At 52.9% G+C, this 115,343-nt stretch carries 98 protein-coding genes and 3 tRNA genes (2 of these 101 cut by a window edge); 72 read left to right on the forward strand and 29 right to left on the reverse strand.

The genetic code is table 11. The features are described from left to right. On the reverse strand, positions 1 to 1,409 hold the 5' portion of the coding sequence (gene ftsH, locus ROJ03_RS05060; RefSeq protein ID WP_313725911.1) for an ATP-dependent zinc metalloprotease FtsH. Its footprint begins 568 nt before the window's first position; the window shows 1,409 of its 1,977 coding nt (coding positions 1-1,409); the start codon lies at positions 1,407 to 1,409; its stop codon lies beyond the left edge, outside the window. Positions 1,410 to 1,506: 97 nt separating this feature from the next. Here ftsH and ROJ03_RS05065 point away from each other — a divergent pair, with 97 nt between their 5' ends. From ROJ03_RS05065 to ROJ03_RS05145, 17 genes are all read left to right on the forward strand, one after another. Beyond that, a complete protein-coding gene (locus ROJ03_RS05065) occupies positions 1,507 to 2,232 on the forward strand; it encodes an SDR family oxidoreductase (protein WP_313725912.1) in 726 nt (241 codons plus the stop codon). An 84-nt stretch (positions 2,233 to 2,316) separates the two neighbouring features. Continuing rightward, entirely contained in the window at positions 2,317 to 3,753 is a 1,437-nt protein-coding gene (locus ROJ03_RS05070; RefSeq protein WP_313725913.1) for a TolC family protein, read from the forward strand. Positions 3,754 to 3,758: 5 nt separating this feature from the next. After that, the gene (locus ROJ03_RS05075; protein ID WP_313725914.1) at positions 3,759 to 4,895 is read left to right on the forward strand and encodes an efflux RND transporter periplasmic adaptor subunit; all 1,137 of its coding nucleotides are present in this window, start codon (positions 3,759 to 3,761) and stop codon (positions 4,893 to 4,895) included. A 3-nt stretch (positions 4,896 to 4,898) separates the two neighbouring features. Further along, positions 4,899 to 5,573, forward strand: a complete 675-nt coding sequence (locus ROJ03_RS05080) for an ABC transporter ATP-binding protein (protein ID WP_313725915.1) — start codon at positions 4,899 to 4,901, stop codon at positions 5,571 to 5,573. A gap of 1 nt (position 5,574) precedes the next feature. Beyond that, a complete protein-coding gene (locus tag ROJ03_RS05085; protein ID WP_313725916.1) occupies positions 5,575 to 6,756 on the forward strand; it encodes an ABC transporter permease in 1,182 nt (393 codons plus the stop codon). A gap of 18 nt (positions 6,757 to 6,774) precedes the next feature. Then, positions 6,775 to 8,094 carry an ATP-binding protein gene (locus ROJ03_RS05090; RefSeq protein WP_313725917.1) on the forward strand — a complete coding sequence of 440 codons (1,320 nt, stop codon included), beginning with the start codon at positions 6,775 to 6,777 and terminating at the stop codon, positions 8,092 to 8,094. Then, on the forward strand, positions 8,091 to 9,452 hold the full coding sequence (locus tag ROJ03_RS05095) for a sigma-54 dependent transcriptional regulator (RefSeq protein WP_313725918.1): 1,362 nt from the start codon (positions 8,091 to 8,093) through the stop codon (positions 9,450 to 9,452). Before ROJ03_RS05090 ends, ROJ03_RS05095 begins: the two co-directional genes overlap by 4 nt. 34 nt (positions 9,453 to 9,486) lie before the next feature. Continuing rightward, the gene (locus ROJ03_RS05100) at positions 9,487 to 11,232 is read left to right on the forward strand and encodes a M3 family oligoendopeptidase (RefSeq protein ID WP_313725919.1); all 1,746 of its coding nucleotides are present in this window, start codon (positions 9,487 to 9,489) and stop codon (positions 11,230 to 11,232) included. Next, positions 11,216 to 12,373: a TRAM domain-containing protein gene (locus ROJ03_RS05105; protein WP_313725920.1), complete on the forward strand. Its 1,158-nt coding sequence runs from the start codon at positions 11,216 to 11,218 to the stop codon at positions 12,371 to 12,373. The genes ROJ03_RS05100 and ROJ03_RS05105 overlap by 17 nt, the downstream gene beginning before the upstream one ends. Further along, positions 12,370 to 14,289 carry an NAD(+) synthase gene (locus ROJ03_RS05110; RefSeq protein WP_313725921.1) on the forward strand — a complete coding sequence of 640 codons (1,920 nt, stop codon included), beginning with the start codon at positions 12,370 to 12,372 and terminating at the stop codon, positions 14,287 to 14,289. The genes ROJ03_RS05105 and ROJ03_RS05110 overlap by 4 nt, the downstream gene beginning before the upstream one ends. A 91-nt stretch (positions 14,290 to 14,380) precedes the next feature. Beyond that, the gene (locus ROJ03_RS05115; RefSeq protein WP_313725922.1) at positions 14,381 to 14,998 is read left to right on the forward strand and encodes a hypothetical protein; all 618 of its coding nucleotides are present in this window, start codon (positions 14,381 to 14,383) and stop codon (positions 14,996 to 14,998) included. Between the two features lie 55 nt (positions 14,999 to 15,053). Continuing rightward, entirely contained in the window at positions 15,054 to 15,686 is a 633-nt protein-coding gene (locus tag ROJ03_RS05120; protein ID WP_313725923.1) for a hypothetical protein, read from the forward strand. 101 nt (positions 15,687 to 15,787) lie between these two features. Continuing rightward, positions 15,788 to 16,126: a hypothetical protein gene (locus ROJ03_RS05125; RefSeq protein WP_313725924.1), complete on the forward strand. Its 339-nt coding sequence runs from the start codon at positions 15,788 to 15,790 to the stop codon at positions 16,124 to 16,126. Continuing rightward, positions 16,123 to 16,908 carry an MBL fold metallo-hydrolase gene (locus tag ROJ03_RS05130; RefSeq protein ID WP_313725925.1) on the forward strand — a complete coding sequence of 262 codons (786 nt, stop codon included), beginning with the start codon at positions 16,123 to 16,125 and terminating at the stop codon, positions 16,906 to 16,908. Before ROJ03_RS05125 ends, ROJ03_RS05130 begins: the two co-directional genes overlap by 4 nt. Then, the gene (polA, locus tag ROJ03_RS05135) at positions 16,898 to 19,768 is read left to right on the forward strand and encodes a DNA polymerase I (protein WP_313725926.1); all 2,871 of its coding nucleotides are present in this window, start codon (positions 16,898 to 16,900) and stop codon (positions 19,766 to 19,768) included. Before ROJ03_RS05130 ends, polA begins: the two co-directional genes overlap by 11 nt. Further along, positions 19,768 to 20,376 (forward strand): dephospho-CoA kinase, encoded by a 609-nt coding sequence (coaE, locus tag ROJ03_RS05140; protein ID WP_313725927.1) that lies wholly within the window; start codon positions 19,768 to 19,770, stop codon positions 20,374 to 20,376. The genes polA and coaE overlap by 1 nt, the downstream gene beginning before the upstream one ends. Before the next feature lie 25 nt (positions 20,377 to 20,401). After that, positions 20,402 to 21,622, forward strand: a complete 1,221-nt coding sequence (locus ROJ03_RS05145) for a hypothetical protein (protein ID WP_313725928.1) — start codon at positions 20,402 to 20,404, stop codon at positions 21,620 to 21,622. Between the two features lie 7 nt (positions 21,623 to 21,629). Here the strand turns inward: ROJ03_RS05145 and ROJ03_RS05150 are convergent, their stop codons facing one another. Continuing rightward, positions 21,630 to 22,688 (reverse strand): KamA family radical SAM protein, encoded by a 1,059-nt coding sequence (locus ROJ03_RS05150; RefSeq protein ID WP_313725929.1) that lies wholly within the window; start codon positions 22,686 to 22,688, stop codon positions 21,630 to 21,632. 115 nt (positions 22,689 to 22,803) lie between these two features. Here ROJ03_RS05150 and ROJ03_RS05155 point away from each other — a divergent pair, with 115 nt between their 5' ends. The 3 genes from ROJ03_RS05155 (at position 22,804) to hcp (ending at position 26,255) form a co-directional block, all read left to right on the forward strand. Then, positions 22,804 to 24,120 (forward strand): MFS transporter, encoded by a 1,317-nt coding sequence (locus ROJ03_RS05155; RefSeq protein WP_313725930.1) that lies wholly within the window; start codon positions 22,804 to 22,806, stop codon positions 24,118 to 24,120. A 203-nt stretch (positions 24,121 to 24,323) separates the two neighbouring features. Continuing rightward, complete coding sequence (locus ROJ03_RS05160; protein ID WP_313725931.1) at positions 24,324 to 24,602, forward strand: cupin domain-containing protein; 279 nt, start codon at positions 24,324 to 24,326, stop codon at positions 24,600 to 24,602. Between the two features lie 18 nt (positions 24,603 to 24,620). Then, complete coding sequence (gene hcp / locus ROJ03_RS05165; protein ID WP_313725932.1) at positions 24,621 to 26,255, forward strand: hydroxylamine reductase; 1,635 nt, start codon at positions 24,621 to 24,623, stop codon at positions 26,253 to 26,255. Between the two features lie 185 nt (positions 26,256 to 26,440). On the opposite strand, the gene ROJ03_RS05170 is transcribed toward hcp, so the two are convergent. From ROJ03_RS05170 to ROJ03_RS05195, 6 genes are all read right to left on the reverse strand, one after another. Continuing rightward, positions 26,441 to 27,688: a DUF1302 family protein gene (locus tag ROJ03_RS05170; protein WP_313725933.1), complete on the reverse strand. Its 1,248-nt coding sequence runs from the start codon at positions 27,686 to 27,688 to the stop codon at positions 26,441 to 26,443. 15 nt (positions 27,689 to 27,703) lie between these two features. Beyond that, a complete protein-coding gene (locus ROJ03_RS05175) occupies positions 27,704 to 28,492 on the reverse strand; it encodes an outer membrane lipoprotein-sorting protein (protein ID WP_313725934.1) in 789 nt (262 codons plus the stop codon). Further along, positions 28,489 to 30,819: an MMPL family transporter gene (locus tag ROJ03_RS05180; RefSeq protein ID WP_313725935.1), complete on the reverse strand. Its 2,331-nt coding sequence runs from the start codon at positions 30,817 to 30,819 to the stop codon at positions 28,489 to 28,491. The genes ROJ03_RS05175 and ROJ03_RS05180 overlap by 4 nt, the downstream gene beginning before the upstream one ends. 72 nt (positions 30,820 to 30,891) lie before the next feature. Next, the gene (locus tag ROJ03_RS05185) at positions 30,892 to 31,473 is read right to left on the reverse strand and encodes a TetR/AcrR family transcriptional regulator (RefSeq protein ID WP_313725936.1); all 582 of its coding nucleotides are present in this window, start codon (positions 31,471 to 31,473) and stop codon (positions 30,892 to 30,894) included. Positions 31,474 to 31,753: 280 nt separating this feature from the next. Beyond that, complete coding sequence (efp, locus tag ROJ03_RS05190) at positions 31,754 to 32,317, reverse strand: elongation factor P (RefSeq protein ID WP_313725937.1); 564 nt, start codon at positions 32,315 to 32,317, stop codon at positions 31,754 to 31,756. A gap of 28 nt (positions 32,318 to 32,345) precedes the next feature. Further along, entirely contained in the window at positions 32,346 to 33,326 is a 981-nt protein-coding gene (locus tag ROJ03_RS05195; protein ID WP_313725938.1) for an amino acid--tRNA ligase-related protein, read from the reverse strand. 79 nt (positions 33,327 to 33,405) lie between these two features. Here ROJ03_RS05195 and mnmE point away from each other — a divergent pair, with 79 nt between their 5' ends. The 12 genes from mnmE to guaA all read left to right on the forward strand — a co-directional run bounded on the left by mnmE (position 33,406) and on the right by guaA (position 49,752). Continuing rightward, positions 33,406 to 34,737: a tRNA uridine-5-carboxymethylaminomethyl(34) synthesis GTPase MnmE gene (mnmE, locus tag ROJ03_RS05200; RefSeq protein ID WP_313725939.1), complete on the forward strand. Its 1,332-nt coding sequence runs from the start codon at positions 33,406 to 33,408 to the stop codon at positions 34,735 to 34,737. Between the two features lies 1 nt (position 34,738). Further along, positions 34,739 to 36,556, forward strand: coding sequence for a tRNA uridine-5-carboxymethylaminomethyl(34) synthesis enzyme MnmG (gene mnmG / locus ROJ03_RS05205; protein ID WP_313725940.1), 1,818 nt, complete (start codon positions 34,739 to 34,741; stop codon positions 36,554 to 36,556). Then, a complete protein-coding gene (gene rsmG, locus ROJ03_RS05210) occupies positions 36,543 to 37,223 on the forward strand; it encodes a 16S rRNA (guanine(527)-N(7))-methyltransferase RsmG (protein ID WP_313725941.1) in 681 nt (226 codons plus the stop codon). The genes mnmG and rsmG overlap by 14 nt, the downstream gene beginning before the upstream one ends. 28 nt (positions 37,224 to 37,251) lie before the next feature. Beyond that, on the forward strand, positions 37,252 to 40,122 hold the full coding sequence (locus ROJ03_RS05215; RefSeq protein WP_313725942.1) for a DNA translocase FtsK: 2,871 nt from the start codon (positions 37,252 to 37,254) through the stop codon (positions 40,120 to 40,122). Positions 40,123 to 40,145: 23 nt separating this feature from the next. After that, entirely contained in the window at positions 40,146 to 40,958 is an 813-nt protein-coding gene (locus tag ROJ03_RS05220) for an aminotransferase class IV (RefSeq protein WP_313725943.1), read from the forward strand. A gap of 277 nt (positions 40,959 to 41,235) precedes the next feature. Then, a complete protein-coding gene (locus tag ROJ03_RS05225) occupies positions 41,236 to 42,933 on the forward strand; it encodes a DEAD/DEAH box helicase (protein WP_313725944.1) in 1,698 nt (565 codons plus the stop codon). A gap of 58 nt (positions 42,934 to 42,991) precedes the next feature. Further along, positions 42,992 to 44,653, forward strand: a complete 1,662-nt coding sequence (locus ROJ03_RS05230; protein ID WP_313725945.1) for an ABC transporter ATP-binding protein — start codon at positions 42,992 to 42,994, stop codon at positions 44,651 to 44,653. A gap of 13 nt (positions 44,654 to 44,666) precedes the next feature. After that, positions 44,667 to 45,407 carry a lysophospholipid acyltransferase family protein gene (locus ROJ03_RS05235; RefSeq protein WP_313725946.1) on the forward strand — a complete coding sequence of 247 codons (741 nt, stop codon included), beginning with the start codon at positions 44,667 to 44,669 and terminating at the stop codon, positions 45,405 to 45,407. After that, positions 45,361 to 46,839, forward strand: coding sequence for an ABC transporter ATP-binding protein (locus ROJ03_RS05240; protein WP_313725947.1), 1,479 nt, complete (start codon positions 45,361 to 45,363; stop codon positions 46,837 to 46,839). The genes ROJ03_RS05235 and ROJ03_RS05240 overlap by 47 nt, the downstream gene beginning before the upstream one ends. Beyond that, a complete protein-coding gene (locus ROJ03_RS05245) occupies positions 46,836 to 47,609 on the forward strand; it encodes an energy-coupling factor transporter transmembrane component T (RefSeq protein ID WP_313725948.1) in 774 nt (257 codons plus the stop codon). The genes ROJ03_RS05240 and ROJ03_RS05245 overlap by 4 nt, the downstream gene beginning before the upstream one ends. Positions 47,610 to 47,619: 10 nt before the next feature. Beyond that, positions 47,620 to 48,141: an ECF transporter S component gene (locus ROJ03_RS05250; protein WP_313725949.1), complete on the forward strand. Its 522-nt coding sequence runs from the start codon at positions 47,620 to 47,622 to the stop codon at positions 48,139 to 48,141. 57 nt (positions 48,142 to 48,198) lie between these two features. Continuing rightward, positions 48,199 to 49,752: a glutamine-hydrolyzing GMP synthase gene (gene guaA, locus ROJ03_RS05255; RefSeq protein ID WP_313725950.1), complete on the forward strand. Its 1,554-nt coding sequence runs from the start codon at positions 48,199 to 48,201 to the stop codon at positions 49,750 to 49,752. Between the two features lie 140 nt (positions 49,753 to 49,892). On the opposite strand, the gene ROJ03_RS05260 is transcribed toward guaA, so the two are convergent. After that, on the reverse strand, positions 49,893 to 51,266 hold the full coding sequence (locus ROJ03_RS05260) for an MATE family efflux transporter (RefSeq protein WP_313725951.1): 1,374 nt from the start codon (positions 51,264 to 51,266) through the stop codon (positions 49,893 to 49,895). Between the two features lie 110 nt (positions 51,267 to 51,376). Beyond that, positions 51,377 to 52,657 (reverse strand): MFS transporter, encoded by a 1,281-nt coding sequence (locus ROJ03_RS05265; protein WP_313725952.1) that lies wholly within the window; start codon positions 52,655 to 52,657, stop codon positions 51,377 to 51,379. Between the two features lie 164 nt (positions 52,658 to 52,821). Between ROJ03_RS05265 and ROJ03_RS05270 the strand changes: the two genes are divergently transcribed. Together ROJ03_RS05270 and ROJ03_RS05275 are read left to right on the forward strand one after the other, a co-directional pair. After that, positions 52,822 to 54,126, forward strand: coding sequence for an aspartate kinase (locus ROJ03_RS05270; protein ID WP_313725953.1), 1,305 nt, complete (start codon positions 52,822 to 52,824; stop codon positions 54,124 to 54,126). A gap of 189 nt (positions 54,127 to 54,315) precedes the next feature. Then, positions 54,316 to 54,825, forward strand: coding sequence for a DUF2179 domain-containing protein (locus ROJ03_RS05275; RefSeq protein WP_313725954.1), 510 nt, complete (start codon positions 54,316 to 54,318; stop codon positions 54,823 to 54,825). Positions 54,826 to 54,902: 77 nt separating this feature from the next. Here ROJ03_RS05275 and ROJ03_RS05280 read toward each other — a convergent pair whose 3' ends face one another. After that, positions 54,903 to 56,006: a sn-glycerol-3-phosphate ABC transporter ATP-binding protein UgpC gene (locus ROJ03_RS05280; RefSeq protein ID WP_313725955.1), complete on the reverse strand. Its 1,104-nt coding sequence runs from the start codon at positions 56,004 to 56,006 to the stop codon at positions 54,903 to 54,905. 288 nt (positions 56,007 to 56,294) lie between these two features. On the opposite strand from ROJ03_RS05280, the gene ROJ03_RS05285 reads away from it, so the two are divergent. After that, positions 56,295 to 56,366, forward strand: a tRNA-Gly gene (locus ROJ03_RS05285). A gap of 103 nt (positions 56,367 to 56,469) precedes the next feature. Here the strand turns inward: ROJ03_RS05285 and ROJ03_RS05290 are convergent. Both ROJ03_RS05290 and ROJ03_RS05295 read right to left on the reverse strand, forming a co-directional pair. Then, positions 56,470 to 57,249, reverse strand: a complete 780-nt coding sequence (locus tag ROJ03_RS05290) for a family 1 encapsulin nanocompartment shell protein (RefSeq protein WP_313725956.1) — start codon at positions 57,247 to 57,249, stop codon at positions 56,470 to 56,472. 31 nt (positions 57,250 to 57,280) lie between these two features. Continuing rightward, the gene (locus ROJ03_RS05295; RefSeq protein ID WP_313725957.1) at positions 57,281 to 57,631 is read right to left on the reverse strand and encodes a ferritin-like domain-containing protein; all 351 of its coding nucleotides are present in this window, start codon (positions 57,629 to 57,631) and stop codon (positions 57,281 to 57,283) included. Between the two features lie 475 nt (positions 57,632 to 58,106). Here ROJ03_RS05295 and ROJ03_RS05300 point away from each other — a divergent pair, with 475 nt between their 5' ends. From ROJ03_RS05300 to ROJ03_RS05350, 11 genes are all read left to right on the forward strand, one after another. Next, positions 58,107 to 58,814, forward strand: a complete 708-nt coding sequence (locus tag ROJ03_RS05300; protein WP_313725958.1) for a GntR family transcriptional regulator — start codon at positions 58,107 to 58,109, stop codon at positions 58,812 to 58,814. Positions 58,815 to 59,049: 235 nt separating this feature from the next. Continuing rightward, positions 59,050 to 60,969 (forward strand): AMP-binding protein, encoded by a 1,920-nt coding sequence (locus ROJ03_RS05305; RefSeq protein ID WP_313725959.1) that lies wholly within the window; start codon positions 59,050 to 59,052, stop codon positions 60,967 to 60,969. 249 nt (positions 60,970 to 61,218) lie between these two features. Beyond that, positions 61,219 to 62,700, forward strand: a complete 1,482-nt coding sequence (locus ROJ03_RS05310) for a hypothetical protein (RefSeq protein WP_313725961.1) — start codon at positions 61,219 to 61,221, stop codon at positions 62,698 to 62,700. Between the two features lie 13 nt (positions 62,701 to 62,713). Then, positions 62,714 to 63,961: a hypothetical protein gene (locus tag ROJ03_RS05315; protein WP_313725962.1), complete on the forward strand. Its 1,248-nt coding sequence runs from the start codon at positions 62,714 to 62,716 to the stop codon at positions 63,959 to 63,961. Positions 63,962 to 64,152: 191 nt separating this feature from the next. Further along, complete coding sequence (locus ROJ03_RS05320) at positions 64,153 to 65,772, forward strand: Na+/H+ antiporter NhaC family protein (protein WP_313725963.1); 1,620 nt, start codon at positions 64,153 to 64,155, stop codon at positions 65,770 to 65,772. Between the two features lie 104 nt (positions 65,773 to 65,876). Beyond that, the gene (manA, locus tag ROJ03_RS05325; RefSeq protein WP_313725964.1) at positions 65,877 to 67,088 is read left to right on the forward strand and encodes a mannose-6-phosphate isomerase, class I; all 1,212 of its coding nucleotides are present in this window, start codon (positions 65,877 to 65,879) and stop codon (positions 67,086 to 67,088) included. A gap of 60 nt (positions 67,089 to 67,148) precedes the next feature. After that, complete coding sequence (locus ROJ03_RS05330) at positions 67,149 to 68,225, forward strand: efflux RND transporter periplasmic adaptor subunit (protein WP_313725965.1); 1,077 nt, start codon at positions 67,149 to 67,151, stop codon at positions 68,223 to 68,225. Next, positions 68,222 to 71,329 (forward strand): efflux RND transporter permease subunit, encoded by a 3,108-nt coding sequence (locus tag ROJ03_RS05335; protein WP_313725966.1) that lies wholly within the window; start codon positions 68,222 to 68,224, stop codon positions 71,327 to 71,329. Before ROJ03_RS05330 ends, ROJ03_RS05335 begins: the two co-directional genes overlap by 4 nt. Continuing rightward, complete coding sequence (locus ROJ03_RS05340) at positions 71,326 to 72,675, forward strand: TolC family protein (RefSeq protein ID WP_313725967.1); 1,350 nt, start codon at positions 71,326 to 71,328, stop codon at positions 72,673 to 72,675. Before ROJ03_RS05335 ends, ROJ03_RS05340 begins: the two co-directional genes overlap by 4 nt. 15 nt (positions 72,676 to 72,690) lie before the next feature. Further along, positions 72,691 to 73,965, forward strand: a complete 1,275-nt coding sequence (locus ROJ03_RS05345) for an L-serine ammonia-lyase, iron-sulfur-dependent, subunit alpha (RefSeq protein ID WP_313725968.1) — start codon at positions 72,691 to 72,693, stop codon at positions 73,963 to 73,965. Continuing rightward, a complete protein-coding gene (locus ROJ03_RS05350; RefSeq protein ID WP_313725969.1) occupies positions 73,962 to 74,552 on the forward strand; it encodes an exonuclease domain-containing protein in 591 nt (196 codons plus the stop codon). Before ROJ03_RS05345 ends, ROJ03_RS05350 begins: the two co-directional genes overlap by 4 nt. Here ROJ03_RS05350 and ROJ03_RS05355 read toward each other — a convergent pair. After that, entirely contained in the window at positions 74,515 to 75,411 is an 897-nt protein-coding gene (locus ROJ03_RS05355) for a phosphatase PAP2 family protein (protein WP_313725970.1), read from the reverse strand. The genes ROJ03_RS05350 and ROJ03_RS05355 overlap by 38 nt on opposite strands. Positions 75,412 to 75,612: 201 nt before the next feature. Here ROJ03_RS05355 and ROJ03_RS05360 point away from each other — a divergent pair. From ROJ03_RS05360 to nagB, 3 genes are all read left to right on the forward strand, one after another. Continuing rightward, positions 75,613 to 75,686: transfer RNA gene (locus ROJ03_RS05360), tRNA-Asp, on the forward strand. Between the two features lie 73 nt (positions 75,687 to 75,759). Further along, positions 75,760 to 76,830 carry a tRNA 2-thiouridine(34) synthase MnmA gene (gene mnmA, locus ROJ03_RS05365; RefSeq protein ID WP_313725971.1) on the forward strand — a complete coding sequence of 357 codons (1,071 nt, stop codon included), beginning with the start codon at positions 75,760 to 75,762 and terminating at the stop codon, positions 76,828 to 76,830. Between the two features lie 60 nt (positions 76,831 to 76,890). After that, positions 76,891 to 77,703: a glucosamine-6-phosphate deaminase gene (gene nagB / locus ROJ03_RS05370; protein ID WP_313725972.1), complete on the forward strand. Its 813-nt coding sequence runs from the start codon at positions 76,891 to 76,893 to the stop codon at positions 77,701 to 77,703. A gap of 151 nt (positions 77,704 to 77,854) precedes the next feature. Here the strand turns inward: nagB and ROJ03_RS05375 are convergent, their stop codons facing one another. Genes ROJ03_RS05375 through ROJ03_RS05385 form a run of 3 tightly spaced genes read right to left on the reverse strand, consistent with a single transcriptional unit; the run spans position 77,855 to position 80,518 of the window. Next, positions 77,855 to 78,955, reverse strand: coding sequence for a DUF362 domain-containing protein (locus tag ROJ03_RS05375; RefSeq protein ID WP_313725973.1), 1,101 nt, complete (start codon positions 78,953 to 78,955; stop codon positions 77,855 to 77,857). Then, positions 78,952 to 79,782, reverse strand: a complete 831-nt coding sequence (locus tag ROJ03_RS05380; RefSeq protein ID WP_313725974.1) for a glycerophosphodiester phosphodiesterase — start codon at positions 79,780 to 79,782, stop codon at positions 78,952 to 78,954. The genes ROJ03_RS05375 and ROJ03_RS05380 overlap by 4 nt, the downstream gene beginning before the upstream one ends. Then, a complete protein-coding gene (locus ROJ03_RS05385) occupies positions 79,775 to 80,518 on the reverse strand; it encodes an RNA methyltransferase (protein WP_313725975.1) in 744 nt (247 codons plus the stop codon). The genes ROJ03_RS05380 and ROJ03_RS05385 overlap by 8 nt, the downstream gene beginning before the upstream one ends. A gap of 55 nt (positions 80,519 to 80,573) precedes the next feature. Here ROJ03_RS05385 and ROJ03_RS05390 point away from each other — a divergent pair, with 55 nt between their 5' ends. Together ROJ03_RS05390 and ROJ03_RS05395 are read left to right on the forward strand one after the other, a co-directional pair. Then, positions 80,574 to 81,806, forward strand: coding sequence for an AI-2E family transporter (locus ROJ03_RS05390; RefSeq protein WP_313725976.1), 1,233 nt, complete (start codon positions 80,574 to 80,576; stop codon positions 81,804 to 81,806). Continuing rightward, on the forward strand, positions 81,803 to 82,687 hold the full coding sequence (locus ROJ03_RS05395) for a DNA repair protein (RefSeq protein ID WP_313725977.1): 885 nt from the start codon (positions 81,803 to 81,805) through the stop codon (positions 82,685 to 82,687). The genes ROJ03_RS05390 and ROJ03_RS05395 overlap by 4 nt, the downstream gene beginning before the upstream one ends. Here ROJ03_RS05395 and ROJ03_RS05400 read toward each other — a convergent pair. Further along, complete coding sequence (locus ROJ03_RS05400; protein WP_313725978.1) at positions 82,674 to 83,579, reverse strand: DMT family transporter; 906 nt, start codon at positions 83,577 to 83,579, stop codon at positions 82,674 to 82,676. The genes ROJ03_RS05395 and ROJ03_RS05400 overlap by 14 nt on opposite strands. 61 nt (positions 83,580 to 83,640) lie before the next feature. Between ROJ03_RS05400 and cobT the strand changes: the two genes are divergently transcribed. The 10 genes from cobT (at position 83,641) to ROJ03_RS05450 (ending at position 92,351) form a co-directional block, all read left to right on the forward strand. Beyond that, on the forward strand, positions 83,641 to 84,687 hold the full coding sequence (gene cobT / locus ROJ03_RS05405) for a nicotinate-nucleotide--dimethylbenzimidazole phosphoribosyltransferase (protein ID WP_313725979.1): 1,047 nt from the start codon (positions 83,641 to 83,643) through the stop codon (positions 84,685 to 84,687). 1 nt (position 84,688) lies between these two features. Then, positions 84,689 to 85,504 carry a cobamide remodeling phosphodiesterase CbiR gene (cbiR, locus tag ROJ03_RS05410; protein WP_313725980.1) on the forward strand — a complete coding sequence of 272 codons (816 nt, stop codon included), beginning with the start codon at positions 84,689 to 84,691 and terminating at the stop codon, positions 85,502 to 85,504. Continuing rightward, positions 85,492 to 86,130: a bifunctional adenosylcobinamide kinase/adenosylcobinamide-phosphate guanylyltransferase gene (gene cobU, locus ROJ03_RS05415; RefSeq protein WP_313725981.1), complete on the forward strand. Its 639-nt coding sequence runs from the start codon at positions 85,492 to 85,494 to the stop codon at positions 86,128 to 86,130. Before cbiR ends, cobU begins: the two co-directional genes overlap by 13 nt. Then, entirely contained in the window at positions 86,130 to 86,876 is a 747-nt protein-coding gene (locus tag ROJ03_RS05420) for an adenosylcobinamide-GDP ribazoletransferase (RefSeq protein WP_313726025.1), read from the forward strand. The genes cobU and ROJ03_RS05420 overlap by 1 nt, the downstream gene beginning before the upstream one ends. Positions 86,877 to 86,906: 30 nt before the next feature. Further along, complete coding sequence (gene thrH, locus ROJ03_RS05425) at positions 86,907 to 87,512, forward strand: bifunctional phosphoserine phosphatase/homoserine phosphotransferase ThrH (RefSeq protein WP_313725983.1); 606 nt, start codon at positions 86,907 to 86,909, stop codon at positions 87,510 to 87,512. Beyond that, complete coding sequence (locus ROJ03_RS05430; protein WP_313725984.1) at positions 87,509 to 87,736, forward strand: hypothetical protein; 228 nt, start codon at positions 87,509 to 87,511, stop codon at positions 87,734 to 87,736. Before thrH ends, ROJ03_RS05430 begins: the two co-directional genes overlap by 4 nt. After that, positions 87,714 to 88,598, forward strand: coding sequence for an SAM-dependent chlorinase/fluorinase (locus ROJ03_RS05435; RefSeq protein WP_313725986.1), 885 nt, complete (start codon positions 87,714 to 87,716; stop codon positions 88,596 to 88,598). The genes ROJ03_RS05430 and ROJ03_RS05435 overlap by 23 nt, the downstream gene beginning before the upstream one ends. A gap of 35 nt (positions 88,599 to 88,633) precedes the next feature. Next, positions 88,634 to 89,200, forward strand: a complete 567-nt coding sequence (locus ROJ03_RS05440; RefSeq protein WP_313725987.1) for an ECF-type riboflavin transporter substrate-binding protein — start codon at positions 88,634 to 88,636, stop codon at positions 89,198 to 89,200. A 2-nt stretch (positions 89,201 to 89,202) separates the two neighbouring features. Beyond that, a complete protein-coding gene (locus tag ROJ03_RS05445; protein WP_313725989.1) occupies positions 89,203 to 91,848 on the forward strand; it encodes a DUF3744 domain-containing protein in 2,646 nt (881 codons plus the stop codon). A gap of 143 nt (positions 91,849 to 91,991) precedes the next feature. Then, positions 91,992 to 92,351 carry a TraR/DksA family transcriptional regulator gene (locus ROJ03_RS05450; RefSeq protein ID WP_313725990.1) on the forward strand — a complete coding sequence of 120 codons (360 nt, stop codon included), beginning with the start codon at positions 91,992 to 91,994 and terminating at the stop codon, positions 92,349 to 92,351. Between the two features lie 86 nt (positions 92,352 to 92,437). Here the strand turns inward: ROJ03_RS05450 and ROJ03_RS05455 are convergent, their stop codons facing one another. Together ROJ03_RS05455 and ROJ03_RS05460 are read right to left on the reverse strand one after the other, a co-directional pair. Further along, complete coding sequence (locus ROJ03_RS05455) at positions 92,438 to 93,085, reverse strand: MBL fold metallo-hydrolase (protein WP_313725991.1); 648 nt, start codon at positions 93,083 to 93,085, stop codon at positions 92,438 to 92,440. Positions 93,086 to 93,088: 3 nt separating this feature from the next. Next, positions 93,089 to 93,703, reverse strand: a complete 615-nt coding sequence (locus ROJ03_RS05460) for a DbpA RNA binding domain-containing protein (protein WP_313725993.1) — start codon at positions 93,701 to 93,703, stop codon at positions 93,089 to 93,091. Positions 93,704 to 94,139: 436 nt separating this feature from the next. On the opposite strand from ROJ03_RS05460, the gene ROJ03_RS05465 reads away from it, so the two are divergent. After that, a complete protein-coding gene (locus ROJ03_RS05465; RefSeq protein ID WP_313725994.1) occupies positions 94,140 to 95,249 on the forward strand; it encodes a hypothetical protein in 1,110 nt (369 codons plus the stop codon). After that, on the forward strand, positions 95,236 to 96,654 hold the full coding sequence (gene mltG / locus ROJ03_RS05470) for an endolytic transglycosylase MltG (RefSeq protein ID WP_313725996.1): 1,419 nt from the start codon (positions 95,236 to 95,238) through the stop codon (positions 96,652 to 96,654). The genes ROJ03_RS05465 and mltG overlap by 14 nt, the downstream gene beginning before the upstream one ends. Here the strand turns inward: mltG and ROJ03_RS05475 are convergent. The 4 genes from ROJ03_RS05475 to ROJ03_RS05490 form a co-directional block, all read right to left on the reverse strand. Continuing rightward, positions 96,638 to 97,297: an SdpI family protein gene (locus tag ROJ03_RS05475; protein WP_313725997.1), complete on the reverse strand. Its 660-nt coding sequence runs from the start codon at positions 97,295 to 97,297 to the stop codon at positions 96,638 to 96,640. The two genes, mltG and ROJ03_RS05475, sit on opposite strands and share 17 nt — an antisense overlap. After that, positions 97,294 to 97,572: an autorepressor SdpR family transcription factor gene (locus ROJ03_RS05480; protein WP_313725998.1), complete on the reverse strand. Its 279-nt coding sequence runs from the start codon at positions 97,570 to 97,572 to the stop codon at positions 97,294 to 97,296. The genes ROJ03_RS05475 and ROJ03_RS05480 overlap by 4 nt, the downstream gene beginning before the upstream one ends. 446 nt (positions 97,573 to 98,018) lie before the next feature. Beyond that, on the reverse strand, positions 98,019 to 99,416 hold the full coding sequence (locus tag ROJ03_RS05485; protein ID WP_313725999.1) for an ATP-binding protein: 1,398 nt from the start codon (positions 99,414 to 99,416) through the stop codon (positions 98,019 to 98,021). Between the two features lie 188 nt (positions 99,417 to 99,604). Then, positions 99,605 to 99,689, reverse strand: a tRNA-Leu gene (locus ROJ03_RS05490). A gap of 125 nt (positions 99,690 to 99,814) precedes the next feature. On the opposite strand from ROJ03_RS05490, the gene ROJ03_RS05495 reads away from it, so the two are divergent. Beyond that, positions 99,815 to 101,875, forward strand: coding sequence for a patatin-like phospholipase family protein (locus tag ROJ03_RS05495; RefSeq protein ID WP_313726000.1), 2,061 nt, complete (start codon positions 99,815 to 99,817; stop codon positions 101,873 to 101,875). Here ROJ03_RS05495 and ROJ03_RS05500 read toward each other — a convergent pair. Continuing rightward, complete coding sequence (locus tag ROJ03_RS05500; RefSeq protein ID WP_313726001.1) at positions 101,872 to 102,939, reverse strand: pilus assembly protein PilF; 1,068 nt, start codon at positions 102,937 to 102,939, stop codon at positions 101,872 to 101,874. The genes ROJ03_RS05495 and ROJ03_RS05500 overlap by 4 nt on opposite strands. 83 nt (positions 102,940 to 103,022) lie before the next feature. Between ROJ03_RS05500 and ROJ03_RS05505 the strand changes: the two genes are divergently transcribed. The 3 genes from ROJ03_RS05505 (at position 103,023) to ROJ03_RS05515 (ending at position 106,040) form a co-directional block, all read left to right on the forward strand. Beyond that, on the forward strand, positions 103,023 to 103,544 hold the full coding sequence (locus tag ROJ03_RS05505) for an epoxyqueuosine reductase QueH (RefSeq protein WP_313726002.1): 522 nt from the start codon (positions 103,023 to 103,025) through the stop codon (positions 103,542 to 103,544). 68 nt (positions 103,545 to 103,612) lie between these two features. Beyond that, the gene (gene cls, locus ROJ03_RS05510; RefSeq protein WP_313726003.1) at positions 103,613 to 105,145 is read left to right on the forward strand and encodes a cardiolipin synthase; all 1,533 of its coding nucleotides are present in this window, start codon (positions 103,613 to 103,615) and stop codon (positions 105,143 to 105,145) included. A gap of 10 nt (positions 105,146 to 105,155) precedes the next feature. Continuing rightward, the gene (locus ROJ03_RS05515) at positions 105,156 to 106,040 is read left to right on the forward strand and encodes a ribokinase (RefSeq protein ID WP_313726004.1); all 885 of its coding nucleotides are present in this window, start codon (positions 105,156 to 105,158) and stop codon (positions 106,038 to 106,040) included. A 3-nt stretch (positions 106,041 to 106,043) separates the two neighbouring features. Here ROJ03_RS05515 and ROJ03_RS05520 read toward each other — a convergent pair whose 3' ends face one another. Then, positions 106,044 to 106,835, reverse strand: coding sequence for a helix-turn-helix domain-containing protein (locus ROJ03_RS05520; protein WP_313726005.1), 792 nt, complete (start codon positions 106,833 to 106,835; stop codon positions 106,044 to 106,046). An 87-nt stretch (positions 106,836 to 106,922) separates the two neighbouring features. Here ROJ03_RS05520 and xylB point away from each other — a divergent pair, with 87 nt between their 5' ends. Both xylB and xylA read left to right on the forward strand, forming a co-directional pair. Then, on the forward strand, positions 106,923 to 108,401 hold the full coding sequence (gene xylB, locus ROJ03_RS05525; protein WP_313726006.1) for a xylulokinase: 1,479 nt from the start codon (positions 106,923 to 106,925) through the stop codon (positions 108,399 to 108,401). Between the two features lie 11 nt (positions 108,402 to 108,412). Then, entirely contained in the window at positions 108,413 to 109,741 is a 1,329-nt protein-coding gene (gene xylA, locus ROJ03_RS05530) for a xylose isomerase (RefSeq protein WP_313726007.1), read from the forward strand. Here xylA and ROJ03_RS05535 read toward each other — a convergent pair. Genes ROJ03_RS05535 through ROJ03_RS05545 form a run of 3 tightly spaced genes read right to left on the reverse strand, consistent with a single transcriptional unit; the run spans position 109,738 to position 112,521 of the window. Next, positions 109,738 to 110,649: an AEC family transporter gene (locus ROJ03_RS05535; RefSeq protein ID WP_313726008.1), complete on the reverse strand. Its 912-nt coding sequence runs from the start codon at positions 110,647 to 110,649 to the stop codon at positions 109,738 to 109,740. The two genes, xylA and ROJ03_RS05535, sit on opposite strands and share 4 nt — an antisense overlap. Then, complete coding sequence (locus ROJ03_RS05540; RefSeq protein WP_313726009.1) at positions 110,639 to 111,571, reverse strand: DMT family transporter; 933 nt, start codon at positions 111,569 to 111,571, stop codon at positions 110,639 to 110,641. The genes ROJ03_RS05535 and ROJ03_RS05540 overlap by 11 nt, the downstream gene beginning before the upstream one ends. Then, on the reverse strand, positions 111,568 to 112,521 hold the full coding sequence (locus ROJ03_RS05545; RefSeq protein WP_313726010.1) for an aldo/keto reductase: 954 nt from the start codon (positions 112,519 to 112,521) through the stop codon (positions 111,568 to 111,570). Before ROJ03_RS05545 ends, ROJ03_RS05540 begins: the two co-directional genes overlap by 4 nt. A gap of 276 nt (positions 112,522 to 112,797) precedes the next feature. On the opposite strand from ROJ03_RS05545, the gene ROJ03_RS05550 reads away from it, so the two are divergent. The 3 genes from ROJ03_RS05550 to ROJ03_RS05560 form a co-directional block, all read left to right on the forward strand. Beyond that, positions 112,798 to 113,085 carry a Trp family transcriptional regulator gene (locus tag ROJ03_RS05550; protein ID WP_313726011.1) on the forward strand — a complete coding sequence of 96 codons (288 nt, stop codon included), beginning with the start codon at positions 112,798 to 112,800 and terminating at the stop codon, positions 113,083 to 113,085. 135 nt (positions 113,086 to 113,220) lie between these two features. Next, the gene (locus ROJ03_RS05555; protein ID WP_313726012.1) at positions 113,221 to 114,987 is read left to right on the forward strand and encodes a glycosyltransferase; all 1,767 of its coding nucleotides are present in this window, start codon (positions 113,221 to 113,223) and stop codon (positions 114,985 to 114,987) included. Between the two features lie 72 nt (positions 114,988 to 115,059). Then, a protein-coding gene (locus tag ROJ03_RS05560; protein WP_313726013.1) for an undecaprenyl-phosphate glucose phosphotransferase crosses the window boundary here: on the forward strand, positions 115,060 to 115,343 show its start. Its footprint extends 1,090 nt past the window's final position; 284 of the gene's 1,374 nt are visible here — the first part of the coding sequence; its start codon is at positions 115,060 to 115,062; its stop codon lies off the right edge, out of view.

Raw genomic sequence — 115,343 nt, forward strand, 5'->3', positions numbered from 1 at the left:
TCCTTTTCATTGAGGACTCGGCTTTTTCGCTCGAGGCCAGCTACCGATTTCTCGATCGCCTCCTCCAGGTCAGCCTGGGTGACGGCCTTTCTCGCCTGTCTAACGGCCAGGAGGGCAGCCTCATTGGCTATGTTGGCAAGGTCTGCACCTGCGAGCCCTGCTGAAGCCTGGGCTATCTTTTTCAGGTCGACATCATCGGCGAGCTTGATGTTCTTCGTATGGATTTTGAGGATGGCATGCCTTCCATCGAGGTCCGGCTTGTCGATGAGGACCTGCCGGTCAAAACGGCCGGGACGCAAGAGGGCTGGGTCAAGGATTTCCGGACGGTTGGTTGCCGCGAGGATGATGACTCCGGTCCTGGAATCGAAGCCATCCATCTCGACCAATAGCTGGTTGAGCGTCTGCTCCCGTTCGTCGTTCCCTCCGATGCCTGCAGCAGACCTTTGTCTTCCTATGGCATCGATTTCATCGATGAAGATGATACAGGGGGAGTTATCCCTTGCCTGTTTGAAGAGATCACGTACGCGGGCAGCACCGACACCGACAAACATCTCGACAAAGTCGGCACCACTCATCTTGAAGAATGGCGTTCCGGCCTCTCCGGCCACAGCCCTTGCAAGCAGGGTCTTTCCTGTTCCAGGAGGTCCTACCAGCAGGACTCCCTTGGGGATCTTGCCCCCGATCTCCGTATACTTGTCGGGGTTTTTGAGGAAGTCCACAACCTCCTCCAATTCATATTTACTTTCGTCAGCTCCTGCGACATCGGCAAAACGGACACCGGTATCACCTTCTGCCACAATCTTGGACTTGTTCTGGGTAAAGGAGAGGACTCCCTGTCCTCCCTGGCCACCCATCTTGGAAAATACGAACCTCCAGATAAGCAGGACGAATGCGATGGGCAGCAGATAGCCGAGCAAACTCGATAGCAGGCTAGGTTTTATCGGGGCTGTTGCATAGTATTCGACCTTATGTTCATCGAGCAGAGGGATGAAGGTCGGGTCATCGGCAACCTTGTAGGTACTGAAGGATTGCACCAGAACATCGGCTGTTCTGTTTGTATCCTGCAGCTGGCCAAGTGCCTGTTCCCTGGTAAAGGTATAGCCTAGGTATTTTTCTTCCTCGATTGCTACCCGTTTTATGGTTCCCCCGCTGATGAGGGACTTGAACTGGTTGTAGTCGATGGACTGTACATTCGCCTGTCTGGTAGCCATGAAGGTATTCATCGCCATGAATGCAAGGAGGATGATGAAGAAGTACCAGAAGGAGAAGGTGAACTTCTTCTTGTTCTTGGGTTCGTTTCCTCCAAGATGGACACCGGGCTCCTGGTTGAACTTCGTCTTGAAGAAGTCCTTCCAGTCATTATCGTGCTTGGAGAACTCCTGTTCTCTGTTTTGGGGGTCTTTTTCCATGCGTGTATTTTTCCTTAATCGGGGAAACCTGTTTCCCTGATAAGCAGAATATACTTCCACAATTGTCAATCGGCAACAAGCTCAGTATAGTAGGTCCATGGAACAGGACAGAGTTGTAGTGGTAACCGGATCTGCTAAGCGCCTCGGACGGGAGCTTGCCATCTTTCTGGCAACGGAAGGCTATCGTTTGGTTTTGCATTGCAATACCTCGGTCAGGGAGGCTACATGCCTACAGAAAGAGTTGCAGGCACTCGGGCACAAAAGTGCCGTGGTGCAGGGTGACCTTACCGACCTCCGATCGGTTGAAAGCCTCTTTTCGCGCTTTGTCGAGCCGTTTGGAAAGGTCGATGACCTGGTCAACAGTGCTTCGGTCTTTTCTCAGGCAAGCCTGCAGGATACCTCGGTCGAAAGGTGGCAACTAGATATGGCTTTGCATGCCGGCGCCCCCTTTTTCCTGTCCAAGGCCCTCTATCTTCATCTGCAAAACCGGGGCGCCTCTGGCTCGGTGGTCAACATCACCGACACCCAGATAGAAGCTCCCCCTCCAAGCAGGCCCTCCTACTACCTTTCCAAGGCCTCGTTGGCTGAGGAGACCCGGATCCTTGCACGTACCCTAGCCCCTACGCTCAGGGTAAATGCAGTTGCCCCAGGTTTGGTACTCCCCAACGGGGAGGATGCATTCTTTGCAAAGATGGAGAGGGTCCTGCCCCTCCAACGATGTGGTACCCCCTCCGATGTGTGCCAGGCGGTATCCTATCTTCTCTCAGCCAGCTTTGTTACAGGAGTAACACTTGCTGTGGATGGGGGCCATCATCTGCTGTAATTCGTGGGGTATTTTCCCCTTTGCTGTTGTCGATTGCACATATGGGTGCGATATTATGCCATATCCATGGAGGACCAATCAGTAATGCGAAATACACACATGGCATTTCTTGCCATTCTCTTAGTTCTTGTCCTTTACCCCCTCTCCCTTTTCTCCGCTTCCCTTGATGAAATTATCCAGAGTGCCTACGCCTCGAGTGATGAGATGAAGCGCTATGAGTTGGACAAGAGGAATGCCGAACTTGCCGTCTCCATAGGAGAGGCAAAGGATGAGCTGGGCATTGAGGTTTCGAGTGGAAATGTAACAGCTGAATATCAACCAGACTATAATGCGTATGTATTCAATACGTCTGGGCCTGAAGCCACGTTTACCTTGCCCAATGATGGCAAGACAGCCATCAAGGTAGGGACCGGATCTATTGCTTACTCCCCCGATGGGAATGTGTTCTCTCTTAAACCGAGTGCCTCCGTATCCCATTCCATCCTGCTTGGCGATAGCAGTGACAACCGCTCTTCCCTTCTGAACAAGCAGAACAAGCTATTGGGAACCTACTCCTACCAAAGCAATCTCATACAGTTTGAGAACTCCATCATCAACCAGATATCTTCCCTGCTTACCAATCAAAAATCCATAAATGAGACGATGAAGAACATTGTCATCCAACAAAAGGCGATGAGCGATGCCCTAGCGTTGAAGACGGTCGGCAAAGATAGCGTTGCCTACCAGGAGCAGGTACATACCCTGGCAAACCTGGAAAGCACCCTTGCAAGCCTGCAAGGCAACAAAGCCCTCCTGGAGAGCCAGTATACCCAGCTCACATCCCTTTCCTGGGACGGAATTCCTGTCCTTCGGGAACCTAAGCTGGATTTTGAAAAGAATCCGAACGGCAATACCTCCGTCGCCCTGAAGGCATTGGCCCTGGATATTGCCAATGAGGACCTGAAGCTTGCAAAGGCAGAACTTACCAACAAGAAACTGCAAGTCATGGGGGGTGCCAGTGTATCTGCCGTCAATCCTGTGGGCGCACAAGTAAATAGCATCAAGGCCAACGTTGGAACCACCTATTCTGCCAACAATTACTCCTTTGGTGGGTCTGTCAGTGGTTCCTATAATGTGGACACCAGGGACTTTTCTCCAAAGCTTACCGTCAGTGGCTCTTGGAACAACAATGCAACCCAGCTTACGGAGACCCTGAACATCCAGAAGCTTGAGAACAACGCCATGCTTGCCAGCATCACCTACAACGATGCCCTGCAGGAATATCTGTATACAGCTTCTTCCTTGCAAAGCCAGATAGCAGCCTGGAAGCTTGAATACTCTTTGCTGGAAAGCAGTGCCTCCTACCATGTACAGGCCCTGGAACAACAGCAAGCCCTCTTTGCAAAGGGTTTGACTACGAAAAGCAATGTGGATATCGCTAGGTTTACCGTCGAACAAGATTCTTATGATAGAGCCCTTACCCTGTTGAAAGGCCTGGTCATAGAAAATTCCATCCGCAGCCTGCAGATCCAAGGGAGATAACACCAATGAATACACAAGAACCAGATCGTGAAATGAATACAGAGAGCCAGGTCCGAAACCAGTTGAAAAAGAAACTGCGCAATCAACGCATTCGACGGGTCATTACCTGGGTGGTTGTCATTGCCATCCTGGTAGGGGCATTCCAGTCCTACTCGTTCTATAAGACCAACGGGCATCTGCCCTGGGCAAAGGCAAAAGCTCCCGTAACTACGGTGAAGGAGAGTGAGGCAAAGGTGTATGAGAGCTCCTTCACCAACACCATCGACCTATCGGGATATGTAGAGCCCAATGATATCCAGAGTGTCATTTTGCGTTCGACAGGAACTGTCACCGACGTCTTCGTCAAGGAAGGGGACTCGGTGAAGAAAGGTGATGTCCTTATCGCCATCGACAACACCAACCAACTCTACGATGTGGCAAGCATCAAGGCTGATATCGAGAAGGCCAAGCTCAACGGAAGCGAACGCGACCTTGAACTCTTGGAGCTCAAGCTCAAGAGCGCGACCAACAAGCTCGACTATACCCAGGCCTATGCCAACTTTGATGGCGTGGTAGCCTCTGTGAAGGTCAGCGAAGGGGATTATTTCGAGGCAGGCTCCTCTGCCATGACCATCATTGACCGTTCAAAGCTGAAGGCCACCGTCGAGATCGATGAGATCGACATGCAGCACATCAAGATCGGACAGAAGGCGGAGCTGGTCTTTGATTCCTATACTGATGGGACCCTTGAAGGGGAGGTGACCTACATCCCGATGATTGGCAAATATACATCCCAAGGCATCGGTGTCATGGAAGTGGAAATAACCATAGCAAATCCTCCTGCATCGATAGCCCCAGGCTATACCTTTGAAGGTACCATCACCAGCGAAGGGGAGACTGTCCTTACCCTGTTGCCACAAAGTGCCCTCACCGTGGGTAGAGGCGGCGTAACCACCGTCACCAAAAAACTGGCGGACGGAAAGACCCAGACTGTCATAGTAACCGTCAAGTATCTGGGTGAAGGGATCAGCCAGTTGCTGACCGGGGACCTGAAGGTCGGCGATACCCTCATCATCCGTAAGACAGATACCAATGCTTCGGCCTTTAGCGCTATGTCTAGCGGTGGAAGGTCACCTGCTGGCGGAATAATGAGGATAGAGTAACCTATGGCAAATAGTGTAATACGACTACAAAATATCAAACGATACTTCATGGTGGGGGACTTTATCGTAAAGGCCCTCGATGGGGTGAGCGTGGATATCAAGCGGGGTGAGTTCACCTCGATCATGGGGCCTTCTGGAAGTGGGAAATCCACGATGATGAACCTCATAGGGTGTCTGGACACTCCAACCAGTGGCCTCATCGATATCGATGGGGAGAATACTGCAGGCATGAATGAGGCCGAACTCGCCTATATCCGTAACCGCAAGGTAGGCTTTATCTTCCAGCAGTTCAACCTGCTGGGGAAGCTGACAGCCCTGGAGAATGTAGTTACCCCACTTTTGTATGCAGGGGTCCCTTCTCGGGACCGAAGGCTGAAGGCAATCGAGGCCCTGGAACGTGTTGGCCTCTCCGATAGGATGCAGCACCGTCCCAACGAGCTTTCCGGTGGGCAGAAGCAGCGGGTGGCCATAGCCCGTTCCCTGGTGAACAACCCAGCGATCCTCCTTGCCGATGAACCGACAGGGGCTCTCGATTCCAAGACGGGAAACCAGATCATGGAACTGTTTGAAGAGCTCAACAGTGAAGGACGGACAGTCATCCTTGTCACCCACGACCGGGAATTGGGGATGCGCTGCCAGCGCCAGATCCATATTCGCGACGGAAGGCTGGAGGAATAGCATGATCATCGAGAACATCAAGCTGGCCTTTGGGGCCATGCGTGGCAGCAAGCTAAGGACAGCCCTCTCCTTGTTGGGCATCGTCATTGGGGTAGGGTCGGTAGTAGCCATCCTCACCATAGGCGACAGCGCTGCAAAAAGCATTACCGAGAGCATCTCCGTAGGTGGTCTGGACATGGTGACGGTCTATCCGGCCTTTGGCCAGCGCACCACAGGGACCTTCACCGAAGAGTTTGGCGATACGATCATGCGTGATGTGGAGGGGATAGAACTTGTTCTGCCCCAAAACACCAGCAGCGCCCAGGTGCGAAACAGCAAGCAAAATATGAGTGCTACCGTAACGGGGGTGCTTTCCAGTTACGGTGAAGCACTCAACTTCGTCTATACCGAAGGGGAGTTCTTCTCTTCCTTGGACAACATAAATCGTCGTCAGGTGGTGGTGCTCGGCTCTGCAGTTGCGGAGGAACTCTTTCCCGAAGGCACAGCCCTGGGAAAATACGTGAGTGTGTTTCGTAACCAGGCAAAAAGCTATCAGGTTGTCGGGGTGATTGAATCAAAGGATGCAACCTTCAACATCTCCTATGATAAGAGCATCTTCATTCCGTACAACACCTATGACCAGCGATTCCGCAAGAATGCCAGTGTCGGCGCCTACGTCCTGAAGGTTGCGGATGGGTATGACACCATCGAGGTTTCCGACAAGGTGACCGAGATGTTGGACGACCTGGTCGGAACAGATGGGTATAACCTGTTCAGCCCGGCAAGCCTTGCTGAGATGGCAACACAGATCACCGGTACCTTCAGTGCGTTCCTTGCGGCCATTGCAGCCATAAGCCTGCTGGTCGGAGGCATCGGCATCATGAACATCATGCTGGTATCGGTAGCCGAACGGACCAAGGAGATCGGGATACGCAAGGCCTTGGGAGCCTCTCCCAATGTCATACGTGGCCAGTTTATCTCCGAGGCTCTGACACTGACGGTCCTAGGGGGAATCCTGGGCATCCTGTTGGGCTCTGGCCTGAGCTTTGTGGTGACGAACCTTATGAAATGGTCGTTGCATTTATCCTATGCCTCGTTCATACTTGCGATGGGTTTCTCGATGTTTGTCGGGGTGTTCTTTGGCTGGTATCCAGCCATGAAAGCCTCCAAACTCGATCCTATAGAGGCCTTGAATTACGAATAAGCGTTTCGGGGGCGTATAGTGGAAGCAAGAAGGACCCGGTGGATGATAGTCGATGGCAGGGAACCTTTCTTTGTCATCACATCCCTAGTTTTTGCATTTCTTGTGTTGATCGGTCTGGTTATCTTTTTGACGACTGCCATCATCGAACGGGAACAGCTCAGGATGCAGTCTGAGGCCGAACGGGCCTTTAACTCTGTATTCCTGGCACTCCAGGACAATACCACCAAGGCATTGAAGACCATGCAGGACGAAGGGGTCAATGGGATCGGGGTGTACAGCTCGATGGGCCGGAAGGTCCTGAGCCTGGGTAGTGTCCCCATGACCATCCCTTTGGCAAAGATTGACAACAAGGGAAACAAACAGGCGAGCAACATCGGTACCGCCACCTATAACAAAGAGACGGGGATGATCGAATACATCCGGTTTTCCCGTCTCACCATCCTCTTGGATACCGGTGAGCTTACCCTTACGGAAAGCGGGCTCCTGCCCGCTCCCATCGACTTTCCCGATGTCCTCTATCTCCATTTCGATGGGCAGAACTACCATCATCGTCTGATGATGATCCTGTTCGTGAGCGTAGTCTCAGTCATGATTCTCATAGGGCTGTTCCTTTTGGTGCTCAGCATATACCGCAACAACCGTCGCTATCGTGAAACCATTGCCAAGCAGGAGAGCCTGGTCAATCTGGGACAGGCTGCAAGGACCTTGACCCATGAGATCAAGAACCCCCTCAGTGCCATTACCATCCAGCTTGCCCTTCTGAAGAAGACCATGCCCAAGGAGAACCTCGGGGACCTGAACCTCATGTCCCAGGAGGTTGAGAGGCTCACCCAGCTGACCAACAAGGTCAGTGACTTTTTGCGCAACCCTCTGGGTACCCCCGTGGTGGTAGACCTCAACGAACTGATCTCCTCCCTCGTCAGATGCTTTGACAAGCCCATACGCTTCACCTCAGAACTGCCGGTACAGATCCTCATCGATAGTGACCGAGCCCGTTCGGTATTTGAAAACCTCCTGAAAAACGCGATCGAAAGCTGCTCAGGCCGAGACCCGGAGGTTGAGGTTGCCATTGCAACGGGTAAGCGCGGGCTGATCCATGTCTATGTCATGGACCGGGGTGATGGGATCAAGAGCTCCGATGAGAAGAAGATCTTTGACCCCTTCTTTACAACCAAAATCCATGGTTCAGGCATTGGCCTCTCCATCTCCCGGCAGTTTATCCGTGCCCGTGGAGGAAATGTGCGCCTCTATGCCCGTGATGGGGGAGGGACGGTAGCAGAAGTTGTGCTTCCCCGTTCCATCCATACAACCAAACTGCTTGATTCGGAGGGAACATGAAAATCTTGATAGTTGATGACGAAACAAATATTCGTGAGCTCATGCACCGCTATCTCCATCTTGACGGCATCGACAGCGATTGCGCCGAGAATGGGCTCAGTGCACAGCGGATGCTCAAGGACGAGCTCTATGATGCCTGCCTCATCGACCTGAAGATGCCAGGGATGGACGGAAACTCCCTTATAGAGTGGATCCGCTCCGAAGGGTTCCGCATGCCCATCATCATGGTAAGTGCCCACGGGGAGATATCCGATGCTGTCAGTGCCCTCAAGCAAGGGGCCCAGGACTATATTGTCAAACCCTTCGATCCAGAGGAGCTGGTCATCAGGTTGAAGAAGCTTGTGGAAGCACAGAATCTCCGTAATCTGGTGGAAAACGAGACACGCAACACCACGGTGGACGACAAGCAGATCTTTGTAGGGGAGAGCCCCTCCATCCGCAAGATCAAGGACCTCGTGGCAAGGATAGCCGAAACCAACTCAACGGTGCTCATCACCGGTGAGAGTGGGACAGGAAAAGAGGTGGTTGCTCGCGATATCCACAACTCCTCCCTGGTAAAAGGTGGTCCTTTTGTGGCCATCAATATCGGGGGAGTTCCCGAGAACCTCCTGGAAAGCGAGCTTTTTGGCTATGAGAAAGGGGCTTTCACCGGGGCCGCCAACCGGAAGACCGGCATGTTTGAGCTTGCCAGCGGCGGGACCCTCTTCCTGGATGAGATCGGGGACATGCCCCTATCGCTCCAGGTGAAGATTCTCAGGGTGTTGCAGGACAAGCGCATCACCCGTCTGGGGGGGACAGACCCGATGCCCATCAATGCCCGCATCATCGCCGCTACCAACAAGGATGTGGAGCAGATGGTCCGGGAGGGGAAGTTCCGGGAAGACCTTTTTTATCGTCTGAACGTGGTACGCATCAGCATCCCCCCTCTGAGGGAGAGGCGGGAGGATATTCCCCTACTGGCTGCAGGAATCCTCAGAAGGTTCAATCGCCAGATGGGACATAGGGTTGAAGGCTTTACCTCTGAAGCCCTCTCCATGCTCACTAGCCACGATTTTTTTGGAAATGTGCGTGAGTTGGAGAACATTCTGGAACGCGCTGTCATCTTTTCCGATACCCCTGAGATCCAGGTGGAGGACCTCGACCTGCGTGGCTCGGTCTCGATGCGTACCCATGACAAGGAGAAGGAAGAGACCAAGATCGACCTCTCCGATGGCAAGAGCCTCAAGGATGTGGAGATCGACACCATCATCCGGGCCCTGCACCGATGGGAGGGGAACCGGACCCGGGCTGCCCAGGAGTTGGGCATCAGCCGCCGTACCCTCATCAACAAGATAGCTGAGAACAACCTTAACCTGTAGGTTGTATCGTTCATGACATAGAGGAGCTTTTCATATGGCTACAATTCCCCGTTGGGACCTGAATCCCATCTATCCTGCTTGCGATAGCGAGCAGTTCTTGCATGACCTGAAGAAGGTCGTCTCGCTTTCTCACGAACTTGAAGAGGCGATACAGGCCCCTTCTTGCGATATTGTCCAGGCTGTGCACTCGTTTGAGCTGGCCCTCGACTACCTTGAGACCCTCTCTGCATACTCTACCTGTCTGCTCACCACCGACACGGCAAACCCCCAATATCTGAAGGCGGTAAACCAGGTGGAGGAAGAGTCGCTGGTTGTGCAGCGCCTTGAGGTGCTCTTCCTCAACTTCCTCAGGAAGAGGGAAGCGGAGGTAGTGGATCTTTCGAAGGAAGGGGGACCCCTCTTTGCCTACCGGTATGTCCTTTCAGAGATGCTCGAGGAACAGAAACACCAGATGGAACCCGCCTTGGAGGATCTGGCTTCCGACCTGGCCCGTTCAGGCACCGATGCCTTCTCCCGCCTGCAGGAAGCCATCAGCTCTTCAGCTACAAGCGATTGGGACGAGACAGAGACCAAGACAGTGATCCAGTTGCGCAACGATGCCTTCAATGCCGACCGCGAGGTACGAAAGAAGGCATTCGAGAAGGAACTTGCCGTATGGAAGCTCTTTGAAATACCCTTTGCAGCCTCCCTCAATGGGGTGAAGGGTACCACCATCACCCTGGACAAGGCCCGTGGGTACGAGAGCCCGCTTGCCCGATCCCTCTCACAGTCGAGGATCGAACCTGAGGTCCTGCATGCCCTCATTGCCACACTGGAAAAGAACCTGCCGATGTTCAGGGACTACCTGAAATCCAAAGCCAAGGCCCTTGGGCTTGCAAGCTGTGCCTTCTATGACCTTTTTGCCCCTGTGGGCAAGGGGGGAAGGTCGTACACTTTCGATGAGGCGCGGGCCTTCATCGTCAAGCAGTTCTCCCTCTTCAGCAAGGAGATGGGCCTGTTTGCAGAGAAGGCCTTCCAGAACAACTGGATCGATGCCGAACCAAGGAAAGGGAAGGTAGGAGGAGCCTATGACACCTCCTTCCCTCTGGTAAAACAGAGCAGGATCCTCTCCAACTTCGATGGTTCCTTCAATGGCTTGTCGACTCTCGCCCATGAGCTTGGGCACGCCTATCATGACAGTGTGGTGCTGCCCCAGAGCCACCTGTTGAGAAGCTATCCGATGACCCTTGCCGAGACAGCCTCCATCTTCAGCGAATATGTGGTGTTCCGGGGGGCCATCAGCAGCTGTTCTGCCGAGGAGAGGTTTACCCTAGTCGAGCATTTCCTGCAGGATACTACCCAGGTCTGTGTGGATATCCTCAGCCGCTTTTATTTTGAGAAGTCTCTGTTTGAGGCAAGGGCGGAAGGGGACCTGATGGCTGACGAGCTTTCAAGCCTGATGGTCGATGCCCAGAAGAGGACCTATGGAGACGGCCTGTCCGTCTACCATCCCTATATGTGGGCTGTGAAAGGCCACTACTACAGCAGTGACCTCTCCTTCTACAACTATCCCTACGCCTTCGGACAGCTTTTCGCCCTAGGCATCTATGCGCAAAAGGAGAAGGATGGCGAAGGCTTTGCAGAGCGATACCGCTCCCTGCTGGAAAAGACCGGCAGTGCCTCTGCACAGGAAGTTGCCCAGGTGCTCGGTTGCGACCTGAGCAGCGAGTCGTTCTGGCAGGAAGGGATGGATATCATAGCCAGCTATGCCCAAGAGTTCAGCAATGCAAGTAACAGTTGAGAAGCTGGTCCAGGGAGGCAGCGGCTTCACTCGCCTGGACACCAACAAGAGCCTCTTTGTTGATGGCGCTCTCCCTGGTGAAGTGGTGGAAGTCTCCATCGACGAAGAGAAGAAGGGGTATGCAAAAGCCCATGTAGTGACCATCCTCCAGGCCTCCGGCGACAGGGTCACCCCTGCCTGCCCCTACTTCGGTGTGTGTGGTGGGTGTGACCTCCAGCATCTGGATAGCTCGGTGCAACCCTCCATAAAATGCCAGATGGTCCTGGAGAACCTCCAGAGGATCGGGGGCATCAAGAGAGAGGATTTCCTTCTGGAGGAGACGGCTTTTGACCGTCCTTGGGCCTACCGTAGCCGGGTACGCTTCCATGTGGATGTTGCAAAGCGCCAGATTGGCTTCCTTGCCAAGAAGAGCAATGACCTTGTCCCTATAGAGCAGTGCCCCATTCTTGTGGACTCCCTCAATGAGCTCCTTGCAAAAAAGGATAGGATCTTGGCCGGAGCAAGGGCCTTGATGTTCTCCACCCGGGGTAAGGGCACCCGATATGTCGAGGTGAATGCCTTTGTGGGGGACAAGGATGTCTCCCTCTCTGATGAGGTGGTCACCACGGTGGTCGATGGCCATAGGTTTTTTGTCTCAGCCAATGTCTTTTTCCAGGGCAACCAGTTCCTGCTCCCTGCAATGGCTAGCTTTGTCCGCTCCCAGGTGAAAGGCTCGACGGTAATGGACCTCTATAGCGGGGTAGGTACCTTCAGCAGCTTCCTTGCAGAAGAGGGGAGGCTCCTCATCGCTGTCGAGAGGCAGAAGGAGTGTCTTGCCCTTGCAAAGAGGAACGTCCCCTCCCTTGAGGTCTACAGTGATGATGTCCAGCTTTGGGCAAGGAAGCAGAAACGTCCGGTTGATACGGTCGTGGTCGATCCTCCCCGTACGGGACTGGAAGAGGGCTTGCCCTCCCTCATCGCCTCCTGGAAGGCACAAAGGGTCATCTATGTCTCCTGCGACAGCGTTACGCTAGCACGAGACTTGCAACGGTTTGCCCAGCAGGGGTACACTGTACGCAGTGTGAAGGTCTTTGATCTCTACCCCCAGACCTTCCATCAGGAAGTGGCGGTTGTCATGGACAGAGAGGAGCTTACCCTATGAAAGATGGTTTTATCGCCTGCGGCACCCTATCACCCACAATCAAGGTAGCAGATTGTGCCTTCAATGTTGCCTCCATCAAGGCGGCCATAGATAAGGGTTTGGCTCAGAATCTCTCCTTGCTGGTGCTCCCTGAACTTGTGGTTACCGGCTATACCTGCTCCGACCTCTTCTTGCAGCGCACCCTTCAGGAAGCTGCGGTGGATGCAGTCGGAGAATTGGCATCATACACAAAAGGCCACGAGATGGTTGTCGTCTTTGGCGCCCCCCTCATCTTCTTTGGGAACCTCTACAACTGTGGCGTGGTGGTGCAGGATGGGCGAATCCTTGGCATGGTGCCCAAGCAACACCTTCCCAACTATGAAGAGTTCTACGAAAAACGTTGGTTCAGCCTCCCCCCTGAGGATGTCAGGGAGGTAACGGTGGCAGGCCAGAAAACCTTGTTTGGCACCCGATTGCTGTTTCCCTGCTCAACTGTTCCTGAATTCATTCTTGGAGTGGAGATTTGCGAGGACCTGTGGGTCCCCCTCAGTCCTTCCACCTTCCTTGCACTGGCAGGAGCCACCATCATAGCCAACTGCTCGGCAAGCGATGAGTTGGTTGGCAAAAAACAATTCCGTCGTACCCTGGTCTCCTCCCAGAGTGCCAAGCTCGTCTGTGGTTACATCTATAGCAGTGCATCCCAAGGCGAATCGACCACCGATTTGGTCTTCTGCGGCCACAACCTCATCTATGAGAATGGAAAGAACCTCGGCGAGCAGTTTCTCCAGGAGGATGAACTGCTCTTTACCCAAATTGATGTAGAGAGGCTTGCTTCCGAAAGGCTTCGCATGCACACCTTTGGTGAAAAGGTGCAGCACTATACTTCAGTTCCTTTCACCCTGAGCCTGCACGAATCAGACCTGACCCGGTTTGTGGACAAGGCCCCCTTTGTCCCCAGCGACCCTGCGACCAGGGCCGTCCGCTGCGAAAAGATCCTCACCCTGCAGGCTATCGGGCTGAAGAAGAGGCTTGAGCATACCAAGGTCAAAAACGTGGTGCTCGGTCTTTCCGGAGGGTTGGATTCTACCCTTGCCCTGCTGGTAGCAGTACGGACCTTTGACCTTCTGGGCCTTGACCGGAAAGGCATCATAACCGTTACCATGCCCTGCTTTGGGACAACACCCCGAACAAAGAACAATGCGACCCAACTGGCAAAGGCGTATGGAGTGACTTTGCTTACGATCCCCATTACCAAGGCTGTCCTACAGCATTTCAAGGATATTGGCCACGATGTGGAGATCCATGATGTCACCTACGAAAACAGCCAGGCCAGGGAACGAACCCAGGTACTCATGGACCTTGCAAACAAGCATGGCGCCTTGGTTCTGGGTACCGGTGACCTTTCCGAGCTCGCCTTAGGGTGGGCAACCTACAACGGGGACCATATGTCGATGTACGGGGTAAACTCCTCAGTTCCCAAGACGTTGGTCCGCCATCTGGTAGCCTATGTTGCAGAAACCCAGGAAGCCAAGGTAAAGAAGGTCCTGCTTGACATCGTTGCCACCCCTGTTAGCCCCGAACTGCTCCCAGCCTCTGCAGACGGGACCATCAGTCAGGTTACCGAGGAGGTGGTGGGCCCCTATGCCTTGCACGACTTCTTCCTCTACCAGGTGGTGCGCCTGCACTTCAACCCAAGCAAGGTGTTGCGTCTGGCCTTGGTGGCCTTTGATGGTGAGTATGAGCCCCTATTCATCAAGAAATGGCTGAGGACCTTCTACTACAGGTTCTTCAGCCAGCAGTTCAAGCGTTCCTGTCTTCCCGATGGTCCGAAAGTCGGTTCGGTATCCCTCTCGCCTCGTGGGGATTGGCGGATGCCAAGCGATGCTTCGGTCGCAATCTGGATGGCTGAATTGGAACGTTTTGACCTGGATAGGTAAAAACTGATCACTATTTCCAAAAAATATTCTCAGGGCGTTTTGTATCTAGCTCCTCACTTTGCTGTTATATAGGTAAGGAGTTTTTGCTTTGATGAAAAAGAAATTTCTGGCCATCCTGCTTGTTGTGCTTCTCCTTCCTGCTGTTCTGGGCGCCAGAAGTTTGCTGGATGTAAGCCTTGGGTTTGGAGGTGCATATTCCCAACCAAGTGCCGGTAGTTTTTCCGATGGCCTTGCACAGCCAGAAAACTGGATGTTTGGAGGGGAGATAGCCGTTCGTCTTACTGTCCTGCAAGCCCAGGCGATGGCCTTTCCAATCCAATGTAAGGGTAACGGACAGGGCGTCCTGTTGCTTGGCCTGGGTAGCTTGAACGTCCCTGTTGTGGGTTCCTTGTTGTTTTTGGAGTTGGGCCTGGGCCCAAGCGTAACATACGTTCCTTCAAGCAAGAACAATAATGGTGCCTACTATGTGTTGAAGGATGAAACGGAGAAGCCTGCTACTGAAATTTCCTTTACCGATGCACTGTTGCAGAGCCCCATGTACTTGCAACTGGGCTTGGGAGTGGAGATCGGTACTGTGGGAGTGAGGGTAAGGTATCTGCTTAGAAGTGATTGTACTCTGCAGAACTTGCTTGATACACGCTCTCCATTAGATCTTTTTGTACTGGATAGCGGTTCACTTTCTCTTGCGTTGTCACTGAAAATGTTCTAGATTGTTATATAAGAATGATATGGCGGTTAAATACCGATCAAAAAAGGGGTAGAAAATGAAAAAGAGACTCATTGTCCTGCTAATTGTCGTATGTGTGCTTCTTCCTGCAACACTGAGTGCAGCTATGGTCGATCTGAGTATCGGTGCTACTGCCCTGTATAATCAGACCTTTACTCAGATGCAGACAGCCTTTGATGCTGAAGACTATACGGGCTTCAGTACATTCGAAAACTACGCCTTTGGTGCAGATGTCCGGATGAAGATCCTGCTTGCCGAAGTTGACTTGGTAGGTATGTTTGGGCAGGAGACCATTGGTGGAACCGACTATACTACCATTTCCGTTTTGACAGCTGGTGGCATATCCTTGGATATCCTCAACTTTGCCCGTCTCGGATTTGCCATGGGCCCACGCTTCAACGTATACATTGATTCCGCAACCGGTGAGGCTCAGGTCAAGGATTCGAATAACGTCCTTGTCGACTGGAACAACTTTGGGGATGCTTTCCTCAAGTCCCCTGTCGCCTATCGTGCAACTGTCGACTTCGATCTTGGTGGTCTGATGCTCGGTCTCAACTACACCGTTGACACCCTCTACACCTTTGAGAACTGGGACAAGGTCCAGGACCTCTTCGATGCCGATCCCAATGGTGGAAAAGTTGGTATATCCCTGCTGTTCTCCCTTCTCTAGACATCACGTAGCATAAAGTACTGCAGGCCCGGAGGAATCCGGGCCTGTGTTGCTTTTCTGCCTAGGCTAAGTATGGTACAGTAGTGCCAAGGAGCATAATCATGGCCAAAAAAGGTTTTTTCCACCTCTTCTTTTCAGCATTGGGAGCAGCGCTTCTCTGTTTTACCCTCCTCTATTTCTTTGCCCCGAACATGAGCATGCAGTTTCTTGGTGTCAGCTTTGCAACCCGAAAAGGTTCAGCCAATGCCCAGATGATCACAGCAGTTGAGACAGCTGTGGAGGGTGTGAAGAATAGCCCGGAGTTTACCAAGGAGTCGCTGGACAAGCTGCAGGACCTTCTGAAAAGCAAGGATATTCAAGACAAGCTCAAGGCTGCTGCCAAGCAGGGTGAGGATGTATTGAAGAAAACCATCGATTCGGTCACGGATGCAGTGAAATGAACCCTTTTTCCGTAACATTTCTCGGAACTGGTACCAGTCATGGGATCCCTGTGATAGGGTGCTCCTGTCCTGTCTGCTTCTCCAGCGATCCCCATGACAATCGCTACCGAAGCAGTATCCTCCTAGAGGATGGCCACCATACCCTGCTTATCGATACGACACCTGAGTTTCGCCTGCAAGCCTTGCGCTCTTCCCTGACGAGCCTTGATGCAGTGCTCTATACCCATGACCATGCCGACCATTTCAACGGAATCGATGACCTGAGGGTGTTCAGTAAGGTGAAGGCCCTTCCTGTCTACTGTTCAGGCGAGGTTGTCTCATCCATCAAGGACCGGTTTGGCTATGTGCTGAAAAGCTATGATGAAGCAGGGGGAATCCCTCACCTACAGTTGCATGTGCTGGAGCCTTACCAAAAGGTCAGCATCGCAGGCTTTGAGGTCCTACCCATACCGATTCGTCATGGATGCAAGCTTATTCTGGCTTTCCGGATAGGAAACTTCATCTATGCCACCGATAGCAGTGGCATCCCACCAGAGAGCCTTCCTTACTTTGAAGATGTAGATACGCTTGTACTGGGAAGCTTGCGTTACCGGCCTCACCCCACACATTTCAGTGTGGATGAGGCGACCGCCTTTGCTACGAGTGTTGGGGCCAAACGGGTCTATCTTACCCATTTGTGCCATGATATAAGCCACAGCAAGCTCGACTCAGAGCTTCCTTCCCACATGCATGTGGCATACGATATGCTAACGATTACCATAGGGGACAACAATGGCCAATGATTCCATGGAACTGTTCGGGGAACAGGATTTTGACCAGACCAGGTTGGAGGAGGAAGCTGCCTTGCGTCCACCTCTGGTCATTGAAAAGCGTGTGGAAGTTGCAGAAGAGAAGCATGACGGGCAGTCGAAGCCTACTTCTGGGAAGAAGCTCTATATCATCGATGGCTATGGCCTGATCTACCGCTCCTACTATGGGTTCATCAACAATCCGATGAAGGATTCCCAAGGCAACAACATCTCGGCAGTCTATGGGTTCTTCTCCACCACTCTGAAGCTGCTGCGCGAGGAGAAACCCGATTACATGGTGGTGGCGATGGACAGCCATGGTCCCACCTTCCGTCATGAGCTCTATGAACCGTACAAGGCCAACCGCGATGCAGCCCCCGAGGACTTGCACACCCAGGTGCCCATCATAAACTCGATCCTCAAGGCCCTTGAGATCCCCATGGTGGAGATGCCCGGCTTTGAGGCGGATGACATCATCGCCACCCTGAGTGAAGAGGCAACACGCCATAAGATTGACACCATCATGTTTACCGGTGACAAGGACCTGCTGCAGCTGGTTGACGAACACACCTTTGCCCTTAGGCCTGCTAAGAAAGGGGAGAATTTCTACCGCCTGATGGGTATCAAGGAGGTTGAGGAGGAGTTTGGCATCGCTCCGAGCCAGGTAGTCGACTACCTCTCCTTGCTGGGAGACTCCTCGGACAACGTTCCCGGCGTCAAGGGTATCGGGGCGAAGGGTGCGGTCAAGCTCCTGCAGCAGTTCGGGACCATAGAGGAGATCTACAAGAACCTCCGTCTCTGCGCCAAAGGGATCCAGGCAAAACTGCAGGAGGGAGAAGAGCTGGCAAAGCTGAGCAAGAGCTTGGTGATGCTCAAGCGCGACCTCTTTGCCGTCGAATCCTTCGACACGAAGGAGTACCTGCTGGATGACCTGAACTATGGGGCAGCCATTCCCCTTTTTGAGCAGATCGGTATGAAGAGCATCATCAGGGAGATGGAAAGGCTTTCCCAAAAGGAACCTACCATCCAGACCCACGAGGTGGTCAAGAAGGCGATGAAAAGCTCCGAGAGGGGAACCTACGAAGCTATCCTGTCGCTTGCAAGGCTAGAGGAGCTGCTCAGGCAGGCGGAGAAGGCGGGTGGCATCATCTCCTTTGACTTTGAGACGGATTCCCTCGACTCCATGCTTGCCAAACCCCTTGGCTTCTCCTTTTGTTGGGAGGAGGGCATAGCCTACTACCTTCCACTCATCAGCGAGGGCAAAAGGCTCTTTTCTGACGAGGAGGTGAAGAGGGTCCTCAGTGACTACCTCTGTACTGGAAAACTCTCCCTGGTAGGGCAGAACATCAAGTATGACTACAAGGTCATGGTGAACTGGGGCCTCAGGCCAAAGCATGTCATCTTCGATACCATGATTGCAGCGTGGCTTCTGGACAGCACAGGGGTGTTCAACATGGACTACCTTGCCGAGAAATACCTTGACTACAAGACACTCTCCTACAAGGAGGCTGTCCCCAAGGGCCAGATGATCAGCGACATTCCCCAGGGCCAGGCGGTATTCTACGGGGCAGAGGATGCGGACATCACCTTCAGGCTCTACAAGCTATTTGAAAACCTCTTGGTTGCAAGAAATCTCATGGGCCTGCTCAAGGACCTGGAGATGCCTCTGTTGCTCATCATTGCCAATATGGAACTGGAAGGAATTTTCCTGGACAGGACGCTTCTGGAACCACTGACTGCAGAATTCGAAGGAAGAATCCAGGCCATCCAGGAGAAGATCTTTGAGATCTGCGGCCATGAATTCAACCTGAACTCACCGAAGCAGTTGCAGGAGGTGCTGTTTGTGGAGCGAGAGATTCCCACCGGGGCAAAGACCCGTACCGGATTCTCCACTGCTACCGATGTGCTGGAACCCCTGAGTGACAGCTATCCAGAAATTGCCTTGATCCTGCAGTACCGTATGCTCAACAAGCTGAAGACCACCTATATCGACAAGTTGCCCCTGGAGATCCTGGAGAGGACGGGGAGGATCCATCCTACCTTTTCCCAGACAGGGACAGAAACCGGAAGGCTCTCCTGTAAGGACCCCAACCTGCAGAACATCCCTGTCAGGACAGAGGAGGGTAGGCGCATCCGCTCCTCCTTCGTCCCCAAGGAGGGATATCTCTTCCTCTCGGCCGACTATTCGCAGATCGAACTGGTTGTTCTTGCCCACATGGCTGATGACCCTGGCCTGAAAAGTGCTTTCCTCAAAGGGGTGGATGTCCACAGCTCTACAGCCGCCCTCATCTTCGATGTGCCCTTGCAGGAGGTGACAAGCGAGCAGAGAAGGATAGCCAAGACCATCAACTTCGGAGTCATGTACGGAATGGGGCCCCACAGCCTGGCAGGGGACCTGAAGATTACCCACTCCGAGGCGAAGGCCTTCATCGAGCAGTACTTTGCCCGTTACAGCGCGGTTCAGGCCTTCATCGAGAAGACCCGTGAGGATGCAGGCCAGAATGGCTATGTATCAACCCTGCTCGGGCACCTTCGGACCATAACCGAAATACAGAGCAGGAACGGGGTTGAACGGGCCAAGGCCCAGAGGATCGCCGTGAACACTGTGATCCAGGGCAGTGCTGCAGACATCATGAAGGAGGCCATGCTGAGGATCGACAAGGCCTTGGCAGAGCACTCTCCTTCCACCAGGCTTCTGTTGCAGATTCACGATGAACTGGTCTTTGAGGTCGCCGAAAGCGAGCTTGAGAAGGTGCATGCCCTGGTCAAGGAAGCTATGGAGGGGGCTGTCAAGCTGTCGCTGCCCCTGCATGCCAGCATCGAGACGGGCAAGAGTTGGGGAGAGATCCACTGATGATGGTCATTGGTCTGACAGGAAAGGCTGCTGCTGGGAAGAACGTGGTAGCCGATGCATTTTCCACCCTAGGCTGTGAGGTTGTTGATGTCGACCTTCTGGGCCATTCGGTGTTGGAACAAAACCAGGATCTTCTGCAAAAGAGCTTTGGCAAGGATATTGTCAGGGAGGGAAGGGTTGACCGCAGGGCCCTCGGGTCCTTGGTGTTCTCCGACCCTGAGAAGCTCCACCTGTTGGAAGCCATCACCCATCCTGCGATGGTAGAGGCTTGCAAGCGCCTGATCGAAGAAGCAAAGAGCGCTCAGAAGCCTGCACTCGTCATCAACGCAGCCTTGTTGTATCGTATGGGTCTCTACACCCTGTGTGACCATGTGGTATTTGTGAAGGCTCCCTGCCTGGTCAGGTTCCTACGGTCAAGGAAGCGCGAACATATCACCTTAGCAAAATTTCTTTCTAGGGAGAGGGCCCAACAGGATGTCCGTAAGGAGGTTTTTCCTTCTTCCCTACCAGTGTTCTCCCTGTCCAATGGTTCTGATAGAGTGTTAATTCATCGACAAGTCACAACCTATTGTGCTACGATAGGAATCGGAGTTTCATCGGTACGATGAAACAATTGTCTTATGAGGGTTTGAAATGAAGAAATCGGTTCGGATAAACTTACTGGTGATTACAATGGTCCTGGCAATCTTTGTGTTTGCAGGGATATGGTACCTGCGTCCTAGTGTTCCCAATGAACTGATCGAGCAAGCCCGCCAGCGCCAGTTGCAACCTCTTTTGGAGATTGATGCTCCGATACGAAAGCCTGTAGTCGAATCTGTCACACAACCTCTGGTTGACAGGAAGGCCTTGGCTGAAGAGCTGTTGCCCACCCTTACCGAACAAGTTTCCCGCTCCCTCGAGGCTCCACTCTATGAGAAGATGAAGGCTCAGTTTGCCTCTGATGAAGCGTTTATCTCCCAGCTGAAGAAGGTACTTAGCCTCGATGGGCAGCCTCTTGTACAGCAGACCGTCACCCCCTCTGTCCCGCAGGGTTTGCAGTCTGATTTTAACGATCAGCTGGAACTCTTCCGTCAGGAGGTCCTCGCTACCATTGGGACAGAACAGGCATCGTTCTTCTCCCAGATGGAAGGTATGTTTGACTCCCGTCTGGATAGTTTCTCCACAGATTTTACCGCAGAGATGCAGGCCTATGTACCTCAATTGGTTGATAGGATGATCCCGACCCTGGTTGAGAAGCTGGTCGCTGAGCTAGCCCTGAACAAGGAGAAGTATCTGCCCTATCTGGCCCAGGAGATGCAGGCCTACTATCCACAAGGCATTTCTGAAGCAGAGTTGCTGGTGTTGTACAACTCCTACCGAGACCAGATTGTCACAGACCTTGTCCCTGCCATCCTTGCCGCTTTGGAAGAGCCAGCAAGAGCGGAAGTTGCCCAGATGGTGAAGAGCCTTACCATACCTGCAACGGTAGCTCCTGCAGCCCCTGCAGTAGTGAAGAGTGCTGTGGTTCAGGAGGCGAAACCTGCACCTGTGGTCGTTCCTGTCGAGCCTGTTGCTACTCCTGTCAAGGCGGTTGCTCCTGTCGTCCCTGCTGATAAACCTATAGTTGTTGAAACCAAAGTTGTTCCTGTGGAGCCTGTTGCCACTCCTGTCAAGACGGTTGCTCCTGCTCCTACGATGCTTCCTACCAAGACAGTAGTCGTCAAACCAGAGCCTCCAAAGCCTGCCATTACGCTGCCCACCTTCGCCATGGATGAACCAGAGGTGTTTGTGGATCCTATTGTCTATGAGCAGAAGCGTACAGAGATCAGGACCAAGGCTATCGAAGAGGTCCTCAAGCGTATCCAGGGGCTGTAAAGGCCCCTCAATCCTTAGGATAGGTTCTTGTTTTCCCTTCAATGGTCGTGAAGGTCCACTCTGCACAGGTGTTGGTCTCCTGCAGATATCCCCCACTTAGGGGAACCTTTCCACCTCCCTGAGGGAGGTCGACGGCATAGACCGGCATGGCTAGGCCTGAAAGTCGTTTCCGCAACTCCTTTTCCAGAGCGAGGCCCCTCTCCAGGGGAACGCGGAAGTGTGAGGTTCCTGCCACCAGATCTCCCTGGAAGAGATAGTAGGGCTTGATCCTGGAGAAGACCAGCTTGTTGCACAGCTGCTCCAGCACATCCACATTGTCATTTACCCCTCTGAGCAGGACGCTCTGGTTCATCGCGGGAATCCCAGCGTCGACAAACTTAGCTACTGCGGCGACAGCCTCCTCGGTGAGTTCCCTGGGGTGGTTGAACTGGGTCATCAGGTAGAAGGGAGCGGTGGTGTACTTTTTGAAGATGGCAACCAAGCTGTCGGTGATCCTCATGGGGTTGGCTGCAGGCATCCTGGTGCAGAGCCTGATGACCAAGTCTGGCCTGGCGCTCCTGAAGGATGCGATGAGTTCATCGATTTTGGAGTCGGAGAGGGTCATCATATCCCCTCCGGTGAGCAGGATCTCCTTTATCTCTCCATGGGCCTTGACGTAGGAAGCGGCCTCCTCAATCTGGGCCTTGCTGGCAGGACCCTGGAAGGTCCCGGTGAAACGACGCCTGAAGCAGTGCCTGCAATACATGGCGCAGACATCCGTCACCAGAAAGGCAACGCGGCTGGGGTAGCGGTGGATGAGCCTCTCTGTTACCGAGTGCTCTTCCTCTGCAAGGGGGTCCAGGCCCTCTTCATGGTGGTTTTCCCCTTCGCGGATGGTAGGGACCACCTGGATGCGCAGGGGGTCTTTCGGGTCATCCTTGTCCAACAGTGAAAGAAAGTAGGAGGGTATGGCTAGGGGAAGGACCCCTTCAAGGCTGCTATATGCTAGTTCCTCTTCTGAGAGGCTCAGATAGGTTTCAAGTTGGGCGAGGGTGGTGACCGTATGGCCCTTTTTTTCTTCATTCATGCAAGTGGTGTACCCCAAACTGCACGTTTGGTCCAGCCTTTGGAGAAATCCCTTCACCCGGGAACCTGTTTTCATGCTACAATTCGGCCATCGAGGCTTGGAAAAGGAGAGCGGCATGGCTATAACTAAAACGAGTGGAAAGAAGGGGCTCAAGGGCTACTATCTCACCACATTCCTCATAGGGTTAGGATTCTTCACCATGGGGTTGATGGATCCCTTGTATGACACCTATGTTCCTATCTTCCTTGGGAAGTACCTCACTTCCAAGGCGCTCATTGGTACCATCATGACCTTTGACAACATGCTGGCGATCCTGCTTATCCCCATCTTCAGCGCACTCAGCGACCGCACCCAGACAAGGATTGGCAGAAGGATGCCCTATATCGTCATCTGCCTGCCTATTACCGCAGTGGCCTTCGGCCTTATCCCCATAGCCGCCCTGACAGGGCTCTGGTTGCTCATCGCCCTGGTGTTTGTACTCAACCTCTTCAAGCAGGCTGTACGGGGCCCTGTGGTGGCCCTCATGCCTGATATGATCCCTGGCGAACTGCGCAGTGAAGCCAATGGTGTCATCAATACGATGGGGGGCATTGCAACCATCGTAGGGACTGTCGGCCTAGCCAGGCTGATGGACATTCCCATCAACCTCCCTGGAATGGGTCCTACCAAGGATATCCTTGCGTTCCCTCTTTCTTCCATCCTGGTGCTCCTGGCTGTGGTGTTGCTCTTCTTCTTCGTGAAGGAGAAGCAGGCCATCAACAAGGAGGAATCTGAGAAGAAGGAACCTATCCTCCACTCCCTGAAAGTCATCTTCTCGGAGAAGGACAAGAGTGCCCTCTATATCCTGCTCTCCCTCCTGCTCTGGTTTATCGGCTACCAGGGAATTCTTCCCTTTGTCGGGCTCTACTCCAAGGAGGTCCTGCAGACAAGTAGTGGCACAGCCTCCCTTGCCGCAGGCATGGTAGGTATCGCCTATGCAATCTTTGCGATCCCTTCAGGGATCATTGCCCATCGGCATGGAAGGAAACGAACCATACGTACCTCGCTGCTGTCGCTGGTGGTGATCCTCACGGTGATCTTCTTCCATGACCCCCTGACTTCCGGAATGGGCCCTGCCATAAGGCAGTACACCTTCTGGGCACTGCTCTTCCTTTTCGGCATCTTCTGGGTCTCGGTTGTCACCAACAGCTTTCCGATGCTCTGGCAGATGTCGACCTACAAGACGGTGGGAATCTATACCGGGCTCTACTATTTCTTCAGCCAGCTGGCATCGATCATCTCCCCTCCGATAACCGGTGCCTTCATCGACTTCTTCGGATTCAGGGCTATTTTCCTCTATGGCGCGACCTCCATGCTCATCGCATTCTTTTTGATGCAGCATGTCCATCGTGGAGAACCTGAGGACGATCCTGTAGCTGAAAGGGCTAAGTAGAATCTCCTATCCATAGTATCGAACCATATTGGGCCCCAGTCGTAGGTGATTGGGGCCTATTTCATGCTAAAAAGGGAAATGAGCGATATTTCTGCGTTATGTTGTAAAAACAACAGAACCTATATGTCCTTTCCTGTATGGTCTCTTTGGAGGAAAGGGATGAGTATACATTTCGTACCGGCAGAGACGTTTGAGTTCAAAACATGGTGAAGTATCAGGGCGGCCAGGTAGTGAGCAAGACCCTTGCCCAGGATACGAGCCACAGCCTCACCCTCTTTGCCTTTGAGAAAGGGGAGGAGATCAGCAGCCATTCCAGCAGTGGTGATGCCTTGGTCATCGCCTTGGATGGGGTAGGACAGGTCACCATTGATGACCAAGTGTTTACTCTGAAGGCCGGCGAGTCCATTCTCATGCCAGCCAACCGACCACATGCAGTATTTGCTCCAGAACGCTTCAAGATGTTTCTGGTAGTTTCATTCTAAGATAGGAGAAAAGAACGTATGGACAACAAGATGTTTTGCTTCCAGTGCCAGGAAACTGCACGCAATATTGGATGCACCCAGATGGGAGTTTGTGGAAAGAATCCAGAGACTTCGAATATGATGGACCTGCTTATTTGGGTCACCAAAGGACTGAGCCAGGTTACCACGAGGCTGAGAGCAGAAGGGAAGGCAATCCCCTCTGAAGTGAACCACATGGTTACCTTTAACCTCTTTAGCACCATTACCAATGCCAACTTTGATGAACAGGTCATTGTGGAGCGCATCCTCCTTACCCTTGCAACCAAGAAGACCCTGCTTGCCAAACTTTCCAACAAGGAAGGCCTCAGTGGTGCTGCACTCTACGAGGCAACCGACAAGAGCCTCTTCCTCGACCAGGCCAAGGGTGTCGGCGTCCTCAGCGAAAGCAATGAGGATGTCAGAAGCCTCAAGGAACTGATCACCTACGGCCTTAAAGGTGTGAGTGCCTACTCCAAGCATGCAAACGTCCTGATCAAGGACGACGAGAAGCTCGATGAGTTCATCCAGTCGACCCTTTCTGCCCTTCTCGAGGAGAAGAGTGTCGAGGAGCTTGTTGCCCTCACCCTGGAGACAGGTAAGTTTGGTGTAGCCGGTATGGCCCTTCTTGATGGAGCAAACACCGCTGCCTATGGCAATCCTGAGATGACCCGTGTCAAGCTTGGTGTTGGCAAGAACCCTGGCATCCTCATCAGTGGCCATGACCTTCGCGACCTTGAGATGCTGCTTGAGCAGACCCAGGGAACCGGTGTTGATGTCTACACCCACTCTGAGATGCTTCCTGCACACTACTACCCTGCATTCAAGAAATACCCCAACTTCTACGGAAACTATGGTAACGCCTGGTGGAAGCAGAAGCAGGAGTTTGCCTCCTTCAACGGACCTATCCTCATGACCACCAACTGTATCGTGGCCCCAGCTGACTCCTACAAGGACCGCATCTTCACCACCGGAGCTACAGGATTCCCTGGTGTCAAGCACATTCCTGGCGACATCGGTGATGTCAAGGATTTCTCTGAGATCATCGCCCTGGCCAAGAAGAGCCCAGCCCCTACCGAACTGGAGACAGGCGAGCTTGTCGGTGGTTTTGCCCACAACCAGGTGTTTGCCCTTGCAGACAAGGTTGTCGATGCTGTGAAGAGTGGTGCCATCAAGCGCTTCATCGTCATGGGTGGTTGTGACGGAAGGTCCAAGTCTCGCGACTACTACACCGAGTTTGCCCAGGCCCTGCCCAAGGATACCGTGATCCTTACCGCTGGTTGTGCAAAGTACAAGTACATCAAGCTCAACCTTGGTGACATCGGTGGTATTCCCCGCGTACTCGATGCTGGTCAGTGCAACGACTCCTACTCCTTGGCTCTCATTGCCCTGAAGTTGAAGGAAGTCTTTGGTCTGGACGACATCAACGACCTGCCCATCTCCTACAACATTGCATGGTACGAGCAGAAGGCTGTCATCGTCCTGCTTGCCCTGTTGTACCTTGGGGTGAAGAACATCCACCTCGGCCCAACCCTTCCTGCCTTCCTTTCGCCAAATGTGGTGAACGTGCTGGTGGAGAACTTCGGCATCGCTGGAATCTCCAGCGTTGAGGAAGATCTCAAGGTCATGGTTGGCTAACAGTAAAACAGCACCGGCTTATCGCCATTGTTGAAAAAAAGGGGAGCCTTCTGCACGCAGAGGGCTCCTTCTTCGCCTGGACAAAAGAGAAAGACGGCTCTACCTCACATGGAGCATGAGGTAGAGCCTATACAATGTACTCTCGCTTTTTGCCTATATTCCCAGCATTCAGCATTGTCCCTTTTCTAGAAGTACCAGCGTACGGCCATCCAGGCTAGGCTGTTCTCCTTGTAGTAGCCGAAGGTCCCGTCCTCGTCCCCAACGAAGAGGTCGACACCACCCTCGAGCACCACACCATCCTCAATGCTCCAGGATAGTGAGGGCCTTACCAGGGCATTGAGGGGATCGGTCTCGATGTAGGTGAACAGCTTGGCTGTCAAGCGATCGGAGATGAAGGTCTTCTGGACCCTGAAGGTAAAGGTATTGCTGTACTCCTTGACCGGACGTCCCTGTTCCATCAGCTTGGCGTTGTGGTCAAACAGATACCCGAAGATATACTGGGCCGACATTTGGGCCTGCCACAAGCTCCAGTCCAATCCTGCAAGGGCCTGTACCTGGTGGTGGTTCTCGACCACTACGGAAGGGGGTGGTCCTTGAGTAACTGCTGCGAAAGGCTTGTCAAAATAGCCTGCAGCCTCCAGCCTCAATACAGAGGACCCCACTGTTGTGCTCAACGACCCTCCACCCATGGTGTAGCGACCATATTCCTGGTCTATAACAGGAGGAGTTCCTGGAGTTACCTTGCTGATGTACGGCTCATTGGTGAATGCATAGCCTCCCATGAGGGCCCAGTTTGCCTTTGATCCGAAGTGGCTTATCTTGCCGAAAACCTCACTGTTCTCCAGCCTTGCTTCTACCGAAGCGGGAGAATTGACAGTTGCAGAAGCCAATTGGCCAGGCATCTTTTTTGCCCACATTGATTCCTTGTCTGGCAGGGTCGACGGAACAAACCTCGGTATCCATATGCCTTCAAAGGTAAATGCATCCTTGTAGTAGTCCACCTTGATGGCAGGCACACCCTTACGGATCTCCTTGAAGTCTGCAAGGATGAAGGAACGCATGTCGCGTGGACTGACCAGGTCGGTGATGAAGGCCCCTTCAGCCTCACCCCAGATGATGGCCTGTTTCCCTATCCTGATATCTGCATTCTCCAGGAAGAAGTCCATGTAGGCCTCCCTTATGCCTAGGGTTAAGGGTTTGTCGTCACTCATGTATACCGTCGGGTTCACTACGAGACGGGTATGCTCCCCCCAACCGGTGAGGGTGAAATCCAAGGCCTGTTCATGGACAGCGAACTCTGAGTTTGCGAAGGTATAGGCCAGGTAGTCCCGCAGCATGCCGTTGAACTCGATGCTTTTTGCCGAGAGGGTGAGTATGGCGAAGCTGAACAGCGCAGCTAGCAGCACTATGGGTTTGATCTTGTTGTGTCTCATATGGATTGTTCTCCTTTATATTCTTGGGCCGATCTGCATCTGCCTCTCGGTGAAGAAGTTCTCTTTCAGGTCATTGTTGAAGGAGACATCCAGCATCTGGATTCTCGTGGAACTGTTCTTCTCGAGGTTGCTCATCTTCATGTCCGTGATGACCCACACCCCATCCTTTTTCTCATACGAGTTGATCTCCAGCCTCTTGCCGATGGTCCCGTTGGCGAGGTAGAACTCCTTCTTCAACCCGATCCACTCGTTGTCCACCACCCAGGAGAGGGTTTTGGCGTAGGTGGGCTTTGCCTCCTTGGGTATGCTTTCGACCACAAGGCAGCTCCTGCCGTCGACCATCTCGGTTCTGAGTACCTTGTGGGTATCGGCACTTGGATGTCGGGTTCCCATATCATCGTAGGTAAAGTCAGAACCCATGAAGGAATCACTCTTTCCGTCCGATGCGACACGCTTCACCCGTTTGAGGGCAGGTAGGTAGATCCACTGGTCATCGCTTCTTCCATCAGCGTAGCTGTAGCTGAGGAAGCTGGTGTTCTTCACGTCAGCAGGAGCGAGGAAGAACATGATCTTCTTTTCCCCGGTGGCATCAGCCTGTCTGAACTGCTGGATGCTTCTTTCCCGTGTCGAACCCTTGGAATTGGTCAGGGTCATCACCAAGTTGGCACTCATGTTGTTGCCGCTGTCACGGTTGTATACGTTTTGCATTGCCTCTTCTCCGCTGATTGCAGCCGAGAGGCTTGTGATGGCGAGCAGGGTGAGCATTACACTGAATGCCACGCGTCTTGTGTGTTTGTTTCTCATACTGTTGTAGCTCCTATGGTTTGGTCTTTCCTAATGTTCCTGGGCAAGAGGAGACCCCTTTTGTCCAGATGGTTGATGATGACGATGAGGATGGTAAGGGTAAGGGTCGCACTCATGGCCATGTTCAGCACGATGAGGGCACCTACCTGCCTGTTGGGTGGGAAGACACTGAACAGCAGGACGGCAAAGCCTCCCATCACGGCAATGGCGTTGAGGATGATCGCCCGGCCGGTATGGCTGAGCGTCTCTTTCGTGGCCTGTTCGATGTCATATCCCTTGAGCCTACGGTTGGTGTAGTGCTCAAGCAGGTGTATGGAGTAGTCGACCCCGATTCCCACCGCAATGCTGGAGATGAGTGCTGTTGCAGAGCTGAGGGGGATGTCCAGCAAACCCATCACCCCAAAGTTCACCACGGCAGTGATGGCGATCGGAACCGTTCCTGCAAGGCCTACCCAAAGGTTTCTGAACAGCAGGGTAAGCAGGATGACCACGATGACAAAGGAGAGGACGAGGCTTATGATCTGCCCTTTGAGCAGGAGACTTGAGAATACATATGCCTTGTAGCCGCTGCCTGCAAAGCTGATGGTAATCCCATAGGAAGCAAACTGGGCCTCTGCCTCCTGTGCCAATTCGATGATGGAGCCCAGTACTGCAGAGCTGTCGCTCTTCAGCTGGAAGGTGATGTTCGCCTTGGTATAGTCGTAGTCGATTACCTTCTCCAAGGTCTCCGGGTCGCCGGAAAATTCGTACAGAAGCAGGTATTGGGCAACCAGATCCCTGCTTTCAGGAATGGTCCAGAAACTTGTGTCGTTGTCATGCATGACCAGGTTCATCTGCTTGAGGAATGTGGTCAGCGAGAAGGTTGATCCGACCATCGGGTCCTTGGCCAGCCTTGTCTGAAGCTCATCCATGGCCAGCAAAACTGCAGGTTCCTTGAAAACTCCTTCCTCATCCGAGCTGAGGATGATGTTGAGCGAAGAGGTCCCTCCAAACTTCTTGTTTACGAATGCATCGGTCATCGCGATGGGGGAGTCGGGTTCGAAGTTTGCCAAAAAACTGGTATCGATCCAGACTTTTGTCGCCCCGTACCCACTGAGGATGATGAGCAGGACCGTCAGGGTGATCACCCACCGTTGTTTTTCGATGAGCAAGATACCCCACCTGTGGTCCTTGGGGGGCTTCTGCTGTTTTGCAGTCAGCCCTTTTGCCTTCTTTTTGGGGATGCCAAGGAGGTATACCGAAGCCGGGAAGAGAATGAGAGCCAACAACATCTCGGCGATGACCCCTATTGCGGCAAAGAGGCCGAAATACCGGACAGGAAGCACTTGGCTACTCATCAGGGATATGAACCCGATGGCCGTGGTTAGAGCTGCCATGAAGATGGGCCTGATCATCTCCTTCAGGACCGACTGGGCAAGCTGGTCCCGGCTAAGCTCTGGGGAGTCCTGGATCCTGTGGTGGATCGCATTGTGCATGTGGATGCCGTAGGCCACCCCGATTGCAATGAGCATGACGGGTATCATGGTATCCACTGCATAGATGGGGATGCCCAGCAAGGCTTTCGTGCCAAAGGCGAAGAGCGTGCCAAACAGGACGATGACCATGTTGATGATGGTATCCCGTACCGAACGGAGCAAGAGATAGAGCAGGATGATCATGAACAGAATTACCAGGGGGAACATGATGGACATGTCCTTCGGACCCAATTCTGCAAGGGAGCCCTCGACTATAGGTCGGCCTGCCACATAGAGGCGCTCAGGCCCTTCCCAGCTTTTTGCATACTCTAGCAGACGCTTCTGCAGGGAGGTGGCATTGCTGTCAGGGTCTATCTCGGCAATGATGAGGGTAGCTGTAGAGTCCAGGCTCACATTCCTTCCGTTGATCATGGAGTTTGCCTTCACACTCTCTTCAAGCCTGGCAAGGTCTTCCCTTGATGTAGGGACTTCCGTGTAGAAGGGATGGACCTCCATATCCCCATCACTGGAGGTGATGTTGTCTGCTGTGGCAAGGGAGGTTACCTTGCCCTCCCGTATTTCAGGAAACTGCTGGGGAAGTTCCTCGGTGATCTTCTTGATCTTCTCCAGGGTGCCAGGATTGTAGATGGAGGTAGGGTGCTCCACCACCAACAGGATCGAGTCCTGGATATTGAAGAGCTCTTCAGCCTCATCGCTAGCCATGAAGGCAGGGTGGGTGGAAGGCATGTACTTGTTCAGGTCGGTCTCAAGGCTTGCGTTTGATGCAATGCCAAAGACAAACAGGGCAAGGAGAGTGACAAGAGCGAGCAAAATGAGTAGTGGTTTCTTAGCTAAAGATGAGAAAAATCTCATAGTTCCTCCAAGTTTGTTATCGTTAACTAATCAGAAGGATACAACAATCCCACTGCTTAGCTGCGTGTGATCTTACGTTAGGTTGAAAAGTTGGACAAAGCTCTTGTGCAGGAGTGGGGCATAGGTGAGAAGGCCTTCCTCCTCCCCTCTGAGGTGCCATCTCGATACGGTGAGACGGATTGTTCCAAAGGTCATGAGGGCTAATTCCTGGGCAGGGATGTCACTCCGACAAGCCCCCTCTTTCATGATGAGGGAAAAATAGGAACTCAGGATTTCCAGGTTCTTCTCCAGGAGGGCATTCAGTTCAGGGCGAAGCTCCGGGTCGGCATTAAAGGTCTCTTCGGCAAAGAGAAGCAAGGAGAAGGCCTTGTTCCCTTCGAGTTCGGAAAAAAGCTGTTCAAGGAATTGCCTGAACTGCACGCTAGGGGAGCCTTGGGGTTTGATGAATCCCTGGAAATTGGGCGCTATCTTGACCTGCAGATAGGCAAGGATTGCGACGAGCAGCTCATGCTTGTTGGTAAAATGCCGATAGAGGGCGGGTTCCGATACCCCAATGGCTGAGGCGACATTGCGGATGGTGAGCTTTTGTATGCCGGACTCTGAGGTCAGTTGTATGGCAGCTTCCAGTATTTCTATCTGTCGGTCGGTCAGCATATCCCCTCCTAGTAGGTTAACGCTCACTAACCTACTGGTATTTGCCTTTTTTGGCAAGGGGTATCCTCATTTTTTTGAGAAATCGTAGCGATGTTCATGTGTTTATTTGACAATGTATGAGGGATTCTTCTGTTGTGTATTATGTAAAAATATAGGTAAAAACAAATTATCTGTCCAGGCTTGTTGTGGTACGGTGATGGAGCCTTATGCCCAAGAAAACGTGTTTTTGGGCATGAAAAAGGGCTGACATCTGCCAGCCCTTCCCTTGGATCATCATCAACTAGTTGTTGACACGCTCCAGATACTCCTTGGTCTCGGTGTTTACCCGAATCTTTTCACCCTGCTTGATGAAGATGGGGACTCGGACCTTCAGGCCAGTCTCGGTAGTCACATACTTGGTGGCTCCCTGGACAGTGTCGCCCTTTACGGCCTCTTCAGCCTCGGCAACAAAGTAGACTACCTTGGGTGGAATCTGGATTTCCAGCAGCTGTGATTCCCAGAATGTGCAACGGTATGTTTCGCCATCTTTCATGAGGAACTCATAGTCAGGGAACGTAGCCATGGGCACTTCGATCTGGTCAAAGGTGTCGGTCAACATGAAGTGAAAGTTTTCACCATCATTGTACAGGTACTGGCTGTCCCTGTCCTGGACCATAATGTCATCGACGTTATCCTGGGTTTTCATGGTCTCGCTGAGAGATTGTCCTGTGGATGGGCTTTTCAGCTTTAGACGGACGAACGCCGATCCCTTTCCAGGGCTTACAAATTCTCGGTCTACGCAAATAAAGGGCTGACCCTTGATCAATAGGGCAGTACCCTTATCTATTTGACCTGCTTTAATCATGTTTATTACCTCATATATAGAATTACGCTTATTTACCGGAGACTAGTGTACCAGAAAAAGGAAAAAGAATCACCCCCTCAAGGCTTGATTCTCCCATAAGCAGCATCTGCAGCCTATCCAAACCCATGGCAACCCCTGAACACTGGGGAAAGGTGGTGAAAATATCTGCAAAATCGGGGTCTGCATCGGGGATGACGCTCTCCTTGTTTGCCCGTTCCTGAACGAGGGAGGCGTACTGTTTCCTGTAGTAGGAGCGTACCTTTTCAGGGTCCCGTTCCTCGTCATAGCAGTTGGCTATCTCGACACCCCCGGCATACATCTCCCAACGCTTGCGGTAGTTGCCGTCACGTTTGGCCAGGCAGTCTATCTGGGCAGGGTACCTGTCAAGGACCAGGGGTTTCTTTTGTGGGAGGTTGGGTTCCACCAAGGTGAGGAATATCCTGTTGAAGGTATCTTCCCAGCTTTCGGGTTCGTCGGGTACCTGCAGGTTTAGCCTCCTTGCCTCCTGGGCAAGGGAACGTTGGCTCTGATGCTTGTCAAGGTCGACCTTGGCAAACTGCCACATGGCCTCGGTTACCGTGAGCCTGTCAAAGGGGGGCTTGAGATGGTCTGGCCCATCCTTGGGAACCAGGGAGGCAAAGAGCTCCTCGGTGAGTGCGACCGAATCTTGCTCATCCATGCCGACGCTGTAGTACTCGAGCATGGAGAACTCGGGGTTGTGGTGCCTGCCTATCTGCTCGCTGTTGCGAAAGCAGTGGCCGATCTGGTAGATGCTTCCAAACCCCTGGGCTATGAGCTTCTTCATATAGATTTCAGGGGAGGGAATGAGGTAGAGCTCCCTTGAATCCAGGAACTCATTTTCGAACCGGGTCCCAAAATTCTCTATGGTAGGTTCTGGGATGAGGTCTGGCGAGAGAGATGGGGTCTCCACCTCAAGATATCCTTTCTGGTCGAAGAAGGAGCGTATGGTTCTATTGAGCTGGCTCCTGAACATAGCTGCAGTTTTCATTGATTTTTCCATTACCCTATCTTAGCCATAGCGGAGCAGTTGTTGCAAGGTCAGCTACCCCTACAGTATACTGCTTTTCATGGAAAGCTATAATCGAGACGATATCATATTTGCCCTTGCGACGGCATGGGCCCAGAGCGCACTTGCGGTCATCAGGGTAAGTGGGGAAGGGTGCACAAAGCTGCTCTCCACCTGCTTCTCACGCCCAAAAGCGCTCATGGATGCACAAAATGCTACGCTGGTGCATGGCTACCTTACCGATGGCCCCGATGGTGCGGTCCTCGATGAGGTTGTTGCAGCAGTATATACACAGGGCCACGGCTACACAGCTGAAGAGGCTGTTGAGTTTACCTGCCATGGGTCACTGCCTGGACTACGGAGGATCCTCTCCTGCTTTAAGCGGTTGGGGATGAGAAATGCAGAACCCGGGGAGTTTACCTTCCGGTCCTTCTTGCATGGGAGGATGGACCTTACCCAGGCAGAGGCTGTCCAGGAGTTGGTAGCTGCCCAAAGTGAGCGTAGCCAGGCCATGGCCCTGTCACGCCTGGAAGGGGGCCTGAGGGAGCAGATCAACGCTACGAAGGAGCAGCTTCTGACCCTGCTTGCCCAGGTAGAGGTACAGCTGGACTATGCCGAGGACGAGCTGGACGAGTTCACCTTCCCCCGGGAAGCATTGGGGGTCCTCTTCCGTTCCATAGCCCTATTGGCAGGGACCTACTCAGTAGGGAGACTCTATGGCCAAGGGGCGAGGATTGTCCTGGCAGGTGCGACCAATGCAGGCAAGAGCACCCTCTTCAACCTCCTGCTCAAACAGGACCGCTCGATCGTGAGTGACATCAAGGGGACCACACGGGACTACATCGAGGCCGACTGCCTTATTGAAGGAATTCCCATTCGGCTTTATGATACTGCAGGCCTGAGGGAGAGCAGCGATACCCTTGAAAGTGCAGGCATCAGGAAAACTGAGCAGCTCATCGGTCAGGCCGACCTGGTGGTGTTTCTTGTAGACAGCAGTGAGGTGGGACATATTCCTGCCAAGGATGAACGTACCCTCATTGTCTACAGCAAGAGCGACCTCTTTCCTGCCCCCAAGGGGGAGCTTGCCATCTCAGCCCAAAGCGGGCAGGGCATCAAGGGTCTTGTTACGGCCATTGCGAACCGTCTCACCTCGGGTTTTGGAGCCACAGGTGATGAGCAGGTGGTTATTGAAAGTGAACGACAGCACAGCCTGTTGGACAGTGCAGCCAAGGCCCTTGAACGTGCCCTGGCTCTTGTAGATATGGATGTTCCCCTGGACATAGTCGCAGTGGAACTAGGGGAGGCGATGCAGAACCTCGGTGAACTTACCGGGGAGGTCACCCCAGCGGATATCCTCCATAAGATATTCAGCGGATTCTGCGTAGGGAAATAAAATGGATTACGATGCAATAGTCATCGGCGGAGGCCATGCCGGAATTGAAGCATGCCTCGCCCTGGCAAGAATAGGGTTCAAGACCCTCTTGATAACACAGAGCCTCGACACGATCGGAAGGCTCTCATGCAATCCCGCCATCGGTGGCCTCTCCAAGGGGAACATCGTGCGGGAAGTTGACGCTTTGGGTGGGGAGATGGCGCACCTGATCGACCACTCCATGATCCAGTACAGGATTCTCAACCGCAGGCGCGGCCCTGCAGTGCAGGCCCCCCGTGCCCAGGCGGACAAGTTCACCTATTCCCGCCTGGCCAAGGAGACCCTGGAGGGGCAGCCGAACCTTGCCCTCTTCATGGACACCGTGGTCGACATCCTCCTGGACAAGAAAGGCAAGACCATAGTCGGGGTAAAGACCGAACGGGGCCACTCGATCTCAGCCAAGGTTGTCGTGCTGACTACCGGGACTTTCATGGATGGACGGATCTTCATTGGCGAATATGATGCCCCCAACGGGAGGCTCGATGAACCGGCGGCCATCGGGTTGGGATCCGCCTTGAGGGCAAAAGGCTTTCCCCTAGGGAGGATGAAGACCGGTACCCCGGCAAGGGTACATGCCTCCTCCCTTGACTTTGACAGGATGGAACTGCAGGACGGGGACCCGATCCTCATGCCCTTCAGCTTTGACTACGATACGGTCGAAAGGCCGATGCTGCCCTGCCACATAACCTGGACCAATGAGGAGACCCACAAGATCATCCGCAGGAACATCCACCGCTCTCCTCTCTACGGAGGGAAGATAGTTGGCCTTGGACCACGGTATTGTCCTTCCATCGAGGACAAGGTGGTGCGGTTCCCCGACCGTGACCGCCACCAGATATTTGTCGAACCGGAAGGTGTCGGCACCCAGGAGATGTACCTCAATGGCATCTCATCCTCCCTGCCCGAGGATGTGCAGTGGGACTATATCCACAGCATCGTGGGCCTCGAGCATGCCCAGATCATGCGACCCGGCTATGCGGTGGAGTACGACTACATCGACCCGTTGAACCTCTTTGCCTCGCTGGAAAGCATGCATGTTGGGAACCTGTTCATCGCAGGGCAGACCAACGGGACCAGCGGCTATGAGGAGGCTGCCTGCCAAGGGCTCATGGCCGGGATAAATGCCGCCCAGAAGCTCAAGGGGGAGGAACCCCTTATCCTCTCACGCAATGAGGCCTACACCGGTGTCCTTATCGATGACCTTGTCACCTTGGGTACCAAGGAACCCTATAGGATGTTCACCAGCCGTGCCGAGTACCGGCTCAACCTCCGCCATGACAGCTGTGACCAGCGCCTTACCCAGAAGGGGTATGATGTCGGCTTGCAGAAGGAAGAGAACCTGTTGAGGCTGAAGACAAAGCTGGAGAAGATCGAGGCGGTCAAGGACCTTCTGGGAAAACGTAAGTATGGTACCAAGGTTGCTTCCGATGCATTGAAGATGCCAGAGGTCACCATGGAGGATCTTGAGGTGGTGATACCCGAGTTGTATGACTTTGAACAGCCCATCCGCTATCAGGTTGAACTGGATGTGAAATATGCCGGATACATCAACCGCCAGGATCGGCAGGTCAGCCGCTTTGAGAAGCTTGAGAGCCTGGTCATCCCAGCAACGTTCGACTATGACAAGATTGAGGGCCTGAGTGCCGAGTCCCGTGAGAAGTTCAAGAAGATACGGCCCCACTCTGTGGGACAGGCTACGAGGATCAGTGGGGTGCGCAGTGGTGACATTGCCATCCTGATCATCCATGTGGACAAGGGAGGCAAGCATGGGAAAGTATGATGAGCTGCTCAGTTCCTCGCTTGCCGAACTGGGCCTTGCGTTCGATGCCGACCAGATGAAACAGCTCAATGCCTATATCGCCGAGCTCGAGCTGTGGAATCCTGCCTACAAGCTGGTAGGTGCGGAAGGGGAGGAATTGATAACCAAGCACATCATTGACAGCCTTTCGGCAGTCAAGACAATCCAAGGCCTCCTTTCCTCCTATACAGAACCCCATATCGCTGACCTGGGCTCGGGGGCGGGCCTGCCTGGCATCCCCTTGGCCATCGCCCTGAAGGGTTGCCATGTAACCCTTGTGGAACGCATGGGCAGGCGTGTTGGTTTCTTGCGCAACGCCTTGGCCATCTGCCGCCTTACAGACCGGGTGGAGGTGTGTGACAAGGACCTGAAGGAGGTCGGAGGGACATTCCATCTGATAACCTTCAGGGCTTTCCGCCCATTGTATGATATCCTTGATGCAGTTGAGCCCATCCTTGCCGAGGATGGAGTGGTGGTTGCCTACAAGGGGCAGGAAGAGAATCTGCGCGTGGAACTGGAAAAGGTGGCTCAGACTTGCACCAGCAGGTGGGACAGTTCGGAAGTATCCCTGAGTGTTCCCCATCTTGAAGCGCAGAGGATGCTTTGCCTATTGCAGAAGCATGACACCTTTTTGAAAGAACGGTGTTAGTCTTCTTAGGGGCTACGAGGAGAAGGTTGTGAAAAAAGGTTCGCATAGACGTATTGTTGTAGGAAGTGTCCTTTCATTGGTTCTGGCACTGCTGCTCGCTTTAGGTGTGGTTTCTGTAAGCTTGGGAAAATCCCATCCGATGGTGGGGCACGCTCTGTTGCTGGTTTCCCGGGTATTTGGGTTTTCGGCCACCGATTCCCCCTTGGGCTTGGTCCCACTCATTGCCTTGCTGTTTGTCTGGAGCGGTATGGGCTTTGCCTTTCGTGGAAAGAGGCGCTTTTCGTTTATCCTGCTTCCACTTACCGCCCTCATGTTCTATACCCTGATGATACTTTCACACATGTTGCAGCAGAGCCCGCGTCCCCATTTCCTGCAATCCTTCTTATACGCTGCCGGTTCCGACCCCCGTTCCGCATCGCTTAGGGTTGTTGTTGCCTTCCTTGCCGAGACCATCCTCTTTGTTGCCTTTACCCTCATCGGTGATGCCCTGGACCGTCAGTTTCAGAAAAAGCAGGCCTTTCAGAAAAAGCTTGCCATGGCCACCGAGGGCAAGAGCGTTGACATGCAGGGGATGACGAGACTGCAGAGAAGGCGGTTCAAAAAAGAGCAGAAACGGCGTGAGAAGGCGGAGAGATCCACGTTGGATGAAGAGGAGAATATCGTCCTCACCAAAAAGCAGGTTGCTCCGGAAGTTGACATCCTCTCAGATGAAAAACTCACCTTCCCCCCCATCGCAGAGATCCCGGAGTTGGGAAGCCTCAAGCGAAAGCGTGAGAAAAAGGTTGTGGTCGAGGATGCCGTTATCATAGAATCCGAGACGCAACCCGCCCTTGGAGTTGTCAGCATCGGGGCTTTGGAGGCTATCAAGGAGGAGCGGGAACGTAACAATGGAGTCTCCTACCTTGAGATGAAGCAGCGTGAGCTGCAGGAAAAGCGAGCAGCGCAACAGGCCGAGCAGAAGCCTGCTGAACCAAAACCGGAAATGCCGGAGAAAAAGCATATGGCCAAGCTTTCAGGTTTCCTGCAAGGTGCCCTGGAAGCTGTTGGCAAAGGACCTTCCCAGGCAGTGGAGCCCAAAGCCGAACCCACGGGAAAGGCAACGGGTATGCTTGCAGAGGCTGTTGCCCACAAGCAGCAGAGCAAAGGCCTTGAGGCTGTTGCCCTTGGAGTAAGGATACCCCAACAGCAGGATGATGATGAACAGCCCCTGCAGGTCAGGGAACGGATCCTCTCCGTAAGGCCTCCTGTACAGGCCAAGGTGGAGGTTCCTGTTGAGGAAGCTCCCCCTGTCAAGGAACCTGAGCAGGGCATCAGCCCGTTCGCACCCCAGAGCACGGCAAGGCCCATCAACGGAGGCTTTAGTGAGGATGCTCCCGTTGCTGAAGTTGTCGTCACCAATGAAGAGGATGAGTTGGAGGTTGCCAGTGGGGTTGGTGGTTTGACCAACAACTGTGGCAGTGGCAGTGCCCTCATCAACAAGGGCAAGCTCTCCTACCAGTTCCCTCCAGAATCGATCCTGGTGACCTATCCCAAGATTGGCAATGAGGTTGATGAGGAGAGTCTTGAACGAGGCAAGACCCTGGTTGCGACCCTGGAGCAGTTCAATGTGCATGTTGAGCTTACCAACATCGTCAGGGGTCCCACGGTCACCATGTTTGAGATCCTCCCAGCGCCGGGGATCAGGGTCAACTCCATAGTGAACCTTGCCGACAACATCGCCTTGGCACTTGCGGCAAAGCAGGTGAGGATTGTGGCTCCCATTCCCGGCAAGTCAGCGGTCGGCATCGAGATACCCAACCTCAAGCGGGACATCATCGGATTCAAGGAGATGATATCCTCCATCGACGACAAGCAATACCATATTCCGATGGTCCTTGGCAGGAACCTTATGGGAGAGCCGATCGTCATGGACGTCAACAAGGCCCCCCATCTGCTCATCGCAGGATCCACGGGAAGTGGCAAGAGCGTTTGCGTGAACTCCATGATCTGCTCCCTTCTCTTTCGCAAGTCTCCCAAGGAGATCCGCCTTATCCTGGTTGACCCGAAGATCGTTGAGCTGAGCATCTACAATGGAATCCCCCACCTGCTGACTCCGGTGATACACGACCCGAAAAAGACCCTGAAGGCCTTCGATTTCTGCCTCTATGAGATGGACAGGCGGTATCGTCTGCTGCAGGGCATCAACGCAAGGAATATCGAGGGCTACAATGGAAAGATTGTCGAGGACCGCCTTGCCCGGGAAAAGCTGCCCTATATTGTCATCGTCATCGATGAGTTTGCTGACCTGATGCATACCGTAGGGAAGGAGCTTGAGAACAAGGTCTCCCGTCTTGCGGCCATGAGCCGGGCTGTCGGCATCCACCTGGTGCTTGCTACCCAGAGGCCGAGTGTGGATGTCATCACCGGCGTCATCAAGAGCAATATCCCAACCCGCATCGCCTTTGCCGTCACCAGTACTACAGATAGCCGCATCATCATCGATGAAGGCGGGGCTGAGAAGCTTCTGGGCAAGGGTGATATGCTCTTTGTTGCCAGCAGCGACCCCACTGCCGAGCGGATCCAGGGGGCATTCCTCAGCGACAAGGAAGTTGAGCAGGTCGTACGGTTTGTCTCCAAGCAAGGGGTACCTGACTTCATCGACGACTCCTTCTTCGAGGATGAGGAGCCTGCCAGCAGTGACAACGGAAGTGACTATGCTGATGGAACCGATGATGACCAGCTTATGGAACGTGCCCTTGAGATCGTGGTTGAGCGAAAGAGCGCCTCTGCCTCCTACTTGCAGAGAAGGCTCAAGATTGGGTATAACCGTGCTGCACGCCTGGTAGAGCAGATGGAGGAGATGGGCTATGTCGGCCCACCCAATGGCAGCAAGCCCCGAGAACTGCTCAGATATCCCTAATACGTAGAAAAGAAGGTACCTTCATGGTCAGAGAACATGCGATAAGAAACGGGGTTGTCATTGCTGAAAGGGAGGCGTGCCTGCCTGTGACAAACAGGGAGGTCCAGTTCGGCTTCTCCACCTATGAGTCCATTCGGGTGATCAAGGCACATCCTGTGCACCTGGAGGACCATCTGGTACGGCTTGCAAACTCCTGTAGGGGCATCCATCTGCAACACCCTTTCAGTGAGGGGGAGTTGAGCTCCTGGGTCCATGAGCTTATCCGTTTGGATAGCCTGGAAGAGGCCACCGTAAGGATTCAGGTTTTCGGTGGCCCGGAGCCACTCTGCTTTATTACGGCCTCTGCATTGCTCAGCTATCCCGAGGGGTTTTATACCCAAGGGGTCAGCGCCATCACGTACGAAGGGGAGCGGCTCATGCCTTCCTGCAAAACAGGAAATCTCTTGCTCAACTACATGGCCTTGGAGAAATCCAGGCGCTCCGGGGGCTTTGAGGCCCTCCTGATCGACCGCAATGGCCAGGTCCTGGAAGGGACCCGCAGCAACTTCTTTGCCTTTCGTGACGGCAGGCTCTTTACTGCCAAGGATGACGAGGTCCTTCTGGGGGTGACCCGCGACAGAATCCTTCAGGCCGCCAAGGTCTTGGGCATTGAGGTTGTATTTTCGGCCCCACTGGCTTCGGACCTTGCCAAAGGGCTCTATGACGAACTGTTCATCTCGGCTACCAGCATGGGTGCTATGCCCCTTGCAGCCCTTGATGGACGGCCCTTCTGCCCTCCCTTTACCCGCACCCATGCTATCTGTGACCTTGTGCGCTCCTGGGAGCTGGAGGACTAGGCTAGGCTATGCAGGTGGGAGGGGGGTTGGTGATGATCCCAACTGAATCCTATTTGCAGGGGCTGTCCACTTCCAATCTATCTAACCTACGCTCATTCATTCGTTGGCTGCTAGAGCTGCTAAACATGAAACAGAGCCTTTGCCCTTGGCTATGTTTTGGTAGGGGAGGTGGACAATAGTGTTGTTTTGCTCTATCTTTATTTGGTGGGCCCGCTTCTTTTTGGCCCCCTCAGATATACAAGTTTGCAAATTCTTATAAAGGCGATATATAGTATTCATGAAATTTACCGAATTACCCTTAAGTGAGCAAGTTCTCAAAGGCGTTGCGTCCGCTCATTTTACCGATTGTACTGAAGTACAGCAACGCGTGCTTCCTGTGAGCCTCACCCAACGAGATGTGATGGTTCAGTCAAAAACAGGTAGCGGCAAGACGGCAGTCTATGTCCTGACCATCCTGGAAAAATTCGTACAGGCACAAAAAGAGGGCAAAGGAAAGCCCAAGGCCCTCATTGTTGCCCCTACCCGTGAGCTGGCAGTCCAGATCGAAGAGGACACCCTCAAGCTATCGGAACATGTGATCGACCTCACCGTCGGTTGTTTCTATGGTGGAGTAGGGTATGCACAGCAAGACAAGATCCTGGCAAGCGGGTGTGACATCTTTGTCTGCACTCCGGGAAGGATCCTCGACTACCAGAAGATGCACAAGATTGACTTCCGTCAGTTCGACATCTTCGTAGTGGACGAGGCGGACAGGCTCTTTGACATGGGCTTCTACCCTGACATCCAGAACATGTTCAGCCTGCTTCGCCCCTGTACCGAAAGGCAGACCATGCTCTTCTCTGCAACCCTGGGCACCAAGGTCAAGAACCTCGCCTGGTCGTTCATGAACAACCCGGCGGAGATTGAGGTCGAACCTGAAGAAATAACCGTCAAGGCTATCACCCAGGAGCTCTATCACATCTCCAAGAGTGACAAGTTCAAGCTGCTGTTGCAACTCCTGCACAGGGAAAATCCTGAGAACTGCCTTGTGTTCACCAACACCAAGGCCCGTTGCATCGAGGTCTCAAAACGCCTCACCCTCAACGGATATGCTGCCAAATACCTGATGGGAGACCTCGCCCAGGCCAAGAGGCTTGAGACGATCGACCGGATGAAGGAAGGGAAGATCAAGTTCTTGGTGGCAACTGACGTCGCTGCCCGTGGCTTGCAGATCGATGACCTCCAGCTGGTCGTCAACTATGACATCCCTGATGACTTTGAAAGCTATGTACACAGGATTGGGCGTACTGCCCGGGCAGGAAAGAGTGGGAAGTCCATCACCCTTGCCGATGAGGAGTATGTATTCGGCCTTGAGCCCATCGAAACCTACATCAACATGAAGATCCCGGTAATTTGGCCTGCCGAGGGCGAATTGCCTGAGGTTGAGGACAAGAGTGCCAAGTTCTCCTTCAGGGACCTGGTCAAGAGCGATGAGTACGCCCCATCCTCCTCCCGTCCTGGTCAGGGACGGGGTGGAAAGCGACCGGGTCCTGCTGGAAGCAGGTCTGGTGGCCCACGTCGGGATGCCTCTTCCTCCTCCTCCTCCTCTTCCCGTCCTCCACGCAAGAGCCAAGGGCCGAGGCCCATCGCTTCTGCACCAAGAGGCGATGCCCCACAGGCAAGAAGACCTAGGGAAGAACAGCCAGCCCGCAGAGAGACCTATGCTCCAAGAAGGAGTAGCTCCAAGAGCTATGCCGAGATCCAGAAGCTCTCGTTGGAAGAGAGGATGAGCTACTACAAACAGCAGTACAACCGGGAGGCCGACCCTTCGCCAGCCATCCCTGCAAAAAAACCTGTTGCAAGTAAGAGTACCCCGCCAAAAGCAAAGAGTGCTCCAGTATCTGCACCTGCACCGACACCTGCACCAAGAGTGGAACAAAAGCAGAAGGAGAGTAAGCCGGGGTTCTTTGCACGACTGTTTGGGAAAAAGAAATAGCATGTTCAGACGTTTCATAGCATATTATCGCCCATATAAAGGATTGTTTTTTCTTGACATGGGCGTAGCTGTATTTGCTTCCATCCTCTCCATCATATTCCCCTCCTTGACCCGCCAGCTGCTGAAGACCGATATCCCCAATGGGGATGTGAAGGCAATCCTGCTCATCTTCGCCCTGATGCTGGCCATCTACGTTGTACAGGCAATCTGCCAGTACATCCGTATGACCTGGGGCCACATCCTGGGAGTGAAGATGGAGACCGATATGCGCAGTGAGCTCTTTGCCCACCTGCAGAAGCTCTCCTTCGGATATTTCGACAAGACGAAGACAGGCCATATGATGAGTCGCATCACCAATGACCTGTTCCAGATCACCGAGATGGCCCACCATGGCCCTGAGGACCTCATCATCAGTGTGGCGACCATCCTGGGATCCTATCTGGTCATGTTCTCCTACAGTGTCAGCCTCTCCCTGGTCTCCCTCATCCCCTTGCCGTTCATGGTTGCCTATGGCATGTACTATGGCCTGAAGATGCGTGCGACCTTCCGTCGTGTCCGCTCTACTGTCGCCGATGTCAATAGCAATGTGGAGAACTCCCTCATGGGAATCCGCGAGGTGAAGAGCTTTGGCCGTGAGGCGTACCAGGAGCAGAAGTTCAACGATGTGAACAACATCCTGCGCGACAGTAAGACAGAGCAGTATAAGGTGATGGGCAGGTACCACTCCGTCATTGGGCTCTTTCGGGAACTCTACTACTTCTGTACCATTGCAGGCGGGGTCATCCTTATCTTGCTTGGCAAGGCACAATCCTATGACCTGGTGACCTTCATCCTCTATGTAGGGGTGGTCCTTCCTCCCATTGACCGGCTCATCAACTTTACCGAACAGATGCAACAGGGTATGGCGAGCTTCGAACGGTTTGCCCAGGTTATGGACGAGACCCCCGCTATCGTCGATACCCGTGATGCCAAGGACCTGAAGATTGGCCACGGCACGATTCAGTTCGAGCATGTGACCTTTCAATATGAATCTTCGACAGAGACCATACTCAAGGATGTGACGCTCTCCATCAAAGGGAGCACTACCGTTGCCCTGGTAGGGGAGTCGGGTGCTGGGAAAAGTACCTTTGCCTCCCTCATTCCCCGGTTCTATGAACCCGGGCAGGGGAGGATTCTCATCGACGGGCAGGACATCACCCAGGTGACCCAACGTTCGTTGCAGAAGAGCATTGGCTTTGTACAGCAGAATGTCTTCCTCTTTGATGATTCCATCAGGGAGAACCTCCGCTATGGCAAGGTCGATGCCACTGAGGAGGAGATGTGGGCAGCCCTCGATGCCGCTAACCTCGGCTCCTTTGTCCGCACTCTCCCCAAGGGGATCGACACAGAGGTAGGCGAGCGCGGGACCCTGCTTTCCGGGGGACAGAAACAGAGAATCTCCATCGCCAGGGTGTTTTTGAAAAACCCACCGATCCTCATCTTTGATGAGGCCACCAGCAGTCTGGACACCGAGAGCGAGGAGCTCATCAGTGAGGCCTTCGACCGGCTCTCTACCGGACGTACTGCCATCGTCATCGCCCACCGCCTAACCACGGTCAAGAATGCAGACTGCATCTTTGTCCTCGATGATGGGCTTCTGATCGAGCAGGGCAGGCATAATGAGTTATTGGCACTGGGTGGACAGTATGCTAAATTGTACAGCAAACAGGATTTTTCCTGAGAGGAGATATGGCATGAAAACAATACGACTTGCAATTGGGTATGTGATCTCAGTACCGGTATTGGTACTCTCCCTGGTCTATGCCTTCATCCCCGCAGGAATCCTGAAGCTCTTCGGTGCCCATAAGGCAGCAGATCGCTGGTTTGAGTTGTGCGGCCGGTTCATCAGCAATGTCGCCCTCTTCTCCTTCGGGGTGAAGATCCATGTGGATGGGAGGGAGAACGTACCTCCAGTAACCAACATCTGCTATATGGCCAACCACCAGAGCATGCTCGACATCCTGGCGTTTGCAGGTCCTGCCAAGCTGTGGGCTGGCATCATGGCCAAGGCTGAGGCCAGGAGGATACCAATCCTCAACCTCTGGTGCTATGCCATCGGGTGCGTCTTCATTGAGCGCACCAGCCCCCATGACTCGATCAAGGCTATCCTGAAAGGGGTACAGAGGCTTAAGGAAGGCAAGCCTATCCTCATCTTTCCCGAAGGGACACGCAGCAAGGTCGATACCATCGGGGAGATGAAGAACGGCAGCCTCAAGCTGGCAACCCGCTCCAAGGCTGTCATCGTCCCTATAACCATCAAGGGCTTGCGTTACGGCCTCGAGGGAATCAAGGATTTCAAACGTGTACATGCCTACATCTCCATAGGCAAGCCCATCTATACGGCCTCCCTCTCCCCTGAAGAGATTGCAACCCTCCACGAACGGGTGTATGGGGAGATTGACAAGCGATTCCATGAACTACCAAACCACAGCTAATACAGGAAGTGTCCCTAGCCTTTCGATAAGGGACCTGATCTTCACCTACCAGACGTGGGGAGCCGAGGGTGGCCATGCTGTGCTCTCAAGCCTCAATCTGGAACTGCAAAGAGGGAGCAAGACGCTTCTGCTTGCCCCCTTCGATACGGGGAAAAGTACCCTTGCCCGCATCATCAGCGGCCTCTGCCCCAAATACCTTCCAGGGGTGTTGGAAGGCTCTGTCCATGTCTGTGGCAAGGACCTTGCAAAGACCGAGCCCTGGGAACTTCTGCTGCAGTGCGGCTATGTCTCCCAAAACCCCCAGGAGCAGTTTGTTGCCCTCTCCGTAGAGGATGAGATAGCCTTTCCCCTTGAATCCCTTGGCCTTGCCAAAGAAGAGATCGCCCGTCGGGTCGACTCTGCCCTCTCCAATTGGGGCCTGCTCGCTTTACGCACTTCCAGTCAGCAGGAACTGAGTGGAGGGGAGCGCAAACGGGTGCTGCTTGCCGTGCAGCAAGCGGTGAATCCCACCCTATGGGTGCTTGACGAATCCTTTGACGACCTGGACCGGTCGTGGAGGGAGTACCTCACCACACTCATCAGGAGAGGAACCCAGACGACCCTCGTCCTGGCTTCCCGCTACCTTGAGCAGTTTGAGGACTTGTTCGACCAGTATGCTCTTCTGGAGGATGGGGCCATCCGCTTTGGGGCCAAGGAGGAGATCCTTTCCTCCTTCTCTGCCCTCTGTGGTGATGACCTGCCCAACCCTATCCGTGGACAGAGTCTTAGGCTGGAGCAGAGGCATATCCTGGCCTGCTCCTCCCTGCTGACAGTCCGATCGCGCATCAGTACCCTTGAGGCAAAACCCTTCAAGCTCTCAGTGCCTGCCTTCCAGCTCTCCAGTGGGGAGTTGGTCACCCTGGTTGGCCCCAACGGCAGCGGCAAGAGTACCTTCAGCCGGCTGCTTTGTGGCCTTGACCAGCCCATTGGCGGGACCATTTCCCTCGATGGCAAAACCATGGGTCCCAAGGAACTGAACCGCAGTGTCGGCTACCTGTTCCAGAACCCTGACCTACAGATCTTCCTTCCCACAGTGAGGGAGGAGCTCTCCTGGTCGCTGAAGCGCCGAAAGGACCTCAATGCGAAGGAGGTCGCAAGCATGGTCGAATCGTGTGCCTCCCTCTTTGGACTCGACCTTGATGAGACACCCTCGACCATGAGCTACCCTTTGAGAAAGGCGTTGCAGGCAGCTGTCTACTATCTGCTCGATCGTCCTTTCTACATCCTGGATGAACTGGACAATGCCCTCACCTATGCAGTGGCGTTGGCGATCATCGCCCAGTTGAGACGCAATGGGGCAGGGATACTGCTCATTACCCATGACAGCAAGTTTGCATCCCTGGTAGGCGAGAGCACCTATGCCATCGGGATGGGCATCCTGGAGAAAGCATGACAACAAATACCTACGTTGCAGGTGATGGCTTTCTCTATCGGATGGACCCCAGGGCCAAGACCCTGGCCATGGTGTTGCTCTGCACCTTGTTTTTCCTGAAGATAACCCTCTTTGGCCTCTACTCGGCTGTGCTTTTGCTTATCCTAGTCGGAAGCATAAACACCGGCCTTCACCATACTGGGCGGACGTTCAGGTCGATCCTCCCCATGCTTCTCTTCATGGCACTCTTCATGCCTTTCAACATCCGCAATGGTGAAAGCCTCATATCCATAGGGTCCTTTACCCTCATTACAAGGGAAGGGGCGTTGCAGGCAGCAAGGCTGGGGGGACGTTTCATCGGGATCACCTACGCCTGCACCCTGCTTTTTGCCACTACGATGATGACCGATGTCATGCTTGCCTTGCGCTGGTACCGCCTACCGTACAAAGCCTCATTGGTGGTTACCCTCTCCTTTACCTACATCCCCTTCATTGCCGATAGCTTTTCCCAGATCTCAGAGTCCCATCGCCTGAGGGATGGGGGAGAGCTGCTGAAGAGACGTTCGGTCTTCAAGCGGCTGAAGGACCTCCTGCCAACCCTTACCAGTGCCCTGGTGGTTGCCCTGCGTTCCATCCCCTACCTGGCGATGAGCCTGGAACAGCGGGGGTTCGGGCGAAGCGAGAAGCGAAGCAGTTTTCATTCCTTGGATTCGTATCGGCATACCTTTACCCATTTCATGATTTCCCTTAGTATACCCATAGTATTATGGCTTGCATTCAGAGTCAGGTAAGGGAAAAAATATGGAAAAAAATCGAAATGCGCTGAAGGTTGCAGTTGTTGCAGTCCTTACTGCTGTCGTCGTTGTCTTTACAATGGTTGTGCGAATCCCCACGGCAAAAGGATACCTTAACCTCTGCGATGTAGCGATCTGCTTTATTGCATTTACCTTCGGCCCCTGGTCTGCCTTCATCGCAGCGGGGTTGGGCACTGCCTTGGCCGACCTCTTCAGCGGATATGCCCAGTGGGCTCCCATCTCCTTTGTGGTCCACGGCCTTGAGGGATTGCTTGTCGCCATGATCGTCCGCCAAAAGGGAAGTGTCACCATCTCCCCGATAGTCAAGCTTCTTGCCGGCCTGGTCTGCATGGCGACAGTATCCTTGGGCTACTTTGCCCTGTCGGCATACTTCATCAGCGGCTTCTCGGTTGCAGCGGCAGAAATCCCCTGGAACCTTGTGCAGAGCGGGGTTGGGGTTGTCCTTGGTCTTGCCTTGGCGGCAGCGGTGAAGCGTGCCTACCCACCAGTACGTTCTCTTGCTTGGTAGCATCAGAAAATAGTTTTCGCTATACTTTCCCCATACCCAGAACCTTAGGAGCGTTTCATGCAAAAGTTCTCCCACGATACCATCGTCGTACTCGACTTTGGTGCCCAATATAGTCAGCTCATCGCAAGACGGGTGCGCGAGATGAACGTCTATTCCCAAATAGTCCCCTATACCACCAGCGTGGAGGAGCTTGAGCAGATGCAGCCCAAGGGCATCATCTTCTCTGGCGGGCCTGCAAGTGTGGGTACCCCAAACTCACCCAGACCCGATGAGGGGATCTACTCGTTGGGAATCCCCATCCTAGGCATCTGCTACGGGCTGCAGGTCATGAGTGTGCAGAACGGTGGGTCTGTCCAACGTCCTGACAAACGTGAATATGGCTTTGCCGACCTTGAGGTCCTTGATGGAGACTCCTTGCTGCTCAAGGGTGTCTCCAAGCGCAGCAAGCTTTGGATGAGCCATGGGGACTCCGTCTCCTCCCTGCCTCCAGGCTTCAGGCATACGGGCCGGACCACCAACTGTGAGTTCACCGTCCTGGAAAACGATGCGAAGCGTTTCTATGGGGTGCAGTTCCACCCTGAGGTGGTACACACCTCTGAGGGAAAGGCTTTCCTCTCCAATTTCGTGCTGGGTATCTGCAATGCCAAGCCCGATTGGAACATGGGCTCCTTTGTGGCGACTGCCATTGAGGATATCCGCAAGAAGGTTGGCGACAGGCAGGTACTCTGCGGACTCTCCGGTGGAGTTGACTCAGCTGTTGCTGCTGTCTTGATCCACCAGGCCATCGGGGACCAGCTGGTCTGTGTCTTTGTCAACAATGGCCTGTTGCGCAAGGGCGAGGCGGAGAAGGTGCTGCAGGTCTTCAGGGACAACTATAAGATACGGTTGCAGTACGCTGATGCCCAGGATGATTTCCTCTCTGCCTTGGCAGGGGTCACGGAACCTGAGGCGAAGCGCAAGATCATCGGCAAGGTCTTCATCGACACCTTCTACAAGGCGGCACGGAGTGCCGGGGAGATCTCCTTCCTTGCACAGGGCACCCTCTATCCTGATGTCATCGAGAGCAAGAGCCCCTCAGGTGGGCCTTCGGCAACCATCAAGAGCCATCATAACGTGGGAGGTCTTCCCGAAGACCTGAAGTGGGACCTGCTAGAGCCCTTGCGGGAACTGTTCAAGGATGAGGTCCGTGAGCTCGGGCGCGAGCTCGGCTTGCCTGAGGACATGGTGAACCGCCACCCCTTCCCAGGTCCTGGCCTTGGAGTACGCTGTGTAGGCGAGGTTACCAAGAAACGTCTTGATACCCTTCGTGATGTGGATGCAATCTTCATCGAGGAGATCCGAAGCGCAGGGCTGTATGATGATATCTGGCAGGCTCTTGCCTGTCTGCTTCCTGTCAAGAGTGTCGGGGTGCAGGGCGATGAGAGGACCTACGAAGAGGTCTGCTCGTTGCGTGCCGTTACCAGTGAGGATGCAATGACAGCCGACTGGTACCGCTTTCCTCCCGATGTCCTCCAGCGTGCAGCAAGCAGGATCTGCAATGAGGTCAGTGGGGTAAACCGGGTGCTCTATGACATCACGAGCAAGCCTCCAGGGACCATTGAGTGGGAGTGATGAGGCTCCTCTAGAAAGAGAAAAAGTGCAATAGAGACTACCCTGGGGAAGGTGAACTTTCCCAGGGTAGTCTTGTATGGAGGTGAGGCAACTCTAGCTTGCCTCAAAGAAACTGATTCTGGTCAAAGGGCGCGTGTTCCTTATGCCTGGTTTTTGGCCAGGGCGTAGAGGGGGAGTATCCGTCTCTTGTACACCTTGGAGAAGAAGATCAAGGTAAGTGCAAGCGAGGAGGTCTCTGCGAGGATGAAAGAATACCAGATGGCATCGAGGCCGAAGAAGTGGCCTAGCAGATAGGCGATGGGAATCAGCAGGATTATCTGACGCGTGATGGAGATGATCATGCTGATGTATCCGTCCCCCACTGCCTGGAAGAGGGCGGCGATGGTGATGCAGATACCTGCGCTGATAAAGCAGAGGCTTATCCTGGGCAAGGCAACCTTGCCTATGGCCAGCATCTCGGCAGAGGCATTGAACCAGGAGAGCAGGACCTCTGGGATGAGCATGAAGACAAGGAATCCCAGGGACATGATAATAAGGGATACTACCAATCCAACCTTGATGGTTGTGGTCATCCGCTTGGGCCTTTGGGCTCCATAGTTATAGGCAATGACAGGGATCATGCCGCTGCTGAGTCCGAATATGGGCATGAATACAAAGGACTGCAACCGGAAATATACCCCGAACACAGAGACTGCCGCGGTTCCGAAGGATATGAGCAGCTTGTTGAGGCTGGTGGTCATTACCGTCCCTATGGCCTGCATGATGATGGTAGGCAGTCCTACTGCATAGATATCCAGGACAGTGCGCTTCTCAAGCTTGAAGTATTTGACACTGATCCGGACCTCCTTGTTTTTCCTTACATAGTAGATGGCCAAGGCTGCACTCACATGCTGGCCTATTACGGTTGCAATGGCTGCACCAAGGACTCCCATTGAGGGAAGACCGAAGAGGCCGAAGATGAGGATGGGGTCCAGTATGATGTTTACGATCGCCCCGGTGCTCTGGATGATCATCGGGTGGACAGTGTCCCCTGTCGCCTGGAGGATACGTTCGCACGTGATGTCGATGAAGATGGCCAGGGAGAAGAAGAGGCAGATGGAGACATACTGGGTTCCCATCCGTAGGAGTTCTGGGTCGTCGGTGAAGAATCCAAAGAATATTTTGGAGAAGAACAGGCCTATGATGGCAAAGAGGATCCAGCTGAAGAAGGAGAGGACCAGTCCGTTGTTGGCCGCCTTTTCCGCGCCTTCAAAATCCTTTGCCCCCAATTTCCTGGCAAGGAGGGAGTTTACCCCCAATGAGGTCCCCACTGCCACTGCGATGAGCAGGTTCTGCATGGGAAAGGCCAAGGAGACTGCGGTAAGGGCCACTTCGCTGTACTGTGCGAGGAAGATGCTGTCGACAACATTATAGAGAGCCTGGACCATCATGCTGATCATGATGGGAAAGGACATGGAAAGTACTAAGGTGGGTATGGGCTTGATGCCCATCTTATTTTCTTGAATCGGGTGCACTATGGTTCCTTTATCCGAAGAGTTTCGGCAAGACAGTAGTACCATGTACGCCCTCTAATGTAAAGGAAGGGATCCAAAAGCTCCCCTCCTTAGCAAATCCGGAACAGGTGCTAGTACTTGTCTGAGAAGGCTTCACACTCTTGTTTGCCCAGTTCTTCGTCGACCCTGGACAAGAGGATCCCCCCTGTCGCAAAGAGCAGGATGAGGCTTAGGATGCCAAACCGGTTGTTCCCTGTCATAATGGTTACGATGCCCATCAACAGAGGTCCTATGATGGCTGCAAACTTTCCCAACATGTTGAAGAAGCCAAAGAATTGGGCTGATTTCTCCTTGGGGATAAGGCGGGTATAGTAGGAGCGGGAGAGGGCCTGTATGCCCCCCTGGAAGAGTCCTATGCAGATGGCCAACAGGTAGAAGTGTATGGGCTTGGACATGAAGAATCCCATAAGGGCGATGAGGGCATAGGCTGTGATGGCTACCTGCAAGGCCCTCTTGATGCCAATCTTCTTGCCGAACCAGCTGTATGCCAAGGCTGAGGGAAAGGCTACGAACTGGGTTATGAGCAGGGCAATGATGAGCGATTCGCTGGGGAAGTCCAAGGCTGTCCCATAGTTGACGGCCATCCTGATGATGGTGTCCACGCCGTCGATGTAGAGCCAGTAGGAGATGAGGAAGAGCGAGAGTGTCTTCAGTTCCCGAATGTTCCGTACGGTGCTGATAGTCTCAGAGAGCCCACGCCTTATCGCCTTGCCGATAGGCAGGGTCTCCTCGGACTTCTTCTCCTTGACAAAGATGATCAGGGGGATGGTGAAGAGTATCCACCAGATGCCTACCGATATGAAGCTCACCTTGATGGCAGAGCCTGCATCAGCGAGGCCAAAGCGCTCGGGAAAGAGGAACATCAGCACATTGACCAGGAAGAGCAGCCCCCCTCCTATATAGCCGAGGCTGTAGCCCAAGGAGGAGACGAAGTCCACCTTCTTTTCCGAGGCCACATGGGGCAGCAGAGCGTCATAGAAGGAGTTCCCCCCACTGAAGCCTATGGTTCCCAGGGTATAGAAGAGGACGGCAAGCTGCCAGTTGCCCTTCTGGACAAACCAGAGGCTGGCTGTGAGGATGGAACCCAGGATCGCAAAGAACACCAACAGTCGTTTCTTGTAGCTACCATAGTCTGCGATGGCTCCCACAAAGGGTGCGAAGAGGGCGATGATGAGCGCTCCGATGGAGTTTGCCAGACCCAGGTAGAAGGTCCCCTGTTGTGCACTAGCACCCACGGCCCAGTATGAGGTGAAGAATACTGGGAAGAAGCCTGCCATGACGGTTGTGGCGAAGGCACTGTTGGCCCAGTCATAGAGGGCCCATGAGAAGATGGAGCGCTTGGAATCTAGCATTGCGTATCCCCTTTGCATCAGAGTACCAGCAAAAGGGTGAACTGTCATGAAAGATTTGCGAGAAATGTGTCGATGGGGTGTGGGTTTCGCTTCTCTTGCACAACTGATGGCCGTTCAATACAATAGGAAAATATTAATGTTAAGATGTCGGGAGGTCTCCCCCTATGATAGTATGTAAATTTGGCGGAAGCTCTGTTGCAGATGCCCAACAGATACGGAAGGTCAAGCAGATTGTAGATGCTGACCCACAACGGCAGGTAGTTGTTGTTTCTGCACCCGGCAAGAGGTCCAAGGATGATGAGAAGGTCACCGACATGCTCTATGCGTGCAACGCCATGGTCCAGCAAGGCTCTTCATGCAAGGACCTGTTCAAGAAGGTTGCCCTGAGATATACAACCATCCTCTCCGACCTTGGAATGCAGGCAAAGCCCTTCCTTCCCGTGTTGGAGGAGGTCAGGCAGATGATCGACGCCGGCCACGGTGCCGAATATGCAGCAAGTAGGGGTGAGTATCTAGCTGCCAGGATGGTGGCAACCTTCTTTGGCTGGGAGTTCCTTGATACCGACCCAGAGATTGTGATTAACCATGACGGGACGGTAAACCCCGAGACCTGGAACAACCTGAAGAGAGCACTCAAGCCCAAGACCAAATATGTGGTTCCTGGTTTTTATGGCTGCGACCCAGAGGGCAAGGTGAAGACCTTCAGCCGTGGGGGGTCGGACATAACAGGAGCGATTCTCTCCAGTGCTGCCAAGGCGGATACCTATGAGAACTGGACCGATGTATCGGGCGTCTTCTCCGTTGACCCAAGACTGGTTCCCGAGGCAAAAGTCATCAAGCAGATGACCTACCGTGAGGTGCGTGAGCTTGCTGGAGTAGGGGCAGGGGTTTTCCATGAGGAAGCCATAGCACCCATCCTTGCCTCAGGCATCACCATCAATGTTAAGAATACCAATGCCCCCATGGATGACGGTACCTTCATCCTTCCCACCAGGGAGAAAGGTGAGCATCCTCTGGTAGGCGTCTCTGCCAAGAGTGGCTTCAGCCGTCTCTCCCTGAGAAAACTGATGCTTTTCAAGAAATCAGGAATCAGGCATGCACTCTTGACCATGCTGCATATCTTTGGTATTCGTCCTACCTTCTCCTTGTTCGGTGTCGACAGCATCATCTGGTTCTTTGAGACCACCCAGGCAAGTGACAGCGTAATCAATGCAATGTGCAGCAGGCTCAAGAGTGAATTTGAACTCGAGGAGGTTTCTGTCGACCATGGGCACGCCATAGTAGGAATCATTGGTTCTGGTGTCATGCAAGACAGCTCTGTCATTGCAAAAAGTACTACTGCCTTGGCAGAGGACAAGATTGCCTTGAACTTCTTCAACTATGGATCTTCGGATACCTCAATTCTCATCGGGGTGAATGCAACCCAGGCACAGGATGCAGTCAAGAGTCTCTATAGGGCCCTATTCTAGAAACCTATTCCCAAACCTGTTATCCGAAAGGATTGGATAACAGGTTGATTGCATTGTTCCGAAAATGGAATGATAGTTTTAACCATACCTTTCGCTTGTTTGTTTCTGCCGTATTTCGTATCTTAGTGTTGTGCCTACCCTGTGTAGGTCAGCATATTCATCAATACACTATATTCTGAGGGTACATTTGTGGTAATTCCTGAGTCAATCACCTTGGCTTTGCTCATATTCGTAGCAAGGGTCTTTGATGTTTCCCTGGGTACGTTCCGGCATGCAATGATCATACGCTCCAAGCGTGGGATTGCATTCTTCATCGCCTTTACCGAGTCTCTCATCTGGGTATTTGCCGTTTCCAAGGTCATAACCAACCTTACCGAACCGGTGACAGCCCTGGCATTCGCCCTGGGTTTTGCTACGGGAACCTTTGTCGGCATCACCATGGAGAGCTTCTTCAAGATAGGGGAGCAGGTGGTGAAGGTCTTTAGTGTGAAGGGGAAAGAGGTTGCCGTTAAGCTTCGTAGTGAAGGGTTTAGGGTAACCGAGTTCTCGGGCAAAGGACGTGATGGGGAAGTGGTCCTGTTGTTTGTCCAGGTACGGAGAAAGGATACCAAGAACATCCTGAAGCTTGCTAGGGAGATTGACAAGTCCTGTTTCCTAGTGGTTGAGGATATCAAGTGGGTCGATAGCGCAATCCTGTAACTGTTCGGGAGAGAAGAGAGCCAAAGGCAAAAAAGAACCGGTCCATGCAAATGGACCGGCACTTTTTTAGGCAGCAGTTATTTTACCGGCTTGATGACCTGTTCGGTATCAAGGTCGAAGAACTTTGCTTTTGCCATGTCGGGGATCAGGTTAATCTTGGTATCTACCTTCGGTGTTACGTTCGGGTCGATCTTTCCAATGACCTGGCTCTTGGAAGTGGCTACGTAGACGTGGGTCTCGGAACCAAGGGGTTCAACAACACTTACACGGCCATCGATTGTCTCACCATCCTTGGTGATATGGCTGAATTCCACATCCTCAGGGCGGATACCGAAGGTAACGCTCTTGCCGACATAGGGTGTCAGCATCTTCTTCTGCTCAGGGGTTACCTTCAAGCGGAAGGTGCCCTCATTGGCATAGATGTCGTTGCCATCAGCTTCGATAGCGGTAACAAGGAAGTTCATGGGTGGGGAACCGATGAATCCTGCGACGAACTTGTTCTGGGGGTCGTTATACAACGGCAAGGGTCCACCGATCTGCTGGATGACGCCGAACTTCATGACGACAATGACGTCAGCCATGGTCAAGGCCTCGACCTGGTCGTGGGTAACATAGATCATCGTTGCCTTCAGGCGGCTGTGCAGGGAGGAGATCTCGGCACGCATCTGGACACGGAGTTTGGCATCGAGGTTGGAAAGGGGTTCGTCAAAGAGGAATACCTTTGGCTTACGGACAATTGCACGACCTACTGCAACACGCTGTCTCTGTCCACCGGAGAGGGCCTTGGGTTTTCTTTCAAGGAGTTCTTCGATTTCAAGGATCTTTGCAGCTTCACGAACGCGCTGGTCAATCTCTTCCTTGGGGAACTTGCGGATCTTGAGTCCGAATGCCATGTTATCGTAGACTGTCATGTGGGGATAGAGAGCATAGTTCTGGAATACCATTGCGATGTCTCTGTCTTTCGGGGGAACGTCGTTGACAAGCTTGTCGTCAATGTAGAGCTCTCCGCTGGTGATGTCTTCCAAACCGGCGATCATACGAAGTGTCGTGGACTTTCCACAACCTGAAGGTCCTACCAAGACTACGAAGTCCCGGTCCTTGATGTCGATGTTTACGTTATCGACAGCTTTGACGTTACCGTCATACACCTTACAGATGTTTTTCAGTTGTACTGTGGCCATAATGCCTCCAATTTATTTTATCTATTGATTACTCTACTTCAGCAGGTTGTATCTGTCAAATCTTATTTAGAAATTCTTTTTTTACAAAAAAGACAAATATCTATAATAGAAGGAAATACTGAAAACGATAGCGAGGAGTTAGCAAAGAATCTCCTTGCGGTTTCCCTCTTTCCTTTCTCACTGGCCACAAAATACCAGAGCGGTGCTTTTCCTTGGACTCCTGGGTAGGTCACAATACTAGGAATTGTTATTTACACTTTTCCCTTTCTTTGGTACTATCCTACGTACGCGCTAGTAGCACAACGGTTAGTGCTCGTGCTTCCCAAGCATGAGACGAGGGTTCGATTCCCTTCTAGCGCTCGATAGGCCCACAATCCTCAGGATCGTGGGCTTTTTTTCTTGGGAGATGATAAGAGGCCAGGTGCATCTGCTCCTGGCCTCCGTTGCTCTAATCAGGAAAATCTTACTTGAAGCAGACAATAGCCTTCGGTTCCAGGACACGGAAGGTGAAGGACTCTGTTGCAAACAAGGTCAGCTCCTTGGTGTCATGGGATTCGTAGCCGAGTGCGAAGTCCTGCCCGATGGTCAGCTCAAGATGTTCGCTGTCATAGGGGACAAGGATTGCCCCGTCGATCGAGGTTGCGAGCACTACCTTGCTTCCCAGCATCTGCTCGACCCGCTCAATGAGTGGCATGCCATGGCCTTCCTTGTGGAGGGCGATCCAGGCATCGACTCCTACGACCAGGGAGTAGGGGCCGTTGATATGGTCCTTGCCCAGCGTCATGACAGCCTTGGTGAGTGAGGTGAGTATGTCGTTGTTATTGTCGCCAAAGGCAAGAGCCTTGTGTGCCGAGGACTCTTTCAGCCCCTTGATGGCACCTGCAGCATAACTGTTGTAGATGGCATTCTCCTCAAAGAGTGCCAGTTTCTCCACTGCTGCATCGAGGCTATCAAAATCAATGTCCTTGGCCCCTCGGGCAAGGTTGTCCACTTCCCAGCGGTTGAGGCTAAAGCGTACCCTGGCTTCAATAAGTGGCTTGACAGTGTAGACGCCTGCCTTTACATCGCCATCATCGCAGAGGGTGAGCCTCCCTTCATTGACAGAGGTAAAATCGAGTCCTTTGGGACCTTGTACATTCACTACCTTGCGGGCAGTAAGACGGGAGAGCAGTACTTCCTTTGCCCTCTTTTCTATTTCGCTCCAGCCTTCAGCTGTAAGCGGTGCCAAATCACGTTTAAACATATCCATTAAGAAATCCTCCTATGTGTATGCCTTAGTTCTTCAAATTGCCGATGGTCATTGTTGATGCAGGGCCTTTTGGGGCAACTGCTGCTGTTGCTTTGTCTTCAACTTCCAGAAGGGAGCCTTCGGAAAAGAGGTAGGTTCTCATATCCTCGTCAAAGCCTTCCATATTCCTGCGGAGCCACTCAAAGGCCATCACAGCATGTTCAATCTCTTCATCGCGGTTATGGGCCATGACATCCTTGAGTTCCTGGTCTTGGGTGGTGCTGACGCGCTGGTTGTACCAGTCGATCGCCTCAAGTTCCTCCCGTAGGCTGGTTATAGCCCGTGAGATATCTCTTGTTTTCTCATCAAGTGCATCATACGGTTCAGAATAAGCCATTGTATCCTCCTGAAGAAAATCATTCTTGCCTCTAATAATACTCATGGAATAGAAATAAAGAAAGGGTGGATCCAAGCCAAGAATGAAGAATGGAATAGGGTCTTCACAATCGGAGGAGATTCCACGCATGGAAAGGGAAATTTGACAAGCTTGTCCAAAGCTCGTTTGAAGGGTGAATGAACCCTATGTCTTGTCCTTTTCCCTCCCTGTCTGATTGAGATTTCTGTATTGATTGTGTATTTTCTTCATCTAAGGATAAGGAACATTTGTAAATTCCCATCAATGCAATTGTCTTGTTTGCAAATGCATATGAAATATTAGTATTTCATTTATCACTACTGATTGACCGGTTTACTTTGCTATTCGTAAGGTTTATACTGTCCTAAATGATACTAAATCCTTACTGATTAGTTACACAAAATGTTTTATACTTATATCGTACTTGCTCCTGATCTTGCACTTTTGGAGGAGACCCATGGCTTTGAAATTTAAGACAGTGCTCACGCAACTGCAGATGAAAATCATTTCTGGCGAGTGGAGCGAAGGGTTTAAGATGCCGACTGAAATGGAACTGTGCGGACAGTTTGGTGTTTCCCGGGTGACCATACGCAGAGCCCTTGAGGAGCTTGTATCCAGTGGATATATAAACCGCACCAGGGGGCGTGGTTCCTTTGTCCTGTTCAACAGGACAGCCGTTAAGCTTGGCTATCCCCAGATGCCTTTCTCCTCAACAAACACTGCCTTTAAGGGGAAGTATAGGATACTGCTCAAGGAGAAGCTTTTTGCAAATCTGGCCGACAAGCAGTTGATCGACGTGGAGGACGCTGAGTCCGACAACCAGCTGTGGCATGTGAAGAGCCTGCATATGGTTGAGAACAAGCCGACGGTCCTAAGCGACTACTACATTGCGGGAAGGTTCGGGGAACCCTTGATGACGATGGAAGATGAGAGCGATACTTCGATCTTTGAAATCATCAGCAACTATTATGGGCAGACCTGTCATTTTGTGAAGGGTAAGGTAGCGGCCATCTCTCCCAACGATGAGATATGCAAGCAATTGCAGCTGGACCCACACTCTGCAAACCTCTGGTGCAGGGGGATGTGTATCCTCGATGACGGGACTGTGGTAGGACGCTGCACAAAGATTTTCGATGGGCTCGTCTATGAATTCTCCATCGAATGAATAGGTGCATCCTCTTCCTTTACCTGTAAGACATTATTTCACTAGGATTTGCTCTTTGCCTCCAAATTGCTTGCTGGTGGACAAGCTTTCTCATTTTGTGTCTCAAACATGGGTTGAATGTGCTGGTTTATAGGGTTTGAACCTCTTTTTTGATTGTGTTTTGCTGACATTTCAGTTATAAATGTTAAATACAGATACAAGAGAAACCAAACCTTCGCATTCGGAGTCTATAGCCATGCAGAGAACAATCATTGCAATGTTGCACAGTGCAGCAGAAAAATACGGGAACCGAGCATACACCAACACAAGGACAGAAGAGGGATGGACGCCTTGCTCCTATATCCAGGCCGACGGCCTTTCCGACTCTGTGGCAGCTTATCTTCTGGCTGCAGGGTTCAAGCCTGAACAGACTGTTGGGATCCTTAGTGAGGGGAAAGGCTCGTGGGTAACCTGCGAGTTGGGTGTCATCAAGGCCAGGGGCATCAGTGTGCCACTCTCCATCAAGCTTACCCCGGAGGAGATTGCCTTCAGGGTAAACCATAGCGAGGCGTATGCCCTTGCTGTAAGCAGCAACACCCTTGCCAATACGGTGAAGGCCCTCCCTTTCTTCGACCATAAAGTGCTGTTCATCTATCTCGATGAAATGGACGAAAGGCTGAAGACGCAGGCTGCAGAGGCTAACTGGAAGGAAGGGGAGGACTACATCACCTGGAGCGGGATGCTCCAGGGGGGTGAGAAGGCCTTGAAGAAGGACCCAGAGCTCGTCAAGAATACGGAAAAGCAGGTTGATGAGAATGACACCATCAACATCTGCTACACCAGCGGAACAACCGGCAACCCCAAAGGTATCATGCTGACACATCTGAACTACTGGACCAACACCCACGATGCAGTGGAGCTGTTCAAGCTGCCTGATGGAGTGTTCGAGACCTTGATAGTCCTGCCTGTGGACCACTCGTTCGCCCACACAGTTGGTATCTACACCTCGTTGATCAGGGGCATTACCCTACACTTTGTAGACTCTCGGGGGGCCAACGTCTCCATCATCCGTAACTTCCCCAAGAATCTGGTGGAACTGAAGCCGCACTTCATCATGACCGTCCCCTCAATCACGGGCAACTTCATGAAGAAGATGACCCAGGGCATTCACCAGAAGGGTGCTTTTATCGAAGGTATTTTCAATCGTGGTCTCAACGCCGGAATCCTCCGCAATGGGGATGGCTTTCATAGGCCCGGCAAGTGGGTGCAGATCAAGACCTGGCTGCCGTATACCCTTGCAAACAAGCTGGTGTTTCCAAAGCTCAGGGAGATATTCGGGGACAGGATGAACTACTGTGTAGGTGGTGGTGCCCTCCTGGAAGCAAAGCAGCAGAAGTTCTTTGCAGCCATCGGAATTCCTGTATTCCAGGGCTATGGTCTTACCGAGGCGGCTCCCATCATCAGCAGCAACTCCCCCTTGCGGTATAAGTTCGGTACCAGCGGTATGGTCGCAGGTTCTGAGAAGTGCAGGATCATGGTGGACGATACTACCGAGGCCAAGGTTGGCCAGAAGGGTGAGATCGTCATCAAGGGCGACAATGTGATGAAGGGGTACTTCAAGAACCCCCAGGCATCGGCTGAAGCCCTCCGTGATGGCTGGTTGTGGACTGGCGACCTCGGTTACTTTGATGAGGATGGTTTCCTGGTAGTTACCGGTAGGGCGAAGGCCCTGCTTATCGCAAAGGATGGCGAGAAGTACAGCCCCGAGGAAGTGGAAGAGGTCATGGTCAACAACCTTCCGATCCTGAACCAGCTCATGGTGTACAACGACCATCAGGTGATAACTACCGCATTGGTAACCTTGCAGGAAGACGTTGCCTCAAAGATAATCGAGGAGAAAGGGTGCAAGGATGCTGAATCAGCACTCAAGGCCCTCGAAGAGAATCTTAGGTCATATGAAAAATTCGCGACGGCTATTCCCAATGTATGGCTTCCTGCCCGTTTTGCGATTATAGAGAAGGCTTTCAGCGAAGCTGATGGGCTTGTCAACTCCACCATGAAGCTTGTTCGCTACAAGACCGTTGAATACTATAAGGAACGGATTGAGGTGATGTATGCTGGGGAAGCAGAGAATCGTGAAGCGAATTTGAAAGCTGTAAAGGAATTGTTTTTTTAGACTCCGAAACAAAACACAGAGGTGGAAACAGGCGGAATCATAGGATTTCGCCTGTTTTTCGTATGCAGCATCATAGACAATCAGGGTGAAATGTGTAACGATTTCTGTAGCAGTTAGTTTTAATTAATGTAAGGTAGTTGTGACATAGGTAAGAATTAGTTGCTTGTATAGTCAAAATGAGTTGTTTCTGGATCTAAAATGATACATGGGAACGAACAAACGTACTCCCCTGTTAGTAGGAGGGCAATTATGAAGAAACTTTTGGTTATAGTGTTGTTGGTGCCCACTCTTGCATTGACAATGATTTCATGTGATGCAGATATGCGTACTAACCTAGCCAACCTGATGGGTGGCTTCAACAGCAACGTATTGATAGACGGTGGCCTGGTAAAGGTCAATAATGCCAATGCAGAGGCGGCTGCGACTGCGATACAAGGCATAGGTACTGGTACCGGAGCTGAGACTATTGTAGACGGTGGAGGCGGGACTGGGACAACCTCTAGCATGGGTTTGTCTGTTAGTGTAGACGCGGGCACCAAGCTCTTGGCTCCTCAAACCCCTGATAAACAAAAAACATTGAAAACCGACCTAGCCGCTGCTCTCAATTCTCCCGATCAGAAGAAAAACTTGCTGGCGGACCTGAGCAAACCTGTAAACAATGACAACGGGCAGATAGATGCTGCTAAAGGAACAGTTACAGTTTTTAATTTAACTTTAACTGCATTAGCGGCAGGCCTTCCTGCTGATTCTGATCTTGCAAAAACCTTTGAAAAATTACAGCTTCCTGTAATAAAGGATGGAGATACAGTCACGCAAGGGGATCTCCTTACGTTGCAGCTGATGACTGACCTCATAAGCAATACCATCAATAAGCTAAATGAACTGTCAGAGGGTGATCTTGATTCCGTTGACGGAGTTTTGCTTTCGGCCCATCAAGATGATGTGCTTGCCATCGTAGGTGATGCACTCTTTGCCGCAAAGGTAGCTGAGCAGATTTCTGGATCATCTTCCTTGAACGTGTTTGGGGATATAGACTTTGGGTCCATTCTAGGCAAGAGCGTTAAGAATAGAGATATCCCACTTACCGATGCAGCAGACTTCATTGATGTGATTAATCCCATCGCTCAAAAAATAGTCTCTTTGTTAGGAGTAACTGAAAGTGGTGGAACCTATTCCTATTCTGATGCAAAGTATTCCAGCTTCCTGCTGAATCAGATGGTATATCGCACAGCTATAGAGCAAGCGCTTTCAATGATAAGAATGGGTAGTTTGATTGATTATGATGGGCTTCCATCGTTAGGTTCTTCTACAATCATAAAGTATATCTTGTCAGTTGCCATAACCGAGCATGAAGGTTTCAGGGCCTACTGGACTGATACATATGGCGATGGAGATACCCCTACTGCTAATGAGCTTATTGAAGCATACCTGAATGCTAACAAACCATTGGCTTCAGGAACCCTAAAGGTGTCTGATAAGATTGTTGTGCCTGAAATTGTTGGTTTTGACTATCAGGATTGGCCAGAATACATGAAAACCAAGAAAATTGGAGGGGTTGCTGCTGATGATGGTAAGGCCTATCATAAGGCGATACTTGAAAACATACAAACCATTAATGATGCTGGCGGAATTGATTTGCTTGCAGATATGCTGAATGATTTCCTTGCTGGCACTGGTGATTTCGTTGGTGAAGGATTTGATAAGGTTTATTCTGATCTACTCACAGAATAAGGAGGAGCAAACTATGAAAAATTTTAAACTAGTATTGATAACTTTAACTTTGGTTCTACTGGTTGCAGCTCCTCTGGTTGCTGCAGACTATAGCCCTGGAAACGTTGCCTACAAGCAGACAGGTGCTCCCTTCATGGGGATCAACACCCGGGTGCTGGGCATGGGTGGTGCAGGCTTGGGTGTTAAGGGATACTATGACAGCTTCCTGCTGAACCCTGCTAACTTGGCAGGCAGTAACTTCAAGCTCTCAATCCCTGCAATTACCCTGACTGCATATAACCCACAGTCAATCCTGGAAAGTGGTTCAATAGATAAGTTTGTTGATGGGGACACTGTCGGTGGAGCCCAAAGGCTTTTCAATACCATTACCCAAGGCCAGGGCGATCTCTTGACCACAGATGCTTCAGTTGTCCTCTCTGTTGGAGGGTTTGGAATAGCTATTGAGACTCAAGAGAGGATCATGACCTATCTTGAGGATTCTGATTCAACTAACACTAATCTCATTGCTCAGATTACAGCTGCAGCAACTGTGGGGTTTGGATTCAACATTGCACTTGTTCCTGATAAGATCTCCATCGATCTCGGTGTCACTGGAAAGGGAGTCTACAAGACCTACCTCAAGGGACAAACGGTTTCTAGTATTATCAACCTCCTCATGGATGAAAGTTCTGACCCTGCTGATAAGTTCCTCAACGGAGTTCCCCTTGCTGCTGGGTATGCGATTCCTGTTACAGCCGGTGCCAACGTCAACTTCCCGTTTGGACTCAGTCTTTCGGCAGTTGGAAGAAACTTCAACGGCAACTACTCGATGGAAGTATTCCCCTCAGCGAATACCTGGGCTGAAAAGGTGTTGGGTTCCTCTTTCACAGACAATAACCCTACAGGAAATGAGTCAGGAACCTTCGAATATGATGATGGCTGGAAACTCGATGCTGGCTTGACCTGGGCTCCCAAGATTGGGTCCCTCATCAAACCGATCATCGCTGTCGATGTCATTGATGTGATGTCCCTCGCCGGTTTGGAAGATGATGCCCTGACAAGAGGCTTCTACAGCCAGACAAGGCTTGGTGCTTCGGTCAGATTGCTCTCCTTCCTTGATGTCCGCTACGGACTCAACCAGGGATATCAGTCCATCGGTGTTGGACTGGACCTGCTGGTATTCCATCTTGATGCTGCTTACTATCAGCTGGAGTATGGTGACAATCTCGGGGATAAGCCGATAGATGCACTTTCCCTCCGGTTCTCGCTACTCTCTCGATAGTATCGTTGCTTCCCGTACCGATTGCCCTCCCTAGAAAGGGGGGCAATTTTTTGGGTTTGGGGGTATTTAGGGTATTTGTGTTATCCTAATAACAAACTGTAAACATTTCTACAAAAGCGATGAATTATACTATACTTTGTAACTATACGCATGCTATAGTCTTGCCATACTACACTTGAGAGAGGTCATTTATGGCAAGCTTTGGAATTTGGGGTCTTATTCCACCCGTACTCACCATTACCCTGGCATTCATCACTAAGGACGTAATGGTATCGTTGTTCCTGGGTATCTTTTCAGGAGCACTGATTGTTGCAGGAGGGAACCCCCTTGTAGCAATACTCAACCTTACCGACATGCTCGCAGATTCACTCAATGACGGATGGAACATCCGCATCTTCCTCTTCTGTGCACTCCTTGGCGGAATGGTTGGCATGCTCAGCAAGACCGGTTCGGCAAGAGCCTTCGGTCGTTGGGCAGCTGACAAGCTGCACACCCCCAAGACCAGCCTGCTCATGGCCTGGTTCTGTGGACTGCTCATCTTCATCGACGACTATTTCAACAGCCTTGCTGTAGGAACGGTCATGAGACCGATCACCGACAAGAATGGAGTGCCCCGTGCACAGCTGGCATACATCCTGGACTCAACAGCAGCCCCCGTCTGTATCCTGGTACCCATCTCCAGTTGGGTCATCACCGTCATGTCCATCGTCAAGGGATCTGAAGGATTCTCCTCCCTCGGGATTAGCGAATTCTCCTTCTTCATGCGTTCGGTTCCCTACAACCTCTATGCAATCCTGACCCTTATCATGGTCCTCGTCCTGATCCTTTCTGGTAGAAACTTTGGGCCAATGGCCAGAAGTATCGCTTACGCCAAAGAGACTGGAAAGCTGTACAACGAAGAGTATGGCCAGGCACCTGGCGAGATCCATCTCGACGAGTCAGTCAACGCTGACAAGGCAAATCCTCTGGATATGCTGTTTCCGATCCTCGTGCTCATTGCCTCTGCAGTCATCCTGTTCCCTGTGACCACCTACCTTGGTGCTATCGACGGGGAGAGTATTCCTACCCTGGGTGCTGCTATGGCTTCCATGAGTCTTGGTGAGGCCTTCAACAACACCGATGCCTCCATGGCCCTCTTCTATGCAGTTATCTTTACCCTGGTCATCTCCTATGTCTACTACACTGCACGCAAGCTTTTCACCATCAAGGCAGCAAGTGAAGCCATTGGTGATGGCATCAAGAGCATGGTTCCTGCCCTCATCATCCTGACCATGGCCTGGACCATCGGCTCTGTCATCAAGAGCAGCCCGGAAGATGGCGGTCTTGGATTGGCAGCCTACCTCAGTGAAGTGGTTGTTGGTGGTGGGTTCCCCATCGTATTCATCCCTGTCATTGCCTTTAGCCTCTCCGCCCTCATCTCCTTCTCCACAGGTACCTCCTGGGGCACGTTCGCCATCATGATCCCTATCGTGATGCCGATCGCCGTAGGTCTTGCCCAGGCCAAGGGTCTTGAAGGCTCAGCCCTGCTCAACGCAGCGATGATCAGCGTCAGTGCTGTCCTTGGTGGTTCCGTCTTCGGTGACCATGCCTCACCGATCAGTGACACAACCATTCTCTCCTCCACCGGTGCAGGGTGTCCTCACCTTGAGCACGTTGCAACACAGATGCCCTATGCGATTACCGCTGCAGTCTGTGCTTTGATCGGCTTTATTTTTGGAGGAATCTTCCTGAACGTCTTGGTTGCCTGGATCGCCACCCTTGCAGCATTTGCTGCAGCCATGGTCATCCTTCCTCGCGTATACGCAAAGTAAATCCTGCTCTGTTTGAGCGCTCTATTGGCCCTCCTTCCCTGGAGGGCCATGTTTTCGTTTGCTATACAATGCGAAGAATCGTATACTCTCCATTGGAGGCACGTATGAACATTGTCAAGATCAAGGCGCAGGTGAAAGAGTATGATTGGGGCAACATGTCATTCATCCCGGCACTCCTTGGCCAAAAGGAAGATGGAAAACCCAAGGCAGAACTCTGGATGGGTACCCATCCCAGTGGCGATGCAACCGTAGAGGCCACCGGGGAGAGCCTATCGACCTTTCTGACGAATGACAGCCTACATTGGTTTGGCCAGGAACATCTCGATCGCTTTGGCCCTGAGTTGCCACTGCTGCTTAAGGTCCTCGCCATCGACCACCCCCTTTCCATCCAGTGCCATCCCACCGAGGTCCAGGCAAAGGAAGGGTGGGAGAGGGAGACCGCTTTTCGCACCCGCTTTCCGAAAGAACTCTGGAACTACAAGGATTCCAACCGGAAGGCTGAGGTCATCTATGCCCTTACCCCCATCACAGCCATGTGTGCCTTTCGGCCCTTGGCTCAGATACTCCCCCAGCTTAGGGCTCTGATGCCTATTGGCTATGCCAAGCATTTTTCTGGAATCGATGAACATTCGAGCCATCCAGACAAGGAAATTTCTACCCTGTTTGAGCTGCTCTATACCATGAAACAGGAGGAGTTGGTCCTCTGTATCGAAGAGTACATAGCCTCACTCCGGGATAGGGAGGACCTGCCCTATGCTACCCCTGATGGCCTCTTCCTGGAAAGCAAAGGCATCGCCCTCTCCTGCTATGAGACCTTCCCCAAAGATCCTGGCCTCTTTGCACCCTTCTTTCTCAATGTGAAACACCTGCAGAAAGGAGAGGCCCTCTATCTTGAACCCAGAACCCTGCATGCCTATGTCCTGGGCAATGGGATTGAACTGATGAGTGCCTCGGACAACGTGTTGCGTGGAGGCCTTACCCACAAGAAGATTGACCTGCACGAGCTTATGAAGATCATGGAGGTCAAGGGCAAGGAGGTTGAGCCGGTCTTGCAGTTGGTCGGCACCTCAGGAAGGGTCCACCTGTTGACCCCTACCGAGGAGTTTCACCTGATGGTCTGTCCTTCAGGGGCCTACACCATCGGCGACAGAAAGAGCATCGAGCTCTTGTTCTGTACCGAAGGTAAGGTATCCTTCAGTGCTGGAAAAGAGAGGGTTGAGATAGGCAAGGGCGAGTGCCATGTAGTTGCCGCTTCCTTGGAAACGTACAAGCTGGAGGTAGAGGGAACACTTTTCATCGCTGACGTCCCTCGCTGAGAACTCTCTTGACCTTACACTTTTTCATGAGTACGTTAGACACGTGTAAGGTAGCAAGCTATGAAAAAACGTCCTGTAAGCAGACTCTCCATCATCGCCAGGTATGTCACCCTGGCTTCTGTCATCTTTGTTGTTCTCATCGGTGTCGATATATTTTTGGGCAATAGGGAGAAGATTGTCTACATTCCGCCAGAGCCTTTGGTAGTAGTGGAACTGCCCCAGAAGGGGAGTGTATCGAAGCGAGGAATTTTCCCTTCAACCATTCAGGCCAAGGACCTGGTACCTGTAATCCCTCTTGTCGGAGGGACCATTCAGTCCTTTGACGTACAGGTAGGGCAGATGGTGCAAAAGGGCGAGGTCCTGGCCACCATCGACAGCGAACCCTTCATCCAGCAGACTAAGCAGGCAGAGGCCGCATACCTGGCAAGCGAAAGCACGTTTTCCAGGGTGGCCTCCCTCTACCAGAACAAGGCAACAACCGAACAGAGCTATGACCAGGCCAAAGCCCAACGGGATGCGGCAAAAGCTCAGTATGAGCTAGCCTCCCTGCAGCTTTCCTATGCAACGGTCACGGCCCCTGTGACGGGGAGCATCCTGATGAAGAGCAGTTCGGTAGGAAGCATGGCAGGGGCCCAACAGCCCATTGCCGTGATAGCTGACCTTACTCGGCTGGTGGTTAAGGTAGAGGTGCCCGAGACCTACTACAGCGTATTCTGGAAGGGCCAGGAGACTCTTCGCATAGAAATTACCAACCCTGCCTGGGACAAACCCATACCGGCACGCCTGCTCACCATCGACCCCTTTATCCACAGTGATTCCAAGACCTTCTCCCTGGAATGCCTGGTCGAGCATGGGGAGGCCTTGGTCCGTCCAGGAATGTCCGTCATGGTTGGCATCACCTACAGTGAAGAGGAGGCTATCCCGCGGATGGCCCAATCCATACGCAAAAGTGATGGCTCCTGGTATGTCTACCACCCCGAAACCCAACGGGTGGAATATGTGCAGACAGCGGTGGAACTGGAGGACGACTGGTTCTTCAAGGTCCCTGAAGCGTATGCTGAAAGCCTCTTTGTGGTCGATGGCCAACACATGGTGTTTGACAACCAGAAGGTGCGCATCGAAGGAGAGGGCCTGTGAAAGTCTCCCGCCAGGCCATCCGCCATCCTGTCGTCATAGGGATGCTGCTCATCGTGTTGGTAGCCTTTGGCCTCTATAGCTTTGCAGGCCAGAACATTGAATTCATGAGTGACATCAACCTGCCCTCCATCATTGTACTCTCCCTCTATCCTGGAGCCGGGGCAGAGGATGTGGAGGATGAGGTTACCAGAATCCTTGAGGATGAGTTTGTTACCCTTCCAAACTATAAATCCATGGATTCGGTCTCCAGCAACTCCATGAGCATCATAACCATCTACTACCAGGATGGTGTCGACCCCTATGAACAGCTCGATGAGGTCCGCTACAGGATATCAACGCTTAAGGCATCGCTACCCAAGAACCTGGAAGGTGATCCCCTGGCCTTGGTCGGGGGAGCTTCCATGCTGCCCATCATCACCTTCTCGGTATCGGGTGGCAGTGACGTGGGTAGGGTAACTTCCTACGTCCAGGACGAGCTTGTACCGGCCATCAACCAGATCAAGGGGGTTGCCTCTGTCACCGTGCGCGGGGGCCAGGAGCTTGAGGCCTCCGTCAGGCTTCGGCTCTCCGATCTTGAGGCGAAGAGGATCAGCGTTACCCAGGTCTACTCGCTCATCGGGTACTCCAACGTACGCCTCCCTCTCGGTTCGGCAGAGTACCGGGGGAAGACCCTCGACCTCAGGTATGGAGGTTCCATCACCTGCCTGGAAGAGCTGAAACAGATCCCCGTCGGATATACGGACCAGGGAAGCCCCATCCGGTTGGAGGACGTGGCCACGGTCTCCTATAGGTACCCAAAAGCAAAATATGCGGTAGGTAGTGATGGGCACCCGTTGCTGGTTGTCGACGTGACCAAACGCAGCGATGGGAACATCGTCAGGATAAACAAGGCCATAAGGGCCCTGCTGGATAAGGAAAGCAAGGAGAGCGGGGAGGCCTTGAGTTTTTCCATCATCGGTGATGACAGCAGGACAACCCTGGCATCGCTCAATACTGTTGTGCAGAGTGGCATTGGTGGCATCATCATGGCGATTCTGGTCATCATCCTCTTTCTGGGTGACATACGGTCGACCCTCATCATTGCCTTCTCCATACCCCTTTCCCTTTTGTTCTCATTTATTGGTATGCGCCTGATGGGCATCACCATCAACCTGATGAGCCTCTCGGGTCTGGTCGCTGCCCTGGGAATGGTTGTCGATGGTTCCATCGTCATGCTAGAGCAGATATATCGGCACTACCGGACAGGGGAGCTATCCGTAATGGCTAGCATCGACAAGGCGAGCGATGAGGTGGGCTCGCCCATCCTGGCCTCAACCCTCACCACTGTAGTGGTATTCATTCCGATTTCAATGCTCAGCGGTATCATCGGCATGATTTTCAAGGATATCGCCCTCACCCTGATCCTCGCCCTTGCCGGCTCCTTTCTTGTTGCAGTGGTATTTGTTCCCTTCTTTGCAAGGCTCTTGTTGCGCCCGACCCCTCCCAAGCAGAAAAACAGGGCCTTCATCCGCATGCTCTCCTCTGTCGAGAGGCGCTATACCCAGGCCTTGGATTGGAGCCTTTCCCATAGCTCCTTTATCCTGGTCATCTGCCTGAGCATCCTGGTCCTCACAGCCTTTACCATCACCAAGCTTGGCTTTACCTTCCTGCCTTCGACCGATAACAGCGAGCTCTATGTACAGATGGAGTTTCCCCAAGGCTATAGCCTGGATGAGACGAGGGCGAGAAGCAACCAGATCGAGGCTATCATCCGTAGTGAAGTCAGCGAAGTTTCTGACATCGTCACCTATGCTGGCCTGAGTGACTTCACCCTTGGGGTAGGAAGTGCAAACCTAGCCTACTCCAGGGTGGTCCTGGTCCCTGTAGCCCAACGTGATCGTGGGGTGCATGAGATAATCCTGGCTGTGCAAAAGGCCATAGCCCTACAGGTCCCTGATGTCACCATCAGGATAGAGAACGGTGGCTTTGACAAGCTTCTGGGCTTTGTGACCGGAGGGGGCGGCTATGGCATCACCCTCGTCAGTGAGGACGTTGACCTGCTGCTCAGGGAAGCAAAGCGAATCCAGGACCATCTTGGGCAGGACAAGGCTGTGGTGTCGACCAGGGTGGATACCTCCTTCGATGCAAACCAACTGGTATTGGCGATGGACCGTGACAGCCTCAACAGGCTCGGGATCAACAGCTATGAGGCGGGCCTTACCAACAGGATCCTGGTCGAGGGGATGGAGGTCTCCACATTTTCCGATACCAGTGGGAACCGGTACCCCATCATCCTGGGCAGTGACGTGACGGACAACCCCTTCAGTGAGGATACCCTCAATGCGATTACCCTCTACTCCCTTGCAGGAAAGCCGATACGGCTCTCCTCGGTTGCCAAGCTGGAGGTCCAGCCAAGCCTCAGTGAGATCAACCACACGGATAGGGCCAAGACCATAACAATTGGTGCTTCCCTGGTTAGTGAGGATACCTCTCTGGTCTCCCAACGCATGAACGACTACCTTGTTGCAGAACCGTTGGCTGAGGGGGTGAGCAGCATGGCTGCAGGAGTGCTCGAGCTCATAGGAGAGTCCCTTCCTCCTTTCCTCACTGCCATGCTCATCGCCTGGTTCCTCGTCTATACCGTGATGGTCATCCAGTTTGAGAGGTTCCGCCAGCCTGCGATCATCATCGTCTCCATCCCGTTCTGCATCATCGGTGTCGTTCTTGGGCTCCTTGCCTTTGGCTCAACCCTCAGCATTGTCTCCTTGTTGGGCATCATTGCCTTGGGCGGCATAGTGGTGAACAACGGCATCATCCTCATCGACTACGTAAACTTGCTGCGTAGGGGGCAAGAGGGTGAGGAGAGTGAGGGCAGCTTGCTCAAGGCCATCACCGAAGGGAGTGCAACCCGGCTTAGGCCCATATTCATGACCACCATCACCACGATGCTGGGCGTGCTTCCCATGGCTTTCGCCACAGGGGAGGGTGCTGAGATCTACGCACCCTTGGGGCAGGCCATCGCAGGAGGGCTGTTTACCTCCACCCTGATAACGCTTTTCATCATCCCAGTCCTCTACTACCGAAGTGAGAGACGTCTCATACGCAGAAAGGTTGGCAAGCTATGAACAAAAAACCTCTTATTTTGATGATTTCTCTCTTGTTGAGCTCACTGTTGGTATCGGCAGCGAGTTATACCGAGCCCGACCTCAAGGCTCTGCTGCTCTCCAACAACCTCAAGCTCAAACAGGCTATAAGCGAACAGGACCTCTCCACACTCGAAGTAAAGGATGCGAAGGCAGGGTATGGACCGACAGTCGACCTGGAGGTCAGCGGGACATACCTGGCAAACCCCATGGACACCCTCTCCTTCGAACTCCCTTTCCCCTTAGGAAGCTCGACACCTGTAACCATCGATACAGGGCTGACCAATACCCTCTACAACTTCTCCCTTACCCTTACCCAGCCACTATGGACCTGGGGCAAACTGAAGAATGGGGTGGCGATGACCGAAAAACTTGTCCAGATTCGCCAGGCCCAAAGGTTTGCCTTGCAGAAATCCCTGCTCTCCGAGCTCTCCAGCCGCCTCTATGCCCATCACTATCTGCTTGCCATGGAAGGCCTGTTCGATGAGGAGCAAAAGCTTGCCCAGACTCTGGTAACCTTGGCTGAAGAGGGGGTCTCCAATGGGATGCTCCTCAAGGAGGAGGCTCTCTCTGCCAAGGTATCGCTTAGGCAGATTGCCTTGGCAAAAACCCAGGTAGCCAACCAGAGGCAGCAACAACGCAGGGCGATAGCGAACCTGTGCAACATCACCATTGATGAGGATGACGAACTGGTAGGGGAACTTGACCAGGAGCAGCTTCGCTCCCTGCTCTCCTATGACCTGAAGACCCTGCAGGCTCTGGCAACGGCAAAAAGCCAGGAGCAGGTTCGCATCGCAAATTTGATGACCGATCTTGCCGCCCTCGCTTCTTCTGTTGCAGAAGGCTCTCTCTACTGGAAGCCCGATATGGCCATGCAGGTATCGCTAGGCTACGGTGGGTCAAAATTCCTTTTTGTCGAACGGGATGACTACACTTTCAATGTCTCTGTAGGAATGAAGAGTACCATCTACGATGGGGGGAAGAAATTCCATGAGGTGAGCCGTAAGGCTATCAAGGAAGAGCAGTCATATTTTGATAAGGACCAGATGGTCCAGGCCCTTCTCACGCAGGTGGAGGAGGCCTACCTTGCACTCCATCTGGCTGACGAGAGCCTTGCATATCTGAGCCTCAAGAGGGAAGCTGCCCTCTCTGAAGGAGAGCAGAAGAGGCTATTGTTTGTCAGTGGCTATGGCTATGAAGCAGACCTGGTCAAGGCCGAGCTGGCGAGGGTGGCGATCGAATGTGAGATGGAGCAGCAGTGGCTCGCCTATACCGGGGCCTTCGCCACGATTACCTATCTTTGTGGGTTGGAAAATAGGCTGTTGTAATGGTATAGTCATGGAATGGACAGATTCCTTGAACTGCTGAAAAAAGAGATGAGGCCCGCCATGGGCTGTACGGAACCGGCGGCTTCGGCCCTGGCAGGGGCGAAGGCAGGAGAGCTGCTTGGGACCATCCCTACCTCAGTCGAGGTGGTTACCAGCCGGGACATGGTCAAGAATGCCATGGGAGTAGGGCTTCCCAACTGCTCGTTGAAGGGCATCCAGGCAGCGGTTGCCCTCGGGGTGTGCGGAGGCTCGGTCGATAAGGGGTTGAGCATCCTCAGCGAGATAGGGCAGGAGCAACTTAGGTGTGCTAGTGCCCTTCAGGTTTCCCTGAAGATCAGCGTCGATGTCCCCTCCCTCTACATAAAGGTCAGTGCCACCAACGGAAAGAGTTCATCAGTAGCCATCATAAGCGGCGAGCATGACCGGTTCAGCTATCTGGAAAAGGATGGGGTAGAACTGCTCTCCCTTCCGGTGGACAACTGCAGCTCCGTGTTGGAAGAGGCTGATGAGGATGTCATCGGCAAGGCCACCCTGGCCTCGCTTCTGGCATATGCCAACGAGGCTCCACCAGAAGCCATCCAGCTCTGTCTCGATGCCAAGGATACCAACCTGGTGATCGCAGAGCATGCGGTACGGCATGAGTATGGGCTCTCTGTCGGCAGGATCGCCTCAGAAGGGCTGAACCATGAACCCCGCAGCCTCACTGAGGCCTTCAGCCTGGCCTCAGCCCTTGCCGCCGCTGCTAGCGACGCCAGGATGGCTGGCTGTCCCCTTCCTGTCATCATCAACAGCGGCAGTGGCAATCAGGGCATTACCCTGACGGTTCCCTTGGCTGTCGTCGCCTCCTATCTGAAGAGTAGCGACGAGAAGCTGGGTAGGGCCTTGGTTCTCAGCGAACTTGTCGGGCTCTCCCTCACTGCCCGGAAGAACCGGCTCAGCGCCCTCTGCGGTGCCTTTACCGCTTCCATTGGGACGGCCTGTGGCCTTGTCTACCTGCTCGATGGCGACCTCCCTGTCATGGACCGCGCGATAAACACCATGATCGGGAACTTGACCGGCATCATCTGTGACGGGGCAAAGATGACCTGCGCCCTTAAGATATACTCCTGTGTGGAAGCTGCAAACCTTGCTTGCAAGCTTGCCTTCAGGGGGTATTCGCCAGGCAATGAGAGTGGCATCGTAGGGAATACCAGCTTGGAAAGCATGGATTTCCTCTCCAGGATCAGCCGCGAAGGAATGGAGGAGACCGACAAGACGATCCTCTCCATCATGTTGGGAAAACAAAGATGAACTATGTAGCAATAGATTTTGAGACTGCAAACAGCTATGCAGGTGGGGCCTGTGCTGTTGCCCTGGCCCGTTTTGATGAAGAGGGGACGTTGCTGGATACCTACTACTCCCTCATACACCCCAAGCACCCCTATTTCGACCCTGGGATGAGTGCCGTGCATAAGCTCAAGGATGAGGACTGCCTCGCTGCCCCCGAATTTGACCAGCTTTGGCCTGCAATGAGGAGTTTCATCGGACGGGACATCCTTGTCGCCCACAATGCTGTCTTCGACATGGGTGTGCTCAAAGGGTGTTTTGAGTCCTATGACCTGGAGGCAAAAGCCACCTCCTATTTCTGTACCTACACCATAGCCCGCAAGGTGTGGCCGAAGATGCTCAGCTACAAGCTGACCTACCTTTGCGACCACTTCGGCATGGAGTACCAGGCCCACTACGCCCTTGATGACGCTGTCATGTGCGGCAAGCTGTTTGGCAAGCAGTGCTATGGCAACCTCAACGACCTATTGAGTTTGCGGAGGTTCCTTATTACCAAGGGCATCGAGCCCAAGGTTATTGAGCATCAGCAAAAAGAACTCTTTTTCCTATAAGCGGGAAGAGCCCGGTTGCCCAGAATCCCAGGAATGCATAGCGGACGAAGGAGCCTATATAGTAGGCGGCTTCAGGGATGATGGTCTTCAGCGCCATGACGGCGACAACTACCACCATGCCGATCGCAAAGCGCACTATTTTCTTCGGCATGGTCGCTTCGGTCGAGTAGTTGACCTTCTTGACCTCCAGGGCAAAGCCAAGGTAGCCGCCACCTGAGAGTGCGAGGGTCTTCATGAGGTCGGAAAAAGCAACCTGGTCAACGGAATTCATGTTGAGCAGGATTGCCATTCCCAGGCCCAGGACAAAGGTAATGACCCCTACGACAAGGGAGAAGCGGTATCGCTTATCCTTGTCCTCATAGAGGGCACTGAGCCTGTTGTAGGCCAGCATGGTGATTGCGACTCCCAATACCAACCCCCCAAAGACATCAATGGGCCAGTGGACTCCCAGATAGAGTCGGCTTATTCCGACAAGCGCTATCATGAATGCACAGAAGATGCTGAGAGGCCGTCTCTTGAAGGCTCGTGCGACAGCGCTGTAAAAGGAAGCGGCTGTTGTGGTGTGTCCGGAAGGGAAGGAGTATCCGGTTGCAGTGGCCAGGCGCTTTCCCTGGATGCTGGATAGTACCTGGAAGGGTCTAGGGGCCCTGACGATTGCCTTGAGCAGGCCCATGCTCATCACCGAGAAGAGCATGGAGGAACAGATGGAGAAGCCCTTGTTCTTGTCATGATTCCACAGGATGTAGAGGATGACGGCGATTACAAAGGTCTGTTCTCCAACAGCCGATGCGAAATTGGCAAAGCTGTCCAGAAATGGTGTACCGATGTTCTGGAAAAAGATCAAAATGGATTCTTGCATGGGTGGCTCCTCATGTTTGAGTATACGCAAGCAAGGTTGGGCTTGCAAGAAGAAAGCTGATCGACCCTTCAGGCAGGTGCGCTTCCGATCGCCATTCTGTTTTGTTTTGGTGGCAATTCTCGCTCTCATGCAAATTTCTGGAGTTTTTTTCTAGGGGTTGTTGACAAAACTACTGCGATATTGTAGCTTGCTACTTGCTACGAGGGCGTAGCGAAGCTGGTTATCGCGACGGCCTGTCACGCCGTAGATCGCGGGTTCGATCCCCGTCGCTCTCGCTTGTTGAACCGCCTTGGAATTCCAAGGCGGTTCTTGTATACTTAACCCCCTGACACTTTTTTTGGAGGTACCATGAGAGTACTGATAGGGATGAGCGGAGGCATCGATTCCACGGTGGCCGCTTACCTACTGAAAGAGAGCGGGCATGAGGTTGTTGGAGTCACCATGACGGTCTGGAATAACCGTACTGACCTTCCTGCCCCCAAGCAGTCCAACTCCTGTTTTGCCCCTGACAAGACAAAAGACCTTGAGAAGATCAAGGACATCTGCTCCCGCATCGGCATCGAGCACCAGACCCTCGACCTGAGTGACCTGTATGAACGGGTGGTCCTGAAGAACTTCAACGATGAATATATGAGTGGCAGGACTCCCAACCCATGCATCTGGTGCAACTCGAAGATCAAATTCGGCGCGATGGTCGACTATGCCCGGGAGAAGGGCCTTGTCTTCGACAAGTTCGCAACCGGCCACTATGCCCGGATTGTGGAAAAAAATGGAAGGTATGCCATCTCGATGGCTGAGGACCTGAAGAAGGACCAGTCCTACTTTTTGTACCGCCTCACCCAGCAGCAGCTTGCAACGACGCTCTTTCCGCTTGGGGGAATGCACAAGGACGAAGTCCGGGCGATCGACGAAGAGCAGGGTTTTCATGTGGTGCACGAGCAGGAGAGCCAGGACTTCTATGGTGGCGACTACTCCGACCTTCTTGAGGTCAGCAGCAAGAGTGGCAACATCGTCGACCTTGAGGGAAAAATCCTCGGTACCCATGAGGGGATCTGGCACTATACGATAGGCCAGCGCAAGGGCCTTGGCATTGCTGCCGAGAAGCCCCTCTATGTGCTCGCCCTTAGGGCCGACACCAACGAAGTGGTGGTGGGCTTTGTGGAGCACACCTACAACACCACGGTAACCGCCAGCCAGGTGGTGTGGGGCCTTGAGGGCAACCTTGTGGGCTCTGTGCCCGTCATGGCCAAGATACGGTCCACCGGCTCTCCCAAGGAAGCTGTGGCACACCAGAACGAGGATGGCTCCATTACGGCAGTCTTTGCCTCGGAGGTGCAGGCTGCAACTGTCGGGCAGTCGCTCGTGCTCTATAATGGGCCGGTCATTCTCTGCGGGGGAATCATCGAGCGGGTGGAATAAGCAGGCGATTGTATTGCACTGGGTAATTGGGTATGATGGCGATCAGTAGAGGAGAGAGCGATGAGAGTAATAATTCAAAATGATTATGAGAATCTATCCCTTTGGGCGGCAAGGCACATTGCCAATCGGATCAGGGCCTACAATCCTACCCAGGAGAGACCCTTTGTCCTTGGGCTACCCACAGGATCGTCTCCGCTGGGCACCTATGCAGAGCTCATCAGGCTCAACAAGGAAGGCTATGTCTCCTTTGCACATGTGGTGACCTTCAACATGGACGAGTATGTCGGCCTTGCCCGCGACCACGAGCAGAGCTACTACACCTTCATGTGGAACAGTTTCTTCAACCACATCGACATCAAGAGAGAGAACGTACACATCCTCGATGGTATGGCCGCTGACCTGCAGGCTGAATGTGATGCCTACGAGGCTGCCATAGCTTCCTACGGCGGCATTGAGCTCTTCCTGGGTGGTATCGGCTCTGATGGGCACATCGCGTTCAACGAGCCCTTCTCAAGCCTATCCAGCAAGACACGCATCAAGAGCCTGACCTATGATACCAAGGTCATGAACAGCCGGTTCTTTGACAATGACATTTCCAAGGTGCCCTCCACTGCCTTGACGGTAGGGATCAAGACCATCACCGACAGCAGGGAGGTGGTCATCCTGGTAAATGGCCACAACAAGGCCCTTGCCCTTGAGGCAGCTGTTGAAGGTGGTGTATCGCACCGCTGGACCTGCAGTGCCCTGCAGCTTCACCCAAGGGCGGTCATCGTCTGTGATGAAAAAGCGTGTGGGGAGCTGAAGGTAAACACCTACAACTACTTCAAGGATATCGAGAGCGATAACCTTGATGTGAAAAAGATGATCTTCTGACAAACAAGCATGGCTGGAATATCCTGAAGCATAGCAAAGAACGGACCCCCTCGGGCCCGTTCTTTGCTATGCTTCGCATGTAGGTCATTTTTCTGGTCTTCCTGGTTCTTCCGACTATGCCGTTTTTTGTTGGCCTGTGTTTCGGCTTTTCTTACCTGACCTCGATCAGGCGGTACTCCTGGGTTCCCAGCCCGATCTTCTGGGCGTGTTCCAGTCCTACCCGCCAATTTGTCTGGGGGTGGTTGTTGTCCAGGTTGTCCCCCTTGGTCCCCCCAAGTCTCGAACCTGCAAGTGGGGTCTGGGCATTTACCGCATCGACACAGGCCCTGTCCAGGGCGACAGGGTCGAAGGAGGCGAACATCCCCACATCGGGTACGATTGCCACATCATTGTCCCCATGGCAATCGCAGAAAGGGGAGACGTCTATGACCACGTTGATGTGGAAGGTAGGCCTGCCGTCACATATGGCCTGGGTATATTCGCTGATCTTGCAGTTGAGCCTGTCATTGGAGCTGCTGCTGCCTGGCTGGATCGCGTCGGTAGGGCAGACGCCTATGCACATGCCACAGCCGACACACCTGTCATGGTCAATCCAGGAGATTCCTTTCGTTATATGTGGTGCATCATGGGCACACACCTTGATGCAGGCCCCGCACCCGATGCAGAGATCTGCTTCCACCTGGGGCTTGCCATCACTGTGCATCTCCATCTTGCCTGCGCGGGAACCACCACCCATGCCGAGGTTTTTCAATGCCCCGCCAAAGCCTGTCCCTTCGTGGCCCTTGAAGTGGGCCAGGGAGATGACGATGTCCGCATCCATCAGGGCCCGGCCTATCCTGGCCTCCTTGACATACTCGCCGTTGCGTACAGGGACGAGCACCTCGTCCGTCCCCTTGAGCCCGTCAGCGATGATGGCATGGCACCCTGTGGCATAGGGCATGTATCCATTCTTGTAGGCACTATCCAGATGGTCCAGTGCATTCTTCCTCCCCCCGACATAGAGGGTGTTGCAGTCGGTGAGAAAGGGCTTGCCACCAAGTTTCTGCACCATCTTCACCACCGTTGCGGCATAGTTGGGCCTGAGGAACGCCAGGTTTCCCGGCTCCCCGAAGTGCAGCTTGATGGCAACGAACTTCCCTTTGAAGTCGATCTTGTCCATCCCGGCCTTGGTGATCAGCCTCTCAAGCTTGTCCAGGCGCGAATCGCCGTTTTCACAGCGTAGGTTTATGAAATGTACATCCGATTGTTTCACGATTGCTCTCCGTCTGGTGTAGTCAATAGCCCCATGCTCTGGGCTACCTCAAGGGCAAGTGCAGGCTTGTCTGTCATGACTGAGTCGACACCCATGGCAAACAGGCGCTCCATCTCACTTCTTTCGTTGATGGTCCATACCTGTATGATGGCCCCTCGCTTGTGCATGGCCTTCACGAAGGAGGGGGTAATTACCACAATATAGCCCTGTCTTGGAGGGACCTGGAAAATTATCTGCCGGCTTTTGCTGAGCTTCTTTGGCAGAAGCCGTATCCAGTAGAGGAAAAGAAAAAACCGCACCTCTACTGAGGTGATGCTCGTCAGGATCCTGGGTTCCTTCCTGCGCAGGAGCCTGAGGTTGATATAGTGGAATGATGCCCCGACCACCCGCTTCTTGGCTTGGTTTTCATCCAGGACCTTGATGAAGGCATCGACTATCGCCTCGCCCCTGGTCTTCAAATCGACATTGAAGCGCTGTGCGGGACATGCCCTCAGTGCTTCATCCAGGGTGCAGAGCACCACACCCTTTGCCCTGAAGGGGAAGCTCTTTCCCCCATCGGTGGTAAAGGTATAGCCGGCATCAAAGCGCTTGAGCTCCTCGAGTGTGTGGTCCTCGATCCTCCCGGTTCCGTTGGTGTTGCGCTCCAGAGTCTCGTCATGCCAGATGACGAGAAAGCCGTCCTTGCTCAGGTGGACATCAGTCTCGATGACATCGACGCCCATCCTATATGCGCTAAGGAAGGCCTCAAGGGTGTTCTCTGGGTAGTGGGCACTGTCACCGCGATGGGCGACCACACGGGGAAGCGGGTCAAAGAATGACTTAAACATCTTCCTGGGTATCCTTATGTATCTTGATCTTGCTCATTTTCACAAAGACCTTCTCCATCTTCTGGATCTCGCTCTCGGTCAGGGAGGCTCGAACAAAGACATCCCTTAGGAAGCGGTAGGTCCAGAGCTTTTCATGCCCTTGCTTGAAGTAGCCTACCTCATCCATGGCAGAGGTTGCCGTCGCAGCGGCCTGCTCACAGCGACCCTGTTCGACAGGCACTGCCTGCACCGGCCAGGTCTTGATCTTGTCGAAAAGGTTGTAGGTGATGACCTGAACTGCCTGGGACAGGTTCAGGGAGGGGAAGTCCTCACTGGTGGGGATGCTTACCACCATGGAGCACTGGGCGACCTCGTCGTCGGTAAGTCCGTCAGACTCCCGGCCAAACACGATGGAGATGAGCCCTTCCCCTGTATTTTGCACCATGAGGGCAAGCTGCTCCGGATTGAGGGCACTGTTCTTTCGGAACTTTCCCTGCCGTCGGGTTGATGCGACAGTGAGAACGCTGGTGGCGAGAGCCTCAGAAAGGTTTTCATACCGTGTAGCATTCTCCCAGACGTCACTGGCATGCAGTGCAAGGGTCCGTACCCGATTCTCGTCGTACTCACGGTCGCCCACCAACACGAGATGGGTGATGCCCATGGTCTTCATGGCACGGCAGACTGAGCCTACATTGGCACCGTCTTGCGTGCCAACCAGAACGATCTGAATCCTATCCAAATTACTCTTTTGATCCATAGGGAGAGTAATATCAGATATTGAAGCTTTTTCCAAGCTGGTCTATAGTTGTTCCATGACAGACACACCCCAGGCAAACAACCGGTATATTCAGATTTTCCTTGGAATCCTCGTAACCCTTGCAATTCTTGCAGTGCTCAAGCTATCCAAGGATGTCACTATCCCCCTGATCCTGTCATTTTTCTGCTTCCTTATTTTCAGTCCTCTGGTACGTCGGCTCGACAAGCTGCACATACCCAGGATCATATCTGTCACCCTGGTGATGGTGCTCCTGCTCTTCATCTTCGTCGCAGCCGGCTGGTTCATCATCATGACAGTCGATACCCTGGTCAGGCTGATCCCCTTCTATGCAGACAAGGTGGTATCCCTCGACCGCCTGCTCTCCAGCCGGGTCACCATGTTCATCGAACTGCCTGCAGGCACCTCCTTTTTGTCAAACCTCCCGGTCAACTGGTCGAACCTCGCCATCAGCAGCCTGACCAGCATATCCAACAAGTTCCTCTCCATTACCAAGGTTGCGATGCTTGTATTCATCTTCTTCCTCTTCCTTCTTTTGGAACGCCAGAGTGCCATCCCCAAGCTGTTGGCAGCTGTGCCTCGAAGCAAGGGGCTGAGGGTGGCTGTCCTTTTCGAACGGATTACCCGCCAGGTTTCCAAGTACCTGCTGCTCAAGGGTGTCATCAGCGCCATGACAGGGGTCATGTTCTACCTCACTGCCCTGGTGACCGGCCTTGACCTGCCCGTACTCTGGGGGGTACTGGCCTTTGTCTTCAACTTCATCCCCTCGATCGGGTCGCTGATCATCACCACCCTCACCATTCTGATGGCCCTTATCCAGTTTGCCCCAGTCTGGTCCAATGTCATCTACGTCGCCATCATGACCATCAGCATACAGACCATCCTGGGAAACATCATCGATCCCAAGCTCCAGGGAGGCCAGCTGAACCTCTCGCCCTTTGTCATCCTGGTTTCCCTCTCCCTGTGGGGCTACATCTGGGGAATCCCAGGCATGTTCCTCTCTGTCCCCATCACCAGTGTGTTGCAGATCCTCTGTGCAAATGTCAAATCCCTTAGGCCGATCGCAATCCTCATCAGCAGCGGCAAGAGCTACCAGCGGGAGAGCGAAAAGCAGAATGCCCTGGCCCGGTACCTTCGTAAGCAAGAGAAGCTGAAGCGAGGGGAGGATCCCTCTGCCAAAAGCATGGAGAGGGCTGAGGAGCAAGAGGCTACCAACACCTACCACAAGGGCGATTTCATCCTGCCCGAGAGTTTTGGCGAGAAAAAATGAACGGCTTTCCCCATCTCCATCCCGATGCTGCCCAACCCTACCTGGGGCAGACCTTCCCCCAGACAGATGAGGGCCTTTTGGCCTTCAAGGCACTTATCCTTGGTTTCTATGCAGACCATGGGCGCCAGTTTGCCTGGAGAGAGACAAGCGACCCCTACCGTATCCTGCTTTCCGAGGTGATGCTCCAGCAGACCCAGACAAGTAGGGTTGAACCCAAGTATGAGACCTTCCTCTCCCTGTGGCCCGACTTTTCCAGCTTGGCGGAGGTGTCGGTCGAGGAGCTGCTCGCCCAGTGGAAGGGCCTTGGCTACAACCGCCGAGCCCTGAACCTCCGCAAGGCCGCAAGGATGACAGAGGCCTGGGGATGGACGATCCCCAACGACAAGGCCCTCATCGAGTCGTTGCCAGGTGTAGGCAAGGCGACAGGTGCGGCGATCCTCAGCTTCTGCTACCAGCAGAAGTCCGTCTATCTGGAGACCAATATCCGCCGGGTCCTGCTCACCTGCTTTTATCCCGATCAGGGTGAAGTCAGGGACAAGGAGCTGGAAGCCTTGCTGCACGAGCTGAGCTTGATCAACGAGGATACGAAAAGCTGGTACTATGCCCTGATGGACTACGGGGTGCTGCTCAAGGCCCTCTTTCCCAATGCGAACAAGCGTAGTGCACACTACACCAAGCAGAAGCAGTTCGAGAACTCCAACCGGCAGATACGGGGACAGCTGATACACCTGCTTACCGATACCGGTGCAAAGAGCCTGGTAGCCATCTATGACCTGCTTTCGCATTTTGAGGAGGAACGCATCCTCAACGCCCTTGACCAGCTTGCAAAGGAGGGGTTTGTCCAGGAGAAGGGTAGTGTCTATGGGATCAGTGAGCAGTAGCCCTGTCGGAAAGCAGGTTCCCACCCATCCCCAGAAGCATCAGAATGGCTCCGATGAAAAGGTTGGGGGAGAACATATCAAGGAACAGGGCATCAATGGCCAGACTGGTCAGTATCTGGGCTGAAGAGAGCAATAAGGCTGAGTAGATCGCAGGGACCTTGGTTATCACATAGCAGGTGGACACCACCACAAAGATGGCCAGGACCCCTCCGCCCAGCACAAGGATTGGCGAAAGGCTTGGTATGACCCTGAACCCCTGGAGCGTCGCCCTTGGGGCGGTGATGGAGTAGAAGAGCACCCCTGCGATGAGGCCGGTGAGAAAGTTGTGCCTCGAGGCAAATATCGACCCCTTGTAGTTGGCAAAGGTGCTGTTGAGCACCATCTGGGTCATGGTGAGCGCCCCTGCAAGGAAGCCCAGCAAGATATACCCAAGGACAAAATCTCCCTCTCCTCCCAAGGCCATCACCACAATACCCACCCCGCTGATGGCGAGGCTTGCCATCTTCTTGTTGCTGAGCTTGCGTTTTTCCATTCCCAGAAAGCCGGTAAGGTCGAACAGGACGGAGGAGAAGCTCTGGCCGAATACCGTGCTCGCCATGGCTAGCGAAGCACCGGTATGGACGATGGTATAGTAGTTGCAGTTGAGGATTACCAGCCCGAACACCCCGTTGAACCAGAGGTAGGGCGGGGCGCTCTTTCTTGCAGGGTTGATGCTCTTGTTGCGCCTGCCTAGCAGCAGCAACAAGCTGAGGAAGGTGAGCCCGATGATGTGGTTGACGATGAGGGAGACGCCCATGGTCGCTGCCACCCCAAACTGGGTGTTGGCCACAACCATGACCGATATCACCATTCCTGTGAGAAAATCAAGAAAAAGATAGATGGCCTGCTGCATGGTGGTCATTGTACCCGTTTTGCCCTTGTCATGCCAGCGAATAAATCCCTACAATGGCTCCATGCCGATACAACCGATAGACAAGAATCGTATGCACGCCTTGCAGCAGACCCTGCTACAGAAGGCCATGCCTCCAGGCAGCCTTGGGGAACTGGCCGCCTTGGCCATCAGGATCGCCCTCATAACGCCTCGCCCCGTATCCAGGCTCTCCCTGCTCATCTTTGCAGGTGACCATGGGATAGTGGAGGAAGGGGTAACCCATAGCCCTCAGGAGATAACCTGGCAACAGTGTCTGAACTTTGCGAAGGGAGGGGGTGCCTGTGGCCTCTTTGCCCGGGCCCATGGGGTTGACCTCACGGTTGTGGATATGGGTGTCGCCCACCAGTTTCTCCCCTCCGATGGCGTCCTGGACCGCAAGATTGGCATGGGTACCAGGAATTTTCTGAGAGAAGATGCGATGGATGCAAAGCAGTGCCTTTTGGCAATGCAGTGTGGCAGGCTTCTTGTCCGCCAGAAGAAACAGGCGGGCTTTGATGCCATCGCCTTTGGGGAGATGGGGGTAGGGAACACCAGCAGTGCCTCGGCCATAGCCTCAGCCCTTACCTGCCTGAAAGTCGACTCGGTAACAGGCAGGGGCAGCGGGTTGAGTGACTGCGACCTCAAGGCCAAGTGTGATGTCATAGAGCTTGCCCTCAAAAGAAATCCTGTCCGAACCCCCCTTGGGGTCCTTGCTGCCTTCGGCGGGTTTGAGATAGCGGCCATGGTAGGGGCCATCATAGAGGCAGCGGCTCTCTCCCTGCCGACATTGCTCGACGGCTTCATAACCACGGCAGCTGCTGTGGTAAGCTGTGCCATCGAGCCGAACTGCAAGGAGTACCTCATCCCGGCCCACCTGTCAGGGATGCAAGGCCATGACCTGTTGCTGGACTATCTCGGCCTACCCAGGCCTATCCTGGATCTGGGCATGCAGCTGGGGGAGGGTACGGGAGCCCTGACTGCTTGGCCGATTGTCTCCCAGGCCAGCAGGATACTTACGGAAATGACGAGCTTTAGCCATGCAGGGGTAACCGATAGCACCTCCCTGCTGAGGGAAAAGGGAATATTCTGATATGAGGATAGGAACCACAAGCTATATCCTGGAAGATGACATACTGCCCAATGTCCGCTATCTCGCCCCCTTGGTCGACGATATCGAACTGGTCTTGTTTGAGAGCGAGGGTGAGGATAACCTGCCCTCTCCCAGTGTGATAGCCTCCCTCAAGGAGCTCGCTGAGGAGCATTCGCTTACCTACACGGTGCATTTCCCCTTGGATGTCTATCCAGGATCGAAGGAAAAGGCCGTTCGGCAGAAGACTCTGGATACCTACCTGAGAATCCTCTCCCTGACTGAGCCCCTGGACCCCTTTGGCTACATTCTCCACCTTACCCCTGACATGTATGGGCCCAAGGCATCGGAGGATATCCCCCAGTGGCTCTCCTACCTCGATGAGAGCCTCTACCGGCTCCTGGAGCGATCCTCGGTGAGCAGCCGCCTCTTCTGTGCAGAGACGCTCAGCTACCCCTTCTCCCTGGTAGAGGAGCTTGTACGCAAGCACAATCTGATGGTTACCTTGGATATCGGCCATGTGTGGATGATGGGCTATGACCCGCACCAGGCCTGCTCTTCCTTGCTTGCCGAGACGAGGGTCTGCCACCTCCATGGGGTGGACAAGGCGGGACGCGACCACCAGAGCCTGGATAAGGGGGACCCCAAGCAGATCGAGAGCTTCCTGTCCCGTTTGGTCGAGCAGGGCCAAGACGGGAAGGAGAGGGTCCTGACGCTGGAGGTGTTCAATCAGCATGACTTTCTCACATCCCTCTCCCTCTTGAGGCAAAGCCATGCTATGATGGAAAAAAGAGAGGCAGGCAAGCTATGGCAACAATAGATATCAAGAGTTCGAAGAGTCATGTGTCCTCGATCAAGGGCGGTAAAGGTTCAATGTCCTCTACCACCAGCGGTGTGCGTATCCGTACCAGGCTGAAAAGCCAGTTGACGCTGGTACTAGGGGGAGGTCGCAGCGGGAAAAGCTCCTATGCGCAGGATTATGCCCTAGGTGCCTCGGAAGGGACCCAGAGCCGCGCCTATATTGCAACAGCCGAACCCATTGACGAGGAGATGAAGGCCCGTATCGCTGCCCACCAGAAGGATCGGGCAGACCGCTTCATCACCATTGAGGAGCCTCTTGACCTCGTCTCTGCCATCAGATCCCTTCCCCAATCGGTTGAGGTGTGTGTCGTCGACTGCCTCACTGTCTGGCTTGGAAACCTTCTCTACCACAAGATGGATACAGCCAAGGAGTTGGATGCGTTGGTCAGCCTGCTCAAGCAGCCTCCCTGCGACATCCTGCTGGTTAGCAATGAGACCGGTCTTGGGCTCATTCCTGCCGATGCAGAGAGCAGGGCCTTTAGGGATATCGCGGGCTGGATGAACCAGGACCTTGCAGCCATTTCCAAGAACGTCATCCTGCTGGTGGCAGGCCTTCCGTTGGCACTCAAGGGTGAAGTCTTGTGATGGAGAGCGGTTTTACCGGTGCATTCCGTACCCTGACACGATTTTCTGTTCCAGGGAGGACAGGGCAACACCAGAATAGGACACTGTTCTGGTTTCCCTTTGTAGGCCTCGTCCTTGGTTTTTTCTCCTGTCTCATCGCCCTCTTGCCCATTTCGCCTTTTGTCCGGTCCTCCCTCATGGTGGCGGCCATGGCCTATCTGACCAGAGGCTTCCACCTAGATGGGTTGTGCGATGTCGCCGATGGTTTTGGCGGTGGATGGACCAAGGAGCAGACGCTGCGTATCATGCGCGACTCCCATGTCGGGGCCTTTGCCCTCATTGCCTTGGTTTGCACCCTGCTTATCCAGGTTTTCTCCCTGGCAGAGCTGGTGGATTACCTCCCCATCCTGCTGTTTGTCCCTGCCCTTGGGAGGACGATGGTGGCAATGGCCACCAGCCTCTCCTCCTATGCACGGGAGGGCGAGGGGACTGCTTCCGCCCTGGTGAGGGAGAGCGGGCCCAGGCATATGGTAGCTCCACTGTTGCAGATGGCCCTCTTTTTGGTTGTGCTGTCCCTCCTTGCAAGCCCTTCGTTGCTGCCCGCCTGCTCTGCTACGCTCTTCGCTTTGGTGATGACCCTGCTTGTCATGAGGATGAGCCACAGGCGCCTTGGTGGGGTTACCGGTGATGTCCTGGGTGCCATCGAGGTCTTGGGTGAAACATCTGCCTACTTGGGGGCCTTGATTTTTCTGGCCTTTGCAAGGTAGTTTGAGCCATTAGGATCTGGAGGAAAAGCAATGGATATTGTCTGCCTTGATTTGGAGGGTGTGCTGGTCCCTGAAATTTGGATCAATGTCGCCAAGAAGACCGGAATAGCAGAACTGCGTCTTACTACCCGGGATATTTCTGACTATGACAAGCTTATGAAAGGCCGGATTGAGATTCTCAAGGCCCATGGGCTTACCCTTTCCGACATCCAGGATGTCATCGCGACCATCGAGCCGTTGGAGGGGGCCCTGGACTTTCTCAATGGGCTCAGGTCCATGGCACAGGTGCTCATCCTCAGCGACACCTTTACCGAGTTTGCCCAGCCCCTGATGAAGCAACTTCTCTGGCCAACTCTCTGGTGCAACGATCTGGTCATCAGCTCCGAGGGGATGATCGAGGACTACCGGATGCGCCTGCACGATGGTAAGTACCATGCTGTCAAGGCCCTGAAGAGCCTAAATTTCCGCACCTTCGCTGCCGGGGACTCCTACAACGACCTCGCCATGATCGAGGAAGCCGATGCAGGCTGCCTGTTCCGCCCACCCCAGGGCATAGTGGCAAGCCACCCCCATCTGAAGTCGACCACCACCTACGAGGAGTTTTCCCTCGTGATAGAGGAGTTTTTGCACCGATGAAACGCAAGGAGTTTGTCTCTTTGGCCCTGACGATGTTGGTCCTCCTGCTCTCCATGCTCACAGGCTATGTGCTGCTCTCCTTTGTCTATGTGGGTAGCCCCTTCCTCGTCGGCCTGGTTGGGCTTGGCGTTTTGGTTGTCTCTGTTTTTCTGGTGGTATATCTGGTAAAATTACGGAAACTGATTGATGAGGTGGATGAGGATGAAAACAAAACTCAAGGCTGAACTGTTGCAGGCCCGTCTTTGGCAAGAGAGGAAGACTGTGGTATTCCTCAGTGATTTCGGTTCGTCCGACGGGGCTGTCAGTGCGATGCACGGGGTTGCCAATGCGGTCTCCAATGCCCTTAGGCTGGACGACCTGACCCATGAGATTCCCCAGTTCAACATCTGGGAGGCTTCCTACCGCCTGATGCAGGCGATGACCTACTGGGCTGCCGGCACGGTGTTTGTCTGTGTGGTCGACCCAGGGGTAGGCAGCAACCGCAAGAGTGTGGTTGCCCTGACGGCGAGCGGACACCTTGTGGTTACCCCTGACAACGGGACGCTGACCCATATCGCCGAGCAGGTGGGCATCGTTGAGGTGAGGGAGATCTCAGAGCAGACCAACCGCCTGGCTGGCAGCCAACGCAGCTACACCTTCCATGGTCGGGATGTCTACGCCTATACAGGTTCCCGCCTTGCAGCCGCACTGGTGGAGTTTGAGGACCTTGGTCCGACTCTTGCCAGGCATGTGAAGCTCAAGCTTGAGAAAGGGCGCATTGAAGGGGAGAATACCCTGGTCGGCGCCATCGACATCCTCGATACCCGCTATGGTTCGCTTTGGACCAACATAAGCGATGAGTTCCTTGACAAGCTGGGTATCCATTTTGGAGCGATGATGCAGGTGCTCATCTCCAAGGATGGCAGGATCGTCTATGGCTATCCGGTGAAGCTTTGCCGAGGCTTTACAGAAGTGGCAAAGGGTGAGCCCCTTATCTATGTCAACAGCCTGCTCAACCTTGCCCTCGCCCTTAACCAGGGCAGTTTCGCCACAACCTATGGAATAGGGACAGGGGAAGGGTGGAAAATTACTTTTTCGGTGGTATGATGTGTGTAGTCCAAGCATGAGGTAGGAGGAATAGAATGGAAAAGTCCAAAGGGATGCAGCCAGTGAAGATGGTTGTGATCATTGCAATCGGTGCCGCTCTGTATGGGGTTGGCGGTCTGTTGAGTGTTCCTGTATTCGCAAACACCACGATTAAGCCAGCGATGGCAATCCTTGCTCTCGTTGCAGGGTTGTACGGGCCTATCGTGGGATTTCTTGTGGGATTCCTCGGACACTGGCTGACTGACATGTTTGCCGGTTGGGGCGTGTGGCCCACCTGGATGCTGGGTAGCGGCATCGTTGGGGCGGTCATCGGGTTGTTCCCGATCCTGACCAAACGTGCCCTGGACACAGGCTTTTTCTCCAAAGGCCAGATCGGGCTCTATATCCTTCTTGCCTTTGTCGGTAACTTCTTTGGGTATCTCATCAGTGCTGTCCTTGACTTCCTGCTCTTTGCCGAGCCTCTGGACAAGGTCATAACCCAGCAACTGATCATCGCCATATCCAACACCATCGTCATCGGTATCCTTGGTACGCTGTTGATGTTGCTGGTGGCCAAACGGAACAAGGACAACACCAACCTCACTGCTGACACCACAAAGTAGGAATGCAAGAACCGATCATATCGTTCAAGGATTTCTCTTTTACCTACAAGGCACAGAAGAGCCCTACGTTGAAAGGTCTCACCCTCGATATCTATCGGGGTGAGAAGGTCCTCATCGTGGGGCCCTCGGGCAGTGGGAAAAGTACCTTGGGCAACTGTATCAACGCACTCATTCCCAATGCCTTCCCTGGAACCATGGAAGGCAGTGTGCATGTCGCTGGGCTGGATGTGGAAAGTTGCGACATCTATGAGATCAACAAGAGCGTCGGCACGGTATTGCAGGATACTGACGGGCAGTTTGTAGGCCTTACCGTAGGGGAGGACATCGCCTTCTCCCTGGAAAACCAGTGCATGGCCCAATCTGAAATGGTTCCTTTGGTCGAGGCCATGGCCCACGTTGTCGGGATGGAGCAGTTCCTCTCCCAAAGTCCGCAGGAGATCTCAGGAGGCCAGAAGCAGAGGGTCTCCCTTGCCGGTGTCCTAGTCGATGAGGTCGATATCCTCTTGTTTGACGAGCCGCTTGCCAACCTCGACCCGGAGACGGGCAGGCGTGCCATCGCCCTCATTGACGAGCTGCACAAGAGCACCGGCAAGACCATCATCATCATCGAACACCGCCTTGAGGATGTGCTCTCCTGCCCTGTCGACCGCATCCTCCTTCTTGAGGATGGCAATGTAGTCAGCGATACCACCTCTGACGTTCTGCTGTCAGGGACCCTGCTTGCAGAGAAGGGGATCCGTGACCCCCTCTACCTCTCTGCACTGCGGCAGAGCGGGTGTGACCTCACCCATGCGAGAAACATAGCCTCAGTAGATACCATCGACCTCGATCCGTACTGCGAGCCCCTTCGTCTCTGGTACCAGAAGGGAAGGCAGGAAAACCCAAAAAAGGACGGGGCGGCCCAGCTGGTCATCTCCGACCTCTCCTTCTCCTATGATGGCCTTTCGCCCGTCCTCTCCCATGTATCGGCTTCCATCAGGGAAGGGGAGATGGTGAGCATCCTAGGCAAGAATGGTGCGGGCAAATCGACACTGGCACAGATCCTTACGGGGATCAACCGCCAGGACAGCGGGACCTTAACCTTTGAGGGAAGGGAGATATCCTCGCTCTCCGTTACTGAACGCTCCTCGCTGATTGGTTTTGTCATGCAAAACCCCAACCACATGATCAGCCACAATCTCATCTATGATGAGGTAGCCTTTGCCCTGCGTCAGAAAGGGTATCCCGAGGATCTCATACGGCAACGGGTTATGGAGGTCCTGGATCTGTGTGCCCTCAAGCCCTACCATGCCTGGCCGATCTCCGCCTTGAGCTTTGGCCAGAAGAAGCGGGTAACCATCGCCTCGATCCTGGTAAGTGAACCCAGGATCCTCATCCTTGATGAACCTACCGCCGGTCAGGACTATGTCCGCTACTCCCTCTTGATGGAGTTTCTCAGTTCCCTGAACAAGAGGACAGGTCTTACCATCCTTTTCATCACCCACGACATGCACCTCGCCCTGGAGTACACCGACCGGGCCCTGGTGCTCTCCGATGGGGTCCTGCTTGCAGACCAGAGGGTCAGCGAGGTGTTCAGCGATGAGCGATTGCTCAGCTCTGCCAACCTCAAGGTTACCAGCCTCTATACCTTGGCAAAGCGGTGTGGAATCGATGACACCTCTTCCTTCATCGACTGCTTTATCCAAGGGGAGAAGGCCCGAAGGCCAGAGGGGGTGAAGGTCCTTCCCCTGGAAAAGAAGCAGGAGTCCTTTGCAGAGAATAGGCAGAAAAAGCGGAAAAAACAGCACAACCCGATCAGACAGAAAAAGAGTGGGAAGAAGTTTGGCTTTACCTTGAGCTATGAGGATACCCCCTCGTTTGTCCATTCGCTCAACGGGGTGACGAAATTCCTCTTCTTCACCCTCTGGATCGTCTTGTGCCTCACCACCTTCGACCTGCGTATACTGGCTCCTTCCATGGTGTTCTCCCAGATAGCCTTGTTCTCCTGTAAGATTCCCATGAAGAAATTTCGCCCCTACATCTTGGCGATGACCTATGTGATCCTCATCAATGCCCTTTTCATCTTCCTGTTCTCCCCTGACCAGGGACAGCGGTATCTGGGAAGTAGGACCGTGATCCTTGGGCCTTCGGCCGCACACTACGCCCTCACCTTCGAGACCCTGTTCTATCTGGTGGTAGTCTGTCTGAAATACCTCTCCATCTTTCCTATGGCCCTCCTGTTCGTGACCTCAACCCATCCCTCCCAGTTCTCCTCATCCCTCAACAGGCTGGGGGTGCGGTACAAGACCAGCTATGCCGTGGCTCTTGCCATGCGCTACCTGCCGGAGGTAACTGCCTCCTACATCCATATCCTGCATGCCCAGATGGCGAGGGGTGTCGATATCTCCAGGGCGGTCCCTCTCAGGAAGAGGATCTCATCGGTTGGGAAGATCCTTGCCCCGTTGGTCTTCTCATCCCTCGACCGCATCGAGGTGGTGACCAATGCCATGGTACTTAGGGGGTTTGGGAAGAATCGGCGAAGGACCTGGTTCCTGGCAAGGAAACTCAGATTTTCTGATGTACTTGTGTTGGCTTCCATGGTATGCTGGCTTTCTCTCAGCTTGTATGCAAGATTTGTGCAAGGGGTGATGTTCTGGTTCCCGTTTTGAGAGGGTATTGGTGCAAAGATAGGGAATATACGACTAATAACGCTAAAAGTGTTGTAAGGTGCTTGACTCTTGCTCGGGTTATCCCCATCTTATATTGAATTAAAATTCAATGGGACGCCAATGCGTATTTTAGGAGGCAAACTGTGTCCGATTTGTTTATTCATGAGATGGAAGAGCAGTTGGTTGCTATGAGAAAAGAGTTGCTTGACAAGCTCACTGAGGATAATAGCGATTTCAGGGATATGGTAAATGCCATGGGAATTAAGGATAGCATTGATGTCGCTGCTGATGATATCGCATTCAAGAAGATGGAAGCCATCAACAAGCATGAGGCCAGCCGCCTCCGCGCGATAGAGAATGCCCTTGCCCGTATCCATAACGGCCGGTATGGCCACTGTCTCAAGTGCACAAAGAAGATTCCCGAGGAGCGCCTGCAGGCTATCCCCTATGCAGTGCTCTGTGTCGATTGCAAGATTGCTGAGGAAACACCGGGCAAGCGATAAACCCCTTTGCGTAGCAAAAAAGACAGATACTGCTTTCCTTTGAGGTTCGCAACATCTGTCTTTTGTTTTTTTCTGGCAGTGGGGATCTACAGATACGGGTTGTTCTGTTCGTCCCCTATGGTAGTCATTGGCCCATGTCCGGGAAGTACCTGCACTTCATGGGGAAGGGCCAACAGCCGTTTGCAGCTCGTTACTATCTGGTCATATGAACCACCCTCGAGGTCAGTGCGGCCGATGCTTCCTGCGAATAGTGTATCGCCGGTAAACACGAACTGACCCTCCTCATGGTAGAGGCAGATGCCTCCCTGAGTATGTCCGGGGGTATGCATGACCAACAGGCGGCTGTCATCCAGGAACTGGTTGTCTGTAAGGAATCCTGTGGCTTCGCTCATCTCTTTCAGGGGCTTTTCATATCTCTGCAAAAAGCTCTTGTCAAAGCAGGTCTTGGAGAATCGCTCATAGGTCTCTTTGCCCAGATAGAGGGAATCTTCCTCTGAAACCAGGATTTCCAGGTTTGGCCATCGTCGCTTGAGCTCCCCCAAGGCCGTTATGTGGTCCCAATGGGTATGGGTGAGCAGGACAGCGACAGGGGTAACGTTGTGGCTCTCTATGCGGCTAATGATGCGGCTTCCTTCATTGCCCGGGTCGATGACCCAGGCACTTGAGGTCTCCTCATTGCCCATGATGTAGCAGTTTGTCTGGTAAGGTCCCACAACGATACGTTCTACAAACACCTTCTACTCCTTGTTGGAATAGCTGACAGCAGCAGTGCGGCCCTTGATGTCCATGCCGTTCAGCTTTACGATTGCCTTTTCACAGTTCTCCTCGCTCATTGAGATGAAGGAGTACTTGTCATGGATGCGGAGGCTGAAGATGTCTTCCCTGGTAATTTCCAGTTCTTTCTGCAAGAGAAGTGATAGCTCCTTGGCATAGAGTCGTTTCATCTTGCCAATGTTGAGGTAGAGGGTCTTGGCTCCTTCTGGAAGGGGTTTCTCAACACGTTTCTCAGGAGTTTTCTTCTCTTGGGTCGGATTCTGCTCTGCCTCGGCAGCCTCTACGCTCTTGGCAGCCCTTCTGGGCTTTGCCACTTTTGGTTCACGTTGCGCCGCTGGTGCTGGTGCCTGTGTTGCTGCCATCTGGCGGATCTTTGGTGAGTTAGCATTGAGCATCTCACGAAGCAGGTAGGCCATGAAGTAGCTTCTTAGGGTGAAGGGAACATTTTTCTTGATGAGGCGCTTGAGTTTTTCCAGTTCGTCTGGATTGGGGTCGGCCTTGGTTTTGCCTGCAAGTAGTTGAATTGTTCCGGTGAGAAGGTCTTCTTCACTCGCTTTGCTCTTGTTGTCATTGTCCATGAGCATCTCTCCTTGGTAATCGTTTACCCTTCAGACCCTTGCCAGCGGGTTGTGAGGGCTTGTGTTTCCTTGTATGGCAGATTTCTCAAACCTCTCCATCCTCCCGGCCGCGGGATCGGGGAAAGGCCTAGCTAAAACCCGTCTCAGAGCCCATAGCAAGGAAAGTGCTATGGACAATCAAGTGGATGCCGTACAAAAACGGTCTCACTTAACAGGAAAGGGTGACACACTGGCATGTGCAAGAAATCCTCTCCAGGCTAGTCAGGGTGAGGAGATGATGCTATGCAACCAGTCTTCCCATCCCTGAGTAGTCGCCTCAAGGATACTCAACAGCTCATATCCTTGTCAAGGAAATGCAAGGTTTTAGCTGGTAATGCCCAAGGCAAACCTGTTTCTTTCTTTGCCTAGGGAGCTTTGTTTGTGATACTATCGTGCTATGGGAACTTTTCAGGCTGACATACTGCTAAAACAGAAAGAGATAGAGGGGCATCGCAATGACCTTTTCTCCTTATATGCTGAGCTTGGCTTCAGCATTGCCCAGATCGAGCAGATAACCCCACTGGGGTATGCAAAAGAGGAGTTTGACCAGTTTGTCGAGGTGGACCAACGCTATGACGAGGCCCTCCAGGCCTTCGAGAGGGTCAAGGGGTTCATCAGCCAGCTTGAGGACCGCTCCCGTAAGATCCAGGAGATCGAAGCCGATATCCGTGCCTTGAAGGCTCCTAGGGAGAAGCTTTTCTCCCGTCTTGGGGCGATAGCATATGAGGCCTATGGTTCGGACACCCTCCCTGACTACCTCAAGGAGACCTGCTCTCCTTTTTTTTCCGAACACCATGCCTCCACACAAAAATTGCAGGCTTCCTTGGAAAGCTGTTCCGGACGCTCGGGGACCCTGTCCCGCCTGCAATGCTCGATTATCAGGGCACGGTTGCACCACCTTCGCAAGAAGATTCTTCCCTCCCTGGTCAAGGCCGGGTCCATATTGGCTACCCTTGGCTGTGAGGCTGACCTTCCCGGGGTGGGCAAGGGGAACCTTTCTGGTGAGATCAAGCAGTTTCTCAAGAAACAGCAGGGCCTACAGCAGGAGCTGGACATCCACCACAGTGCTGTGGCAAAGCTCCGCTCCCAGGAGAAGGAGAGCCCCAAAAACCAGTTGGAGACCAGTAGGGTCCAGGTTAGGGAGATCGGAAAGCAGCGTACGAAGGTCAGCTCCCTCTACGGCAAGGCCCTTTACGAACATCTGAACCAGAGGGTCTCTGCACAGCTTGTCGGTTCTGCTTCCATGGCCCTTATGGAGCAGATCAGTCTGCACCTGCGTAGGGTCGAGCGGTTGGAGCAGGATATTGTTTCCCTGCAGAACCTCATGAAGATAGAGGAGCTTGAGGCTCAGATTGAACTGGAGAACCAGAAGATAGAGCATCTCCGTTCGCAGATAGAGAGTGCCAACAAGCAGATATCCCAGGTGGAGTATTCCATCGAGAGAAAGCGGGGGAAGATTTCCTCACTCAGACCAATACAGGCGTTGTCAGGCAATGAACGAGAATAACGATACGAACAACAAGCAGGAGAAGCCGCCCAAGGCGAAGGGCAGTGCAAACAGCAGCAGGCTCACCCTGGACATCGTCGACGATGGAAAGAACGTAAAAACTCCCGTCCGTAGGGTGAAGCCCACTGTCTCTGTCAGCAAGATGCAGGTGACGATCCCTGAGTCAGGGGTAAAGACAAAAAAAATAGAGGAAAGACAACCAGAAAAACAGGAGCAAAAACCTGCAAAAGAGACTCCTGCGCCTACTGTCAAGAAACCTGCTCTTCCTGCCACCCGGAAAAAACCTGCACCGAAAACTAAGCAGGCCCCTGCATCCCCAACGAAGAAACCTGTCAGGAAAGCTCCTCCAAAGAAAAAAGTAGTTCCTCCTACGATTGGAAAACGGAAGGGGTATACCCCTACGGTTGCCTACCGCCTTCGCTTTCCTATCTTTCTTGTGGCATTCCTGGTCTGCCTTTTCGCCCTGTTTTTTGCTTTCCACAAGGGCGTTGGATTGTTGGGAAGCTATTCCAAGCCAGGCAAACCCCTGTTTGCCAAGGATGACCGGGTAGAGGTTACTATCGAGGCCGGGATGAGTGCACGATCGGTGAGCGTGTTGCTCAAGGACCTGGGAATTGTTGATGACCCAGAGGGGTTGCTCTCCTACTTTGTTGAGCAGAATCTTGCCACTACTATTCGTACCGGTATCTTTATGATGGAGAAGGGGATGAGCTTTGCCGCCATTGGGGAGAGGCTGACTCTCCGTACCGGGGAGCTGACTATCGTGGTGAATCCTGCCAATACCCTTGCCACCATCGATTCCTTCCTGGATGCCCGGGGGTACGCCAGGCGGGGAGAGTTCCTCAAGGCTGCGGAGAGGCTGCAAAATGAGCACTCCCTCTCGTTTGCAGAAGGGTGGCTGCTCAGCGGCGAGTATGTGGTTCCCCAGGAGAGTGCGGCCTCTTCCCTTGCCATGGCAATGTTTTCTGCCATGCTGGAGAGTACCAGAGCCCATCTTGGTTCCGATAAGGTTGCACAGTGGGGTTTGGAGCAGGTCCTGATCATAGCTTCCATGATCCAGGCAGAGACCCAGAACCAGAGTGAGATGCCATTCATAGCCTCTGTGATCTACAACCGCCTTGAAGCGGGGGAGCCTCTGGGTATCGATGCCACAACTAGGTACGAACTGAACGACTGGAAGAATCCCATCCCTCTAGAGGCCTTGGAAACACAGACCCCCTACAATACCCGAAGGAAGGTCGGACTACCCCCGAGTGGTATCTGCTGCCCTTCCAAGGCGGCTGTAGAGGCCGCCCTGTCTCCTCTGAAGACGCCATACTTCTACTATTTGCACGGCCTGGACAAGCAACTCCACCTCGCTACAACCTATGAAGGGCATAAAGAGAATATCAAGGCCTATCGGTAAGGTTCTCTCCCCCTGCGGTCTTGTATAGCCTGAAAGAGTAGAGGACCGGACCAAGGAGCATGGATGCAATAGAGAGAGGGAATACAAGGCTCACATACCACCCGCCTAGGGCGGAGATCAGGAGCAGGATCGATGCTGCGCTCCATAGCCACCCTGCAAAGCGGTGTGTCCTGTTCCAGTTTTCTTCGCTCGCCAAGGTCCAGGGCAACTTGATTCCCACAACATAGTTTTGCTTGCATTTCGGAAGGTAGTTCCCGACGACCAGAAAAACCAATGCGATGGCGATGTGCCCTATTCTGTCAAGTTTTGCAGCATGCCCACCGGATAAGACCAGGGGCATGGATATGATGAGCAACGATACAATTGGCAGTATCCACTTCGAGATTGTTCGTAAGGGCTGGCCCGCAGCCTTTTTGGGGTCATTGTTCATGATGACCTGCAAAAGGATATTCCCAAGGGCAAAGAGAGAGGGCAGGGCAAAGGCTGCAAAATTTTTGGAAGCGTAGTTGTCAGCCTCTCCTGCCAGGTTGAAATGGATTGGTATGCGCTCTGGTAGCTTATCGTAGAAAAGAAGAGAGATGGCAATGGGGCTTAGACAGACTAGGGTAGTGAGGATCAGGGTTTTGTCGATCGTGCGTTTCATGAGTTACCTTCTTTTTGGGTGAACTGGGCACACCAGAGCATGATCTCCTCAAAGACTGAGGCATTCAGTTCATAGTAGATGAAGTTCTTGTACTTGGCCTCTGTAATGAGGGAGGCCTGCTTGAGTTGGGAGAGGTGGTAGGAGACTGTAGCAGAGGAAAGGCCCTCAACCTTGGCCGCGATGTCGCCGGCTGTAAGCCTGCCTTCCTTCAGCATGGTGAGGATTTCCCTTCTGACGGGGTCTGCTACTGCTTTCATGGTCTGGGAAAAGCTCATGGCACCTCTCTATTTCGAAAACAATCTAAATAGAAGATATCCTTTGCTATGGGTTTTATCAAGAGGGGGAGGTGCAAAGAGAGTACAAGCTGACCGGCGATCGGAGCCGAACCGATACGAATTACCCATCTCTCAGGTTTTGAGTCTACAGATATAAAGTCTCAATCATCCTGTTTCTAGTAGATATAATATACATTTCCTTGTAATGTATACGTATATATATTTTGGCTATACAACAAGTACCTACCAGTATTGGGAAAAGTGGTAACAGTATTATCAGAAGTGGCAACTGTTATGGGATTCCATATATCCAATTTTGAGCATTATTGGAGCTATAGGATTCCATATATCCAACTTTGAGTAACTGTAAAAGTTTAACATCTGGACCAATCCATTTCTGCATTGAAATGCGAGATGAATTCTTCTGTAGGGTATGAACAATTGGATTAAAACGATTTCATCAGCCGTTTGGTCTGGCCGACCAGATAGAGTGGCAAGGTGACCAGGGTGTAGCAGTAATCGGATTTTGGTAGGCTAGAGGTGATAGTTTCCACCACAGGGGTGTGTATCGAGAACCGCAACGCTACCGCCAGTTGTTTCAATTCCATGAACAAATGCAAGGATCTCAGGGTTCCTGTTTTTCCTGATTTCACCTCAACAGGGAGTATGGAATTCCCTTGCTGGAGTACAAAATCAACCTCAGCGCTGGATTGTGCTTTCTCCCTGCACCAATAGTAGAGCTCAGGATACATGTAGTTTGGTTGAATAAAGAGCAGGTGTTGTCCGATGAACTGTTCAGCCAATTCTTCTTTGTTCGAGAAGAACAGTTCGTCGTCTTGGGGAATGTCTGCAATCGATAATCCTTGGAGCGCAAGATAGATACCAATATCCAAAAGGATTCCTTTTGAGGTTTTTCGGTTGATCTCCGCCTTCAGGGGCAGATTATTGGAGTGGGAATGGTATGTCCTGTACAGAATCCTAGCCTGTACAAACAAGTTCAATATTTTGTCGGTGACAGCACTACGCTCTTGAGGGAGAAGGTCAACGTATGAAATTTTCTTTCCGACGGTGGTTCCCAGTTTGTCAAACACCTCCTGCAGCTTGCTGAGTTCTACTCTGGTCTTATACTTTGTAAAATCATCACGATAGGTGTTGAGAATGGAGAATTTCACTTTATCAGCTTCGAGTAATGACCCAGTATCCCTGAAGACTTTGAGTACTTGTGGCATCCCTCCTAACATATGATAGGTGCGAAGGTATTCCAATGCCTTTGTATGGATTGCTTGGGGTATTTCATCACCCAATGTATAGGCTTGGAGATACGCAAGCAGTTGCTCGGCTCCCATCGCCCCAAGGAATTCTTCGAATGTCATGGGGCCCAGAAAGAAGTATTCAATTCTCCCAACGGGCATTGATAGCTCGTATTGTTCGAGTGCGAATTCAAGCAAGGACCCTGCGGCAATTACTGCAAGCTGAGGCAGTTGCTCGAAAAAGTAACGAAGTGTGAGGATCGCTTCGGGATTGGCTTGGATCTCATCGAGGAAGAGTACCGACTTCTCCAGGTCTATCCTCACATTGTATAAAACTTCCAAGGATTGGATAATTTTCTTGGGGTCGTTTGAGGTGAAGAGAGTTTTCAGGGTATGGTTTTGCTCAAAGTTGACATCGATCAGCTGGAGGTCGTTGTTTTGACAAAACAGCCTTACCAGAGTTGATTTTCCCACCTGTCTGGCACCGCGAATGATAAAAGTAAGGGTAATAAAACCAGTAAAAGTGATAAATATAAGGGTAAAAATTATAGGACTAGGGTTATCCCCTGTTTGATAGCAAATAGGATTCACCATCCAGGTGGGGAAATAGTGCTACTGTCATCATATTTCGATGGAAGGGTACCATCTCCTGTGAATCTGCTACAGGGCGAGGCATCAAGAATACACCTATGTATGCACATAAAAAATGTACACTGTATCCCGATTGGATTTGGTGTACACTTTTTTTCTTGTCTTATGTAAAGAATTAGAATTCTAAACTTTACCGGCGATCGGAATCGAACCGATACGGATTACTCATCCATCAGATTTTGAGTCTGACGTGTCTACCAATTTCACCACGCCGGCATTAGCTTTGTCATGCTAGCAAATCCTTTGGGAAAAAGCAACATGCTTTGGGAAAATAGTGTTGCTGTATGTATGATTGTTTTTTAGGAATTTTTCAATTACAGTATGAACACTTGGAGGGCGTAGTGAAAACTCTGACAAAGACCCTTTGGCTATTGCTGATACTCATTTTTTCCTTAGCACCACTTCTTGCAGTTGAACAAGTGACAAATGCAAGTAATGATATCTTGACTGCCAACATCCCGATTTCCTATGGGGATGAAGCATTTAGGCGCCGCATTGAGGAAAAGACAGGAGGACTGCGCTCTCCTGTAGGATTGGTCCTTTCAGGTGGTTCAGCCCGTGCCTTTGCCCATATTGGCGTTTTGAAGCTTTTGGAAGAGCAGGGCATTGTCCCTGATTTTATCATCAGCAACTCGATGGGAAGCATCATTGGTCTGTTGTATGCAGCAGGAATGTCAGCCGACCAGATCCTGGAGAGTGTCACCAACGTCTCCCTGCAATCCCTCTTTGACCTAACGTTACCCCTTGGAGGAGGCCTTCTTGCCTCTTCCCGCTTCAATGCAAAGATTGCCTCAATCCTTGGCCGTGACCTTAAGGTGGAAGAGCTGCCTATCCCCATTGTGGTCATCTCCGAAGACCTGGTTACCCGAAGGCAGGTCTACATGGCAGAAGGGGACTTCTATACGGTGCTGCAGGCATCCTATGCCCTGCCTGTATACTTTCCCCCGGTGGAGTATAGGGGGCACCTCCTCCTTGATGGAGGCATCACCAACCTTGTCCCGGTAAACCTTGCCTATGAGTATGCTGATTCCGTCATTGTCTCCACCACCTTCTACGATGTAGATACCCTAAACCTGAAGAATCCCCTTACGATCCTCAACGTGTCCATCGACATTGCAAAGAGAAGAAGGGGTGTGGAGGAGCTCAAGGAGCACCTCTCTGACGTTGTCTGGATCCGTTGTGCAGTTGAGGATGTCTCGTTCATGGACTTCTCGTCTGTAGATGAACTGGCAAGGAAAGGGTACCAATCTGCACTTCTCCAGGTAGAAAACCTGAAGAAACTGCCCCCAACTGGACCGAATGATTTCCTCTCTGAAAGGCGTTCCCTCCTGTCCCAGAAGATTGAAACGAGCATAGCCAACCAGATGCTCTTCTCCCACAGCAAACTGCATGATGCATCCCACCTGTTGGGTATCGGCTTCGATACCGACCGGAACGCCACCGATGACTCGGCCCTAAAGGATGACAATACCCTAGGTCTCAAATACACCATGAGGGTGGGGGACATCGACCTCGCACTGAACCTTGGGATGGCCTTCCAGACATATACCAACCAGAACATGACCACCGCTCCCGCCTTGCGGGGTCATTTCGACTACTATTTCCTCAACCATTTCATGATATCGGTGCAAAGCTCCCTGGCATGGGATATGGCAACGAACAAGCCGCTCTTTTCAGCTGCCCTGAACCTCGAAGGAAGGATCTATCTGCTCGATGATACCCTTAGGCTTCGGTTCCTCCAGAGCGTGGAGCACCTTTCCAATAGTGGGCTAGGAAGTCTCGCCTCCTATTGGCCGAAGAATACCTATCTATCCTCTACGACAGCTGAAGCCCTATTGGCTCTTCCCCAGGAGAGCGGGTTTGGCCTGGAACGTGGCCTTTTTGCCCTCTCCTATCAGATCCTGGGAGACTATTCCGAAAGCCGCTCCTTCCTTACAGGAAAACTGGGAGCGACTGTATTGCACAAGAATACTGGGCTGTTCTGGGACTTCAGCAGCACGGCCCGATTCGCCCTTGATGGTCAGGGTGATGTCCCCCTGTTCCTCTCCGATGGGTTCAGGACCAACAACAGTGCCTTGAACAGGCAGGGGCATGACCTCTCCTTGCCTACCACAAATGCTGCCAACCATCTGGTGGTGACATCCTTTGTGTTTGGGTTCAGGCCCCAAGGTTTCAAGCCCTCATTAGCTGAGCTTTTCATCTTTGAAGAGAGTAGCCTAGGGGCCTATATCGACCTTCTGTGGAATGAGGCATCCTGGAGTCCCTCCCTTTCGTTGGGACTGGAACTCCATTCCGACCTCTCCTTGCTGGGAATACGGACACTGCCCGTTACCCTCTATGGAGGGTGGGATCAGAGTGCGAACGGCATTGTCTGGGGGTTCTGGTTCAACATCATGCTCTAGGGCTGTTCATGCTTTCTTGCATACTCCAGGTCCGCTTCAGTCAGCTCGGTATTGGGTGTATAGTCATCCTCTTCCTGCTTGCGTGCGGCCTTGGGCTTTTTGGGCTCAGCAGCAAACCCCGTAAGTTCTAGGGCAGTCTCCTCTGCATAGGTGTTTGCCAGTTCCAAAGGGAGTTTCCCTGAGGCGACCAGGGCAGTGTTCTGGTCGATCTCCAACGCTGCAATCCGCCTTGTCCTGGGATTCTCCAGCCGTTGCTTCAATTCGATCACGTTTTGTCGTTGGATGCTGGTAGTGTTGGAAAACCTTGAGGCAATTGCCCTATCCAGAAGAGCCAATGCCTCACCTACCTTACCATAGTGGACCTTTACCTGGGCTGCATGCAGATAGGGTTCTGGGAAGGCAGGTCCCTTGCTTGTCAGGTTTGTGTAGGTTTGGTTTGCCTCATCCCACCTTCCTTCCAGCAGCTCCAGCCATCCACGGTTGTCGTGGATGCCAGGGCTCTCCTTCTCATAGTGGCTTCCTTCCTTGATGAGGATCCTTGCCATCGGAAGGTCCCCCTTCTCCAGAGCATAGGTTCCGAAGTTGATGAAGAGGTTCTTGTCCCTATACCCACTGTCGAAGACCTCCTTGACGGCGACAAAGGCCTTGTCCAGGTCACCTTCCAACCAGTAGACCATCGATACCATCGTCTTGGCAATGTTGACCAGTGCCTTGTCCTCCTTCTTGTTCTGGTCGGCAAGATACTCCTCAATGATCTGCTTGCCCACCTTCGCATCACCCCGTTGGATGTACATGCTGGCTGCGGTGATCCTGTAGGCTGGCTGCAAGCCGCTCTTGATGGCCCTCTGGTAGAGTGGCCAGGCTTTCTCCCACACTGCACTATCTTTTTTGATGAGGTGTCTGTTTGCCTGGATGTAGAAGAGGATGCTCCGCTTCCAGAATACTACCCCTCCCACCAGAAGAGCCAGTGCCAGGACTTTCGTGAGGGCAGGGATGGGGACGGCTATGATCGAGAGTATGATGAGGAGGGACAACCAGAGTCCCAGATTTTTTTTCTTGTGCATGGAGTCTCCTTTGGATACAGCAAATAATGTACTGTGAATGGTAGATGGTTGCAAGAGCGCTTTGCACATTGTAGACTGTGCCTATGCAAGACCGAGATATCCTGGTTCACGCCTGTTGTGGACCGTGCAGTACTTCCAGCATAGAGCGTATGCTCTCCGAAGGGTGGAAACCCACCCTGTTCTTCTCAAACAGCAACATCTTCCCCGAAAGTGAGGCAGACCTACGCTACGAGGCCCTGCTTACCGTAGCCACAACCTACAACCTGCCTATCATCAGGGAGGCATGGGACCATGAACCGTGGTTGGAAGCGGTTTCTGGGCTGGAGCAGGAGAAGGAGGGTGGTCTCCGTTGCGAAGCTTGCTTTGCCTACAACCTTGCCCAAGCATCAGCCAAGGCAGAAGAGCTTGGCTTCTCCCATTTCTGTACCACCCTCACGGTAAGCCGTTTCAAGAATAGCAAGACCATATTCCGTGTAGGCGAGGCCTTTCCCCTTTTTGAGCAACTTGACTTCAAGAAGAAGGGGGGTTTTGACCGTAGCCTCGTCCTGAGCAAGGAGCTTGGCCTCTATCGCCAGCACTACTGTGGATGTGAGTTCTCCATCTAGGCCTGAGATGCTTTGATTCTCCCTTTTGAGTATGCTATACTCAGCTTTGATGTGAGGGGAGAGCGAGCATGAGGAAGGTATTGAAATTTCTGACAGGTAGGCTTTTTCTCTCCCTGGTCCTCATTGCCCTGCAGCTGGCAGTACTCATCAACGTCCTGGGGTTCGCAGAGAACAATGCCCTGTGGATCCAGTTCTTCTCCACACTTTCCATCGGCATGGCCCTGTTCGTAGGAACACGGGACCTCAATCCTGCCTACAAGATCGGCTGGATGCTCATCTTCATGACCATCCCCCTCTATGGTGGACTGCTCTACATCTTCATGGGTACGAGGAAGATGAGCCCAAAGGTCAAGAAACAGCTGATTCGTTTCAACGCCTTCCATGATGCGGGAATGGAGAATGTCTCCCTCAATGCAGACCTTCCGACCCAAGCCCTCGAATCCTACGACATATCGCTTGCCAGGCAGGCCCGATACATCAACAACATCAGTGGCTTTCCTGTATGGAGCAATACGGAGGTTGAGTATTTTGGGGAGGGTGAGGATTGGTTGCTTGATGTCTTGCAGGCGATACGGGGGGCGAAGTCCTTTGTGTTCCTCGAGTTCTTCATCATAGCCGAAGGGGAGGTCTTCTCTGCCTTGCTAAAGGAGCTGCAAGCCAAAGTACAACAAGGGGTTACTGTCAGGCTGATGTTTGATGATGTTGGCTCAATTCAGGAGATCCCTTCACACTACGAACGACATCTGAGGACCCTAGGACTGGAGGTTGTTGCATTCAATCCCCTTAGGGCCCATATCAACAGCCGCCTGAATAGCCGTGACCACCGCAAGGTTGTCGTCATCGATGGGAACATCGGCTATACAGGGGGCTTGAATTTCGCTGACGAGTATGCCAATAGGCAGATAAAATACGGCCACTGGAAGGATACCGGAGTCAGGCTCACCGGGGACGCTGTGTGGAACCTTACCCTCATGTTTCTGCAGTTGTGGTGCTTTGCAACTAAGGAGAAGGTGGACTTTGCCCTGTACAGGCCCACCATCCAGGCCAGGACCGACGGGTTTGTCCAACCCTTTGGCGACAACCCCCTTGATAATCACAACGTGGCAGAAAACTCCTATATCCAGATCATCAGCATGGCAAAAGAGTACGTGTGGATAACTACCCCCTATCTTGTCCTCGACAACGAGATGATAACGGTCCTGAAGCTCGCAGCCCAAAGTGGTGTGGATGTGCGCATCATCACCCCAAAGATGCCTGACAAGTGGTATGTCTTTGCTGTCACCCAGGATAACTACTACTCCCTCATCGAGGGTGGCGTGAAGATCTTCGAGTACACCCCAGGCTTTATCCACGCAAAGATGTGCGTAGCCGACGACAAGGTAGCCATCATAGGCACGATCAACATGGATTACCGGTCATTCTACCTCCACTTTGAGAATGCCGTGCTCTTCTACGGCTCTTCGGTGGTCAAGTCTGTCTCGACTGATATTGAAAGGATCCTGGATGTAAGCCAGATGATAACCCCCAAATTCCTTGCCGACCGTCCCTGGTACCAAAAGATTGCAGGTACCATCCTCAGGTTGGCCGCCCCAATATTGTAGGAGAACAAGGATGAGATTTCTCAACTATGGATCGGTAAATATAGACCTGGTCTTCTCGGTGGACCATGTAGTACAACCAGGGGAGACCCTCTCCAGCACAGGTTTCTTCAAGAGTGCCGGTGGCAAGGGGGCAAACCAGAGCGCTGCCCTGGCAAAGGCTGGGGCCGATGTTACCCACGCAGGAAAGATAGGGGCCGATGGGCAGTTCCTTGTTGACCTCCTCTCAGGCTATGGCGTCGATACCTCCCTCATCCGCCTCTACGAAGGTGCCAGCGGGCAGGCCCTCATCCAGCTGGACAAGCAGAAACAGAATGCCATCGTCCTGTTCGGTGGGGGAAACCTCGCGATCACCAAAGGTGAAATTGATGAGAGCCTCGCCCTCTTTGGGCCGGGCGACATGCTTGTCCTGCAGAACGAGATCGTCCATGTCTCCTATCTTATCGAAAGGGCTAAGGCAAGGGGCATGTCTGTCTGCCTCAATACCGCTCCCTTCGACGAGAAGATACTGGGTTATCCCCTCCATCTTGTGGACCTTCTGGTGGTCAATGAGATCGAAGGAGCCGCCTTGGCAGGCTCTGCACAAGGCTCGACCTTCTCTGAGGTGCTCGAGGCCTTGGTCCATGCCTATCCTGGAAGTGAGATTGTCCTGACGGCCGGAAAGCATGGGGCCTACTATGGATACAGGAGCCTCAGGCTCCATGAACCCATCTATGAGCTTCCTGTAGCTGATACGACAGCAGCAGGCGATACCTTCATCGGGTACTTTCTTACCTCCCGCTCTCTGGGCCATGGCCAGCAGGAGGCCTTGAGGTACGCCTGCAAGGCATCGGGTATTGCTGTATCACGAGTCGGCGCGATGGGGTCGATCCCCTTCGCTGGCGAGGTGTTCGGCTAAGCCTCAGATACCGAGCAACTGCAGGTGGGTCTTGCGGTAGAGCGAAGGCGAGGAGCCTGTCGACTGCTTGAACTGCTTGGAAAAATGGAACTCGGAGCAGAACTGCAGCTTTGCCGCTATCTCCTTGACCGAGAGGTCGCTGCTGGTAAGAAGTGCCCTTGCAGCCTCAAGCTGGAGGCTTGTGTAGTACTTCATGGGCGTGGTGTTCATCCGCTTTCTGAAGAGACGGACAAAGTAGGAGGGGTCAAGGCCCACATGGCTTGCGATCTGGCTAAGGGAGAGCTTGTCGAACACATGGCGCTGCATATGCCTGATTGCCTTCTCGAGCCTGACATGTTCGCCTACAGTCCTCTCGGTCACGCTTCCGGCCAGAAGGTTGTAGAGAAACCCCAACAATTGGTGGCAGGCGCTGAGACGTAGCTCTCCCTTCTGGCTCAGAGCCTTGTCACGAACCTCCTCGAAGAAAAAGCGTAGGTTGGTCCCGATGTGCAGGGGATTCCTTCCTTCGAGTTTCTTGAAGAGCTCCTGCTCCTCAGGACAGTGGAGGAGGGTGGCATAATAGGTAAGGTTGGCCCCCTCGTCCGAGGTGATGCTGTGCTCCTTTTCATCGGAGGTCACAAACAGCGAACCCGGGTAGATGGTGTAGCTGTTCTTTGCGTTGGTGAAGGTCCCGCTGCCCCCGACAAAGTAGTGGATCTCAAAGGCCCCTGCCTCATGGCTGTGTATCCTCTGGTGCCACAACAACTCTTGTTTTTCGTGCATCTGGTAGACGAATACCGCATCAATCATTTCCATAAGTCAATAATACATATGTTTTCCCAATCTTGTCTATGGTGTTATTCCCACTTGTGCTGGATGCTTGAGCTATCAGGAGGTGTCAATATGCAAATTGTTGCCGGAATTGATACTGGAACCCAGAGTACCAAAGTGCTTTGCTATGATGCAGAGCATAAACGGGTAGTTGCCAGTGTAAGTGCCCCCCATGCCATGATCAGCAGGGATGACGGTACCCGTGAGCAAGAAGCCGTATGGTATCTTGATGCCATACGTTCCTGCTTCTCCCAAATCGATGCGAAGATACGAGCTCAGATCACCGCAATAGGGGTTTCTGCCCAACAGCATGGCTTTGTGCCGGTTGGAAGCAAGGGAGAGGTCCTCGCACCTGTCAAGCTCTGGTGCGATACCTCGACCAGCGAGCAGTGCGATACCCTCACCAAACGCCTGGGAGGGGAAGAGAGTGTATTTTCCCTTATCGGGAACCAGATACTGGTTGGATACACAGCCCCCAAGGTGCTGCATCTCAAGGAGCACAACAAGGATGCCTATGCCAAGCTAGCGCATATCCTGCTTCCCCATGACTATATCAATTTCTATTTGACGGGAGTCTATTCGGCAGAAGCCGGTGATGCCTCCGGTACGGCCTTCTTTGACGTGAAGGGCCGCACCTGGAGTGAGGAAGTCCTGCTTGCCATCGATGGGGAGCGTTCCTTGCTCTCCATGGTACCCCCCCTTGTTGAGGCGGGCGATGCCTGTGGAAGGGTTACCCAGCAAGCTGCCAAGGAACTTGGCATACCGGTCGGGATTCCTGTTTCCTGTGGGTGCGGCGACAATATGGCCGCAGCGTTGGGAACTGGGTGTGTCAAGCCGGGCTCCCTTACCATGAGCATGGGGACAAGCGGGACAATCTTTGGCTATAGCGATAGCTGTGTCTCGGACAGGAAGGGCAGGCTGGCTGCCTTCTGTTCCTCAAGCGGCGGGTATCTGCCCCTGTTGTGCACGATGAACTGTACCATTACCACCGAGTCGATCCGTGCCCTCTTTGGCTACGATGTGAAGAAACTGGATGAGCTAGCGCTTCAGGCCCCCATCGGGTGTGAGGGTGTCACGATGCTTCCCTTCTTCAACGGCGAGCGGGTACCGAATCTTCCCCATGGGAAGGGAGTACTTGCAGGATTCGATTTCTCCAACATGAAAGTGGAGAATATTGCAAGGGCAGCTCTGGAAAGCTCCATCTATGCAATGAAGGGTGGTCTTGATGCGTTTGCCGAACTCGGGTTTGAACCCAAGCATCTGGTGCTTACCGGAGGTGGGGCCAAGAGTGCCATCTGGAGGCGCATTGCCTCTGATGTGATGCAGCTTCCCCTCTCTGTGCCCAAGATTGTGGAGAGTGCCGCCCTTGGTGCGGCCCTCCAGGCCTTGTGGACCAGTAGTGGTGGAAGCATCGAAGAGTTTGCACAGGCACATGTGCAGTTCGATGAGGAGAAAGGATGTGAACCCGATCCACGAGCTCGGGAAGGCTATGAGAAAGCGTATGGAAGGTATCAGGCATATGTAGATGCCATGACACCTCTCTTTAGATAGGAGGAGAGACTATGAACTATTTTGTTGGTGATCAGGAGTATTTCAAGGGTATCGGTAAGATCGAGTTTGAAGGAAAGGGGAGCAAGAACCCACTCTCCTTCAAGTATTATGATGCAAAGAAGAAGATAGCAGGAAAGACGATGGAGGAGCACCTGAGGTTTGCCACAGCATATTGGCATAGCTTCTGTGCAGATGGGACAGACCCCTTTGGCAGTGCGACGATGGTCCACCCCTACCACAAGGCCGATCCCATGGCCAATGCAATGGCAAAGGCCGACGCCGCCTTTGAGTTCTTTACCAAGATCGGGACCCCCTTCTACTGCTTCCATGATGCTGATGTCTCCCCTGAAGGCGACAGCGCCGCATCCTATGAGGCTAACTTCCACAAGGTTTCCGATGGTCTGCTTGCCAGGCAGAAGGCTACCGGGGTCAAGCTGCTGTGGAATACTGCAAACGTATTTACCCATCCCAGGTACATGAATGGGGCTGCGACCAATCCCGACTTCGCTGTTGTGGCAAGAGCTGCCCTGCAGGTGAAGAACTGCCTGGATGTAAACGTCAAGCTAGGTGGACAGAACTATGTGTTCTGGGGTGGCCGTGAAGGGTACATGACCCTGTTGAATACCGACATGAAGCGAGAGCGTGAGCATCTGGCAAGGTTCTTGACCATGGCCCGTGACTATGGCCGAAGCATTGGCTTCAAGGGGACCTTCCTCATCGAGCCCAAACCGATGGAACCGACCAAGCACCAGTATGACTTTGATGCTGCCACGACCATAGGGTTCTTGAAGGAGTTTGGCCTGCAGGATGACTTCAAGTGCAATATTGAGGCAAACCATGCAACCTTGGCCGGACACACCTTTGCCCACGACCTCCAGGTCTGTTCAGACAGCGGGATGTTGGGAAGTGTCGACGCCAACCAGGGTGATAGCCAGAATGGCTGGGATACCGACGAGTTCCCAACCAATGTCTATGAGACGACATTGGCGATGCTCGTGATCTTGCGCCATGGTGGCTTGGGTAGCGGTGGCCTGAACTTTGATGCCAAGCGCAGAAGGAACTCAACTGACCTTGAGGACCTGTTCCTTGCCCACATCGGAGGTATGGATAGTTTTGCCTACGGTCTTGAAGTGGCTTCCAGAATCCTGGAGGACAAGGTCCTTGCCAATTTCGTGGCCGAACGCTATGCATCCTTTGATTCTGGCGAAGGCAAGAAGTTTGCACAGGGCGCTATGGACCTCTCCTCCCTCGCCGCGTACGGAAAGGGTGCAACCATCATCCAGAAGAGTGGCAAGCAGGAGTATTTGCAGAACCTCTTGAACTCCTATCTCTTGGGCTAGGCGTTCAGTAGAGGGACCAGTATCAGAAAACTGAGCGTGCTCAGTACGACGGTCACTGACGAGGTGAAGGACGATAGCTTCCCCTTGTCAGTGCATCGTTGTGTGTAGGCAGTCGCTACCGATGATACAGGTGAGAAGAAGAGCAGGGCCAGGGTAACCTTCACCATGGGTGAAAAGCTGGTCAGGTTCCAGACCAAGACAGAGAACAGGGCCGCACAGAGGTACCTGATGGCGATCACTTTCATCGCCTGTTTCAGCCATCCCTTTTCAAATCGGATCTCCAGCATCATCCCGATCATCAGCATGGCTACGATGGGGTTGGCCTTCCCTATGGCATCCATCCATTGGGTGAGGAAGGGGGGCAGATGGATATCCGCAAGGGCCAGGGTTATCATCACCAGATAGGTGATGAAGGGCATGGAACTGAGCAGTTTCTTCAGGATGTCCCTGATGCTCTGCTTTTTGTTTGTCGCCAGCGAGGTTCCAACCGAATAGACCAAGCCTGTGGTCATCAGTGCATTGCCCAGGTCGAACAGGGCTGCCGCCACCAGGCCGGGGCCTCCGAAGAGTGTCTGGACAAAGGGAAAGCTGAAATTCCCGATATTGTAGGTGGAGGCGTTGAAGAGGCCAAAGGCCTGCATATCCTTGGATTCCTTTCTCAAGGCCAGGTATGCCAGCCCCATGAGGATCACATTGGTAAGGATTCCGAACAGGATCAGGAGGAAGAGAGATGAGTCCATCCTGAATGAGCTGAAGCCTGCAACGATGGCTGCCGGCAAGGTGATGTTCAGCGTTATCTGGGAGAGGACCTGTGCATCACTCTCCTTGAAGACCTTTGCCCGTTTGAGCAGGTTTGCCAACAGTATGATGCTGAGAAATAGCAACGGTTGTGAGAGGTTACTGTTCATCCTTGATGATCCTTCTTGTCTTTGTAGGTAGGGTATGTGTGGCCTTCGTCCTGGAAACAAGGTACGAGCCTAGGATAATGAGAACCGAGCCCAAGGAAAAGGTGGAGGGTAGCCGCTCTCCCAAGATGAGCACTCCGGCAACGATGGCCGTCACCGGCTCGAATACGCTGAGGATCGAGGCCTTCTCCGAACCAATGGTCCTGATGCCCAAGGAAAAGAAAGAGCAGCCAAGCACCGTTGAAAGTACCGATAGGCCTGCTATGCCCCCGACTGCCTTGGCCCAGACGATAGGCAGGTGTTCTGTTGTGCCCAGATGTACCAGGGTAGGCAGAGCCCAAGCCGCTCCAGCGCTGAGGAGTATGTGGAACATGAGCAGGGTGTTGTCCAGGCTCTTTACCTCATCATTGTTGAGAAAGCGGACATAGAGACAGAAGGTGAGGGCACTGCCAAGGGCGAGGATTATCCCCAGCAGTTGGTTTGCACTTGATGTTGTTGAAGGTCTGACTGCAAGGTAGAGCCCGACAAGTGAGAGTAGGGTCCCCCACTTCTGCCTTCCTGTTGGCCTGTACTTGTCAAAGGCCATTGCAAGGATGAGAACCAGCAAGGGGTAGATGAAGTGCAGCGTGGTGGTAAGGGAGGTGGGGATGTAGGCATAGGAGAGGAACAGGAGAAAGCTGGTCCCTCCAAAAAAGAGGGAGGAGGCTACCAGGAGCTTGAGAGTGAGGTGTTTTGGGATGGCGAGGTTCTTGCCCTGGAGTTTCAGCACCAGGGCGAGGATGAGGGCGGAGACAAGGAACCTGAGGGTGATGCGCTCATAGAGCCCCAGGCCCCCCTCTCCGGCTATCTTGTTGAAGAGGCCCATAAGGCCAAAGAAGCTTGAGGAGAGGAGGGTGAGAGCAACCCCCGTGCCGTAGCCGATCATCTGAGAAAGCTGATCTGTTGGGCAGTGAGGCTCAAGTCTGCCCCTCCAAGGGTTTCGGTTATCTGCTCCAGCTTGCTCGATCCCGCAATGGCTATGGTCGGGTTCTTCTGGCTGGTCAGGTAGGCCATGCAGATTGCTGCAGGACTGACCCTCAACTCCTCTGCCAGTTGCTTGCACCTGGGGACAATGGCAAGGTTACGTTCGGTGAGGAATCGGGTACGTGCCTGTTTGCTCAATGAGTCACCCTTTCCCTCGATGATCTTGGAAAACAGTCCTTTTGCCTGGGAGGCAAAGGCCAGCACGGGCATGTTGTGCTTTTCATACCAGAGCCGTTCATTTTCGTCCATGCAGACAAGGGTGTCGTCACCCCAGGTCTCAGCTGTGCAGTGTGCAAGGCTCCACTGGATCTCGCTGATGACAAACTCGCTCTTGTTGTTGGCCTTGGCCCAGGCGTTGGCCTCTTCGATCCTGCTTGTTTTCCAGTTCGAGGCTCCAAGATGCTTGACCAGGCCCTTGTCCACAAGCATCGAGCCCATGTCGATGATCTCGTCCGCTCCCATGGCCAGGTTGTCGCGGTGGAAGAACCAGATGTCAACGTTGTCCATTTTCAGCTGGTCTAGGCTCCGTTGGATGTCGCCCATCATATCCTTCATGGTAATCCTGCTCTTGTGCATGTCCTCTTTGTGGGGGTGGCATCCTTTTGTGGCAACAATCACCTTGTTGCGAAGATTGTTGGTCTGGATCCACTTTCCCACAACCTGTTCGCTGGTTGAAGGGTCCCCTGCCTTGTCCTGTCCATAGATATGTGCGGTATCGAGAAGGTTGCCCCCCTGCTCAAAGAAGATATCCAGTTGGGCGAGTGAGGTCTTCTCACTGGTGGTTTCGCCATAATGGTCGCATCCCAGTGCGATCTGGGAGAGTTTTGTCTCAAAAAATGGTGTGTATTTCATGGTTGTACCTCATGGTGAGGAGTCTTTGCTGTAGAGTTCCTCGAATCGGTGATATGGCCTATTGGCCATCCTTTGCCTATAGTACGCTAACTGCCTTGTTATGACTACTACGATGGAGAGCTTGAATTGGTTCCTTCAGGGGTGAGGCGTTTTCGTCACTTGTCTCTGTGCACTCTGCCTCTCCTCTGGGGAGGCTTTAGGGTTTCCCGCCAACGTTGCTTGACCGCTACCATTTCTCTCTGTAGTATGAGCAGAGGACTCATGGGAGGGTAACACATGGAAAACGATTTTGAGGATCTGGTTAGGATCTTTGCCAAGACAACCGATGAACAGCAGATGCGTCAGCTTTTTGAGGAGATGTTTACCCCCAGCGAACAAAAGGATATTGCCTTACGTTGGAACCTGATGAAAGACCTCTACCGTGGCATCCCCCAGAGGGAGATTGCTGCCAACCATGGCATCTCGCTGTGCAAGATTACCCGGGGTTCAAAAATTCTCAAGCAGAAGAATTCCTACTGCAGGAAGATTCTCAGCGACCGGTATGACGACCATCTGCGTATCTGAAATGTGCTTTGGAAGCGAGGGGGGGCGGGCCAAGGTGCCAAAAACTGTCAGATACCCTTCTTTCAACTGAAAAAGGTACCGAGAGCACTGCTTTGATGGTATTATAGAGGTAAGAATATCCAAGGAAAGGGGAGCATGAAAGGTTTGAGGTCATCAATAACCGTTGTAGTGGCAGGTACATCGCAAGATGTCTTTCCCCCTGCTGATATGTTTGTTCCCATCTTGCTGGACACTAGTTCCCTTTCCCCATATGGCATCTTTTCTGCTCTCCGTGAGATAGATGTTGCATTGGAGTCAGATTTCATTGGATTTTGTACTTCTGCTGAATATTTCAATTTTGCCGGAGCACTCTCCTCCCCAAGTACCTGTGAACCTCACCTAAGTAAGGCATCCCTGGAGAGATACGGCCTTTTTGACGATCGTGCAATGACAGCGGCGCTTAGGGATTCCGATCTGCTTGTTGCTTTGCCTATTGACCTGAGAAAAGCAAAACCCTCATTTGTCAATGTACGCTCACGCCTGGAATCAATCCCTTCCTTGAAAAAACAGGATATTGAGCTGTTTCATACTATCCTTGCAAAAACGTATCCCGAATATGCCCGCTTGGCTGTTGAATATTGCAATGGCAGTTTGTATGGAAGCCAATCCCTATGTATCATGAAGCGAAAGCTGTTCGAGGAGTATTGTTCCCTTCTGTTTGGTGTGCTCGATGCCTTCCATGAAGAGAGGGACACCAGCGGGTACAGTCTGGAATCGTACGTTGCCCTTGAACACCTTGGTCATATGATAACCGCTCTTTTTGTACTGCAGAAAGAACGGGAAACTGCACCTGCCCTTGTGATCAAGAAACTTCCGACAGTCTATTTTGAAGAGACGCAGACACCTCTTTTCCTCCAAAGCTGTAGGAAAGGGGCTATTCCTGTGGTCTTTGCGTCCAATGAACGGTTTGCCCCCTTCCTTGGTGTCTGTATGCAATCGATGCTGGAGCACATAAGCCCTCCCAATTGGTATGACATTGTCGTTTTGGAATCGAATCTCTCAGAGGACTCGAAACGACGCCTTGAGCTTATGTGTAGCCGCTGGGATACTGTATCCCTCAGATTTTTCAATCCAACAGCCATGTTGTCAGGTCGGAAACTGCAGAAGAACAGCACCGACCATATCAGTATGGAAACCTATTACCGATTCCTCATTGCCGATATCCTGCCAGAGTATGAAAAGGTGCTATATCTCGATTGCGATACTGTCATTCTTGATGACGTTGCAAACTTGTTTGCGACAGATCTGGGGTCGGCTGCCATCGGTGCTGCCATTGACCCCGAAATCCCGGGACAAAGGGAGCTCGACCCCTCTCTCGTTGCATATATGCGTGACGTTTTGCACATGGACGACAAGGACCCCTACCTGCAGGCAGGAGTCCTTGTCTTGAATCTTGAGGCGATGAACAAACTGCATAGTGTTGATGAATGGTTGGCTTTGGCGGGTGAGAGAAAATATCGGTACAATGACCAAGACATCCTGAACAAGGAGTGCAAGGGCCATCTGCATCTGCTTGACCTTAGCTGGAATACAGTCGTTGATTGTAATGGACGAAGGCTTCCCATCATAGAGAAGGGGCCTCGAATGGTACTGCAAGCATATTTGAAGGCAAGATGCCAACCAAAGTTGGTCCACTATGCAGGATTCGAGAAACCCTGGGATGCTCCGGGCTCAGATTTCGCCTACCTGTTTTGGGATTTCGCAAATCGGTCAACGTTTGCTGATAGGGTTCTTTCCATGCGGGTAGGGGACCTTGTACATGCAAAGAAAGCGAAGCAACCATTCGTACAGAGGTTGTTTCCCCGAGGGACCAGGCGGAGAGATTTTGCAAAAAGAGTATTCTATTGGGTTTCTCGAACTTGAAAATCTTGGAATGGGGTATCTGCCCCAATTCAGGTCAGTAGGTGTTGGAAAAAGGTTTAAGGATATTGAAGTATGAAAAAAAGAATCTACACGCCTCTTTTTTTGAGGGTTTTAGGGGATAGCCTTGCTGTTCTCGCTTCCTGGTTTCTGGCTGGATATGTTCGTTTCTATGTGATGCCTGAAGGAAGGGTTGCTTCCTTTGGCCTGTTTGTGCAGCTCTCTGTAGTCGTGTTGGTGATGTACATATTTTTTATAAGCAGAAAAAACCTCTATGTTGAGGAGTTGGAACACTCATGGCGAAAAGAGACTACTAAGCTTGTCACCGCTGCGTTCCAGGCATTCCTGTTGCTGGTGAT

It is taken from the genome of Sphaerochaeta sp. PS (genome assembly GCF_032144095.1).
Taxonomy (GTDB): Bacteria; Spirochaetota; Spirochaetia; order Sphaerochaetales; family Sphaerochaetaceae; genus Sphaerochaeta.

What these genes read in the sequence shown, in the direction of transcription:
- cobT (WP_313725979.1), top strand. Translation starts at nt 83,641, where the DNA reads ATGCCGATACAACCGATAGACAAGAATCGTATGCACGCCTTGCAGCAG.
- ROJ03_RS05475 (WP_313725997.1), bottom strand. Translation starts at nt 97,297, where the DNA reads ATGAAACGCACGATCGACAAAACCCTGATCCTCACTACCCTAGTCTGT.
- ROJ03_RS05385 (WP_313725975.1), bottom strand. Translation starts at nt 80,518, where the DNA reads ATGGATCAAAAGAGTAATTTGGATAGGATTCAGATCGTTCTGGTTGGC.
- ROJ03_RS05080 (WP_313725915.1), top strand. Translation starts at nt 4,899, where the DNA reads ATGGCAAATAGTGTAATACGACTACAAAATATCAAACGATACTTCATG.
- ROJ03_RS05520 (WP_313726005.1), bottom strand. Translation starts at nt 106,835, where the DNA reads ATGGAAATGATTGATGCGGTATTCGTCTACCAGATGCACGAAAAACAA.
- ROJ03_RS05305 (WP_313725959.1), top strand. Translation starts at nt 59,050, where the DNA reads ATGCAGAGAACAATCATTGCAATGTTGCACAGTGCAGCAGAAAAATAC.
- ROJ03_RS05175 (WP_313725934.1), bottom strand. Translation starts at nt 28,492, where the DNA reads ATGAGAAACAAACACACAAGACGCGTGGCATTCAGTGTAATGCTCACC.
- ROJ03_RS05150 (WP_313725929.1), bottom strand. Translation starts at nt 22,688, where the DNA reads ATGAATGAAGAAAAAAAGGGCCATACGGTCACCACCCTCGCCCAACTT.
- ROJ03_RS05555 (WP_313726012.1), top strand. Translation starts at nt 113,221, where the DNA reads ATGAAAGGTTTGAGGTCATCAATAACCGTTGTAGTGGCAGGTACATCG.
- ROJ03_RS05195 (WP_313725938.1), bottom strand. Translation starts at nt 33,326, where the DNA reads ATGAAAACTGCAGCTATGTTCAGGAGCCAGCTCAATAGAACCATACGC.
- ROJ03_RS05355 (WP_313725970.1), bottom strand. Translation starts at nt 75,411, where the DNA reads ATGCAAGAATCCATTTTGATCTTTTTCCAGAACATCGGTACACCATTT.
- polA (WP_313725926.1), top strand. Translation starts at nt 16,898, where the DNA reads ATGGCCAATGATTCCATGGAACTGTTCGGGGAACAGGATTTTGACCAG.
- ROJ03_RS05515 (WP_313726004.1), top strand. Translation starts at nt 105,156, where the DNA reads ATGAGATTTCTCAACTATGGATCGGTAAATATAGACCTGGTCTTCTCG.
- ROJ03_RS05310 (WP_313725961.1), top strand. Translation starts at nt 61,219, where the DNA reads ATGAAGAAACTTTTGGTTATAGTGTTGTTGGTGCCCACTCTTGCATTG.
- ROJ03_RS05145 (WP_313725928.1), top strand. Translation starts at nt 20,402, where the DNA reads ATGAAGAAATCGGTTCGGATAAACTTACTGGTGATTACAATGGTCCTG.
- ROJ03_RS05290 (WP_313725956.1), bottom strand. Translation starts at nt 57,249, where the DNA reads ATGTTTAAACGTGATTTGGCACCGCTTACAGCTGAAGGCTGGAGCGAA.
- ROJ03_RS05320 (WP_313725963.1), top strand. Translation starts at nt 64,153, where the DNA reads ATGGCAAGCTTTGGAATTTGGGGTCTTATTCCACCCGTACTCACCATT.
- ROJ03_RS05155 (WP_313725930.1), top strand. Translation starts at nt 22,804, where the DNA reads ATGGCTATAACTAAAACGAGTGGAAAGAAGGGGCTCAAGGGCTACTAT.
- mnmA (WP_313725971.1), top strand. Translation starts at nt 75,760, where the DNA reads ATGAGAGTACTGATAGGGATGAGCGGAGGCATCGATTCCACGGTGGCC.
- ROJ03_RS05245 (WP_313725948.1), top strand. Translation starts at nt 46,836, where the DNA reads ATGACAACAAATACCTACGTTGCAGGTGATGGCTTTCTCTATCGGATG.
- ROJ03_RS05070 (WP_313725913.1), top strand. Translation starts at nt 2,317, where the DNA reads ATGCGAAATACACACATGGCATTTCTTGCCATTCTCTTAGTTCTTGTC.
- ROJ03_RS05075 (WP_313725914.1), top strand. Translation starts at nt 3,759, where the DNA reads ATGAATACACAAGAACCAGATCGTGAAATGAATACAGAGAGCCAGGTC.
- mltG (WP_313725996.1), top strand. Translation starts at nt 95,236, where the DNA reads ATGAACGAGAATAACGATACGAACAACAAGCAGGAGAAGCCGCCCAAG.
- ROJ03_RS05270 (WP_313725953.1), top strand. Translation starts at nt 52,822, where the DNA reads ATGATAGTATGTAAATTTGGCGGAAGCTCTGTTGCAGATGCCCAACAG.
- ROJ03_RS05340 (WP_313725967.1), top strand. Translation starts at nt 71,326, where the DNA reads ATGAACAAAAAACCTCTTATTTTGATGATTTCTCTCTTGTTGAGCTCA.
- thrH (WP_313725983.1), top strand. Translation starts at nt 86,907, where the DNA reads ATGGATATTGTCTGCCTTGATTTGGAGGGTGTGCTGGTCCCTGAAATT.
- ROJ03_RS05345 (WP_313725968.1), top strand. Translation starts at nt 72,691, where the DNA reads ATGGACAGATTCCTTGAACTGCTGAAAAAAGAGATGAGGCCCGCCATG.
- ROJ03_RS05235 (WP_313725946.1), top strand. Translation starts at nt 44,667, where the DNA reads ATGAAAACAATACGACTTGCAATTGGGTATGTGATCTCAGTACCGGTA.
- ROJ03_RS05430 (WP_313725984.1), top strand. Translation starts at nt 87,509, where the DNA reads ATGAAACGCAAGGAGTTTGTCTCTTTGGCCCTGACGATGTTGGTCCTC.
- ROJ03_RS05295 (WP_313725957.1), bottom strand. Translation starts at nt 57,631, where the DNA reads ATGGCTTATTCTGAACCGTATGATGCACTTGATGAGAAAACAAGAGAT.
- mnmG (WP_313725940.1), top strand. Translation starts at nt 34,739, where the DNA reads ATGGATTACGATGCAATAGTCATCGGCGGAGGCCATGCCGGAATTGAA.
- ROJ03_RS05435 (WP_313725986.1), top strand. Translation starts at nt 87,714, where the DNA reads ATGAAAACAAAACTCAAGGCTGAACTGTTGCAGGCCCGTCTTTGGCAA.
- ROJ03_RS05400 (WP_313725978.1), bottom strand. Translation starts at nt 83,579, where the DNA reads ATGCAGCAGGCCATCTATCTTTTTCTTGATTTTCTCACAGGAATGGTG.
- xylB (WP_313726006.1), top strand. Translation starts at nt 106,923, where the DNA reads ATGCAAATTGTTGCCGGAATTGATACTGGAACCCAGAGTACCAAAGTG.
- ROJ03_RS05440 (WP_313725987.1), top strand. Translation starts at nt 88,634, where the DNA reads ATGGAAAAGTCCAAAGGGATGCAGCCAGTGAAGATGGTTGTGATCATT.
- ROJ03_RS05485 (WP_313725999.1), bottom strand. Translation starts at nt 99,416, where the DNA reads ATGGTGAATCCTATTTGCTATCAAACAGGGGATAACCCTAGTCCTATA.
- ROJ03_RS05540 (WP_313726009.1), bottom strand. Translation starts at nt 111,571, where the DNA reads ATGATCGGCTACGGCACGGGGGTTGCTCTCACCCTCCTCTCCTCAAGC.
- ROJ03_RS05505 (WP_313726002.1), top strand. Translation starts at nt 103,023, where the DNA reads ATGCAAGACCGAGATATCCTGGTTCACGCCTGTTGTGGACCGTGCAGT.
- ROJ03_RS05380 (WP_313725974.1), bottom strand. Translation starts at nt 79,782, where the DNA reads ATGTTTAAGTCATTCTTTGACCCGCTTCCCCGTGTGGTCGCCCATCGC.
- ROJ03_RS05100 (WP_313725919.1), top strand. Translation starts at nt 9,487, where the DNA reads ATGGCTACAATTCCCCGTTGGGACCTGAATCCCATCTATCCTGCTTGC.
- ROJ03_RS05170 (WP_313725933.1), bottom strand. Translation starts at nt 27,688, where the DNA reads ATGAGACACAACAAGATCAAACCCATAGTGCTGCTAGCTGCGCTGTTC.
- cobU (WP_313725981.1), top strand. Translation starts at nt 85,492, where the DNA reads ATGGCAACAATAGATATCAAGAGTTCGAAGAGTCATGTGTCCTCGATC.
- ROJ03_RS05390 (WP_313725976.1), top strand. Translation starts at nt 80,574, where the DNA reads ATGACAGACACACCCCAGGCAAACAACCGGTATATTCAGATTTTCCTT.
- cls (WP_313726003.1), top strand. Translation starts at nt 103,613, where the DNA reads ATGAGGAAGGTATTGAAATTTCTGACAGGTAGGCTTTTTCTCTCCCTG.
- ROJ03_RS05315 (WP_313725962.1), top strand. Translation starts at nt 62,714, where the DNA reads ATGAAAAATTTTAAACTAGTATTGATAACTTTAACTTTGGTTCTACTG.
- ROJ03_RS05125 (WP_313725924.1), top strand. Translation starts at nt 15,788, where the DNA reads ATGGCCAAAAAAGGTTTTTTCCACCTCTTCTTTTCAGCATTGGGAGCA.
- ROJ03_RS05350 (WP_313725969.1), top strand. Translation starts at nt 73,962, where the DNA reads ATGAACTATGTAGCAATAGATTTTGAGACTGCAAACAGCTATGCAGGT.
- ROJ03_RS05185 (WP_313725936.1), bottom strand. Translation starts at nt 31,473, where the DNA reads ATGCTGACCGACCGACAGATAGAAATACTGGAAGCTGCCATACAACTG.
- ROJ03_RS05280 (WP_313725955.1), bottom strand. Translation starts at nt 56,006, where the DNA reads ATGGCCACAGTACAACTGAAAAACATCTGTAAGGTGTATGACGGTAAC.
- ROJ03_RS05220 (WP_313725943.1), top strand. Translation starts at nt 40,146, where the DNA reads ATGGTCAGAGAACATGCGATAAGAAACGGGGTTGTCATTGCTGAAAGG.
- ROJ03_RS05110 (WP_313725921.1), top strand. Translation starts at nt 12,370, where the DNA reads ATGAAAGATGGTTTTATCGCCTGCGGCACCCTATCACCCACAATCAAG.
- ROJ03_RS05535 (WP_313726008.1), bottom strand. Translation starts at nt 110,649, where the DNA reads ATGAACAGTAACCTCTCACAACCGTTGCTATTTCTCAGCATCATACTG.
- mnmE (WP_313725939.1), top strand. Translation starts at nt 33,406, where the DNA reads ATGGAAAGCTATAATCGAGACGATATCATATTTGCCCTTGCGACGGCA.
- ROJ03_RS05160 (WP_313725931.1), top strand. Translation starts at nt 24,324, where the DNA reads ATGGTGAAGTATCAGGGCGGCCAGGTAGTGAGCAAGACCCTTGCCCAG.
- rsmG (WP_313725941.1), top strand. Translation starts at nt 36,543, where the DNA reads ATGGGAAAGTATGATGAGCTGCTCAGTTCCTCGCTTGCCGAACTGGGC.
- ROJ03_RS05330 (WP_313725965.1), top strand. Translation starts at nt 67,149, where the DNA reads ATGAAAAAACGTCCTGTAAGCAGACTCTCCATCATCGCCAGGTATGTC.
- ROJ03_RS05545 (WP_313726010.1), bottom strand. Translation starts at nt 112,521, where the DNA reads ATGAAATACACACCATTTTTTGAGACAAAACTCTCCCAGATCGCACTG.
- ROJ03_RS05065 (WP_313725912.1), top strand. Translation starts at nt 1,507, where the DNA reads ATGGAACAGGACAGAGTTGTAGTGGTAACCGGATCTGCTAAGCGCCTC.
- ROJ03_RS05445 (WP_313725989.1), top strand. Translation starts at nt 89,203, where the DNA reads ATGCAAGAACCGATCATATCGTTCAAGGATTTCTCTTTTACCTACAAG.
- ROJ03_RS05460 (WP_313725993.1), bottom strand. Translation starts at nt 93,703, where the DNA reads ATGGACAATGACAACAAGAGCAAAGCGAGTGAAGAAGACCTTCTCACC.
- ROJ03_RS05105 (WP_313725920.1), top strand. Translation starts at nt 11,216, where the DNA reads ATGCAAGTAACAGTTGAGAAGCTGGTCCAGGGAGGCAGCGGCTTCACT.
- ROJ03_RS05130 (WP_313725925.1), top strand. Translation starts at nt 16,123, where the DNA reads ATGAACCCTTTTTCCGTAACATTTCTCGGAACTGGTACCAGTCATGGG.
- ROJ03_RS05550 (WP_313726011.1), top strand. Translation starts at nt 112,798, where the DNA reads ATGGAAAACGATTTTGAGGATCTGGTTAGGATCTTTGCCAAGACAACC.
- ROJ03_RS05300 (WP_313725958.1), top strand. Translation starts at nt 58,107, where the DNA reads ATGGCTTTGAAATTTAAGACAGTGCTCACGCAACTGCAGATGAAAATC.
- ROJ03_RS05095 (WP_313725918.1), top strand. Translation starts at nt 8,091, where the DNA reads ATGAAAATCTTGATAGTTGATGACGAAACAAATATTCGTGAGCTCATG.
- ROJ03_RS05265 (WP_313725952.1), bottom strand. Translation starts at nt 52,657, where the DNA reads ATGCTAGATTCCAAGCGCTCCATCTTCTCATGGGCCCTCTATGACTGG.
- ROJ03_RS05225 (WP_313725944.1), top strand. Translation starts at nt 41,236, where the DNA reads ATGAAATTTACCGAATTACCCTTAAGTGAGCAAGTTCTCAAAGGCGTT.
- manA (WP_313725964.1), top strand. Translation starts at nt 65,877, where the DNA reads ATGAACATTGTCAAGATCAAGGCGCAGGTGAAAGAGTATGATTGGGGC.
- nagB (WP_313725972.1), top strand. Translation starts at nt 76,891, where the DNA reads ATGAGAGTAATAATTCAAAATGATTATGAGAATCTATCCCTTTGGGCG.
- ROJ03_RS05240 (WP_313725947.1), top strand. Translation starts at nt 45,361, where the DNA reads ATGGGGAGATTGACAAGCGATTCCATGAACTACCAAACCACAGCTAAT.
- ROJ03_RS05120 (WP_313725923.1), top strand. Translation starts at nt 15,054, where the DNA reads ATGAAAAAGAGACTCATTGTCCTGCTAATTGTCGTATGTGTGCTTCTT.
- guaA (WP_313725950.1), top strand. Translation starts at nt 48,199, where the DNA reads ATGCAAAAGTTCTCCCACGATACCATCGTCGTACTCGACTTTGGTGCC.
- ROJ03_RS05480 (WP_313725998.1), bottom strand. Translation starts at nt 97,572, where the DNA reads ATGAGCTTTTCCCAGACCATGAAAGCAGTAGCAGACCCCGTCAGAAGG.
- ROJ03_RS05420 (WP_313726025.1), top strand. Translation starts at nt 86,130, where the DNA reads ATGGAGAGCGGTTTTACCGGTGCATTCCGTACCCTGACACGATTTTCT.
- ROJ03_RS05250 (WP_313725949.1), top strand. Translation starts at nt 47,620, where the DNA reads ATGGAAAAAAATCGAAATGCGCTGAAGGTTGCAGTTGTTGCAGTCCTT.
- cbiR (WP_313725980.1), top strand. Translation starts at nt 84,689, where the DNA reads ATGAGGATAGGAACCACAAGCTATATCCTGGAAGATGACATACTGCCC.
- ROJ03_RS05115 (WP_313725922.1), top strand. Translation starts at nt 14,381, where the DNA reads ATGAAAAAGAAATTTCTGGCCATCCTGCTTGTTGTGCTTCTCCTTCCT.
- ROJ03_RS05465 (WP_313725994.1), top strand. Translation starts at nt 94,140, where the DNA reads ATGGGAACTTTTCAGGCTGACATACTGCTAAAACAGAAAGAGATAGAG.
- ROJ03_RS05395 (WP_313725977.1), top strand. Translation starts at nt 81,803, where the DNA reads ATGAACGGCTTTCCCCATCTCCATCCCGATGCTGCCCAACCCTACCTG.
- xylA (WP_313726007.1), top strand. Translation starts at nt 108,413, where the DNA reads ATGAACTATTTTGTTGGTGATCAGGAGTATTTCAAGGGTATCGGTAAG.
- hcp (WP_313725932.1), top strand. Translation starts at nt 24,621, where the DNA reads ATGGACAACAAGATGTTTTGCTTCCAGTGCCAGGAAACTGCACGCAAT.
- coaE (WP_313725927.1), top strand. Translation starts at nt 19,768, where the DNA reads ATGATGGTCATTGGTCTGACAGGAAAGGCTGCTGCTGGGAAGAACGTG.
- ROJ03_RS05085 (WP_313725916.1), top strand. Translation starts at nt 5,575, where the DNA reads ATGATCATCGAGAACATCAAGCTGGCCTTTGGGGCCATGCGTGGCAGC.
- ROJ03_RS05230 (WP_313725945.1), top strand. Translation starts at nt 42,992, where the DNA reads ATGGGCGTAGCTGTATTTGCTTCCATCCTCTCCATCATATTCCCCTCC.
- efp (WP_313725937.1), bottom strand. Translation starts at nt 32,317, where the DNA reads ATGATTAAAGCAGGTCAAATAGATAAGGGTACTGCCCTATTGATCAAG.
- ROJ03_RS05180 (WP_313725935.1), bottom strand. Translation starts at nt 30,819, where the DNA reads ATGAGATTTTTCTCATCTTTAGCTAAGAAACCACTACTCATTTTGCTC.
- ROJ03_RS05500 (WP_313726001.1), bottom strand. Translation starts at nt 102,939, where the DNA reads ATGCACAAGAAAAAAAATCTGGGACTCTGGTTGTCCCTCCTCATCATA.